This window comes from Nocardia speluncae NBRC 108251, assembly GCF_001613245.1.
Classification (GTDB): Bacteria; Actinomycetota; Actinomycetes; order Mycobacteriales; family Mycobacteriaceae; genus Nocardia; species Nocardia speluncae.
Window position 1 is genome coordinate 1 of sequence record NZ_BDBZ01000001.1, and the last position, 115,343, is coordinate 115,343.

Annotated in this window: 104 protein-coding genes and 2 pseudogenes (1 of these 106 running past the window's edge); 62 read left to right on the forward strand and 44 right to left on the reverse strand. The window is 66.6% G+C overall.

The genetic code is table 11. The annotated features are described in order from the left end of the window. A partial coding sequence (locus NS6_RS00005; RefSeq protein WP_157112553.1) for an AAA family ATPase occupies window positions 1-2,336 on the reverse strand: 2,336 nt, incomplete at its 3' end. A gap of 333 nt (window positions 2,337-2,669) precedes the next feature. On the opposite strand from NS6_RS00005, the gene NS6_RS00010 reads away from it, so the two are divergent. Next, window positions 2,670-3,203 (forward strand): NUDIX domain-containing protein, encoded by a 534-nt coding sequence (locus tag NS6_RS00010; RefSeq protein ID WP_068035008.1) that lies wholly within the window; start codon window positions 2,670-2,672, stop codon window positions 3,201-3,203. Here the strand turns inward: NS6_RS00010 and NS6_RS00015 are convergent. Further along, the gene (locus tag NS6_RS00015) at window positions 3,190-4,545 is read right to left on the reverse strand and encodes an NsdA family TPR-like regulatory protein (protein ID WP_068035009.1); all 1,356 of its coding nucleotides are present in this window, start codon (window positions 4,543-4,545) and stop codon (window positions 3,190-3,192) included. The genes NS6_RS00010 and NS6_RS00015 overlap by 14 nt on opposite strands. A 269-nt stretch (window positions 4,546-4,814) precedes the next feature. Here NS6_RS00015 and NS6_RS00020 point away from each other — a divergent pair, with 269 nt between their 5' ends. The 3 genes from NS6_RS00020 to NS6_RS00030 all read left to right on the forward strand — a co-directional run bounded on the left by NS6_RS00020 (window position 4,815) and on the right by NS6_RS00030 (window position 5,792). Continuing rightward, a complete protein-coding gene (locus tag NS6_RS00020; RefSeq protein WP_068035011.1) occupies window positions 4,815-5,117 on the forward strand; it encodes a hypothetical protein in 303 nt (100 codons plus the stop codon). A 139-nt stretch (window positions 5,118-5,256) separates the two neighbouring features. After that, complete coding sequence (locus NS6_RS00025; protein ID WP_068035015.1) at window positions 5,257-5,520, forward strand: type II toxin-antitoxin system Phd/YefM family antitoxin; 264 nt, start codon at window positions 5,257-5,259, stop codon at window positions 5,518-5,520. Continuing rightward, window positions 5,517-5,792 carry a Txe/YoeB family addiction module toxin gene (locus tag NS6_RS00030; RefSeq protein WP_068035017.1) on the forward strand — a complete coding sequence of 92 codons (276 nt, stop codon included), beginning with the start codon at window positions 5,517-5,519 and terminating at the stop codon, window positions 5,790-5,792. Before NS6_RS00025 ends, NS6_RS00030 begins: the two co-directional genes overlap by 4 nt. A 149-nt stretch (window positions 5,793-5,941) precedes the next feature. Here the strand turns inward: NS6_RS00030 and NS6_RS00035 are convergent, their stop codons facing one another. The 5 genes from NS6_RS00035 to NS6_RS00055 are packed head-to-tail and all read right to left on the reverse strand — an operon-like array spanning window position 5,942 to window position 10,986. Continuing rightward, the gene (locus NS6_RS00035) at window positions 5,942-6,661 is read right to left on the reverse strand and encodes a GntR family transcriptional regulator (protein ID WP_068035019.1); all 720 of its coding nucleotides are present in this window, start codon (window positions 6,659-6,661) and stop codon (window positions 5,942-5,944) included. Next, window positions 6,658-7,932, reverse strand: a complete 1,275-nt coding sequence (locus NS6_RS00040; RefSeq protein WP_068035020.1) for a CaiB/BaiF CoA transferase family protein — start codon at window positions 7,930-7,932, stop codon at window positions 6,658-6,660. The genes NS6_RS00035 and NS6_RS00040 overlap by 4 nt, the downstream gene beginning before the upstream one ends. Beyond that, window positions 7,929-9,035 (reverse strand): acyl-CoA dehydrogenase family protein, encoded by a 1,107-nt coding sequence (locus tag NS6_RS00045; RefSeq protein ID WP_068035023.1) that lies wholly within the window; start codon window positions 9,033-9,035, stop codon window positions 7,929-7,931. The genes NS6_RS00040 and NS6_RS00045 overlap by 4 nt, the downstream gene beginning before the upstream one ends. Continuing rightward, a complete protein-coding gene (locus NS6_RS00050) occupies window positions 9,032-10,189 on the reverse strand; it encodes an acyl-CoA dehydrogenase family protein (RefSeq protein ID WP_068035025.1) in 1,158 nt (385 codons plus the stop codon). The genes NS6_RS00045 and NS6_RS00050 overlap by 4 nt, the downstream gene beginning before the upstream one ends. Next, window positions 10,186-10,986 carry an enoyl-CoA hydratase/isomerase family protein gene (locus tag NS6_RS00055; RefSeq protein WP_068035031.1) on the reverse strand — a complete coding sequence of 267 codons (801 nt, stop codon included), beginning with the start codon at window positions 10,984-10,986 and terminating at the stop codon, window positions 10,186-10,188. Before NS6_RS00055 ends, NS6_RS00050 begins: the two co-directional genes overlap by 4 nt. Window positions 10,987-11,120: 134 nt before the next feature. Between NS6_RS00055 and NS6_RS00060 the strand changes: the two genes are divergently transcribed. Beyond that, window positions 11,121-11,879, forward strand: a complete 759-nt coding sequence (locus NS6_RS00060) for an SDR family NAD(P)-dependent oxidoreductase (RefSeq protein WP_068035033.1) — start codon at window positions 11,121-11,123, stop codon at window positions 11,877-11,879. 97 nt (window positions 11,880-11,976) lie between these two features. On the opposite strand, the gene NS6_RS00065 is transcribed toward NS6_RS00060, so the two are convergent. Further along, window positions 11,977-12,777, reverse strand: coding sequence for an IclR family transcriptional regulator (locus NS6_RS00065; RefSeq protein ID WP_068035035.1), 801 nt, complete (start codon window positions 12,775-12,777; stop codon window positions 11,977-11,979). A gap of 268 nt (window positions 12,778-13,045) precedes the next feature. Between NS6_RS00065 and NS6_RS00070 the strand changes: the two genes are divergently transcribed. From NS6_RS00070 to NS6_RS00120, 11 genes are all read left to right on the forward strand, one after another. After that, window positions 13,046-14,230: a 3-ketosteroid-9-alpha-monooxygenase, oxygenase component gene (locus NS6_RS00070; protein WP_068035037.1), complete on the forward strand. Its 1,185-nt coding sequence runs from the start codon at window positions 13,046-13,048 to the stop codon at window positions 14,228-14,230. A 46-nt stretch (window positions 14,231-14,276) separates the two neighbouring features. Then, entirely contained in the window at window positions 14,277-15,461 is a 1,185-nt protein-coding gene (locus NS6_RS00075; RefSeq protein WP_068035039.1) for an acyl-CoA dehydrogenase family protein, read from the forward strand. A 29-nt stretch (window positions 15,462-15,490) separates the two neighbouring features. After that, the gene (locus NS6_RS00080) at window positions 15,491-16,438 is read left to right on the forward strand and encodes a VOC family protein (protein ID WP_068035041.1); all 948 of its coding nucleotides are present in this window, start codon (window positions 15,491-15,493) and stop codon (window positions 16,436-16,438) included. Window positions 16,439-16,632: 194 nt separating this feature from the next. Continuing rightward, complete coding sequence (locus NS6_RS00085) at window positions 16,633-18,141, forward strand: MFS transporter (RefSeq protein ID WP_068035043.1); 1,509 nt, start codon at window positions 16,633-16,635, stop codon at window positions 18,139-18,141. A gap of 327 nt (window positions 18,142-18,468) precedes the next feature. Then, a complete protein-coding gene (locus NS6_RS00090) occupies window positions 18,469-20,094 on the forward strand; it encodes a flavin-containing monooxygenase (protein ID WP_084470489.1) in 1,626 nt (541 codons plus the stop codon). A 67-nt stretch (window positions 20,095-20,161) separates the two neighbouring features. Further along, the gene (locus NS6_RS00095; protein WP_068035915.1) at window positions 20,162-21,136 is read left to right on the forward strand and encodes an alpha/beta hydrolase; all 975 of its coding nucleotides are present in this window, start codon (window positions 20,162-20,164) and stop codon (window positions 21,134-21,136) included. Window positions 21,137-21,194: 58 nt separating this feature from the next. Beyond that, window positions 21,195-22,085 (forward strand): SDR family NAD(P)-dependent oxidoreductase, encoded by an 891-nt coding sequence (locus NS6_RS00100; RefSeq protein WP_068035917.1) that lies wholly within the window; start codon window positions 21,195-21,197, stop codon window positions 22,083-22,085. Further along, complete coding sequence (locus tag NS6_RS00105; protein WP_068035919.1) at window positions 22,085-22,969, forward strand: SDR family NAD(P)-dependent oxidoreductase; 885 nt, start codon at window positions 22,085-22,087, stop codon at window positions 22,967-22,969. The genes NS6_RS00100 and NS6_RS00105 overlap by 1 nt, the downstream gene beginning before the upstream one ends. Further along, entirely contained in the window at window positions 22,966-24,939 is a 1,974-nt protein-coding gene (locus tag NS6_RS00110) for a flavin-containing monooxygenase (RefSeq protein ID WP_068035050.1), read from the forward strand. Before NS6_RS00105 ends, NS6_RS00110 begins: the two co-directional genes overlap by 4 nt. Next, the gene (locus NS6_RS00115) at window positions 24,936-26,129 is read left to right on the forward strand and encodes an NADH:flavin oxidoreductase (protein WP_068035053.1); all 1,194 of its coding nucleotides are present in this window, start codon (window positions 24,936-24,938) and stop codon (window positions 26,127-26,129) included. The genes NS6_RS00110 and NS6_RS00115 overlap by 4 nt, the downstream gene beginning before the upstream one ends. A gap of 157 nt (window positions 26,130-26,286) precedes the next feature. Then, a complete protein-coding gene (locus NS6_RS00120; RefSeq protein ID WP_068035054.1) occupies window positions 26,287-27,153 on the forward strand; it encodes an alpha/beta fold hydrolase in 867 nt (288 codons plus the stop codon). Here NS6_RS00120 and NS6_RS00125 read toward each other — a convergent pair. Continuing rightward, entirely contained in the window at window positions 27,125-27,853 is a 729-nt protein-coding gene (locus NS6_RS00125) for a Dabb family protein (protein WP_068035921.1), read from the reverse strand. The two genes, NS6_RS00120 and NS6_RS00125, sit on opposite strands and share 29 nt — an antisense overlap. Further along, a complete protein-coding gene (locus NS6_RS00130) occupies window positions 27,846-28,193 on the reverse strand; it encodes a hypothetical protein (RefSeq protein ID WP_068035056.1) in 348 nt (115 codons plus the stop codon). The genes NS6_RS00125 and NS6_RS00130 overlap by 8 nt, the downstream gene beginning before the upstream one ends. Before the next feature lie 93 nt (window positions 28,194-28,286). Between NS6_RS00130 and NS6_RS00135 the strand changes: the two genes are divergently transcribed. Further along, window positions 28,287-28,952, forward strand: coding sequence for a helix-turn-helix transcriptional regulator (locus NS6_RS00135; protein ID WP_068035058.1), 666 nt, complete (start codon window positions 28,287-28,289; stop codon window positions 28,950-28,952). Between the two features lie 18 nt (window positions 28,953-28,970). Here NS6_RS00135 and NS6_RS00140 read toward each other — a convergent pair whose 3' ends face one another. Continuing rightward, complete coding sequence (locus tag NS6_RS00140) at window positions 28,971-29,750, reverse strand: IclR family transcriptional regulator (RefSeq protein WP_068035059.1); 780 nt, start codon at window positions 29,748-29,750, stop codon at window positions 28,971-28,973. A 223-nt stretch (window positions 29,751-29,973) separates the two neighbouring features. On the opposite strand from NS6_RS00140, the gene NS6_RS00145 reads away from it, so the two are divergent. Next, window positions 29,974-31,683: a 3-ketosteroid-delta-1-dehydrogenase gene (locus NS6_RS00145; protein WP_371859287.1), complete on the forward strand. Its 1,710-nt coding sequence runs from the start codon at window positions 29,974-29,976 to the stop codon at window positions 31,681-31,683. Between the two features lie 373 nt (window positions 31,684-32,056). Here the strand turns inward: NS6_RS00145 and NS6_RS00155 are convergent, their stop codons facing one another. The 3 genes from NS6_RS00155 to NS6_RS00165 all read right to left on the reverse strand — a co-directional run bounded on the left by NS6_RS00155 (window position 32,057) and on the right by NS6_RS00165 (window position 34,477). Continuing rightward, entirely contained in the window at window positions 32,057-32,857 is an 801-nt protein-coding gene (locus tag NS6_RS00155; RefSeq protein ID WP_068035071.1) for an SDR family NAD(P)-dependent oxidoreductase, read from the reverse strand. 205 nt (window positions 32,858-33,062) lie between these two features. Further along, complete coding sequence (locus NS6_RS00160; RefSeq protein WP_068035073.1) at window positions 33,063-33,332, reverse strand: ferredoxin; 270 nt, start codon at window positions 33,330-33,332, stop codon at window positions 33,063-33,065. Next, complete coding sequence (locus NS6_RS00165; RefSeq protein WP_068035075.1) at window positions 33,329-34,477, reverse strand: 3-ketosteroid-9-alpha-monooxygenase, oxygenase component; 1,149 nt, start codon at window positions 34,475-34,477, stop codon at window positions 33,329-33,331. The genes NS6_RS00160 and NS6_RS00165 overlap by 4 nt, the downstream gene beginning before the upstream one ends. 296 nt (window positions 34,478-34,773) lie before the next feature. Here NS6_RS00165 and NS6_RS00170 point away from each other — a divergent pair. Beyond that, a pseudogene (locus NS6_RS00170) lies at window positions 34,774-36,321 on the forward strand (FAD-binding protein); the annotation flags it as partial. Window positions 36,322-36,327: 6 nt separating this feature from the next. Next, complete coding sequence (locus NS6_RS35545; protein WP_168443399.1) at window positions 36,328-36,879, forward strand: flavin reductase family protein; 552 nt, start codon at window positions 36,328-36,330, stop codon at window positions 36,877-36,879. Between the two features lie 302 nt (window positions 36,880-37,181). Here NS6_RS35545 and NS6_RS00175 read toward each other — a convergent pair whose 3' ends face one another. The 4 genes from NS6_RS00175 to NS6_RS00190 form a co-directional block, all read right to left on the reverse strand. Continuing rightward, window positions 37,182-38,477, reverse strand: coding sequence for an LLM class flavin-dependent oxidoreductase (locus NS6_RS00175; protein WP_068035079.1), 1,296 nt, complete (start codon window positions 38,475-38,477; stop codon window positions 37,182-37,184). A 91-nt stretch (window positions 38,478-38,568) separates the two neighbouring features. Beyond that, the gene (locus tag NS6_RS00180) at window positions 38,569-39,462 is read right to left on the reverse strand and encodes an aldo/keto reductase (RefSeq protein WP_084470490.1); all 894 of its coding nucleotides are present in this window, start codon (window positions 39,460-39,462) and stop codon (window positions 38,569-38,571) included. Then, window positions 39,459-40,181, reverse strand: coding sequence for an SDR family NAD(P)-dependent oxidoreductase (locus NS6_RS00185; protein ID WP_068035923.1), 723 nt, complete (start codon window positions 40,179-40,181; stop codon window positions 39,459-39,461). The genes NS6_RS00180 and NS6_RS00185 overlap by 4 nt, the downstream gene beginning before the upstream one ends. 333 nt (window positions 40,182-40,514) lie before the next feature. Continuing rightward, window positions 40,515-41,837 (reverse strand): MFS transporter, encoded by a 1,323-nt coding sequence (locus tag NS6_RS00190; protein ID WP_068035081.1) that lies wholly within the window; start codon window positions 41,835-41,837, stop codon window positions 40,515-40,517. A 248-nt stretch (window positions 41,838-42,085) separates the two neighbouring features. On the opposite strand from NS6_RS00190, the gene NS6_RS00195 reads away from it, so the two are divergent. The 5 genes from NS6_RS00195 to NS6_RS00215 all read left to right on the forward strand — a co-directional run bounded on the left by NS6_RS00195 (window position 42,086) and on the right by NS6_RS00215 (window position 47,006). Continuing rightward, window positions 42,086-42,943, forward strand: a complete 858-nt coding sequence (locus NS6_RS00195; protein ID WP_068035083.1) for an IclR family transcriptional regulator — start codon at window positions 42,086-42,088, stop codon at window positions 42,941-42,943. 244 nt (window positions 42,944-43,187) lie between these two features. Further along, a complete protein-coding gene (locus NS6_RS00200) occupies window positions 43,188-43,970 on the forward strand; it encodes a hypothetical protein (protein ID WP_068035085.1) in 783 nt (260 codons plus the stop codon). Between the two features lie 170 nt (window positions 43,971-44,140). Then, a complete protein-coding gene (locus NS6_RS00205) occupies window positions 44,141-44,392 on the forward strand; it encodes a hypothetical protein (RefSeq protein WP_068035087.1) in 252 nt (83 codons plus the stop codon). A gap of 59 nt (window positions 44,393-44,451) precedes the next feature. Further along, window positions 44,452-45,609, forward strand: coding sequence for a terpene synthase family protein (locus NS6_RS00210; protein WP_084470491.1), 1,158 nt, complete (start codon window positions 44,452-44,454; stop codon window positions 45,607-45,609). A gap of 74 nt (window positions 45,610-45,683) precedes the next feature. Further along, a complete protein-coding gene (locus tag NS6_RS00215) occupies window positions 45,684-47,006 on the forward strand; it encodes a diguanylate cyclase domain-containing protein (RefSeq protein WP_068035089.1) in 1,323 nt (440 codons plus the stop codon). 10 nt (window positions 47,007-47,016) lie between these two features. Here the strand turns inward: NS6_RS00215 and NS6_RS00220 are convergent, their stop codons facing one another. The 5 genes from NS6_RS00220 to NS6_RS00240 all read right to left on the reverse strand — a co-directional run bounded on the left by NS6_RS00220 (window position 47,017) and on the right by NS6_RS00240 (window position 51,958). Further along, window positions 47,017-47,769, reverse strand: coding sequence for an SDR family oxidoreductase (locus NS6_RS00220; RefSeq protein WP_068035092.1), 753 nt, complete (start codon window positions 47,767-47,769; stop codon window positions 47,017-47,019). Between the two features lie 89 nt (window positions 47,770-47,858). Then, window positions 47,859-48,692 carry a helix-turn-helix transcriptional regulator gene (locus NS6_RS00225; RefSeq protein WP_068035094.1) on the reverse strand — a complete coding sequence of 278 codons (834 nt, stop codon included), beginning with the start codon at window positions 48,690-48,692 and terminating at the stop codon, window positions 47,859-47,861. Window positions 48,693-48,719: 27 nt separating this feature from the next. Beyond that, window positions 48,720-49,706 (reverse strand): SMP-30/gluconolactonase/LRE family protein, encoded by a 987-nt coding sequence (locus NS6_RS00230; RefSeq protein ID WP_157112555.1) that lies wholly within the window; start codon window positions 49,704-49,706, stop codon window positions 48,720-48,722. Between the two features lie 191 nt (window positions 49,707-49,897). Further along, complete coding sequence (locus NS6_RS00235; RefSeq protein WP_033242606.1) at window positions 49,898-50,101, reverse strand: cold-shock protein; 204 nt, start codon at window positions 50,099-50,101, stop codon at window positions 49,898-49,900. A gap of 216 nt (window positions 50,102-50,317) precedes the next feature. Beyond that, window positions 50,318-51,958 (reverse strand): ABC-F family ATP-binding cassette domain-containing protein, encoded by a 1,641-nt coding sequence (locus tag NS6_RS00240; RefSeq protein WP_068035098.1) that lies wholly within the window; start codon window positions 51,956-51,958, stop codon window positions 50,318-50,320. A gap of 463 nt (window positions 51,959-52,421) precedes the next feature. Between NS6_RS00240 and NS6_RS34470 the strand changes: the two genes are divergently transcribed. Together NS6_RS34470 and NS6_RS00250 are read left to right on the forward strand one after the other, a co-directional pair. Next, window positions 52,422-52,559 carry a hypothetical protein gene (locus tag NS6_RS34470; RefSeq protein WP_157112556.1) on the forward strand — a complete coding sequence of 46 codons (138 nt, stop codon included), beginning with the start codon at window positions 52,422-52,424 and terminating at the stop codon, window positions 52,557-52,559. 39 nt (window positions 52,560-52,598) lie between these two features. Next, window positions 52,599-53,837 carry a cytochrome P450 family protein gene (locus NS6_RS00250; RefSeq protein WP_245669072.1) on the forward strand — a complete coding sequence of 413 codons (1,239 nt, stop codon included), beginning with the start codon at window positions 52,599-52,601 and terminating at the stop codon, window positions 53,835-53,837. A 71-nt stretch (window positions 53,838-53,908) separates the two neighbouring features. Here the strand turns inward: NS6_RS00250 and NS6_RS00255 are convergent, their stop codons facing one another. Next, the gene (locus NS6_RS00255) at window positions 53,909-55,735 is read right to left on the reverse strand and encodes an acyl-CoA dehydrogenase family protein (RefSeq protein ID WP_068035101.1); all 1,827 of its coding nucleotides are present in this window, start codon (window positions 55,733-55,735) and stop codon (window positions 53,909-53,911) included. Window positions 55,736-57,690: 1,955 nt separating this feature from the next. Here NS6_RS00255 and NS6_RS00265 point away from each other — a divergent pair. After that, a complete protein-coding gene (locus NS6_RS00265) occupies window positions 57,691-59,478 on the forward strand; it encodes an acyl-CoA dehydrogenase family protein (RefSeq protein WP_068035106.1) in 1,788 nt (595 codons plus the stop codon). A gap of 342 nt (window positions 59,479-59,820) precedes the next feature. Next, complete coding sequence (locus tag NS6_RS00270; protein WP_068035108.1) at window positions 59,821-60,573, forward strand: isocitrate lyase/PEP mutase family protein; 753 nt, start codon at window positions 59,821-59,823, stop codon at window positions 60,571-60,573. Window positions 60,574-60,589: 16 nt separating this feature from the next. Here NS6_RS00270 and NS6_RS00275 read toward each other — a convergent pair whose 3' ends face one another. Continuing rightward, window positions 60,590-61,168 carry a TetR/AcrR family transcriptional regulator gene (locus NS6_RS00275; RefSeq protein WP_068035109.1) on the reverse strand — a complete coding sequence of 193 codons (579 nt, stop codon included), beginning with the start codon at window positions 61,166-61,168 and terminating at the stop codon, window positions 60,590-60,592. Between the two features lie 101 nt (window positions 61,169-61,269). Here NS6_RS00275 and NS6_RS00280 point away from each other — a divergent pair, with 101 nt between their 5' ends. Beyond that, a complete protein-coding gene (locus tag NS6_RS00280) occupies window positions 61,270-62,409 on the forward strand; it encodes an acyl-CoA dehydrogenase family protein (RefSeq protein ID WP_068035930.1) in 1,140 nt (379 codons plus the stop codon). A gap of 21 nt (window positions 62,410-62,430) precedes the next feature. Here the strand turns inward: NS6_RS00280 and NS6_RS00285 are convergent, their stop codons facing one another. The 3 genes from NS6_RS00285 to NS6_RS00295 are packed head-to-tail and all read right to left on the reverse strand — an operon-like array spanning window position 62,431 to window position 64,919. Continuing rightward, a complete protein-coding gene (locus NS6_RS00285) occupies window positions 62,431-62,763 on the reverse strand; it encodes a glyoxalase superfamily protein (protein ID WP_068035110.1) in 333 nt (110 codons plus the stop codon). A gap of 30 nt (window positions 62,764-62,793) precedes the next feature. Then, entirely contained in the window at window positions 62,794-63,540 is a 747-nt protein-coding gene (locus tag NS6_RS00290) for a 3-hydroxybutyrate dehydrogenase (RefSeq protein WP_068035111.1), read from the reverse strand. Beyond that, window positions 63,537-64,919, reverse strand: a complete 1,383-nt coding sequence (locus NS6_RS00295; protein WP_068035112.1) for an MFS transporter — start codon at window positions 64,917-64,919, stop codon at window positions 63,537-63,539. The genes NS6_RS00290 and NS6_RS00295 overlap by 4 nt, the downstream gene beginning before the upstream one ends. A gap of 139 nt (window positions 64,920-65,058) precedes the next feature. Between NS6_RS00295 and NS6_RS00300 the strand changes: the two genes are divergently transcribed. Beyond that, window positions 65,059-65,973, forward strand: a complete 915-nt coding sequence (locus tag NS6_RS00300; RefSeq protein ID WP_210746630.1) for a LysR family transcriptional regulator — start codon at window positions 65,059-65,061, stop codon at window positions 65,971-65,973. Window positions 65,974-65,987: 14 nt separating this feature from the next. Here the strand turns inward: NS6_RS00300 and NS6_RS00305 are convergent, their stop codons facing one another. Next, window positions 65,988-67,151 carry a PucR family transcriptional regulator gene (locus tag NS6_RS00305; RefSeq protein WP_068035123.1) on the reverse strand — a complete coding sequence of 388 codons (1,164 nt, stop codon included), beginning with the start codon at window positions 67,149-67,151 and terminating at the stop codon, window positions 65,988-65,990. Window positions 67,152-67,301: 150 nt separating this feature from the next. On the opposite strand from NS6_RS00305, the gene NS6_RS00310 reads away from it, so the two are divergent. Next, a complete protein-coding gene (locus NS6_RS00310; RefSeq protein ID WP_068035125.1) occupies window positions 67,302-67,679 on the forward strand; it encodes a nuclear transport factor 2 family protein in 378 nt (125 codons plus the stop codon). 17 nt (window positions 67,680-67,696) lie between these two features. Here the strand turns inward: NS6_RS00310 and NS6_RS00315 are convergent, their stop codons facing one another. Continuing rightward, a complete protein-coding gene (locus tag NS6_RS00315; protein ID WP_068035126.1) occupies window positions 67,697-68,377 on the reverse strand; it encodes an EthD domain-containing protein in 681 nt (226 codons plus the stop codon). Between the two features lie 76 nt (window positions 68,378-68,453). On the opposite strand from NS6_RS00315, the gene NS6_RS00320 reads away from it, so the two are divergent. The 3 genes and pseudogenes from NS6_RS00320 (at window position 68,454) to NS6_RS00330 (ending at window position 71,147) form a co-directional block, all read left to right on the forward strand. Continuing rightward, window positions 68,454-69,326, forward strand: a complete 873-nt coding sequence (locus NS6_RS00320) for a TIGR03619 family F420-dependent LLM class oxidoreductase (RefSeq protein ID WP_068035127.1) — start codon at window positions 68,454-68,456, stop codon at window positions 69,324-69,326. Window positions 69,327-69,355: 29 nt separating this feature from the next. Next, complete coding sequence (locus NS6_RS00325; RefSeq protein WP_068035932.1) at window positions 69,356-70,096, forward strand: SDR family NAD(P)-dependent oxidoreductase; 741 nt, start codon at window positions 69,356-69,358, stop codon at window positions 70,094-70,096. 218 nt (window positions 70,097-70,314) lie between these two features. Further along, window positions 70,315-71,147 (forward strand): annotated as a pseudogene (locus tag NS6_RS00330) (mycofactocin-coupled SDR family oxidoreductase). A 307-nt stretch (window positions 71,148-71,454) separates the two neighbouring features. On the opposite strand, the gene NS6_RS00335 reads toward NS6_RS00330, so the two are convergent. The 3 genes from NS6_RS00335 to NS6_RS00345 all read right to left on the reverse strand — a co-directional run bounded on the left by NS6_RS00335 (window position 71,455) and on the right by NS6_RS00345 (window position 73,731). Then, window positions 71,455-71,712: a hypothetical protein gene (locus NS6_RS00335; RefSeq protein WP_062970388.1), complete on the reverse strand. Its 258-nt coding sequence runs from the start codon at window positions 71,710-71,712 to the stop codon at window positions 71,455-71,457. An 83-nt stretch (window positions 71,713-71,795) separates the two neighbouring features. Further along, complete coding sequence (locus tag NS6_RS00340) at window positions 71,796-72,167, reverse strand: nuclear transport factor 2 family protein (RefSeq protein WP_068035934.1); 372 nt, start codon at window positions 72,165-72,167, stop codon at window positions 71,796-71,798. Window positions 72,168-72,195: 28 nt separating this feature from the next. After that, window positions 72,196-73,731 (reverse strand): FAD-binding protein, encoded by a 1,536-nt coding sequence (locus NS6_RS00345; protein ID WP_068035128.1) that lies wholly within the window; start codon window positions 73,729-73,731, stop codon window positions 72,196-72,198. Between the two features lie 232 nt (window positions 73,732-73,963). Here NS6_RS00345 and NS6_RS00350 point away from each other — a divergent pair, with 232 nt between their 5' ends. After that, window positions 73,964-74,581 (forward strand): PadR family transcriptional regulator, encoded by a 618-nt coding sequence (locus tag NS6_RS00350; RefSeq protein ID WP_084470545.1) that lies wholly within the window; start codon window positions 73,964-73,966, stop codon window positions 74,579-74,581. Between the two features lie 134 nt (window positions 74,582-74,715). Here NS6_RS00350 and NS6_RS00355 read toward each other — a convergent pair whose 3' ends face one another. Next, a complete protein-coding gene (locus tag NS6_RS00355; protein WP_157112557.1) occupies window positions 74,716-75,558 on the reverse strand; it encodes an IclR family transcriptional regulator in 843 nt (280 codons plus the stop codon). Between the two features lie 190 nt (window positions 75,559-75,748). Beyond that, the gene (locus NS6_RS00360; protein ID WP_245669073.1) at window positions 75,749-76,927 is read right to left on the reverse strand and encodes a 3-ketosteroid-9-alpha-monooxygenase, oxygenase component; all 1,179 of its coding nucleotides are present in this window, start codon (window positions 76,925-76,927) and stop codon (window positions 75,749-75,751) included. A 289-nt stretch (window positions 76,928-77,216) separates the two neighbouring features. Here NS6_RS00360 and NS6_RS00365 point away from each other — a divergent pair, with 289 nt between their 5' ends. After that, window positions 77,217-78,137: a universal stress protein gene (locus NS6_RS00365; protein ID WP_068035135.1), complete on the forward strand. Its 921-nt coding sequence runs from the start codon at window positions 77,217-77,219 to the stop codon at window positions 78,135-78,137. Window positions 78,138-78,440: 303 nt separating this feature from the next. Here the strand turns inward: NS6_RS00365 and NS6_RS00370 are convergent, their stop codons facing one another. Then, on the reverse strand, window positions 78,441-79,520 hold the full coding sequence (locus tag NS6_RS00370) for a saccharopine dehydrogenase family protein (protein WP_068035136.1): 1,080 nt from the start codon (window positions 79,518-79,520) through the stop codon (window positions 78,441-78,443). Between the two features lie 492 nt (window positions 79,521-80,012). On the opposite strand from NS6_RS00370, the gene NS6_RS00380 reads away from it, so the two are divergent. Both NS6_RS00380 and NS6_RS00385 read left to right on the forward strand, forming a co-directional pair. Continuing rightward, on the forward strand, window positions 80,013-81,080 hold the full coding sequence (locus NS6_RS00380) for an enoyl-CoA hydratase/isomerase family protein (protein ID WP_245669074.1): 1,068 nt from the start codon (window positions 80,013-80,015) through the stop codon (window positions 81,078-81,080). 220 nt (window positions 81,081-81,300) lie between these two features. Next, window positions 81,301-82,005: a FadR/GntR family transcriptional regulator gene (locus NS6_RS00385; protein WP_084470492.1), complete on the forward strand. Its 705-nt coding sequence runs from the start codon at window positions 81,301-81,303 to the stop codon at window positions 82,003-82,005. A gap of 178 nt (window positions 82,006-82,183) precedes the next feature. On the opposite strand, the gene NS6_RS00390 is transcribed toward NS6_RS00385, so the two are convergent. Both NS6_RS00390 and NS6_RS00395 read right to left on the reverse strand, forming a co-directional pair. Beyond that, complete coding sequence (locus tag NS6_RS00390; RefSeq protein ID WP_068035145.1) at window positions 82,184-83,110, reverse strand: enoyl-CoA hydratase; 927 nt, start codon at window positions 83,108-83,110, stop codon at window positions 82,184-82,186. 17 nt (window positions 83,111-83,127) lie between these two features. Further along, a complete protein-coding gene (locus tag NS6_RS00395; protein WP_068035147.1) occupies window positions 83,128-84,174 on the reverse strand; it encodes a phosphotransferase family protein in 1,047 nt (348 codons plus the stop codon). A gap of 236 nt (window positions 84,175-84,410) precedes the next feature. On the opposite strand from NS6_RS00395, the gene NS6_RS00400 reads away from it, so the two are divergent. The 7 genes from NS6_RS00400 (at window position 84,411) to NS6_RS00430 (ending at window position 92,503) form a co-directional block, all read left to right on the forward strand. Continuing rightward, a complete protein-coding gene (locus NS6_RS00400; protein WP_068035148.1) occupies window positions 84,411-85,895 on the forward strand; it encodes a class I adenylate-forming enzyme family protein in 1,485 nt (494 codons plus the stop codon). A 34-nt stretch (window positions 85,896-85,929) separates the two neighbouring features. Next, window positions 85,930-87,108 carry a thiolase family protein gene (locus NS6_RS00405; protein ID WP_068035149.1) on the forward strand — a complete coding sequence of 393 codons (1,179 nt, stop codon included), beginning with the start codon at window positions 85,930-85,932 and terminating at the stop codon, window positions 87,106-87,108. A gap of 14 nt (window positions 87,109-87,122) precedes the next feature. Next, on the forward strand, window positions 87,123-87,884 hold the full coding sequence (locus NS6_RS00410) for an SDR family NAD(P)-dependent oxidoreductase (RefSeq protein WP_068035150.1): 762 nt from the start codon (window positions 87,123-87,125) through the stop codon (window positions 87,882-87,884). Between the two features lie 34 nt (window positions 87,885-87,918). Continuing rightward, window positions 87,919-88,683, forward strand: a complete 765-nt coding sequence (locus NS6_RS00415; protein WP_068035151.1) for an SDR family NAD(P)-dependent oxidoreductase — start codon at window positions 87,919-87,921, stop codon at window positions 88,681-88,683. Window positions 88,684-88,722: 39 nt separating this feature from the next. Next, complete coding sequence (locus NS6_RS00420; RefSeq protein ID WP_068035153.1) at window positions 88,723-90,015, forward strand: acyl-CoA dehydrogenase family protein; 1,293 nt, start codon at window positions 88,723-88,725, stop codon at window positions 90,013-90,015. Between the two features lie 386 nt (window positions 90,016-90,401). Next, on the forward strand, window positions 90,402-90,995 hold the full coding sequence (locus tag NS6_RS00425) for a TRAP transporter small permease (RefSeq protein WP_084470493.1): 594 nt from the start codon (window positions 90,402-90,404) through the stop codon (window positions 90,993-90,995). Further along, a complete protein-coding gene (locus NS6_RS00430; RefSeq protein ID WP_084470494.1) occupies window positions 90,992-92,503 on the forward strand; it encodes a TRAP transporter large permease in 1,512 nt (503 codons plus the stop codon). The genes NS6_RS00425 and NS6_RS00430 overlap by 4 nt, the downstream gene beginning before the upstream one ends. 65 nt (window positions 92,504-92,568) lie before the next feature. On the opposite strand, the gene NS6_RS00435 is transcribed toward NS6_RS00430, so the two are convergent. Continuing rightward, the gene (locus NS6_RS00435; protein WP_068035155.1) at window positions 92,569-93,804 is read right to left on the reverse strand and encodes a CoA transferase; all 1,236 of its coding nucleotides are present in this window, start codon (window positions 93,802-93,804) and stop codon (window positions 92,569-92,571) included. 111 nt (window positions 93,805-93,915) lie between these two features. Here NS6_RS00435 and NS6_RS00440 point away from each other — a divergent pair, with 111 nt between their 5' ends. The 8 genes from NS6_RS00440 to NS6_RS00465 all read left to right on the forward strand — a co-directional run bounded on the left by NS6_RS00440 (window position 93,916) and on the right by NS6_RS00465 (window position 102,443). Beyond that, a complete protein-coding gene (locus NS6_RS00440; protein ID WP_068035157.1) occupies window positions 93,916-95,103 on the forward strand; it encodes an acyl-CoA dehydrogenase family protein in 1,188 nt (395 codons plus the stop codon). Window position 95,104: 1 nt separating this feature from the next. Next, the gene (locus NS6_RS00445) at window positions 95,105-96,313 is read left to right on the forward strand and encodes a CaiB/BaiF CoA transferase family protein (protein ID WP_068035159.1); all 1,209 of its coding nucleotides are present in this window, start codon (window positions 95,105-95,107) and stop codon (window positions 96,311-96,313) included. A gap of 44 nt (window positions 96,314-96,357) precedes the next feature. Next, complete coding sequence (fabG, locus tag NS6_RS00450; protein ID WP_068035162.1) at window positions 96,358-97,098, forward strand: 3-oxoacyl-ACP reductase FabG; 741 nt, start codon at window positions 96,358-96,360, stop codon at window positions 97,096-97,098. Window positions 97,099-97,253: 155 nt separating this feature from the next. Next, the gene (locus tag NS6_RS34475) at window positions 97,254-97,403 is read left to right on the forward strand and encodes a hypothetical protein (protein ID WP_157112558.1); all 150 of its coding nucleotides are present in this window, start codon (window positions 97,254-97,256) and stop codon (window positions 97,401-97,403) included. Window positions 97,404-97,428: 25 nt separating this feature from the next. Continuing rightward, the gene (locus NS6_RS34480) at window positions 97,429-97,569 is read left to right on the forward strand and encodes a hypothetical protein (RefSeq protein ID WP_157112559.1); all 141 of its coding nucleotides are present in this window, start codon (window positions 97,429-97,431) and stop codon (window positions 97,567-97,569) included. Between the two features lie 90 nt (window positions 97,570-97,659). Continuing rightward, on the forward strand, window positions 97,660-100,023 hold the full coding sequence (locus NS6_RS00455) for a CaiB/BaiF CoA transferase family protein (RefSeq protein ID WP_084470495.1): 2,364 nt from the start codon (window positions 97,660-97,662) through the stop codon (window positions 100,021-100,023). Window positions 100,024-100,026: 3 nt separating this feature from the next. Next, complete coding sequence (locus NS6_RS00460) at window positions 100,027-101,286, forward strand: acyl-CoA dehydrogenase family protein (protein WP_068035165.1); 1,260 nt, start codon at window positions 100,027-100,029, stop codon at window positions 101,284-101,286. A gap of 53 nt (window positions 101,287-101,339) precedes the next feature. Continuing rightward, window positions 101,340-102,443: an acyl-CoA dehydrogenase family protein gene (locus NS6_RS00465; RefSeq protein WP_068035166.1), complete on the forward strand. Its 1,104-nt coding sequence runs from the start codon at window positions 101,340-101,342 to the stop codon at window positions 102,441-102,443. 96 nt (window positions 102,444-102,539) lie between these two features. On the opposite strand, the gene NS6_RS00470 is transcribed toward NS6_RS00465, so the two are convergent. Then, window positions 102,540-103,931 carry an amidohydrolase family protein gene (locus NS6_RS00470; protein WP_068035171.1) on the reverse strand — a complete coding sequence of 464 codons (1,392 nt, stop codon included), beginning with the start codon at window positions 103,929-103,931 and terminating at the stop codon, window positions 102,540-102,542. Further along, on the reverse strand, window positions 103,928-105,121 hold the full coding sequence (locus NS6_RS00475) for a CoA transferase (RefSeq protein WP_245669075.1): 1,194 nt from the start codon (window positions 105,119-105,121) through the stop codon (window positions 103,928-103,930). Before NS6_RS00475 ends, NS6_RS00470 begins: the two co-directional genes overlap by 4 nt. Window positions 105,122-105,314: 193 nt before the next feature. Between NS6_RS00475 and dctP the strand changes: the two genes are divergently transcribed. After that, on the forward strand, window positions 105,315-106,598 hold the full coding sequence (gene dctP, locus NS6_RS00480; RefSeq protein WP_068035172.1) for a TRAP transporter substrate-binding protein DctP: 1,284 nt from the start codon (window positions 105,315-105,317) through the stop codon (window positions 106,596-106,598). 67 nt (window positions 106,599-106,665) lie between these two features. On the opposite strand, the gene NS6_RS00485 is transcribed toward dctP, so the two are convergent. The 3 genes from NS6_RS00485 to NS6_RS00495 are packed head-to-tail and all read right to left on the reverse strand — an operon-like array spanning window position 106,666 to window position 109,332. Beyond that, complete coding sequence (locus NS6_RS00485; RefSeq protein ID WP_068035173.1) at window positions 106,666-107,457, reverse strand: SDR family NAD(P)-dependent oxidoreductase; 792 nt, start codon at window positions 107,455-107,457, stop codon at window positions 106,666-106,668. Between the two features lie 26 nt (window positions 107,458-107,483). Further along, window positions 107,484-108,488, reverse strand: a complete 1,005-nt coding sequence (locus tag NS6_RS00490; protein ID WP_068035174.1) for a MaoC family dehydratase — start codon at window positions 108,486-108,488, stop codon at window positions 107,484-107,486. Next, on the reverse strand, window positions 108,478-109,332 hold the full coding sequence (locus NS6_RS00495) for an HpcH/HpaI aldolase/citrate lyase family protein (protein WP_068035175.1): 855 nt from the start codon (window positions 109,330-109,332) through the stop codon (window positions 108,478-108,480). The genes NS6_RS00490 and NS6_RS00495 overlap by 11 nt, the downstream gene beginning before the upstream one ends. 203 nt (window positions 109,333-109,535) lie before the next feature. Here NS6_RS00495 and NS6_RS00500 point away from each other — a divergent pair, with 203 nt between their 5' ends. The 7 genes from NS6_RS00500 to NS6_RS00530 form a co-directional block, all read left to right on the forward strand. Further along, window positions 109,536-110,690 carry an acyl-CoA dehydrogenase family protein gene (locus NS6_RS00500; protein WP_068035176.1) on the forward strand — a complete coding sequence of 385 codons (1,155 nt, stop codon included), beginning with the start codon at window positions 109,536-109,538 and terminating at the stop codon, window positions 110,688-110,690. 3 nt (window positions 110,691-110,693) lie between these two features. Further along, window positions 110,694-111,146: a MaoC family dehydratase gene (locus NS6_RS00505; RefSeq protein ID WP_068035177.1), complete on the forward strand. Its 453-nt coding sequence runs from the start codon at window positions 110,694-110,696 to the stop codon at window positions 111,144-111,146. A gap of 14 nt (window positions 111,147-111,160) precedes the next feature. Then, window positions 111,161-112,357 carry an acetyl-CoA C-acetyltransferase gene (locus tag NS6_RS00510; RefSeq protein WP_068035178.1) on the forward strand — a complete coding sequence of 399 codons (1,197 nt, stop codon included), beginning with the start codon at window positions 111,161-111,163 and terminating at the stop codon, window positions 112,355-112,357. Between the two features lie 208 nt (window positions 112,358-112,565). Beyond that, a complete protein-coding gene (locus NS6_RS00515; RefSeq protein WP_245669076.1) occupies window positions 112,566-113,270 on the forward strand; it encodes a TenA family protein in 705 nt (234 codons plus the stop codon). Then, window positions 113,267-114,289, forward strand: a complete 1,023-nt coding sequence (locus NS6_RS00520; RefSeq protein ID WP_174552544.1) for an ABC transporter substrate-binding protein — start codon at window positions 113,267-113,269, stop codon at window positions 114,287-114,289. Before NS6_RS00515 ends, NS6_RS00520 begins: the two co-directional genes overlap by 4 nt. After that, a complete protein-coding gene (locus NS6_RS00525; protein ID WP_084470498.1) occupies window positions 114,267-115,118 on the forward strand; it encodes an ABC transporter permease in 852 nt (283 codons plus the stop codon). The genes NS6_RS00520 and NS6_RS00525 overlap by 23 nt, the downstream gene beginning before the upstream one ends. Continuing rightward, window positions 115,111-115,343: the 5' portion of an ABC transporter ATP-binding protein gene (locus tag NS6_RS00530; protein ID WP_068035183.1), read on the forward strand. It continues 586 nt past the right edge of the window; 233 of the gene's 819 nt are visible here — the first part of the coding sequence; its start codon is at window positions 115,111-115,113; its stop codon lies beyond the right edge, outside the window. The genes NS6_RS00525 and NS6_RS00530 overlap by 8 nt, the downstream gene beginning before the upstream one ends.

Sequence of the window (115,343 nt, forward strand, 5' to 3'; positions counted from 1 at the left end):
CGCCCGTCCAGGACCGTGCACGCCACCGCATTCACCGAGCCGGTGTGTCCGGTGAGGGTGTCGCGGCAGGCGGGGGTGATGCCTCCGCCTGTTGCAGCGACGGGCATCCAGGTGGACTCCTCGGATCTTTCCGTGAAGGCCGACGTGAGGGTTTTGGTGCCGTGGCGTGCCGCGTCCAGTGCGAGGATGCGGCGCCGGGTGGCGGGGTCGGTGTCGCGGTGGTAGGCGATGGAGGTGCGGTAGATGGCGCGGGTCAGCAGCGCGTCGTCGGTGTGGGCGCGGGGGAACTCTGTGACGAGTGCGGCCGGGTCGCCATGAACCAGGAACTCGGTGTCGACGAGGAGTTCATCCAGGCGGCCGGCGGCTTCCGCATACGCCGGGGCGTGGCGCAGCAAGTAGGGGGGTGCGGTGTCCCAGCTACGGAGGGGGCCGTCGGTGGTGGTGTGGGTGGCGAGGAGGTGGGCCAGAATGTCGTCTGGTGTGGGCGTGGTGGTGTCGGTCGTGGGTTGGGTGAGGTGATCGACCAGCCCTTGGTGGAACAGGCGGTAGAGCAGGGTGCCGTCCCGGTCGGGGGTGGTACGCAGGTAGAACAGGGCATCGGGCAGGAGGGCACGGGCGTGTGCGGCGTCGAGGTCGGTGAACACCCCCGCGAGCGGCAGGGCGACTTCCAGTGGCATGCCCTCACCCTGAGCGTGGGCGATCGCCGCGAGGACGGCGCGGATGTGGCGGCCCTCGGAGTGGCTGTCCAGTTCCAGGTCGAGCACCCCGGGAAGCGTCGTGGGCGCCGAGTGACCCAGCTCCGTGGCAGCTTCGACACTGTCGGCGGCGGCAACGCGTCTTAGGTAACGGGTGAAGATCCCGGCCACCAGGAACGAGCCCCACTCTGCCCGATGCCCGGGGGACGGGGTGAGACGGTCGGCGACGGCGCGGGCGAGGCGGTCACGGATCGCGCGCATGTGGGGCGATTTATAGGCGGGCATCCTCGCGAGGAAGCCGGTGAGGTGGTCTACCAGGTCGAGGCGGACCTCCTCGGAGTCAGCGTCATCCAAATCGATGAGGCCGTGTGCGGCCCGTGCGGAATCCAGCAGTGCGGAGAACTGCGGCCACGGGCGTGTGCCCACCACCATGCGCACCACCGGCCGGCCATCGCTGCGCACGGCACCCGCCAAACCGACCAGCTCCGCGCAGACCGTAACCGGGTCAACCGTCTCGTCCAGGGCGTCCACGATCACCGCCGGCACCTCACCCATGTCAGCAAGCAGGCCCGCGAGCACGGACGCATCGACGGCGGCTTCCGCCGCGAAGTCGAGATCGAGTTGGCGGGCGATGGAAGCGAGGACCTCGCCCACATCCCGGCCGCGGGCGTGGACCGCAGCCAGCCGTGGGTTGATCGAGGGACACCCCAGCGGATCACGCTCCAACCGTGCGCGAACGTGCGAGGCCGAGCGCATCTCAACCAGTTCTGGATGTGCCGCACACGCCAACGCCCCCAGCAACGCCGACTTGCCCACCCCGGGATTACCCGTAACCACTTGAAGACCACCCGCCTCGACGTCGTCGAGCCACGGCGCGAGCGCCCGCAGCTGCGAACGCCGACCGACGAACTGGGTTCCGGCCTTCTCGGCGAAGTGGGGCGCGTCCCGGTCGAGGAATTCCCGCAGCGCCGGGTCCACATCCGCGACGCTCGCCACAGTCGGGTCGAAGGCGCCGTTCGGGAAGAACGGCAAATCCGGCTCCCCCGCAGCCGGATCCATCAGGGTACTGTGCACGCTCTGCGAAATCCCCGACATTTTTTCGACCCGTAGCTGGATCTGCCGCGCCACCGTCTTGAACGGTACGTGCGACCACGATCGGTCGGTATCCAACCCGGTCTCGGCGACGGCCTTCAACACCTCGGCCAAAGCTATGCTGAACCGCCCGTCGTAGGCGTCCTCGTCCGTTCCGGACGCGGCGATCACCCACGCATTTACCGGCGTGTGGGACCCGTACACCAGATGCGGAAGCCTCGCCGCACGCCCGGACCGGCACAGGTCGAACAGGAACAACGTCGGCACCCCAGACTGCTGTGCGTCGTTTACCCACTGCGCGGCGTCCGTGCCGGGCCCGACCTGGGCATCTGCGGGCACCACATCCACACGATGCGGATTAGGGCTCGGCTGTCCATGGGAAGCCACATAAATGAGCCGCGCGGACCCGCCGGTAGCCTCGGTCACGACCGCCCGCAACGCCTTTGCCCCGATGTCGCGGTGCACATCGGTGACGTACCCCAACCGGCTCAGGGCCTCGGCGACCGGCGGCACGACCTCGTCGATGAACGGCAGGTTCGAAAACTCCACCGTGCCAACCGGAACCTCACCTCCCGACGGATTCGCATCGAACCGCCCGATCCCCACCAGCAACGCACGCCCGCCGTCCACCCACACTCCCGACCTTCGAATCGAGACACCAGCCTGCCACGCATCGACCGCCCACACACACCGAACAAGACCACTCCGCACACCCGCTTCAACGGGTTCAGCCCCACACCATCGGGCTCATGAAACATGCTTTGAAAGACCTTGTAGCCACGCCCGTCAGATCGGCCCCGCTGATACCGCCGTCCACACTGCTCGGGGACGTTCGCGTGACAACGCGGCCGAGTCTCTGCCCTATCTACTACGGTCGAGACTGTGAGCGATACCCAGTGGACGATTCTCGGTGAGCGACTGGTCGACGAGAACCGGCATATCCGTTTGTCGACGGCGGATATTCGACTTCCTGACGGAGTAGAGTTCACCCAGTACGTCGCCCGTATGCCACGATGCGCGATGACCTTGGTGCTCAACGGCGCTCGCGAGGTACTGCTGATGTACCGGCACCGTTGGATCATCGACCGGTGGATATGGGAACTGCCCGGCGGATACGTCGACCACGCCGAAGATGTCGCCGCCGCGGCAGCCCGTGAGGTCGAAGAGGAGACCGGATGGCGGCCGCGCACGATGCAGCATCTCGTGACCTACCAGCCAGCAATCGGCACCCTCGACCATCCCCAGGAAATCTATATTGCCCATGGTGCCGATCTCACCGCTACCCGACCGGATATCAACGAGGCCGAGACGATTCGGTGGGTACCACTCGGCGAGGCAGTGGAAATGATCGACCGCGGCGAGATCGTCGGCGCAGCGACCGTAGTGGGTGTGTACCGGGCGCTCACTCTGATCTAGCGCTCGTCACCTGCCGACGAAACTCCTCTACTGCCGGAATCTCACAGTATGGGGCAAGCCGTGCCCGCACGTCCCGGAGGTAGGCATATGTTCGGCGCGACTCTACAGTGCCGGCCAGTTCGAGCGCGGTGGTGCCGATCCGGACCGCCTCCTGCGGATCGGCAGCAACGAGGCTCGACGCCAGGAGGCACAGATTGAATACCTTGCCTCGTTGATAACCGTCGCTCATATTGAGAGATCGCCGCGCGAGCACTGCGGCACGATCGTTGTCGCCGAGGTCACGGAAGCACTGAGCAGCCTTCGCTGCCATGTACGCGGTGTCGAGATAGGACAGCCATGGAGGACGATTCGAGCCGTCGCGATCGAATGCGCCCTCGGCCGCGTTCAACGAATTCGCGCAGGATCGGGCATCGGATCGGGCCGCGTGCCCGTGGGCTTCTACCATGTAGCACCCGGCTTCCAGCGCGGGCAGTCCAGCCGAACGGGCAGCGATCTGTGCGGCCCGTGCCAGATCTACCGCGTCACCCGGCCGTCCGACATATGTCGCCTGGTGACTCATGGCTGCCAGGATCTCGGCTCCCAGTGCCGTATCCCCGGCGGCGCGAGCCATCCTGAGTGCCTGGATGAGATACCTCTGCGCGAGGCCGTGTTCTTCGAGGTCGTAGGCGGCCCAGCCCGCCAGCTTCGTGAGCTCGGCGGTGACTGCGAAAAGGCGACGGCCGACTTCTTCGGTATAGCTGGCGCGCAGCAGCGGAGCGACCGACGTGTGTAAGTAGTGCACAACCGTGGAGCGGACCTTACCGCCTCCGACTTGATTGTCCAGATCGCGAAACGCGGTGGTCATGGTGCGCAAAGCGTCGATATCGGATACTCCGATACGGCGGAGCCCTGTAGTCGAGGCCGGGTGCTCGCGGCCGGGGAGGGTCAGCCAGCGCATGCTCGCGGCCGGGTAGACCGCGACCGCGTACGCAGTGCCTTCCAGGAACCGGCGACGTTCCACATCACTGCTCCACAACTCGGTGACGGAGGCGGTCGCCCCCGCGAGGGTCAGCGAAAATTCCAGCCCCGACTTCGCCGATCGATCGACCGCCATCCCGCAATCGGACGGTGTGATGCGGCGACCACACAGCTCCGTCAGAACCTCAGCGATCAAGTTCGGCCCGGGTGACGTCGGTTGCTCCCCAGCCAGCCATCGGCCTACAGACGTGTGGTCGTAGCGGAGTTCTATCCCGATACCCCGGCCACGTTCGACTATTCGCCGCGCGAACCCTTTCCGGCTCGCACGAGTTTCGTAGAGCAGCTCGCCCAGTTGATGGTTCGGCTGCTTGGGGCGACGTCCCATTACCGAAGTGTGGCACGAACTTCGCTCCGGTGACGACGACGTGCTCTTCTGCACACCCCCTCTGCGCACACCTGCCGTCTCCGCGCGCCTTGTCTACCGCTGCGCTGAGCGATGAACTGGGCCAACTGATCCGATCGTGACACCAAAGGAACACAAATGCCCGAGCTTGAACACGTCCACCGTGAGGGACTTGTGCCGCTCGCTGATCTCCGGGTCGGGACTCCTCGTAGACGAGCCTTCTTCGGCGTCGCCGGAAACGCGGTAGTGCGATGATCGGCCCGATTGCATTGGGATGGATCGATGATGACGCCAGCAGTGCGCCCTCATGGGACCGGGTGCAGGTGCTTCGCCTCGCGAACCGACTTGGCTACGACCTCGTATGGCCGGATGAACGCTCGGTGCTGTCCGTGGCCGACCAAGTGCGCAATTCCGGGGCAGATGTGGTGATTCTTCCTGCCCCCGATCACCTCGGTCCGCTGGAGTTGAATCGGGTCATGGATGTCGCCGATGTGGAGACTGTCCTGCCGCGCCTCAGTTTCGCACGCTGGGTATATGGAAAGGTGTCGCCGTGAGCGCCCCGGTCGTCGTGGGCTTCGTGATCGCGATCGCTCTACCGCTGCTGGTGATCGTAGCTGCGATCTGGTGGCCGTCGTGAGCGGAGCGGGCTCCCATGTCGTACAATAAGCCGTACAACTTCGACAGGACGGCGCGATGTCCAAAGCCTTACCCATATCGACCGTGCGTCAGAACCTCTTCGGACTGGTGCAGCAGGTCAACGACGACCACGACACTGTCACTGTCGTGTCCAAGAGTGGTGAGAACGCCGTGCTCATGGCGGAAAGCGATTACAACTCGCTGATGGAGACCCTGTACGTGTTACGCACCCACGGTGGTGCCCGGCTGCTGCAATCCGCCGAAGACGCTCGTGCGGGACGCGCCGAAGCGCATGCGCTCATCGATCCGGATGCCGGGTGACCGCCGCCGAGCGGAAGCTCACGTTCACCGCGCAGGGCTGGAAGTCCTACACAAGCTGGCTTGCCACCGACCGATCCGTGCTGAAAGGCGCGAACAAGATGATCGACGCGGTTCTGCGTGATCCGTTCGCGGGTATCGGCAAACCCGAACCGCTGCGTCACCAACTCGCTGGTTGCTGGTCGCGGCGGATCACGCAGGAGCATCGTTTGGTCTACCTCGTGACAGATACCGAAATTGTTGTGGTGCAAGTGGGTTCACACTACGAGGGCTGAACTAACAGTTCGGCGGACCCTGGGGGAGTTCGGTCCGGAAACGGGCGATCCCGGCAGCCGGTCGCGAGCGGTGATCCGCTGACCGTTTACCGGAACCGTGCCGCCGGGGTCGGCTGAGCAGGGGAGTTGTCGGACGGTGCGTGCACTGGTTATTCCTCGTCGTCCGCGGGGTCGGGTGGGCGACGCACCGTGGTGCGGAGCATGACCCCGGTACTGGTTTCGCCGCCTCGGCGGTGCAGGTTCATCAACTCGTCGAGGCGGTCGTTGTCGTGGGCGGCGAGCGCCTCGATCATCTGGTCGTGTTCGGCGATCACCCGGGCGCGGGCGGCGGGGTCGTACAGGTAGGCGGCGTGGTAGGGCATGGCCAGCGTCCACAGCCGGCGTACCTCGGCGACGACCAGGTTCAGCGGGGACTGTTCGAAGATGGCGAAGTGGAAGGCATGGTTGTGCAATCGCATCGCCAGGAGGTCACCGTGTTCGGCGGCGTCGACGACCAGTTCGCCGAGGCGGCGGACCTCGGTGAGCGCCTTATCGGTGAACCGGGGCAGGGTCGCGATGATCTCCCGCTCGAGTGCGGCGCGCATCAGGTAGATCTGGTCGAAATCCGATTGCTGCAGCCGCGCGACCGTATATCCCACGTTGTGTTCGTGGTCGACCAGGCCGGCGGCCGCGAGCTGGCGCAATGCCTCCCGGATGGGGAGCCGGCTGACGCCGAGGCGTTCGGCCATCAGCACCTGGCGGATCGGCTGCCCGGGTAGCAGTTCGCCGGTGACGATGAGTCGTTCGATGTCTTCGACGACCCGTGCCGCCGCCCGTTCGCCGTCGCGCCCGCGGTCTGCGGGCGGGGTTTCTCCGCTGGGTCTGCTCACGGGTTTCCGAAGATACCAGCCGCACGGAGTTCGTCGATACGATCGGTGCCGTATCCCATCGCGGTGAGCACAGCGGTGGTGTCGGCGCCGAGTGGCACGGCGGGACGCGGACGGCGGTGACCGGACCGGCCCAGGGCGATCGGGACACCGATACCGCGGTAGTCGTCGTCATCGATGTACAGGCCGCGATGCCGGGCCTGTTCGGATTGCAGCGCTTCATCGACCGTGTGCACCGGGCTCGCGGGTACGCCGGCCTCTTCGAGTCGCCGGCCAAGATCTTCGCGCGAACACTGCGCGATACGTTCGCCGAGCAGCGCGACGAGTTCATCCCGGTGGGCGTAGCGGTCGCCGTTGGAGGTGAAGCGCGGATCGCCGGCGAGTCCGGGCAGGCCGAGAGTTTCGGTGAGCGCACGGAATTGGCGGTTGTTGGCCGCGCTGACGAAGAAATCACCGTCCGCGGCCCGGAACACCTGATACGGCGCCACTGTGGGATGGAAATCCCCCGTCCGCTGCGGCACCGTGCCGCCTGCCATCCAGTTGGCCGCGTGGGGGTGCAGGAGGGAGAGGACGGAGTCCAGCAGCGTGATATCGACCAGCTGGCCCTGCCCGCTGCGCCCGCGTTCGAGCATCGCCAGCAGGATGCCGCTCACCGCCATATTGGCGGCGACGATATCGACGATCGGAATGCCGACGCGTAGTGGGTTGCCGTCGGGATAGCCGTTGATGCTCATCAGGCCACCGAAGGACTGCAGAACGGCATCGTAGCCGGGCAGCCCGCCCATCGGCCCGTCCACACCGAAACCGGTGATCCGGCAGTAGATCATCTGCGGATGGCGTGCGCTGAGCACGGACTCGTAGTCGAACCCCCAGCGCGCCAAGGTGCCCGCCTTGAAGTTCTCGACCACGATATCGGCGCCCGCGAGCAGATGCCCGAGAATCTCCCGGCCCGCGTCGGTGCGCAGATCGAGGACGACGTTGTCCTTGCTGTGGTTGAGGCTCGCGTAGTAGGCGCTGCTCGCCCCGGATTCCAGAAAGGGGGGTCCCCAGCTGCGGGTCTCGTCGCCGGTGGGCGCTTCTACTTTGATGACTTCGGCGCCGTGGTCGGCCAGGATCTGGGCGGTGTAGGGGCCGGCGAGTACCCGGCTCAGGTCGAGCACCCGCACCCCGGTGAGCACACCGTTACCGGTGGCGGTGTCCGCCGAACGCCATGCGGCACGGCCGTCGATGGCGGGCATGGCGGCAGGGTTCTCGGCGGGTGTGGTGACGGTCATCGATTGTTCCCTTCTGTCGCCGCGCGGGTGCCCACGTCGCCGGATCCGGTGACGAGGTCCCAGACGTCGGCGCCGCCTTCGAGGATCCGGTCGGCGAGGATGCCGGCCCAGTAGCGTTCCGACCCGTACCGTTCTCGCCAGGCCAGCAGGGCCGTGGTGGATCGGCCGAGCGGATATTCGGCGGTGAACCCGATCGCGCCGTGGAGTTGGTGGCCCGCGGCGGCGATTTCCCGGGCCGAGGACGAGGTCACCACTTTCGCGGCGGCGATGGCGGTTCGCGCCCGGTTCGGATCGGAGCCGGCGTCCTCGGCTACGGCCGCTTCGATGGCCGTTTCCATGAGCGTGGTGAGCGCGGCCATACCGGCCAGCCGCTGCTGCACGGCCTGGAATTTGCTCAGCGGGCGGCCGAACTGGGTGCGCTGTCCCGCGTATTCGACGGTCCGGTCGCAGACAGCGCGCGCCGCGGCGGCGAGCGCGACGGCGTAGGCGAGCGCACCACGTTCGGTGAGTTCGGGTTCGCCGACCGGGGATTCGGCATACGATTCGACCGCGACGGCGTCGAAGTCGTAATCGGTGACGGCGGCACCGATGAGATCGGTACCGGGCGTCGCCGTGACGCCGGAGCCGGTGGCGGAAAGGAACGCCACCGCAGGCCCGCGATCCGCGACGACCGGGTCGAGCAGTATCACCAGCCGATCGGCGTCGGCTCCGTGCACCACCGCCCGTACCGAGCCGTCCAGAACCGGTCCGCCGGCACCGGCTTCGCGGACCGCAGTGCCGGGACGCGCGTGGGCAATCGTAGCGGTGTGCGCGCCCAGGGAGATATCACAGCGTGCCGCCAGCCAGCCGGCGAGCACAGTGTGCTCGATGAGCATGGTGAGGGCACCGCCGGTGACCGCGGCCGAGACCACGGTGAGCGCCTCGGCGAGGGTGCCGCCGCTGCCGCCGCGGTCTTCGGGGATACCGATTCCGGTGAATCCGGCGTCGGCGAGTACCGACCAGACGGCGCTGTCCATACCGGCGGCGGGAGTGGTGGTGTCGACACCCGCCCGTTCGATCATCGCGCGGACGGTCGCGAGTAGTTCGGCGTTCGGGCCTGTCATCGCAATCCCATTCCGCGAGCGACGATTCCGCGAAGGATCTCGTTCGTCCCGCCACGTAGTGTGAACGCCGGAATATGCAGCATGCTGTCGGCCAGCATGCGGGCGAACGGATCGTCGCCGGTGCGGCGGGGATCGGTAGCGCATGCGGCCCGCACTGCCTCCACCAGATCGCCTTCGAATGCCGACCCGAGGTCCTTCACCATCGCCGCCCGCACATCGGGCCGGCGCCCTCCGGCCAGTTCGGCGGCTACCGACAACGACATCCGGCGCAGGGCCCAGGCCTGCGCCGTGAGTGTTCCCAGCGTGATGCGTTGTTCCTCCGTGGCGCCGGAGCGGCGCAACTCGGCGGCCCAGGCCCGCAACAGCGGCATCGTGGACAGATAGCGTTCGGGACCGGAGCGTTCGAAGGCGAGCTCGCGCATCACCTGCGTCCAACCTTCACCGCGCCGGCCCAACAGGGCCTCCGGACCGACACGCGCGTCATGGAAGATCACCTCGTTGAAATGGGCCTCGCCGTCGATACTGCGCAGCGGGCGCACCTCGATATCGGGGTGTGACAGGTCTACGAGGAATTGGGATAGTCCGGTCTGTCGATCACCTGCGTCGCCGTCACTGCGGGCGAGCAGCACCATGGCATGCGCCAGATGGGCGCCGGTGGTCCACACCTTCGTCCCATTGAGGGTCCAGGATCCATCGTCGTGGGGGAGGGCACGGGTGCGGACGGCAGCGAGATCGGAGCCTGCCTCTGGTTCGCTCATGCCGATCGCGAAGAACAGTGTTCCGGCGGCGATTCCGGGCAGATAACGCTGTTTCTGTTCTTCGGTGCCGTTGGCGAGGATGCCCGGCGCCATCTGGCGGTCGGCGATCCAGTGCGCGGCGACCGGTGCGCCGTGGGCGAGCAGCTCCTCGGTTACGACGAAACGTTCGACCGGAGACCTGTCGTGGCCGCCGTAGGCAGCCGGCAGGGTCATCCCCAGCCAGCCCTGCTGCCCGAGCCGGGCGCTGAACTCGGGATCGAATCCGCTCATCCAATTGTCCACGGCCGGAACGAATGTGAGCGCCGCGAGTTGCTCGTTCAGGAAGGTGCGTACCTCGGTGCGCAGCGCATGCAGTTCCGGGCTCTCGGCTACCGGCGAACCGGCTCCGGTGGTCATCGCCCCGGCCCTCGCGACGACCAGGATGCCTGCCCCTTACGCGACATCGACCACATCTGCACGCCGCGTTCGATCTCGAGTGCCGATGACCAGCTGACTGCCGGTGGCCCGAGCTCGAGGCGGGCGCTGGTCATGATCCGCCGGCTCAGCTCCGGGTCGGCGGCCGGCGTGGTGGTGAGCTCGGCGATGAGCGGATCGAGATCGGTTTCGGGGACGGCGGCGTAGGCGAGCCCGCAGGCGGCTGCCTCGGTTCCGGTCATCGAGCGTCCGCATGCGGCGAGGGCTACGGTTCGGGACCAGCCGGCCGCGCGACCGAGCAGCGCGAGGTGACCGCCGCCCGGGTGGATGTTGCGGGCCAGGAACCCGCTGTCGAGCACCGAATCCGGCGTCAGCACCATGATGTCGGCGGCCAGGGCCAGGTTGAGTCCGGCGCCCACGGCGCCGCCGACGACTCGGGCGATCGTGGGAACCGGCAGGGAACCGACGCGCACGAAAGCGCTGTAGACCGCTGAAGTGCGGCGCACGGCTTCGGGAGAGGCCGGATCCGCAGAGGAGGCCGCGAGATCGCGGGTGTCCGCACCACTGCAGAAGTATGCGCCGGCGGAGCGTACGACGACCGCGCCGATAGTGGGGTCGTTCTCGACCTGATCGCAGAATTCGCCGATGAGCGCGGCCATTTCGAGGGTGATGGCGTTCTTGCGGCGGGGATTGTCGAGGGTCAACTGCGCGACGCCGCCGGTGAACTCGGTCAGAACCGAGGCTTCTGGCGGTGCGCCGGCCGAATCGTCTGGCGTCATGAACCAGACCGTAGCAGATTGGATCCAAAATAAGATCCATTATTGATTGACAATCTGTGGTGTGCGCCCGGAGAGTGGCAACAGTGAAGAACGCCAACCGGATTCGACCGAGTGGCGGGCAGAGAGGAGTACTCGTGTTCGAGTTGACCGGGCGGATCGCCCTGGTATCCGGAGCAGGTCAGAGCGTGGGCGAAGGCATCGCGACGGTGCTCGCGCGGCAGGGTGCCGCGGTGATCGTCAACGACCTCTTCGGCGAGCGAGCCGAGCGGGTGGCCGCGCAGATCGTCGCCGAGGGCAACACGGCGATCGCGAAGGCGTTCGATGTCACCGATTACGAGGCAACCGTCGCCGCCGTCCGTGCGGCCGAGGCCGAACTGGGCGGGCAAGTGAACATCCTGGTGAACAATGCCGGGGTCGCGCAGACGCGAGTCATCAAGCCGTTCCGCGAGCTCACTCCCGACCAGTGGCCGCCGTCGATCGATCTCAACATCTACGGCGCGATGAACTGCGTCAAAGCCGTGCTGGACGGGATGTGTGACTCCGGTTGGGGCCGGATCGTGCAGATCTCGTCGGGCTCGGCGCGAACGGGGCAGAACATCAACTACTCGATGTATGCCACCGGCAAGAGCGGTATCGAGGGTTTCATCCGGCATCTGGCGGCGGAGACCGGGCAGTATGGCGTTACGGCGAATATTGTCGCACTCGGCCAGCAGGCCAACCTGGCGGAGAAGATGACGCCGGAGATGATCGACAAGATCATTACGACCATCCCGATCGGCCGTCTCGGCGATCCGATCGAGGTCGGGGCTTTCTGCGCGTATCTGGCCTCGAACGAGTCCGGGGGGATGACCGGCCAGACCCTGGACTTCAACGGTGGGTCGCAGACCCGATGAGCGGGATATGGCGACGCCGCCGCAGATGAGATCGACCCGGCGGTGAGCGTGGACTCCACCACTGCGGCCGACCGGACGCGGCGCAGAAAAATCCCGGCTAATGGGACGCGAGATCCGCCGCGACGCACCGATCCCAGATCTCGCGCGCCGCTACCCGCACCGGACCCACCAGCGTGCGGTAGTCGAGCGAGGTGACCGGCGCGCACACCGAGATCCCGGCCAGGTTGCCGTAGATATGGTCGGGCGGCCCGAGTGAGACGCCCACACAGCCGAGGCCGGTGAACGCTTCCCCGCGATCGAACGCCGCGCCACGATCACGGACGGCGGCGAGATCGTCCGCGAGCTGGGCTTCGGTCGTCATACTCTGCGGTGTGCGCCGGACCGGTGCGCCGCCGCCCGAGCGGCGGAGTTCGCCGGAGATCGGCCGGTGGCCGGACTCCCCGGCGAAAGCCAGCTGTGCCTTACCCACCGCTGTGAGGTGGGCGGGTATCCGCTGACCGACGGCCGTGGGCGTGGGGCCGGAGGCGCGGCCGTTGACCTTCGCCAGATAGACGGTGTCGCCGCGGCTGACAACGGCGAGCTGGATGGTGAGTCCGGTGCGGTGCGCGAACGCCTGCATGATCGGCCGGGCGCCGCGCAGCAGGCGGTTCTGATTGAGCGCCGCCTGGCCCATCTCATAGGCCTTGACGCCGAGTTCGTAGGTCTGTTCGGGCGAACGCGCGAGCCAGCCCGTGTTCGTGAGCTGTTCCAGCAGGCGATGGACCGAGGAGCGCGGCAGGCCGGTGCGGGAGGTGACCTGCGCGAGGGTGAAAGGACCGGCCCCGTTGAACGTCTCCAGAACGAGGGATATCCGCTCGACGACCGAGACCGGTACTCCAGCGGGACTTGATGTTCTCATCCGACCTCCAGCACGCATCACAGCTCTGTGACGTGAGTCACGGTACTACTACATGCGGGGCAGCTCAACGCACCGTGACGAGCATCGTCTCCGACGATCGCATCCAGCCACCGCCACGGCCGAGTGGTCCTCCCGGTCAGCGAGACGCCGGCCGGGTCGGAAAAGGCTCCCACTCAGCAGGAGATTCGGGTCACACCGGGGTCGCGGCTGCGAAGGTGGACACATTGCGACGAGTTCCGCGGTCGCAATCATCTGACCAGGAGGTATCGTGAGTCCCACGATCGAGACCGGCAATGAAGTCCGTGTCATCGACACCGGTGCGCCGCCTGCGCGTTATGCGCGGGGCTGGCACTGCCTCGGTCTGCTGCGTGACTTCGCCGACGGCCGCCCGCACCAGATCGCCGCGTTCGGTACCGAGCTCGTCGTCTTCCGCGGCGAGGACGGGAAGGTGAACGTCCTCAACGCGTTCTGCCCGCATATGGGTGGGAATCTGGCCCGAGGCACCGTGAAGGGCAACGATATCGCCTGCCCCTTCCACGACTGGCGGTGGCGTGGGGACGGGAAATGTGCATCCATCCCGTACGCCCGGCGGGTTCCGCCGCTGGCCCGGACCAAAGCGTGGCCGACCAGGGAGATCAGTGGGCAGCTGTTCGTCTGGAACGACCCGCAGGGCAGCAAGCCGCCCGCCGGGCTGGAGATTCCGGCGATCCCGACCTACGGGGATCCGGGGTGGACGGACTGGGTGTGGAATTCGATCGTGGTCGAGGGCTCGCACTGCCGCGAAATCGTCGACAACGTCGTCGATATGGCGCATTTCTTCTACGTCCACTACGCCATGCCGACCTATTTCCGGAATGTCTTCGAGGGCCATACCGCGACCCAGGTCATGCGGTCGCTGCCACGTGCCGATGCGACCGGAGTCAGCACCAGCACGAATTACAACGACGAAGGTCAATCGGACGCCACGTATTACGGTCCTTCGTACATGATCGACAAGCTCTGGAGCGGCGGCCAGGCCGGGGCCGGTGAGCCGCGTATCTACCTGATCAACTGCCATTACCCGATCAGTCCGACCTCGTTCCGGCTGCAGTACGGCGTGATGGTGGAGAAGCCGACCGGCATGGACGATGCCGCGGCCGAGCAGGTCGCTACCGCTGTGGCGCAGGGCGTCGCGATCGGTTTCGAACAGGACGTGGAGATCTGGAAGAACAAATCGCGGATCGACAATCCGCTGCTGTGCGAGGAAGACGGCCCGGTATATCAGCTGCGCCGTTGGTACGAACAGTTCTACGTCGACGTCGAGGACATCGAGCCGGAGATGGTCAACCGGTTCGAATTCGAGATCGATACCGAACGCGCCCTGCAGAATTGGCAGGACGAGGTCGATGCGAATCTGGCCGCCGGTCGTAGCGCCATCCCGGCGCAGCGTCGGGCAGCCTCCGCATCCTCCTGACCACTCTCACCCCGAAACATTCCCGTTTCCCGGACCAGGAGCTCCGATGTCCTACGAAGTACTCGACAAGATCGTCGCCATCGCCGACGAGATCCGCGCCGGCGCCGAGGAGGGGGATTCCCTCGGCCGTCTGCCCGACGATATGGCCAAAGGCCTGAAGGATGCCGGAATCATCCGGCTGCTGCAGCGCAAGAAGTACAACGGCTACGAGGCGCATCCGCGCGAGTTCGCCGAAACCGTGATGAAGACCGCGAGTTTCTACGGTTCCGCCGGTTGGGTCGGCGGCATCGTGGGTGTGCACCCCTGGCAGCTCGCTTTCGCCGATCCCAAGGTGCAGGAGGAAATCCTCGGCGAAGACACCGATACCTGGCAGGCCTCGCCGTACATGCCCGGCGGTGTCGCCGTGCCGACAGGCGATGGTTATGTGATGAACGGCCGCTGGCAATTCTCCTCCGGCACCGATCATTGTGACTGGATTTTCCTCGGCGCCATGGTAGGTGGTGCCGACGGTAAACCGTTGATGCCGCCACAGAGCCTGCACGTGATTCTGCCCCGGTCGGACTATGAGATCGTCGCGGATTCCTGGGATGTGGTCGGACTGCGCGGCACCGGAAGCAAGGACATCATCGTCAAGAATGCCTTCATTCCGAACTACCGGGTGATGGACGGGGGGAAGGTGATCGACGGTACCGCGGCGAAAGAGTACGGCGTCACGGAAACGCTCTACAAGATGCCCTGGTCCACCATGTTCCCGCTGGGCATCACCGCCGCGACCATCGGCATCTGCGAAGGCGTGCTCGCGGCGGGGGTCGACTATCAGCGCAACCGGGTCGGTGCGACAGGCACGCTCGTCAAGGACGATCCCTACGTTCTGCACGCGCTCGGTGAGGCGGCATCGGAGATCGATGCGGCCCGGCAGCAACTGCTGGCCAATGTCGACCGTATCTGGGACAAGGTCGACCGCGGCGAGGAGATCGACTTCGAAGCGCGGGCCGCGGTGCGCCGCGATCAGGCCCGTGCCGCCTGGCGGGCGGTCCGCGCCGCCGACGAGATCTTCGACCGAGCGGGCGGTAACGCGCTGCGGATGGACAATCCGCTCCAGCGATTCTGGCGTGACGCGCATGCCGGTCTGCACCACGCCATCCATGTCACCAGCACCACGTATCACGCGGCCGCCATGTCGTCACTCGGTGTGGAGGTCCCCGAGGGACCGCTGCGCGTGATGATCTGAGAGCCCCGGAAAGGAATTACGGACACACGATGACGGAAATCAGAGCACTCGGCTACGTACGGGTTCAGGCCACCGATATGGAACGCTGGCGTGAGCTCGGGTTCGAGGTACTGGGCTTCGCACCCGGTTTCGGTGACGAAACCGACGCCCTGCACTTCCGGATGGACGAGCGAGCATCACGCATCACCGTCGAGCACGGTGACGTCGACCGGGTGACCGCGGTCGGCTGGGAGGTCCGGGACGCGCCCGCGCTACGCCGGCTGACCGCCACCCTGGACGGGGCCGGTGTCGCGTATACGCCCATGAGCCAGGAGCTGGCCGACAGGCGCAAAGTCGAGGCCGGTATCTGCCTGAAGGATCCCGGCGGCACCCCGCTGGAATTCTTCTACGGACCGGTGCTCGAACACAGCCCGGTGATCACCAAGTTCGGCCAGAAATTCGTCACCGGCGATCAGGGCCTGGGCCATGTGGTGATGCCGACGACCAACTTCGACGAATCGTTCGCCTTCTACACCGAAACCCTGGGGTTTCTGTCCCGGGGCGCTTTCCGGATGCCTGCGCCACCGGAGGCGGGTCCGTTGCGGATCCGGTTCATGGGAGTCAATCAGCGTCACCACAGCCTGGCGATCATGCCCAGCATGGAGGGTCGCGATCCGGGCCTGATCCACGTCATGGTCGAGGTGGACGAACTCGACGCGGTCGGCCGCGCCTACGACCAGGTAGCGGCCCGCGGTTTCCCGGTGTCCTCGACCCTGGGCCGGCACACCAACGACAAGATGATCTCGTTCTACGTGCGGGTACCCGGTGGCTGGGATATCGAATACGGCACCGGCGCCAAGCTCGTCGACGAAACCTATTACACGGCCGAAGAGATCACCGCCGACAGCTACTGGGGCCACGAATGGATGTGGGCCCGAGAGATGAAGGAAGCGCAGCGGGCTGCGGAAGCCGGCGAAGCAGAACCGGCGCGAGCCTGAGCTCCCGCCGATTCCGGTGCAGGGACCGCTGAGCCGGAGGGTGAGCCCGCCCGTCCGGTTGTGCCTGCCGAAGGTGGCGGGCCGGCACTCCACGGTGTCGGCCCGCCAACCGGAGGCGGCCGGTTCTGGAAGCGGCAGTGGTGGTGTGCGGCAATAGTTCGGCAGGGCGTTGCAGGTCTGACGAGGGACGTGATGTGACGGAAATCAGTACCGCCGAGCATGCCGGGTATCGGGAATGGTGGGCGCTCGCCGTGCTCGTGTTGGTCGCGGTGCTGATATCGATAGACGGCACAGTTCTGTACATGGCGGTGCCCGCGCTGTCCGCCGATATCGATCCGAGTGCAACGCAGTTGTTGTGGATCGGTGATATCTACGCTTTCGTGCTGGCGGGTCTGCTGATCACCATGGGAAACCTTTCGGATCGTATCGGCCGAAAACGTTTGCTGCTTATCGGTGCCGCCGCCTTCTGCCTGGCGTCGGTGCTGGCGGCGTTCGCTCCGAACGCCGAGATGCTCATTATCGGGCGCACGTTGTTGGGTGCTGCCGGTGCGACTTTGCTGCCGTCGACATTGTCGATCATTAGAGCGATGTTCTCGGACGCGAAGCAGCGCAGGAAGGCGGTAGCGCTCTGGGCCGCCGGTGCAGCCGTCGGTGCCGCGCTCGGACCGCTTGTGGGCGGTGTGTTGTTGACGAATTTCTGGTGGGGTTCGGTCTTCTTGATCAATGTGCCGATCATGGTGTCGGTGCTGGTTGCCGGCCTATTTCTGATTCCCGAGTCCTACGGCGATAAGACGCATGCAATCGACCTTGTCTCGGCGGCGCTGTCCATCCTGTCGATTATCGCCATCGCCTACGCGGTAAAGCATCTCGTCGGAAATGGTTTGGAATGGAGTGTTCTGGCCGCAGGCATCTTCGGCCTGCTCGCCGGCTGGATATTCCTGCGCCGACAGCTACTGCATCCCAGTCCTCTCTTGGATCTATCACTGTTTCGGATGCCTTCATTCGCCGGCGCGGTGGCTACCAAGGCGCTGTCGATATTCGCGGTCCTCGGAATGTTGTTCTTCTTCTCCCAATACCTCCAACTCGTCCGTGGGTACGGACCGCTACTCGCCGGCATTGCCGAACTGCCGTCATCCGTCGGTTCGGCTGTCGCAATCGCGTGTATCGGAATCCTGGCGGCACGGCTCGGCGCGGGCCGTTCGATCAGTGCGGGCCTGGCCACCGCTGCGGTCGGCCTCGCCGGTCTCGGGGTCACCGCCACCCAACAGCATTTTCTGGGAATCGGCATCTTCTTGGCCGTTTTCGGTCTGGGTGTCGGAATATCGATGCCGCTGTCGACCGATGCCGTGGTCTCGTCGGTTCCTACGGAACGTGCAGGTGCCGCTTCCGCTATCGCCCAGACAGCCTATGAACTGGGTGGCGCACTCGGTATCGCAATTCTCGGCTCACTCAATCTGGCGGTATACCGGACAAGTCTCGATCTACCCGATGGCACCGGCCTCCGCGACGCCGCGGCCGCAAACGACTCCCTCGCTGTCATATTGGCAGGTACCGAAGACACTGCAGTGGCAGAACAGGCCAAGGCCGCATTCACCACGGCAGTGCAGACGACCTCGCTCGTCGCCGCATTGATCCTTGCGATCGCTGCCGCGATCGCTTGGCGGGTGATCCCCTCGCCGAGCCTTGCCCGAAAGAGCGCATAACGTCCCCGCTGCCGCGCCGGATTCGCCCGCACGCCGTATCCGGCTGGCAGGGGTGATCGGCGCGACCGGTTTCGGCCGGAGACGAGCTCGAGGTGCTGCCGCCCGAGGGGCAGGTGAACCTCGGGCCGGCGAGATCCGCACCGACGAGGACCTGGTCGAGGGCTACCGCCCGGCCTCCCGAGCCGAGCCGCGCGAGTGGTCCACCGCTCACGTCGGTGGTGGGACTCGAATTGGAGGTCCGCTGGGTGGGAACACACGGTCGACCCGGGCTGCGGGGCCCTTAATTTGACTTCGAAGACAGATACCTCTGCGAGGGAAGTGAATGTTGTGACAAGCCAGGACAGCGATTTCGATGCCGTCGTCGTCGGTGCCGGGATCTCCGGCCTGTACGCGGTGTACAAGTTTCGTCGGCGCGGTATGCGCGTGCACGGCTTCGAATCCGCCGAGGGCGTCGGTGGCACCTGGTATCACAATCGGTACCCGGGGGCGCGGTGCGATGTCGAGAGTATCGACTACTCGTACTCGTTCGACGAGGAGTTACAGCAGGAATGGACCTGGACCGAACGGTTCGCCACCCAAGCGGAGATCCTGCGCTATCTCGACCACGTGGCCGATCGCCATGAACTACGGTCGGCCTACGATTTCCTGACCCGCGTGACCTCGGCCGTCTACGACGAAGCGACGGGACGGTGGACGATCACCACTGATACGGGGAAAACCGTTACCGCCCGTTTCTGCATTCTGGCGACCGGCGTGCTGTCGGCCACCAACAAACCGGATATCCCCGGCCGCGACACCTTTGCGGGCGAGACCTATCACACCGGTGAATGGCCACACGAGCCCGTCGATTTCACCGGCAAACGGGTGGGCGTCATCGGCACGGGATCGTCCGGTATCCAGGCCATTCCGATTATCGCCGAAGAAGCCGACCGGGTCGTCGTCTTCCAGCGCAGTCCCAATTATTCGATCCCCGCGGGCAATCGGCGGTTGACCGACGATGTCCTTGCCCAGGTGAAGGCCGATTACGCCGAGCGGCGCCGGCTGTCCCGGATCAGCGGTGGCGGCACACCGAACAGCCCGCACCCCAAGGGGGCGATGGAGGTCGACGAGGCCGAGCGGACCCGGATCTACGACGAATGGTGGCAGCGCGGCGGATATCTGTTCACCAAAGCGTTCCCGGATCAAATGGTGAGCAAGGCAGCCAACGACACCGCGCGCGAATACGTCGAGGCGAAGATCCGGGAAATGGTGGAGGATCCGGCGATCGCCGATCAGCTGATCCCCACCGATCACCCGATCGGGACCAAACGGATCGTCACCGATACGGGATATTTCCAGACATACAATCGCGATAACGTCACGCTGGTCAACTTGCGGCGCTCGCCGATCACCGAGATCACCGGGTCCGGTGTGCGGACCGGCGAAGCCGCCTACGACCTGGATATTCTCATATTCGCGACCGGTTTCGACGCGATGACCGGGTCGTTGTCGCGGATCGATATCCGCGGCCGGGCCGGGCGGGAACTGAGCGCCGAATGGTCGGCCGGACCACGGACCTATCTCGGGCTGGCCGTCGACGGTTTCCCGAATATGTTCGTCATCTCCGGTCCCGGCAGCCCGAGCGTGCTCGCGAATATGGTGCTGATGGCCGAGCAGCATGTCGACTGGATCGCGAACTGCCTGGATCACCTGGATGCGCACGATATCGCCACGATCGAGGCGAATCGGGAAGCGGCCGACGAGTGGGTGGCCGAATGCAATGCGAAAGCCGCGGGAACGCTGTTTCCGACCGCGAATTCCTGGTACCTGGGCGCGAACATCCCCGGTAAACCGCGCGTATTCATGCCCTATATCGGTGGTTTCGGCAATTACAACACCATCTGCGCCGAGGTGGCGGCGGCCGGATACAAGGGTTTCGCGCTCGACGGCAGGGCCGCAACGGCCGGCAGCTGAACGACGGTACGAACGCCCCGGCGCGGGCGCCTTATTCCCTACGACGAAATGTGAGGACGTGGTCGAGATGGGTGGACAACGAAGGTCGGACCTGCATCCGGATGTCGAGGCGATGCTGACGGCGCTGGAAGCGTTCCCGGATGTCACCCAGCACACGGCGGCGGAGTTGCGCGAGATCATTGCGTCGCGCCGCGCACCGTTGGCACGGGAGCCGCAGATGCGGATCGCGCAGGACCGCACAATCGATGGTCCGGGCGGCGAACTGGCCGTTCGTCTCTTTGTACCGCACGGCACCACCGGTGCCCGGCCGGTGGTGGTGTTCGCTCACGGCGGTGGTTTCGTCTTCTGCGATCTGGACAGTCACGACGAATTCTGCCGGTCGATGGCCGCGGCGGTGGATGTCGTGGTCGTCTCGGTCGACTACCGGCGGGCCCCGGAACATCCGGGGCCGGCGGCGCTGGAGGATATGTATGCCGCTGTGCGGTGGACCGCCGAACACGCCGTCGAGTTCGGCGGCGACCCGGAACGTTTGGTGGTGGCCGGTGACAGCGCCGGTGGCAATCTGGCGGCGACGGTGAGCCTGGCCGCCCGCGACCGCGGTGGCCCGGCGATCGCGGCGCAGGTCCTGCTCTACCCGGTGATCGACGACGATTTCACCACCGAGTCCTATCGGCTCTACGGCGAGAACTACTACAACACCACCAAGGCGATGCGCTGGTATTGGCAGCAGTACGCTCCGCACGGCACCGACAGTCCGTATCTGGTCCCGACCCGGGCCGAATCATTGGCCGGACTGCCCCGCGCGATCGTCGTGACCGCCGAACTCGACCCGCCGTGCTCGTCCGGAGACGACTACGCCCGGCAGCTCGCGGCTGCCGGAGTCCCGGTTACCGCGCACCGATTCGACGGGCTCTTCCACGGTTTCCTGACCTTCCCGGCGCTGTCGCTCACCGGGCAAGCCCGCGAAAAGCTGTGGCAGATGATGCGGGATGCGCTCGCGGCGTCCGAGAACTCGCCGTCCGCCGAGGTGGGCGGCGCATGAGGGCCGCGCGGCGAGAGGAATCGGATCGGACGCGAAACCAGTGAGCACGGAGAAGAATATGACGCAGCGACTGGCAGGCCGGACCGCTCTGGTAACCGGCAGCAGCCGTGGAATAGGCCGCGCCATCGCGCAGCGGCTGGCCGCCGAGGGGGCGACCGTCGTGGTGACGGCCCGGTCGGCGTCGGGACCGACACCGTCGATGCGCGACGGTGAGACCCATCTGCTGTCCGGTTCGCTGGGCGAGACGGTGCAAGCGATCGAGAGCGCCGGTGGTAAAGCGATCGCGATCCCGGCCGATCTCGAAGACGCCGAACAGCGTGCCGGACTGATCGAGCAGGTCGCCGAGGCAGCAGGTGGCATCGATATTCTGGTGAACAACGCGGGGTTCGCCGATTACAGCTCGATCGCCGAGATGAGCGATGCCACCTTCGACCGTACGATCGAGCATTATCTGAAGGTCCCGTTCATACTGAGTCGCGCGGCGATCCCGTATATGCGTGAGCGTGGGGCCGGCTGGATCGTGAATATCGGGTCCTCGACCGGACTGGATCCCATCCGGCCGTTCCGTGCGTACAACAAGACCTCCGGTGATGTCCTTTACGGCTCGGCGAAGGCCGGCCTGCACCGGTTCACCCAAGGTCTGGCGGCCGAAGTGCTCGACGACGGCATCGCGGTCAACGTGGTGGGGCCGTCGACGGCCATCATGACGCCCGGCGCGGCGGCGCTGCTGCCGGACGGATACGAGACCGAGCCGGTCGAGTACCTGGCGCAGACGGTGCTGGAGATGTCGACGGTGCCGGCCGCCGAGCGCACCGGTCTGGTGTCCTTCAGCCTGCACTACCCGTACGCGACGAACACACCCGTCATGTCACTGGATGGACGCACCGAACTGCCACGGCGTGAGCCGCCGGCGTGGGCGAACCCGAACATCCGGCCGGAAGGGATCTGATGGCCACCCTCGCGAAGGAACGGTTCGCGCGGGGGACCGCCGTGGTCACCGGAGCCGCGGCGGGGATCGGTAAGGGGCTGGCGCAGCGGCTCGGCGAGTACGGGATGTTCGTTGTGGTCGCGGATATCGATACCGGGCGTGCCACCGAGACCGCGGCGGGAATCGTCGAACGCGGCGGCCGCGCCGAAGGGGTCGGCGTCGATGTGGCCGACGCAGCGCAGGTCGAAGCGCTGGCGGAGACTGTTTTCGAACGCTACGACAGCGTGGAACTACTGATCAACAATGCCGGTGTCGAATCGTCGGGGCTGCTGTGGGAGATCGACCCGCGGCGGTGGCAGCGGGTGATGCAGATCAACGTGGACGGCGTCTTCTACTGCCTGAAATCGTTTGTGCCGCGCATGATCGACGCCGGTGCACCTGCCTGCATTGCCAACCTCTCCTCGGTCGGCGGACTCAACACCGTCGCGGTGCAATCGCCGTATATCGTCAGCAAGTTCGCGGTGCAGGCGATGACCGAATGCCTGCATCAGGACCTGTCCATCGTGGGCGCGCCGATCCAGGTGAGCGCTGTCGTGCCGAATTCCATTCGCAGCGAGATCTTTCTCGCGGCCCAGCGCGACGCGCCCAGCACGAACCCCACCGCCAATGCCGTTTTCGCGGCCATGCAGCGGGACAACGTCGACAAAGGGCTCGATCCGTTGGACGCGGCCGCCCATATGCTCGAACAGATCGCCCGAGGCGATTTCTGGGTCTTCTCCGACGACGAGCTGTGCACCGCCGCGGCGACGCGGCGCGGCCGCCAACTTCTCGACCGGGACCCGCCCTCCAACCCACGCGATATGCTCGCCCGGATGGGCGTGCCGCTTCCGGAAGGCAGCTCATGACAGACATCATCGACACCGGGATCGTCACCACGGCCGATCCGGAGACCTTGCTGCACACCGCGATTGCGGAAGCCGACCCGGCACCGCTGCTGATGGCGATGGTGCACGCGACCGGTGACACCGGTCTGCTGGAGGAATTCGGCGCGCGGCTCACGATCACCGAGCCCGGTAACCACTACCGCACCGGCACCCGCCCGGCCGCTCCGCCCGGCACCTACCCCGACGATGTCGTCGCCGATATCCGTGCCCGTGCCCGCGCGCTCCTGACTCCCGGACTCGAACCGAAGGTGGGCGTACCCGATGACGAACTGTTCGCCCGGATGGCCTCCGTGTGCACCTCGGAACGAGTGGCCGACGAGTTCCTTCCGCTGCTGCTGGAACAGGCGGGTTTCACCGAGGACCGGCGCCATGTGCCGGTGACCACCGCCCCGCCTGCCGATTTCGCGGTCATCGTGATCGGCGCCGGGATGGTCGGCATCAATGCCGGAATCAAACTCGGTAAGGCCGGTTTCCCGTTCACGATCTTCGAGGAACGCGACGATATCGGCGGCACCTGGCATCGCAACACCTATCCCGGTGCGGCCGTCGACACGCCCAGCCACTACTACTCCTACTCGTTCGAACTGAATCCGAACTGGTCGAAGTACTACCCGACCGGTGTCGAGTACCAGAACTACCTGCTCGATGTGGTCGAGAAGTACCGGTTGCGCGAGCACATCCAGTTCGGCACGCGCGTGCAGTCGGCGACCTGGCTCACCGAGGAGAACCGGTGGGACGTGGTGACCGAAGACCGTGCTGGCACCGTGCGCCGGCACCGGGCGCGTGCGGTCGTCACCGCTCTGGGCATGCTCAACGCCCCGAATATCCCCGATGTGCCGGGTATGGATACGTTCGCCGGCACGATCACCCACACTGCCGAATGGGATACTGATCTCGACCTGCGGGGTAAGCGGGTCGTGGTGCTCGGGACCGGCTGCACCTCGGTGCAGGTGGTGGCGAATATCGTCGACGAGGTCGATTCCCTGGACGTCGTCGTCCGCAGCCCGCACTGGCTGGTTCCGGAGAAGTCCGTGGGCGGTGAAGTGCCCGAGGGCGAGAAATGGGCGATGGCCAACCTGCCCTTCTACGACCGGTGGTTCCGGCTCCGCACATACTGGTTCGCCTCGGACAACCTCTATGTGCTGCCCCGGATCGACAAGGAGTGGGCGGCTACCCACCTGTCGGCGTCACCCGCCAACGATATGGTGCTGAATACGGCGCTGGAGTACCTGCAGAAGAGTTTTCCGGACCGCCCGGACATGATCGAGAAACTCACCCCGGATTTCCGGCCGTACTCGAAACGAATCGTGAAGGATCCCGGATTCTTCGCGGCACTGAACCGGGAGCATGTGAACCTGCACCGGGCGTCCTTCCGCGAGATCACCCCGGACGGTGTGGTGACGACGGACGGGACATTCATCCCGGCCGACGTGATCGTGCTCGCCACCGGATTCCGGCTCCAGTTCACCACCGCCATCGATATCACCGGCCGGGACGGCCGCAGTCTGGCCGATACCTGGAAGGGCGGCGAAGACCCCCGGGCGTATCGGGGCGTACAGGTGTCGGGATTCCCGAACCTGTTCATCACCGCGGGACCGAACTCGGCCCCCAACCACGGCGCCGGCCACAACATCACCGGCGAGGAGCAGGTCCACTACCTCATCGAATGCCTGCAATACCTGCTCGAGAACGAGCACGCCGCCATGGATGTCGCGCAATCGGCGCAGGATGAATACAACCGCCGGGTCGACGAGGCACTCGACGACACAGTGTGGGTGCATCCCGGCGCGGAGACCAACGGGTACTACCGCAACAATTCGGGCCGGGCCGTCGTGCCCTGCCCGTGGCGGCTGGTCGACTACTGGACCCTGATGCGTGAACCCCGGCCCGAGGATTTCACGTTCCTCTCGAACGGAAAGGCCGGAAAATGACCGACCGGCAGATACCCGACGTCCTCGCCCCCGCCCGCCTCGGCCCGGTGACCCTCCGGAACCGGGTCATCAAATCCGCGACCTTCGAACACATGGCCCCGGGTGCGCTCGTCAGCGAGGACCTCATCGATTTCCATCGCAGCCTGGCTGTCGGCGGAGTCGGGCTGACGACCGTCGCCTACTGCGCGGTCGCTCCGGAGGGCCGGACAGAAGCCGACCAGCTCTGGATGCGGGACGAGGCCGTCCCCGGGCTGCGGCGGCTCACCGATGCCGTCCACGAGCACGGTGGTGCCGTCTCCGCGCAGATCGGGCATGCCGGGCCGGTCGCGAACGGGAAATCGAACGGGTTGCCCGCGCTGAGCGCCTCCCGGCGGGTCACCCCGATGGGCCCGCGCATCACCCATGCCGCCACCCTGGCCGATATCGCCAGAATCCGGGAAGCGCACGGTAATGCCACCCGTCACGCCATCGAATCGGGTTTCGATGCGGTCGAAATCCATTTCGGCCACAACTATTTCGCGAGCTCCTTCCTGAGCCCGCTGCTCAACAAGCGCACCGATTCCCACGGTGGTTCGCTGCGCAACCGGGCGCGTGTGGTACGCGAAACCGCCGCCGAGGTCCGCGCCGCGGCGGGTGACCGGATCGCGGTGCTCGCGAAACTCAATATGGACGACGGAGTGCCCGGCGGATTCTGGCTCGACGAGGCGATCCAGGTTGCGCAGTGGCTCGAAGAAGACGGCAACCTCGACGCCATCGAACTGACCATCGGCAGTTCGCTGCTCAATCCGATGTACCTGTTCAAGGGGGATGCGCCGCTGGCCGAGTTCGGCGCGGTGATGCCGCCGCTGATGCGGTTCGGGGTGAAGCTGGCCGGGAAGTACTTCCTGCACAGCTACCCGTACGAGGACCTGTTCATGCTCGAGGCGGCCCGCCAGATCCGGGCGAGTGTGAATATGCCGCTGGTCCTGCTCGGCGGAATAACCGGCAAGGCCGCCATGGACACCGCGATGGCCGAGGGGTTCGAGTTCGTGGCCATGGCTCGGGCATTGCTGCGCGAACCGGACCTGATCAACCGGATCACGGCAGACCACGCGGCGAAATCGCTGTGTATCCACTGCAACAAATGCATGCCGACGATCTTTTACGGCACGCATTGCCCACTGGCCACACCCAAGGTGGCGGCGAACTAACCGGGTGGGTGCCGGCGTGGGACCGACCGGCGTCCCGGTCATCGGGATGCGTCGGCCCCGCCGGTGGGGGAGCCGGTACGGGCCGTCCGGGACACGCTGTGCCGCTCACCGGGAGTATGCGCCGACAGGCCCCCGCGCCGATGGCAGGCTCGGTGCCATGAGTACCCCAGCCGATACCCGAACCGTTCCCGAATTGCGTGAACTGCCGACCGAGCACGGTGTGCTGCGCTACCGCGAGGCCGGCGACGGCCCGCCCCTGCTCCTGCTGCACGGATCCGGGCCCGGTGTCACCGGGTGGCGCAACTTCGGCGGTAACTTCGCCACCTTCGCCGAGCACTATCGGACACTGGTCCTGGAACTGCCCGGCTTCGGCGTCAGTGACGATTTCGGTGCTGTGCACCCCATGATGTCCGCCCAGCAGGCGGTCACCGCCTTCCTCGACGGGCTCGGACTCGACCGGGTCCGGATCATCGGTAACTCGATGGGTGGCTTCGTGGCCACCGATTTCGCGCTCGCATCGCCCGACCGGGTCGAGCGGCTGGTGACCATCGGCGGTATCGGTACGCCGGTGCTCACCCCGCAGCCGGGGGAGGGAATCATCCGGCTCAGCGAGTTCGTCGACAACCCCACCCGTGAAGCGCTCGTGGCGTGGTTGCGTTCGATGGTGTTCGACCAGTCGCTGGTGACCGAGGAGCTGATCGAACAGCGGTGGGAGCAGGCGACCGATCCGGCGACGCTGGAGAACTCGCGCCGCATGTACAGCAGTGCGGCGCTGGCGCGGATGGCGGCCGCCGCGCGCAGTGTGGATACCACACCTAACTGGGCGAAACTGGGCGGGCTCGCGGTGCCGACTCTCGTCACCTGGGGTCGTGACGACCGGGTCAGTCCTGTCGATATGGCGCTGCTCCCGATGCGCACTCTGCGTAACGGAGAGGTGCACATCTTCCCCAACTGCGGACACTGGGTGATGATCGAGCAGAAGCAAGCCTGGGAGGCTACGGTCCTGGCCTTCCTGCGCCGCTGACCCGGGGAGCTTCTTCCGTTGTCGAGGTGAGTTCCGGCGCCGGGTGGATCACCGGCGCCGGAATCGCGCAGAAGCTGTGGCAGATACGGTCTTTGACGATCTGGTTCGGGCTCTCCGGATCGAACCACTGGTCCACCAGGGCCCAGTGCACCGGATGGTTCATATACGGGCCGAGCAACCCGTCGATATCGGCGTATTCCTGTTCCCAGACATGAGTCCATGGCGAGGTGCCCGCGGCGCGGTCGACGCGGCTGAACTGCCAGGCCCGGATTGCCGGGATCAGCCGGGGCATCTGCAGGGTTGCGTGTTCGAACCGGGCAATTTCGGCCGGTGCGGCCGCATCGTCGACGCGCAAGAACAAGGTGCGGTAGACCGTCGACGGGCCCGCGTCGCCGCGGCGGCCGGATCGGCCGTCGCCGGCGTAACCGCCGGGATACTCGGCGGAGTCGATATGTTCGATCGCCGGGCCGCCCATGGCCTCGTCGACGGTTTCGCGGTGGGACAGCCATTCGGATTTCGACGCGAACCGGAAATGGGCGAGTAGGTCGCCGCCGTTGCGCACTTCCGGCAGAGTCGGGGCCACCAGCGGCGCTCGTACGCCCACTGCTTCCGCGGCCGCGGTGATGCGTTTGACGGTCATCGCCGTGGTCATGGCGTCGGCGGGATCGGCTAGGTGTAGCAGACGCGTCACCTTATACATCGCACAGTCCTTCCACATCCTCGGCGCAGCTCGCCATGGAACGGGTTCGTTCGACGATCATCGGCGCCATCGATTCCCACCACCGGGCCGGTTCGGGGTCGTGCCGGGCACCGATCGCCGCCGCCCACCAGGTTCTCGGGCCGGGCACTGTCCAGGTGGCGGTGACGGTGTTCGTCTCACCGTCGATCCAGGCCGGCGGGCTCACCAGAATCCGATCGAGCGTCAGCCCCCGTTCGCGCGCCTGCGGCGCGTAGCCGCTGAGATACGCGTCGATGAAGGCGCGTGCGCTACCGGGCGTGAGCACGATCCGATCGATGATGTAGATGGTGCGGTCGTCCATGTTCTGAACGTAAGCGCTACCGTCTGGGCCGGTGCCCGTACCTCCCGGTGGCCGGGAGCCCGGACGGTCGAATGCCTTGTAGGCTGCACGATCATGGCCGCCCCCGATTCCTACCCCAACCTGCCCGCGACCAGCTGGGCCGTTCTGGGCATGTTGTCCTTCGGTGAGGAGCTGACCGGCAACGACCTGAAGAAATGGGCGGACTGGAGCATCGGCTTCTTCTATTGGAGCCCGTCGGTGAGCCAGGTCTACGGTGCTTTGGAGAAGCTGGAGGACCTGGCGCTGGTACGTTCCCGGGTGGTCACCGACGAGGGGGTGCGCGGCCGTCGGCTCTACGGCATCACCGAGACCGGCCTGCGCGCGCTGAGGAATTGGTCGCGCGATTCCGAGGTCGATATGCCGATGCTCAAACACGGTGTGATGCTTCGTCTCTACATGGGGCATCTGCACGATCCCGATCATCTGAAAGAGCTTGTCCGCAGGCATATCGAGAATCTGCGTGAACGGGCCCAGCAGGCGCAGCTACACGCCGACCACTCCGAGCCGGAACCGGGCTGGGCGTTCACGCAGATGAGTCTGCGCTGGTCGCAACGGTATTTCGCGGCGGAGATAGCACTGGCCGAGGAGTTGCTCGCCGAGATCGACGAGGCAGCCACCCGATATCGCGAATCGGCGGTGCGCGACGAGAACGATATGCCGATCCCGCGCCAGCCCGGTAGGTGGCGCACGGTCGGCGAGGATCCCACCGACGGCTCGTGACGACCGCGCGCCGGCCGGTCAGCCCTCGGCGAGGACGCTCGGGGCGGTGGGCAGGGCACGCAATATGTTGCGGCGCTGCAGCGTCGGCATGACTCGCACACCCACGGAGACGCTGCGCCAGATGGCGTGAGCGGTCAGCTGGACGGGGCTGATCATCCGGCTGTCGAAGACCATTTTGGTCAACGGGCCGCAGATGGATACCGCGGTGGTCGCCTCGCCGATCGGCCCGATCGGTGCGGCGATACATCCGAAGCCGTGCACCGAGGCGTTGCGCTCGACGGCGTAGCCGAGATCACGGATGCGGGTGTCCTCGGGCCCGGTGCCGCCGCTGAAGGCGAGCAGTGCCTTACCGAGCGCCGTCTGCGACGCCCGCAGCCGCCCGCCCACCCGGGTCGGCACATGCGCGACGAGCCGGCCACCGATCTTGTCGAGATAGACGACATCGTTGCCGTCGAGAACAGCGAGGTGCACGACCATGCCGGTGGTTCGGTACAGATGGTGCAGGTGTTCGCCGGAGGCAGCATGTATCCGATCCTGGTGCACCGCAAGCGATCCCAGTTCGACCAATCTGATTCCCAGACTGTAACTGCGGCCTTCGCGTCGTAGCCAGCGCAACTGGACGAGCCGGTCCAGCATTCGGTGGGCGGAGGAGCGGGGCAGGCCGGTGCGGAGGACGACCTCCGCCAATCCGAGGCTCTCGCGCCCGTCGAAGGCGTCCAGTACGAGCGAGATGCGGTCGAGGATGGCGCTGGGGGTCGCGGCCGTACCGGTGTGCATCTCCTGGGTGGTGATCGTCATGCTTGGCTCCCTTGCCTACCTGCGCCATCGCTCTGACATGGCTATTTCTAATAGAAATAGTGCCATAGACCCGGCGGTATGTGAAGCAGATCACCAAGAGGGGAGGTCAGGGCGGGTTCCCGCTCAATGGAAACGTGGGCCGGGGCACCGGCTCGGGCGGCCTACGTTTACCTCCACTTGTCGTCCCGATCGGAATGTGGAGCCCGGCCAGATGGTGAAGAAGATGCCCCCGCTCGTACCTGCCCACGACACGATCGTCGATCTGCTCGTGATCGGTTCCGGTACAGGAATGTCGGCCGCGCTCGCCGCGCACGAACTAGGACTGTCGGTGCTGATCGCCGAGAAGACGGCCTATGTCGGCGGTTCGACCGCACGTTCGGGTGGCGCCTTCTGGATCCCGGGAAGTTCGATCCTGCCGGAGCCGCACGAGAAGGGGGTTACCGAAGCCGCAACCTACCTGCGTGCCGTGGTCGGTGATTCGGCCCCGTCCGAACGCGGTGCCGCCTTCCTGGACCACGGCGCAGAAACCGTCGAGATGCTGGAACGGACGACACCGATGCGGTTCTTCTGGGCCGAAGGCTATTCCGATTACCACCCCGAGAAACCCGGCGGCCGGGCCGTTGGCCGCACCTGTGAATGCCGTCCGTTCAACGCCTCGGTCCTGGGCGAACAGCGGCCCAGACTGCGGTCGGGCGTGATGGAATCCCCGATGCCCATGCCCGTCACGGGCGCGGACTACAAGTGGATGAACCTGGTCGCACGCAAACCGCTGAAGGCCCTGCCACGCATCATGCGGCGGGCGGCGCTCGGTATCGGCGGCATGCTCATCGGACGGGAATACCTGGCCGGCGGGCAAGCGCTCGCGGCGGGCCTGTTCGCGGGTGTGCTGCGGGCGGGAGTCCCGGTGTGGACGGAGACGAGCCTGGTGCGGCTCGTGCACGACGCGGGCCGGGTCTCCGGCGCCGTGCTGCGACAGGGGGAACGCGAGGTCACCGTGCGGGCCCGCCGCGGTGTCGTGCTGGCGGCCGGCGGTTTCGACCACGATATCGCCGCCCGGCACAAGTACCAGTCCCCGGCGCTGATCCCGCACGCCAGCCTCGGCTCCGAAGGAAACACCGGGGACGCCATCGAAGCGGCGCAGGAACTCGGCGCCGGTACGGTCTCGATGGACCAGGCCTGGTGGTTCCCCGCCTTCGCGCCCCTGCCCGGCGGTGCACCCGCCGTGATGCTGGCCGAACGTTCGCTGCCGGGTTCGTTCGTGGTCGACCAGACCGGCCGGCGATTCATCAACGAATCCACCGACTACATGACCTACGGCCAGCAGGTGCTCGCCCGCGAACGGGCCGGAGACCCGATCACCGAGATGTGGCTGGTCTTCGACCAGCGCTACCGCAACAGCTACATCATGGCGGGCGGTATCTTCCCCCGGCAGCCGATCCCGAAGTCCTGGTACGAGGCAGGCATCGCGCACCGCGCCGACGACCCGGCCGCGCTGGCCCAGGCCATGGGCCTGCCGGTGGACACGTTCGCCGCCACCTTCGCCCAGTTCAACGACTACGCCCAGGCGGGTGCGGACCCGGATTTCCAGCGCGGCGAAAGTGCATACGACCGCTACTACGGTGATCCCACGGTGAATCCGAACCCGAACCTGTCCACACTGGGCACAGCACCCTACTACGCGGTGAAGATGGTCCTCAGCGACCTCGGCACCTGCGGCGGCGTCGTCGCCGACGAGCACGCCCGGGTCCGCCGGGAGGACGGAAGCCTCATCGAGGGTCTGTACGCCATCGGCAATACCGCCGGCAACGCCTTCGGCGCGTCCTACCCCGGCGCCGGCGCCACGATCGGCCAGGGACTCGTCTACGGCTACATTGCCGCCCGGCACGCCGCAAGTGGCGCAACCGAATCCGGGGTGCCCGCATCCGGCGAATAGGCGCCGGTCGTCGCGTCGACCGGTGGTACACCGACCGTTCGAACCGCCCGCGTGGGTCGGGGCGCGCGGCGTACATGCCACATCGGATTCGGTGCGGTGCGATATGCCAATCGGCTTCCGCCGCAGATTGCGTGCACTCGTGCCTCGCTCGGCCGACTGCCGGGTCGGGATGCGAGGCGACCTCCGCAGGGCCGGTCTCGGGTTGCCCACCGGCCGGTCTGCCGATGCGGCGGTGCGCGGCCGGCTCGACATGGGTCGCGCACCGAGCGCGCCCGGACGGTAGCCCGCCGGTTCGGCTGCCGGGGGACTCTCAGCGGAGTGGCCCGGATGCGTGTGCATCCGGGCCACTCGTAAGCAGTGCTGGTCCCGCGCGTCACATATGCGAGCCGCCGTCGACCCGGACCTCGGTACCGGTGACGAAATAGGCGTCCGGCGAACCCAGCATGGCCACCACCGCCGCCACCGCGTCCGGACCGGCGAAGATCGCGCCGCCGTCGAGCGGTAGCGCGGGCGCGGCCTTGGCGAACATTGCGAGGTCCACGTCCGCGGGAAGTCCGGGACCCGCGCTCTGTTTGGCCTCGCCGGTGCCGTCGGTCATCCCGGAGGAGATCGAGCCGGGCTGAACGGCATTGAACCGGATGCCCTGTTTACTGAATTCCATGGCCAGCGCATGGGTCATCGCCTGGATACCACCCTTGGAGGCGGCATAGGCCGACATATAGGGATGGGCGAAAGCCGCCGATGTCGAGCTGAAGTTGACCACGGCCGGTCCCACGCCGTCTCGTAACGCGGCGATGGATTCCCGGGTCACCAGGAAGGTGCCGATGAGGTTGATACGGACCACTTGTTCGAACTCGGCGAGGGTGGTCTGCTCGAAATGAGCCGATCGGAGAACGCCGGCCGCGTTGACGAGGGTGTCCAGGCCGCCGAGCCGCCGCACCGTCTCGGCGATTCCGGAGCGCACCGAGTCTTCGTCGGAGATATCCATCGTCAGGGTGCTCAGTGCGGCGGAGTTGGCCTTTTCGGCGGTATCCCGCAGGCCGGCGTCGCTGATATCCGCCGCGACCACCTGGCCGCCTTCCTCCAGGATGCGTAGCACGCAGGCCTGGCCGATGCCCGACCCGCCACCGGTGATCAAGACCCGCCGGCCGGTGTACCGCTGGAGAACGCCCATATCGGTTTGCTCCTGTACTCGGGGGCGGAACTCACTGGCGGCGCCGCCCGGACTGCCGAGATTGGCACAGGCAGCTTCGCGTTCGACAAGGTGGTTCCGCTCAGCGGGCAGGGAATTCGTCGGCCCGGTGGCGCGGCCGGGGTGCGCGCCGCGCGAGCCTGCTCCCGGGCGACCTCTCGCCGCGAGTTCGGCGGCGCCCCTCGCATCAGGCGGTCGGGTGCTCCACCACCGGCAGATCGCCCGCGGTCGCGGCGTCCCGGATGGTTTCCCGCAGCTGCGAGCAACCCGCGAGGGACGGCCCCGGCAGCGGCGCTGCTCCGAGTTCCCGGCACGTCGCCGACGCCTCGGCGTTCCACTGCACGCTGGTCTGCTGCCAGCTGCTCTTACGCACCAGCAGCTCGGCAGCGCACGCCCGGCAGCGCAGCGGCTGCATGGGCGTATCGAGCAGGCGGTTGTCGGTGCGGGTGGCCGTCATGTCGCCGAACCTGCCGCATCGGCCTGCCGTGCCAGATTCTCCTGGATCTCACGATTCCAGGCTTCCAGCGGGCGGGTGGTGTCGAGTTCGAATTCGAACCGGTCCACCATTGCGGGTTCGATAGCGGCGGTATCGACGTAGAACTGCTCGTACCAGCGCCGCAGCTGGTAGACGGGCCCGTCTTCTTCGCACAGCAGCGGATTGTCGATCCGCGCCTTGTTCTTCCAGATCTCCACATCCTGTTCGAAGCCGAGTTTCACCCAGTCACCGAGTGCGACGGCGGTGCGCATCGCCTCGTCCTCGGGCAGCCCCGCGGATTTCTCGACGATGATGCCGTACTGCAGCACGAACGATTCGGAGTCGATCGGGTAATGGCAGTTGAGCAGTACGGTCCGCTGGTCGCCCTGCTCGTAGTGGTAGGTGAGATCGTCGATCATGAACGAGGGGCCGTAGTACGACGCCACCGACGAGGTGCCGAGCATCTTCGGCTGTCCCTCGGGCGCCGGGAAATCCGCCCGCGCACCGCTCTTGAAGTACTGGGTGGCGATCGGGCCTTCGAAAACGTTCTTGAAATATGTCGGCAGCGACCCGTGGATATAGAAGAAATGGGCCATATCGACCACGTTGTCGATGATTTCGCGGCAATTCGTATTCACCACGGTGGTGTACCAATGCCAGTCGGTCCAGCCCTCGCTGCCCGCGCCTTCGATACGCGGAATCGTGACGTCCTCGGTCGGCGGCTTGCCCTCCGGATCGTTCCAGACGAACAGCATGCCGTCCTGTTCGAGCGTGGTCCATGCCCGGGTGCGCGCCAGCGGGGGCACCCGGCGGGCGTAGGGGATCTGCTTACAGCGGCCGTCGCCGCCCCAGCGCCAATCGTGGAACGGGCACGCGACCTCCTCGCCCTTGACCTCGCCCTGGCTGAGATCGCCGCCCATATGCCGGCAGTACGCGTCCAGCACGTTGAGCGCACCGTCCGCACCGCGGAATATCACGAGTTTGGTCCCGAATGCCTGTATCGCGTGCGGTTTCCCGGCGGGGAAATTGCGGAGCAGGCCCAGGCAGTGCCAGCCGCGAGCGAACCGCGTGGGCGCGGCCCCGGCTTCTATCCGGCGAACATCCTGATCCGGTTGCGTCGTTGTCATATCGACTCTCCTCGAGCAATGGTGCGGAAGCGGGCTGGGGCACCGGCGAAACGGTGGCTTCCGCGACACCTCGGTTGTAGCAACCCCGGGAACGGTGAACGGGGTCACATTTCACTGACTGGACGGTTGGTTCGGCGGGTTATCTCGGTGAACGGAACATGGGCTCGCCGCGCCCTGTGGCCCTGCGACCATTCGTTCGGTCCGGAAACGAGCAATCACGGATTCACCGCCGCGCGGCATGGGCGGCCACCCGGCGGTGACGGGCTCGTCGATTGCGGTGAGAAAGGGTTATCCCCATGAACTGGGTGGATTCGGCCGTCGAATGGGACGAACGATGCGAGGTGCTGGTCCTGGGGTCCGGTGGTGGCGGGCTGACCGGGGCCTACACCGCCGGGCGCGAAGGACTACACGTGATCGTCGCCGAGGCCACGGACAGATTCGGTGGCACCACAGCGTATTCCGGTGGCGGAATGTGGTTGCCGAACAACCCGGTGCTGCGGCGAGCGGGCGACGACGATACGCCGGAGAATGCGCTGGAGTATTTCGAGGCTGTAGTCGGTGATCGAACTCCCGCGGAGCTCCAGCGGGCTTTCGTGACCGGTGGCGCGCCTCTCGTGGAGTACCTCGAACAGGATCCGGCGCTGCGGTTCCAGGTGCTGCCCTGGCCCGACTACTTCGGCAAAGTCCGGCACGCGAGGCCCTCGGGCCGCCATATCATCCCGGTTCCGCTGCACGGTGACGCGCTGGGGGAATTGGCGGCGGAGGTGCGGGCGCCGCTGGCCACCGATCGCCGCTCGGCTCCGCTCCCCGAACAACTGGAAGGTGGCCGCGCCCTGATCGGCCGCCTGCTGCTGGCTTTGCGGGCGCTGCCGACCGTCGAGTTGAGACGGCGCGCGGCGTGCCGGGAACTGATCCGGCTGGACGGCCGGGTGGTAGGCGCGTCGGTATCCACACCTCAGGGGTTGCGGCGGATCCGGGCCACGCACGGTGTGCTCATCGCGGCGGGCGGGTTCGAGCGCAACAGCCGGATGCGTGCCACCTTCGGGGTTCCCAATTTCGCCCGTGATTCGATGGCCCCGTCCGGTAATACGGGTGCGGCAATGGAAGCCGCGATGAGCGTCGGGGCCGACGTGGATCTGATGAACGAGGCATGGTGGGCACCGGGCCTGACCCATCCCGACGGCAGCTCGACCTTCTCGATGTGGTTCACCGGTGGCATTCTGGTCGACAACGAGGGCCGCCGGTTCACCAACGAATACGCGCCCTACGATCGGGTCGCCCGGGATGTTCTCGCGGCCATGGATTCGGGCCGCATCGAACTTCCCTACTGGATGATCTACAGCGGCACACCGGATCTCGCGCCGCCGGTACTGTTCGCCGGTATACCGCTGGACGATCACGAGGCATATCGCGCCGCCGGATTGTGGCATCGCGCCGACACCCTCGCCGAGCTGGCCGGACTCATCGGAGTCCCGGCGCAGGCGCTGACCGCAACGGTGCAGCGTTTCAACTCCGCGGTGGACTCGGGCTCGGACCCGGACTTCGACCGGGGCGGCGAACCCTACGACCGGTCGGTACCGGGCACCCCGAACCCCTTGGTGCGGATCGAGGGTGGTCCCTATTGTGCCGCGGCATTCGGGCTGTCGGACCTCGGTACAAAGGGCGGCCTGCGCACCGATACCGCCGCCCGAGTTCTGGACTCGGTGGGCGCAGTCATCCCCGGCCTGTACGCGGCGGGTAACTCGATGGCGGCGGTGAGCGGCACCAGCTATCCGGGCGGCGGAAACCCGATCGGCGCATCGATGGTCTTCGCGCACCTGGCCGCGCTCGATATGGCAGCCACGACCGGAATGCCGGGAGCGCCCGCGGTGCCACGGTCCGAACCCACGCCCGGCGAGTTCACATCAGCGCTGAGCCGGTTCTGTTCGGGGGTCACCATTGTGACGGCGACAGGTGACGACGGTCCGGTCGGGTTCAGCTGCCAGTCGTTCACCTCGCTGTCGCTGGAACCGCCGTACGTCAGTTTCTGCCCGGCGGTGACCTCGACCTCCTGGCCCCGGATCCGGGCGGCCGGCCGGTTGTGCGTGAACGTGCTCGCCGCCGATCAGGACGAGGTCTGCCGTGCCTTCGCCCGCAGCGGCACCGACAAGTTCGCCGGCGTCGAATGGGCGCCGGGTGGTAACGGAGCGCCATCCTTGGCCGGTTCGCTGGTATCACTGGAGTGCACGCTCGTGGAGGAGCTGTCCGGTGGCGATCACACCATCGTGATCGCGCGGGTCACCGCGGTCGGACCGATCCGGGAAACCGCCCCGCTGCTGTTCTACCGGTCGTCGTTCCGTGAACTGGCATCGGAACCGGTGGCTGCCGGGGCGTCCGGCGCGGATACTTCGCGCGGGGGCTGACCCGGTCTCTGCTCGCCGGGTCCTCCTCACCAGGCCGCCCGGCGACCACACAACATACGGAAGGGCTTGCCACGGCCGGTGCCGGCGGTGGCAAGCCCGTCACTTGTGACCAAGCCCGTCATTCGTGAGCCGCGGTTACTGGCGGTGCTACTCACCCGACCCGATGCAGTCGGGCGAGCAGCGCCACGGGACCGGCCCCGGGCGCCACCCGGATCGGTCGGCGGACGTCGCCTGGCGGCGGGCGAACTCGTGGACGGCGATGACGAGATCGAGTTATTCGGCGGTCATCCCGTGGCTCGTGCTCATCCGTCCGCGAGATGATCACGCAGGGTGTTGCCGCGGTACTTCTTGCGCAGCAGCCCGCGGTCCTGCAGCCGGGGCACCACCTCGTCCACGAACTCGTCGAGCCCGAGGGGCAGGTCGGCGGGTAGCACGATGAATCCGTCTGCGGCCCCGGCCTCGAACCACCGCTGGAGGTCGTCGGCGACGGTGTCGGGGGAACCGACGAGCGTGCGGTGGCCGATACCGAGCCCCACTCGCTGTGCGAGCTGCCGAACGGTCAGTTTCTCTTGCAGCGCGACCTCGGTCAGCAGGGTAGGCCTGCCCACACTGGCATTGCTGGGCAACGAATCCCGTAGATCCGGAAAGGGTTCGTCGAGGTCGAACCGGGACAGATCGATACCGCCGAAGGTCTGGTTCAGGAACTTCAGGGTGGTCTGTTCGCTGATCAGCGACCCCAGTTCGATCGCCAGATCGCGGGCTTGGGCGTCGGTCCGGCCGATGATCGGGGTGACGCCGGGCAGCACCTTGACCGCCGAGCGGTCCCGGCCCGCGGCTTCGGTGAGCGCGCGCATGCCCTCGGCGAACTCGCGCGCGGACTCGATCGAATGCTGGGTCGCGAACACCAGATCCGCCACCCGGGCGCCGAGCGCCATTCCGGTCGGCGAGGAGCCGGCCTGCGCGAGCGGGATCCGGCCCTGCGGGGAACGCGGGATCGTCAGTGGCCCTGCGACGTCGAAGTACCGGCCGTGATGGTCGATGCGGTGAAGTTTCGCCCGGTCGGCCCAGATCCCGGCTTCCCGGTCGGCGACGATCGCGTCCAGGTCCCAGCCCTCCCAGAGTGCCCGGACGACGTCGACGAATTCCTCGCCGCGCACATAGCGGTCCGTGTGTTCGGGCAGCCCGGCCGAACCGTAGTTTTCGGCGGCGGCCGGAATCGCGGTGGTCACCACATTCCAGCCGGCGCGGCCGTCGCTGAGATGATCCAGTGTCGCGAACTGCCGCGCGACCGTGAAGGGATCGTTGTAGGTGGTCGAACTGGTGCCGATCAACCCGATGCGGTCGGTGACCACCGACAGCGCGGAGAGGATCGGCAGCGGATCGGGACGATCGGTGGCGTCGGTTTCGATCGCGGTCGACAGATTCAGTGCGTCCGCGATGAAGAAGGCGTCGAAGCAGCCGCGTTCGGCGGCCCGGGCGAGATGGGCCCAGTGGTCGAAGCTGTGCATCCGTTCCGGGACGGTGCGTGGTGACCGCCAGACCGACTGCCCGACCCCCACCCCTTGTGCGAATACAGCCAAGTGCATGAGTCTGCTCATGGGATCGGTGACCTTCCTGCGATTGCGGTCCGCCGGCGAGAATGCGGCGCTCGCATGTTCTGGGGAATGAATTCGGCGGCCCGTCTCCTGGTCAGGAGCCGGACTCCGCTGGAGTGTCGAGCAGGGTGAGTTCTTCGGCCGTGAGTGTCAGGGCAGCGGCGGCAACGGAATCCAGGACCGATTCGGGCCGTGACGCTCCGGGAATCGGAATGACGACGGGGGATCGGTGCAGCTGCCAGGCGAGCGCGATCTGATGGATGCTCACCCCGTGGGCGTGAGCGACCTCGGCAAAGGGCGATCCGCCGGCACCGAGACTCTTGGCCTCCCGCATCCCGCCGAACGGCCCCCACGACAGGAACGCGATACCGCGTTCCTCGCATGCACGGATCTCCTTCTCCGCCGTCCGCACGCCGGGTGAGTATTCGTTCTGCACCGACACCAGTGCGTCGCCGAGGATGGACTGCGCGATACCGATCCGATCGGCATCGACATTGGAGATCCCGACCCGCGCGATGAGACCTTCGTCGTGCAGTGCCCGCAGGGCGGATACGGACTCCTCGTAGGGCAGTTGCGGATCGGGCCGATGGTGGTGGTACAGCGGGATGGGATCGAGCCCGAGTCGCCGGATGGATGCCGTGCAGGCGCGGCGGAGGTGTGCGTAACTGCCGTTCGTCCACCAGGTATCGGTCTCGGGATAGCGGAGGTGGCCACCTTTCGTGGCCACGACGATATCGTCGGCGGGGCCGGACCAGGTGCGGAGCGCGTCCATGAGCGCCAGTTCGTTGACGCCGTCCCCGGCCCCCGCGGGGCCGTAGACATCCGCGGTATCGAACAGTCGTACACCGGCATCGAGGGCCGCGTGGACAGTCCGTCGCCCGCGGTCGACGTCGTAGCCTGCCAGCTGGGTGATGGTCATCGCACCGAAGCCGATCGCCGCAACCGTGAGATCACCCAGTTTCCGGGTCGGCACCGAGGCCCCGCTCATTTGCCGACCGTCGTCCAGCCACCGTCGACCGGGAGGCAGACACCGGTCACGAAGGTCGCATCGAGCGCGAGATGTTCGATCGATCGGGCCATTTCGTCCGGAGTGCACAGGCGACCGAGCGGTGTCCGTGCTTCCGTGGCCGAGATGTCGTAGCCGTTGTCGATCATGTCCTGGACCATCGGGGTCCGGGTATGGCCGGGCGCGACGCTGGTGACGCGGATCAGTGGCGCCCACTCGACGGCGAGGTTGGCGGTGAGCTGGCGCACCGCGGCTTTGGCGGTGCCGTAGTCGGCCTGCCGATGCCAGCCGCCGTACGCGGTGGTCGACGAGATCGTCACGATCGATCCGGAGTCGCCCGCCGCGAGCAGTGGCCGCGCGAACGCGGAAGCCACCAGAAACGTCCCGAGGACATGGACATCGAAGAGGCGCCGGAGCTGTTCGGGGTCGAGTTCCAGTGCCGGAACGAAAGATCCACGGATTCCGTGGCTGGTCACCAGCACATCGGGGGCAGACGAGGGGACGGATGCCTGTGCGAGCGCCGACTCGACCGCCTGGCGATCGGTCACGTCCACTCGGTAGTAGTCCACGCCCTCGCGGGCAGCTCGGGGCTCGCCGAGATCGAAGACGCTCACCTTCAGACCTCGCGCGAGCAATCGTTCGACGACTGCGGCGCCGATACCGCTGGCTCCGCCGGTGACGACGGCATGGTGTGCGACCACGATCACTACTCCTAGCGTGAAAAATAGTCCGGCCCACAACTTGCGGGAAGATCGTCGAGGGTTTCGCCTCGCCGCAATGCCGGTGCAGGGCTCGAACTCGTATGCGGCAATAGTTGGGTTCTGCGCCGGCGGGCCGACTCTTGCGGACCCCGTCCGGAAACCGGTACCGGGGCGATCCGTCGGTGACCGCCTGACGGGTTGAACGTATTGCCGGGTATGACGGGCGGCAACCAAGATGTCCACGAGGCGGAACACCGAAATCGGTGATACCGGGAACTCGAACCTCCGTGGGAGGGGAGAAACCGCGAACCGGGAGGCGTCTTCTCGAACTGCTCAGCGTGCGGGTACGGCAGCGGCCGCGTCGCGCAGATCCTGGCCGCTGGTCTCCTTGATGCGGTAGATGGCAACGATCGTGACAAGTCCGCAGCTCATCGCGAGGATGATCAGCGGGACGCTGGTCGGCCCGCCGGCCAGTAGCGTGCTCGCGATGAGCGGCGTGAAACCGCCGCCGATCAGTGCTGCCAGCTGGTATCCCATGGATGCGCCGGTGTAACGCACCGCGGTACCGAACATCTCCGACAGCAGCGCGCCCAGCGGAGCGAACATCGCCGCCTGGATCAATTGGCCCAGCATCATGGCCAGGATCAGCAGCGGCACCGAACCGGTGTCGACCATTGCATACATCGGCCAGGCCAGTACCACGATGGCGACCGCACCGGTCAGCACGACGGGCCGGCGACCGACACGATCGGACAGCGCGGAGAACAGCGGAATGGCGATGAGCGCGGTGCTCGACACGAACAGCAGGCCGGTGACGGCGCTGGACCGGTCGTAGCCGATCGAGGTGGCGTAGCTGATCATGTACGTACTGATCAATGCGGTGAGTGCGAACGGGCCGATACCGACCCCGCAGGCCAGCAGCAGGTTCCCCGGCCGGCGCAGGACCGACAGCAACGGGATCTGCGCTTTCTCGACGGTGTCCTCGGCCTCGCGGAACACCGGGCTCTCGGTGACACCGATCCGGATGTACAGGCCTGCCGCCAGCAGGACGATGCTGGCCAGGAACGGAATTCGCCAGCCCCACGACAGGAGGTCTTCCTCGGGAAGCATGGCCACCACGGCCACGACCGCGGTGGAAAGCAACGAGCCGATGGGGGAGCCCATCTGCATGACGCCGTTCCAGAAACCACGTCTGCCGGGTTCGGCGTGCTCGGTCACCATGAGGGTGGCCCCGCCCCATTCGCCGCCGATCGCGATGCCCTGGACGACGCGCAGCAGTACCAGCAGCAAGGGCGCGATCACACCGACGGCTTGGTAGGTGGGCAGGACACCGATAAGGAAGCTTGCCAAGCCCATCATCGCCATGGTCAGCACGAGCATCTTCTTACGACCGATTCGGTCGCCGAAATGCCCGAACACGATGCCACCGATCGGCCGGGCGACATAGCCGGCGGCCAATGTGCCGAAGGCGGCGATTGTGCCCAGGGCCGGGTCGGAGTCCGGGAAGAACACCTTGTTGAACACCAGTGCGGTCATGGTGCTGTAGAGCAGAAAGTCGTAGTACTCGATGGCGGTACCGAGCAGGCTGGATGCCGCGACCCTGCGCAGCTGTGCGGGATCTGCGGAAACGGATTCCGGACCGGGTGCCGAACTCATGAAAGGTCCTTCCTCGGAAGTGATCAGGGCCTCATCCTGAACGGCGAATTCCGGGGCGTCCGTGTTCTTTCCTGGTCAGTGGAATACGAGATCGGCCGGGACTTCGTCATCGACGGCGGGTGAACGGCGCAGGCCCGCGAGCATCCGCGCGGTGAGCTGCTTTACATCCCCGTTGCGCTGTGGTTACACTCACACCTGTCATAATCTGACAGGTAGACAGAAGCTGACCTCGTCAGCTGGAGGTGTGCATGGCAACGGCGCGGATCGGCGAAACCCCCACGACGATGATCGACCGGGTGGCGTCGATACTCGAATCCTTCGTCGGGAAGCGGCCCCTGACGCTGGCGGAGGTGGCGCGCTGCTCGGGTCTGCCGCGATCGTCGGCGCATCGCATCCTGCAACGTCTGGTCGAGCTCGGATGGGTGGAGCGCAACGAGTTCAAATACGCGCTGGGGCACCGCATGTTCGAACTGGGCACGCAGTTCACCCGGCAGCGCAGCGTTCACCGGGCAGCGTTGCCGGTGATGACCGAACTGCATCGCAGAACCGGCCTCACCGCCCATCTGAGCATGCTGACCGGCACGGAAATCCTGCATCTCGAACGCGTCGGCGTCTGGCCGGGAGACGCCGGCGAATGGGGTGTGGGCGCGCGGCAACCGGTCGTCCGCACCGCTCCGGGCCGGGCACTGTTGGCGGCCGTCCCTGCCGAAGAATGGCCCGAGATCGTTTTCGGCGCCGTTCCTACCTGCTATTCCGTGCGTTCGGCCGTCCAACTCGACCGCGATCTGGCCAGAATTCGGGATCGCGGCGGGGTGGCGGTCGACGCGCAAGGGTGCGCGCTCGGGGTGACCGTTGTGGCGGCGCCGATCGCCACCGGCGAGGGGGGACACTTCGCTCTGTCGCTGTGTGGTCCGACCAAATCCGTCCGGACCGAGGTGGTGGTCTCGGATGTCCGGCGCGCGGCCGTGGCCGTGTGGCGCCAGGCGTCCGGAATGCCCCCGCTGCGTATCCGGGCTACCGAGGCCCGGCCGGCCGCACCGTTCACACGGGCGTCACGGCCCGTCGGCGCGGCATGGTCGCCGGATACCGCGCCGCTCGTCGGGTGACCTGAGGACCTCGGGGATGCGGCGCGCCCGAGCCCTGCGCGGGGACGTACCGAAGTCATCCGGTGCCCATCCAGTGGAAAGTGCATCGGCCGCACGGCTGTGCCCGCGTCATGATCGACGACGGTGAGGTATCGCCCAGTGCGCCGCCGAAGTACCGGCGACCCACAAGCGCTGCCTCCGGCGCCGGCCGGGCCGACGCCGGAAACCGTCTGGAATTGTTCATCGAATCGGATCGGCAGGCTAAATGTTCTCGGAACACGCGTTCTTCTCCTTCATCGACCTCACCGATCCCAGCGTGCATCGCGAATACAACGAATGGCATCAGCTGGACCACCGGCCGGAGAACCTGCTGCTGCCGGGTGTCGCCTGGGGGGATCGATGGGCCAGGCCGGCCGAGTATTCCGCACTGGACCGGTCCTCGGCACAGGAACTCACCGATGTCGACTATGTGGCGATGTACTGGTTCCGCCCGCCCTATGAGCAGAGCGTCGCGGAGTGGTCGAAACTGGGCGAGGATTCTTTCCAATGGGGCAGGGGCCCGCAACTGCCCGGAGTGAAACGACCGCTGCTCGGGTTCTTCACACCGGTCAAGGGCTACGCGGCACCGCGTATCGGGGTATCGGCCGAGGCGCTGCCCTTCCGGCCCAACCGCGGGCTACATCTCACCGTCACGCATTTCGCGGATCCGCACGGCGCCGACGTTCACGAACAGTTCCGCTGGGACGACCGCATCGGCATTCCCGCGCTACTCGAATGCCCGGGAGTGGCGGGGGCGTGGACCTTCTCGTTGCATTCGATGCAGAAACATCCCAGCCTGCCTCTCGGCGCCGGTAATCGGGAATTCGCGCCGGGGGCGGTCCGGATCCGGATGTTGTATCTCGATGCCGACCCCGCCGAAGTAACCCGCGCGGTGGTGGAGCTGGAACAGGATCTGAACTCCAGGGGTGCCGGCGGACCGCGTCCGGTTGTCGGGGAAACGCTGTTCGACGGCCCACTGCGGACCATCATTCCCTGGCAGGACTGGTAACCGGCCGGCGAGTGCCGCCGCGGCTCCTGCCGTGCCGGACGCGATCCAGAACATTGTTGTGAAGGCCGTCGCTGCGGGGTAATGGCCGGCGCCGATCGTCATGGTCCAGCTGCTGCCCGCCGCTGCCATGGTGGCGCTGGCCGTGGAGGTGCCCACCGAGTAGCGCGCTGATGCTGGTGGCCGAAGCCGATTGTGTGATCGGCACCGAGGTCATGATCAGGTTCGCGACGGCGGCGATGGTGAGGGACAGGCCGATTCCGGCAACGACGGTTCCCACCGGCATCTGTCACGGCTCCCGGATGAACGGCACGCGGCGCGCGAACGTCAGCGACAGCTCGATCGCCGCCACCAGCAGAACCGGTTGCGGGCCGAACCGGGTGATGGCGCGAGGACGCTACCTGGGATGCGCCCGAACAGGGTGACAGTGACTCGCCGGTGCACCACACTGAGAGGGTTTGGAATACGCGGGAGGAGAGTCGCTATGGCTTCTCGGTACACAGCGGCGGTCGAGCGTGAGATCGTCGGTATGCGAACACAATACGAGGACTGGGTGAACACCGGCGAGCTGTGGTCGTTGCGGGAACTGTTCAGTACACCGGACTGCGATATCGCAGAGTACTGCACAGAGTTCCGCCCCAGCGAATTCGGCCCGCAGGCATGTGACGATGTGGAGCGCTACTGCCGGGCGCAGGGTATCTGGCTGGAACCCGGTGGCGCGCATTACAACAGCATGACACCGTATCTGCACCCGGGTCCTGTCAGTGCACGGCGACTGACCGTGATCGGATTGTTCAACGCAATCCTGTTCTGGCTCAACGATACTGTGGGCCGGGAAAAGTACGGTCACCTATCGGAATCCGAACAGCGCAAGGCACATGGCGAACTGGAGCGCCTCTGTCACCTGCTGGAAACTCGGAAACCTCCCGCTGACCCGTCTCCGGTCGAGGAGGCGACGGTCGTTTTCCTGTCGCAGGTCGACGAACTGTCGGACGCTCGGTGGCGCGACGAATTCCTCGCTTCGACGGTGGAACATCTGCGCACCGCGATCCGGGACCAGAACGCTCGGGCACGTGGTGATCTGCTGTCGGTCGCGGAGTACATCGATCTGCGCGCGCAGGTATCGGGTATGTACCCGGCCATCGCCCTGTGCGAGTTCGGCCGCGACAGTTACCTGGCCGGTGATCAGCTGGCGCGGATGGGCCTGGCCACAGACCTACGCCGATTACGCGTGCTCACGGCGGAAATCGGTGCGTTGATGAACGATATGTTCTCCTTCGAGAAGGAATGCATTGCGGACCGGTCGGATTTCAACCTGGTCCCGGTCTGCCTGCTGAACACGCCCGATTCGAACCTCGCGGACGCGGTACGCGATGCCGGCACCTTGGTGCGCGACCGTGTCACCGAGTTCCGCCGACGTCACGATGCGCTTGCGGACCGCTGCCGCGAACCAGGTCTTGCCGATACCGAACTCGCCGCGCAACTGCGTGTACATCTCGCCGACCTTGCGGGTTGTGTCCAGGCGAGCTGGGTCTGGCAACTGATCACGACCCGGTACAAAGGGATGAGTATCTTCTCGGAGAACCACCCCCATCCGGCCGGAGCGCGGTCGATGAGCAATGATGGTGATCATCAAGGGTAGCCACCCCACCTGTCGGTAGGCGATGTTCCATGGCTGCAAGCGGGCGGTGGCGGGCACAGCGGCGAAGGGGAGCGATGGAGTCGGAGCACAGCGAACTGGTTCGAACCTGGTCTGCGGCCCTCCAGGCGACCAGTGGCTCTGCACCCTCCGATCCGATTAACGAGCATCTGCTGAGCTGGCTGGTGCACGACCTCGCGCATGCGCTCACCACCACGCCGTTCGATGTCGATGCGGGCGCCAGGGCGGGCGCCGCCCTGGCGGCCACGGATCTGCCGGTAACCGACGTGGTGGCCACGTCGGTTCCGGTGCTGTGGGCGCTCACGGGGCCGGGCGACGATCCCGAAACGGTCCGGAGAATGTCGTTACTGCTGGCAAAACTCGGCGAAGGTTTCGGTATCCGGCGGCAGATGATGTTCGCCCCGCCCGACTCTCCGGGCGCGGCAGCGCAACGGATGGACGAACGCTTCCGGGTGGTTTTCGACAATGCGGCGGTGGCCATCGCCATCGGTGATACCAACGGCGTTCTGCTCAACGCCAACCAGGCCCTCGCGGATATGATCGGGGTCCCTGCCGACGACCTACTCGGTATCTCGGTCTACGAATTCGCCCACCCCGAGGACCGGGACCGCATCCGCAGGCTTGTCTACGAGCGTTTGGTGCCGCATAAACAGGGCACGGTGAAACTGGAACAGCAGATCGGACGGGCCGACGGCAGCTACGGGTGGGCGGCGTTCTCGATCACCTTCGTGCAGGGCCAGGTGGGCCATCCCGACTATCTGCTGGCAGTGGGCGAGGATGTCACCGAACAGCACCGGATGCGCGAGGAACTGCACCGGCAGGCGCGCCACGACCTGCTGACCGGGCTGCCGAACCGGCGGCAGCTACTCGAATGGCTGGATGCGGCGATCCGCGACGCCGGCCCGCGGGACCGGATCGGGTTGTGCTTCGTGGACCTGGACCGGTTCAAGTACATCAACGATCGTTACGGTCACGGCACGGGCGACAAGGTCCTCACCGCTGTCGCGAGCCGGTTGAACAACAGTGTGGCGGGGTTGGATTGCCTGGTTGCGCGGATCGGCGGCGACGAATTCGTGACACTCGTCCCGCCGCCCGTCGACAATGAGCGGATGGCCGAGGTGGCCGAACGGTTGCTCGGCGCATTATCGGAGCCGATTCTGACCGGTGGGAACCAGCTCGACGTCTCGGCCAGTATCGGCGCGGTGGTGACAACGGTCGAGGGCGGCCAGGCGGAGGCTCTGCTGGACGCCGCCGATACCGGACTGTACCGCGCCAAGAACCGTGGAAAAGCGCAGTGGGTTCTGCATACGATGCCGGTGGACGACGGTTCCGAACCGGACCCTGTGGACGGTGGCGGCCCGACCGGCGGCGCCCGTTGATCCAGGGCGGTCAGGCGGTCGGGGACATGGTGCCGACGAGCCCTCCATCGACGATCAGGTCCTGGCTGTTGATGTAGGAGGCATCGGGCGAGCCCAGAAAAGCCACTGCGTCGGCGACCTCGCCGGGGTGGCCGAACCGGCCGGCCGGGACTCGGCTCCGGCTGGCGGCGGCAACCCGCGCCGGGAGATCGGCCTCGGGGTACATGGGGGTATCGATATAGCCGGGGCTGACGGAGTTGACGCGGATACCGCGCGGAGCGAGATCCGCGGCGAGAGTCCGGGCCAGATTGTGTACGGCGGCCTTGGTGGCGGAATAGAGCCCCAGCACATCGACACCCCGATGCAGGGTCCACGAGGCGTTGACGACGACCGCCCCGCCGTCGGGGATGAGCGGCAGTGCCTTCTGGACGGTGAAGAAAACCCCTTTGAAGTTGACCGCCACGGAGCGGTCGAAATCATCCTCGGTGATCTCCCGGATGGGCGCGAAGATTCCGACCCCGGCATTTGCGAAGACCATATCGAGCCGGTGATACCGGTCCCGGATGTCCTGCATCAGCGCATCGAGGGCGGTGAGGTCGGCGACGTCCGCGAGGAAACCGTGTGCCCGGCCGCCGAGGTCCGTCACGGCCGCATCCAGCCGGGCGGCGTCGCGTCCGGTGACGACCACCGTCGCGCCCTCGCCGATGAGACGTCTCGCCGTGGCGAACCCTATTCCGCTGGTACCGCCGGTGACCAGTACGGTCTTGTCGAAGTAACGAGTCATAGGGAAAGACTGGGTGTTCGAACGGCAGGTGAACAGACCGAGCTGATGCTGGGTGTGGTACCACCAGGCATTGCGTCCGTGTCACGGGCTCAGCTGATCAGGCGGGACTCCTCGGCGAGGGATTCCAGCCATTCCAGCGTGCCGGTGCCGGGTGTCGGATTGTGCAGAACCAGGTGGTGACCGGGATGGTCCGGCAGCGGAAGCCGGGTGTACTCGAAATGTAGGTCACCGCCGTACGGATGGGTGATGGCCTTGGTGCCGTTCGCTGATTCGGTGACATCGTGCCTGGCCCACAGCCGAGCGAATTCTGGACTGGCCGTACCGAGTTCGGCCGCAATCCGGTGAAAGCCCCGGTCCTGCGGATGCCGCGCCGCGTCGGCACGGAACCGCGCGACGATATCGGGCGCCGCCTCCACCCAGTGGGTGAAGGCGGCGCGGTAGCGGCTGCTGGTGAAAAACGCCACCAGGCAGTTGTCGTCGTCATCGGTGAGACCGAATACTTCGCACGCCGTACTGTTCACCGCCGCGAACCCCCAGTGCCGGTCGATGATGTAGGCCGGGCGGGGCAGCCAGGCGTCCAGAATGCGGTGCCACTCCGGCGTGACCGGTTGTGCCGGATCGGCCGCGCCGGTGCCGGCGCGGGGCGGCTCGAGACCCGCCAGCCGGTACAGATAGGCCTGTTCGTGGGTGTTCAGGCGCAGTGCGCCGGCAACAGCGTCCAGCACTTGTGCCGACACCCGGATATCGCGTCCCTGTTCGAGCCACGTGTACCAGGACACCCCGACCCCGGCGAGCACCGCGACCTCTTCCCTGCGCAGCCCCGGGGTACGGCGCAGCCCGGCCGGTGGCAGGCCGACATCGGCGGGTGACAACCGGGCTCGCCTGGAGGTGAGGAATTCGCGGAGTTCGTCTCTTCGGTCCACCTCCTCAGATTAGGCGGGGTTTCCCGGCTATGCGGCGGGTCCGGTGCCGGCGGGCACGGGCATGCTGGAGACCGTGAACGGCAGCGAGTCCGGGTCCGACCCTGCCACCAGCCGGTTGTACTGACTGTTGACGACCAGCAGGCGCCCGTTCTCGGTCAGTGCCGCCTGGCTGGGATGCAGAAATCCGCCCGGCGGGACGAGACTGTCGACGATCCGGGCGCTGGTGAGGTCCTCGCTCAGTTCCAGCACGGCCACCCGGGGCTCCTGGTCGGTGTCGGCGTAGAGATTCCCCTGTGTCACATAGACCCGTCGTCCGTCTTCGGAGATCAAGGCGTCGCCACTGGGCAGCAAATCTGCGCCGAGGTCCACCTCCCGGACGTCGCCGGTGAACCGGTCGATCCGCCAGAGCCGGCCGGTGTTGCTCTGCACCGACAGCAGATACCGGCCGACTGCGAGGATGCCGTTGAGATTGTGTTCCCCGTGTACCCAATCGATGGCCGTATTTTCGATATCGAGCCACGGTTGCATCTGCCAGCGGCCGTCGCGTTCGGTGATCCGGTAGATCGCCGGCAGGAAGGAATCGGTGACGTATGCCGTGCCGTCGTCCGCGACGGACACTTCGTTCACGAAACCGCCGGGCAGCCCGCGAAGCTCGGTGAGCAGTTCACCGCTGCCGGGATCGTAGACCCGGGTGACGTTGCTGTCGGCACCGTTGACGAACAACCGCCCCGCGGCGTCGATGGTCATTCCGGAGGTGAGTGTTCGTCCGTCGGTCCCGTGCGGTGACCACAGCTCCGCTTCGGGCCGGTCGAGGTGTCCGCGATACAGCGCGCCGTCCGCGGCGCTGCCGACGAAATAATGCCCGGTCCCGGGGTCGTAGGCGAGACCGGTGGGGAAGGCCCGGTCGCCGGGGATTACATAATGCTCGGGCGGCTCGGCCGGGGCGGGCGCCGTGCAGGCGAGAGCGACCGATGCGGTCAGCCCGAGGATGAGATGGCGTATACGAACGCGCATGGCGGTCGTCCTTTCTTGGATGCGATCTTCCGCATCCTCTGCCATCTGCGGCGTTTCTCCCGATACTTGCCGATACGGGTGTTCATGTTCCTGGGTGTGCGAAACATAGGAACAACGACTGCCGGTCTACCGGGTGAACCGACGAGAAAGGCCCCGCACCCGTAGGTGCGGAGCCTTCAAGTCACACGAAATCAGATCGCGCGGACGTCCTGAGCCTGCGGACCCTTCTGGCCCTGGCCGATCTCGAACTCAACCCGCTGACCCTCTTCGAGGGTTTTGAAACCCGAGCCCCCGATGGCCGAGTAATGCACGAAGACGTCAGGGCCGCCTCCGTCTTGGGCGATGAAGCCGAAGCCCTTTTCGCCGTTGAACCATTTCACACTGCCTTGCGCCATGCTTTAATACTTCATTCCTGTAGATGAGCCGCGCAGATCACTTTGATTAGCACAGTCTCGGTGGACAAGTGTGCCATACGTGCTGCCGGTTTGTCGAGGGGGGTGTACCTCCGGTGCGGACCCGGCTTCCGATCCGGCCGTTTTCCCACGCCGCACGCGATGCGGGGTAGGCCCGGTGCGGAGGTAGCCGGTAGTCGCACGCCTCCAGGACCGGCCCTATTCCTCCGTGAGCCGGCCCGCCGCCAAATGCCAGCGGCGAGTCGCGTGCACGGAATTCAGCATCCGGCGGTCGTGCGTCACCAGCACGAGGGTGCCGGTGAAGGAGTCGACGGCCTGCTCGAGCTGTTCGATAGCCGGCAGGTCGAGGTGGTTGGTCGGCTCGTCGAGAACGAGCAGGTTCACGCCGCGGGCCTGCAACAGGGCCAGCGCAGCGCGGGTGCGTTCGCCTGGCGAAAGTGTGTCGCAGGGGCGGATGACGTGCGGTCCGCGTAGCCCGAACTTGGCCAGCAAGGTCCGCACGTCGGCATCCGGCCAGTCGGGGACGGCCGCCCCGAAGGTCGTGGCCAGGGGCCCGGCACCACGGAACAGGCCGCGGGCCTGGTCGACCTCCCCGATCTGCACCCCGGAGCCGAGCGTCACGGTGCCGGAACCGGGCGCCAGCTTGCCGAGTAGCAGCGCGAGCAGGGTCGATTTACCGGAACCGTTTGCCCCGGTCAGGACGATCCGGTCAGCCCAGTCGATCTGCGTGCTGATCGGTCCGAGGACGAAATCACCCCGAGTGACGGTGGCATTGCCGGCCGTCGCCACGACGGAACCGCTGCGTGGCGCCACCGCGATCTCCATCCGCAGATCCCACTCCTTACGCGGTTCCACCACCTCATCGAGCCGTTCGATGCGGCGCTGCGTCTGCCGGGCCTTGGCGGCCTGCTTCTCGGTGGATTCGGCACGGGTCTTCCGGGTGATCTTGTCGGAATCGCTCTTCCCCTTGCGGCGCGCATTGCGCACACCGTGCTCCAGCCAGTTGCGCTGCATCCGCGCCCGCGCCTCCAGGGCGGATTTGGTATCGGCGAATTCGTCGTACGCTTCGCGCGCGTGCCGGCGCGCGATCTCGCGTTCGGCCAGATAGGAGTCGTAGCCGCCGTCGTAGAAGTTGACCTGCTGCTGGGCGAGGTCCAGTTCGAGAACGGCGGTCACCGTTCGGGTCAGGAATTCGCGATCGTGGCTGATGATCATCAGCGGCACCCGGACACCGGTGACGAAACGTTCGAGGCGGTCGAGCCCGTCGAGGTCGAGGTCATTGGTGGGCTCGTCGAGCAGCAGGATATCGAAGCGTGACAACAGAACCGCCGCAAGACCGGCGCGGGCGGCCTGCCCACCGGACAGCCCCGTCATCGGGGTGTCCAATCCGCCCGCGAGGCCGGCGGTGAGCCCGAGATCGGCAGCGACCTCCGCGGCGCGCTGTTCGAAATCGGCGCCGCCGAGGGCGAGCCAATGCTCGAGGGCAGGGGAGTAGTCGTCGTCGCCACCGTCGGCGAGTCGCTCGGCGGCCGCATCCATGACCCGCTGGGCCCAGGCGACGGCGGTCCGGCGGGCCAGGAATTCGAGCACGGTCTCGCCGGCCGTGCGCTCGGGTTCCTGGGCCAGATAGCCGACGGTGGCATCGGGCGGGCTGAGGGTGATCCTGCCTTCGCCCGGGTCGCCGCCGGCGAGCATGCGCAGCAGTGTCGATTTACCCGCGCCGTTGACGCCGACCAGCCCGACCACATCGCCGGGAGCGAGAGTCAGATCGAGGTCGGCGAACAAGGTGCGTTCGGCGTGCCCGGCCGAAAGGCCGCTGGCCTGCAATGTTGCGCTCACCAGGCATATTCTGCCCGGGCCTGCGGCAATGCCTGGAACCGGCCGTCAGGAAGTGGATGTCCCGCTCGGTGAGCGGGACGATGGTCAAGTGAGGTCGCGGCGGCAAGGCGCATCTACCACAGTCGAGGGCATTGTGGCCGGCAACCACTCCGGTCACAATGGAGCGTAGGAGCAACGAACCACATACCTGCAAGGCATGTTCTCCGTTCTCTGTATCGGAGTCATGTTGTTGTGCAAGGAGTTTCCCCACCGGCCTGCGGCCTGGAACTTCGCCGGCCGCTCGGGATCGGTTGCCCCCCATGGTTCCCGGCGGTGCCGTATCGGATGCTGGACAGCCCGGCAGGTGAGTATGATCTGGCGGCGTGGAGCTTGTCTTGTATCAGTCGCTGTGGTCCGGCGTGACCACCCGGCGGTACGCGAACGCACCCGTGCAGCACCCGTCACGGTCTGTGCGGAGCATCGGATGATCGAACAGCCCCTCGTCTGGGTCGCGGCATCCGGCAGATTGTCGAGCATCGCAACGGATTCCACCCACAAGCCTCGCCGGTGCCAGCTACGGCAAGGATTCGAACCGGACTGGATGCTCGCCCAGCGCTCCTGAAGGTAGCCGTGTTCCCATTCCATACCTGGAGTTAACTCTTTGACGACACAGCACGAACCCCAACCACAACGGTCCGCTTGGCGCGGATTCGGCGAGCCACCGCCTCTGACCGGTCCGCAACGGTTTCCGACGTATACCGAGGAATTCGCGGCCGCCCCGCACGAGGTCTATGATCAGATGCGCTGCCAGCACAAGACCTTGGCGTCGGTAGAGCTGGCGCCAGGCGTCCCGGCCACCTTGGTGATCGGGTACTTCACTGCCATCCGGATCAACAACGATGACGCCCATTTTCCCGCGGACCCGCGCACCTGGCAGGAGAGGGTGCCCGACGACTGCCCGGTGAAACCCATGATGGCGCATCGCCCCAATGCGCTACGCAGTGCCGGTGATGAGCACCGGCGTTTCCGGAAAGCAAGCGTAGACGGCATCGACGAGATCAACCTGTTCAATCTTAACTCGGAGATCGAAAGCATCGCGATACCGCAGATCAACGAATTCTGCAGGCTCGGGCAAGCCGATCTGTTAGGTCAGTATGCCTTTCCGTTGACCTTCGCGTACCTGAACCAGATGGTTGGATGCCCCCCTCAGATCGGCCAGGATGTCGCACAAGGCATGGCGCAGATGTTCGAAGGCGCCAACGCCGCTGAGGGGAACGCGCTGTTCGAGGGTGCGCTGGCTCGGCTGGTTTCACTCAAGCGAACCGTGCCCGGTGAGGACCTGACGTCTCGACTGATTGCCCACCCGGCCGGCCTCACCGATAGCGAACTCGTCCAGCAACTCGTGACCATCTACGGCGCGGGTATCGAGCCGTTGACCAACCTGATCGCCAACACTCTCCTGCTGATGCTCAGCGACAGCCGGTTTCAGGGCGAGGCCGCTTTGACGACCCAGGATGCGTTGAACGAGCTGTTGTTCAAGGACCCGCCGCTGGCAAACTTCCTCATCACGTACCCGCGGCAGCCGATCTTGGTGGACGAGGTCTGGTTACCTGCCGACCAGCCGGTTGTCACAAGTATGGGAGCCTGCAACAACGACCCGGCCATCGTCGGCGCCTATACCGACAACCGATCTCATCTTGCGTGGGGCACCGGTCCGCACACGTGCCCGGCGAAGTCCGTCGCGTACTCCGTCGCGCAGAATGCCATCGATCAGCTTTTCGATGCGCTGCCCGAGATGATGCTGTCCTGCCGGCCGGATGAATTGGTGTGGCGCCCGGGCGGGTTCCATCGGTCATTGGCGGCGCTGCCGGTGGAGTTTCCGCAGTCCGGCCCCTTCTGATCTCCGAGTGGCCGGCCTCGGGGTGGTCTCCATCCCCGAGGCCGTGCCCTACTCGCGATCAGGCTGTTCGGTCAGTCCGTACTAGCGGCCGAGATGGCGCTCGCATACTCTTCGACATATGTTCCGGGCGTGAACGCTGTGCGCAGGAGCCCGCTCGGAAGTTCGAACGCGTCGACTAGATCGCGTAGATGCGGGGCGAGAAATTCGTGCAGCTGACGACGCATTTCCATGAGCGGCTGCGCTGTCTTCGGTAGTGGCCCGTCCGGCAGCATCTCCGTTCCGTGCCTCAGGCATTGGCCGACGGCATAGAGCACGATGAGCCTTTCCAACACCTCCCGCAGCTCGGTCGGAATCCCGCCTATCCGGTCTGCCAACGCCTGGGCGGATTGGTGGGCGGTATGGGCTTCGGCGGCTGCCATCGAAAGATGGTAAATCGCATCCCACCGTTCTTGACGGCTTCCGCTTGTGTTCGCATACGCCTCGAGCGTCCGGTGATGCAGGAAACGGGCCCGGTCGTCGAGCCAGCTCAACCACTGGCCGTGGGTGTCGATATCGAAGAGCTGGTCATTCCAACCGGATTGCTTCCACTCCCCTGGAAGGGCGATCCGGCGGTACGCTGCCTGCAAGCCGATAACGTAGCTGTCGCCCTCCGCAGTGGCCGCAGCGTCACGCAGTGCTCGATACACCATGATCTGGTTGTGCGCGAAAACCCCCTGGGCCCCGAGCCGGTCACGGACCTCGGCGGTGACTCGCAGTGCCACCGAGGTGGTGAAATTCTTTGTCAGCGATACCAGATCGGTCAATTCCGGAGCTTGCTCGTCGGCGCCCTTCTCGATCGCTGCCGAGAATGCCTCGATCGCCACCTCCACGGACATACCGGCCATGTAGGTCTCGGCGATGGCATCGATCAGCCGGTCGCGATGAGCAGGCACATCCAACAGCGCAATGCGGTCGGCGCCGCGGTCCATGCTTGCGATATCGCGCTGTTCAGCGTGTTTTAGGGCGATGGCCAGGGACGCTCGACACACTGCGGCGGACATCGCCGAAATCGCCAGCCGGCCGGCCCGCACTCGACTGATCGCACGCCAGACCTGATTGTCTGCCGGGATGGGCGAGATGAGTTGGCCGTTGTCGTCGATGAAGGTGCCGGTATGGGACAGCAGGCATTCGCGAGGCAGCCGGACGTGGTCGAAGCGAGTGATGGAGTTGTCCATTCCCAGGCCGGGCTTCTCGGGAAGCGCGCGAATGGTGATCCCCGGCCGGACCGTCCCGTCGGTGTCTACCAGTCGCACCAGGAACGGGTAGTTTCCGCAGTTCGCCCCATCGATCAGCAACCGCGCGAATACGATGCCGAACCGCGATACGCCATTCACTGGCGGCGGGGCAGTCGTCGGCATGAATTTGACAGCTGCGTCCGTGGGTGTATCGAGTACGAAACTGCCGCCATCTGCCGGGTCGTATGTCGCTGTGGTTTCGAGATTCGGCAGGTCGCTACCGTGGCCTACCTCGGTCAATACGTACGCGCCTACCGCACGTCCCTCGAGAAGCTCGGTCAGAACCGCCTCGACCTCACCGGTTCGGGAATGCTGCTCCAGTAGTGTGCCCAGAACGAGATTCACCTGCACCGTGAGCAGGGCACCGAGGTGTGGATCGACCACGGTAGCTTGTTCGTGCAGTGCCACGAGGGCGCGCAGATCAGAAATCGTATCGACGGCATCCAGACGCGGAAGCAGTTGCAGGTACCGCTCGTAGGCTCGTTTTCCGGGGTCTTTCGTAGCGGCCCACCAATCCTGATCGAATGCCGACTCGCTGAACACATCTGTGTACCGTTGAGCCGCTTCCCGCCGACCGGCGAACAAGACGTTCGACAGGTCGTCTGAATACCCCTGGGAAACCATTACTGCCTCCTACTCAAATTCGAACCCTGCAGTGGCAGATGTTCCGCTGCAGGCATTACGCGGTAATCGTCTCCCGGTATCCGGGCGCTCGGTCGGCTCATCCGCGAGCGCTGCCTCGTGGATGAGCATCTCCGCATACGCGAATACCGAACGATCACCGATCAGGGTTCAAAGCGCCGCGTACCACACCCCTCCAGGGGCAGTATCAGCAGGCGTGTCCGGGCTCCCTGCGGCCGAGGGGGCGGGATCTGGGCGGCCTTCCGGCAGCCGCGTGCGGGAGAAGAGGGACCGGCCGTTGGATAGACGAGGTTCCTGAGCGTGCTGGCCATCTGTGGCACGTTGCGTGTCCGTCACCTGCCCGGAACTTGCTGACCATGATGTTCCCGCGATCGGGGCACCGAAGATGGCTGTTAGGGGACCATCGACCATGTCCTGCAACTCTCCAACTCCAACCGCCAGATCTGTTCGGTCATCCCGCGGACAGCTTCGACGGGTGACGTCACCGTTGCCGCCGAGTTGCCGTGACTTGACCGAAACACGAAAAATATTGTGCCACAACTATCGTTCGTGTTGTCCGCTTAGGAGAATTCACAACTGATCCAGGTCGGTTACCAGGTGCTTTGGTGATGCCAGCCTCGCGGGCGGCGGTCGGGACGAAGTCGGTCGAACGTGTGGTCCACAGGTTCGCTGGCTCACTGGCGTCCCCGGTGCTCTGAAGGCTTGCAGCCTTTCGCGGCGCCAGGTGCGCGCTCCAAGCCTGTTCGGGAAGTCGATCACGGATTTGGGCTTCACCCTGTCTGGGCCCATGGGCAGCGCCCGAATCGGCAATCAATCGGGGGGTCCACAACCGATCCGTAATGCGCCGAACGTTCAGTGGTGCGCCGGCGATATGCGCTGAGCGTTGAAGCTGCTCCGGTGCGCCGAGTGAACTCGGCCTCGAACCTCCGAGATTCGTCACCAGCAGCGCGTGCTCTCGACGAGCGGTTGTACGACCGGCCCACCACCTTCAGTTCGGTCGTGGCAGCAGAGTGTCCTGAAGCCTGGGGGCGAGTTTCGATCTCACGCCCAACGCGCATGGTTCGAACCAGGGGCAACGTATTCGGGCCCGGGCGCAGCAAACCGGTTCTGGCGATGTTCGTGCAACGAGCGAGGATGATCGCCGAAGCGATCGGCTGGCTCGATCGTGCGGTCTCGCTGGATTCCTCGCTCATCTGCGGTGATCAGCGCGTGACCCGCGGCATGAGCGGCCGGGCGGGAGTCGAGTAGATCGCCCAAATCGTCTACGCACGGATCGACCACTGAAATCCATGAACAATACCGACCGTTACGTCGACTAATATTTCTGGCAAATATACAGACAGGCGAACCGCTTGCGGCATCCGAGTACCGCCTGGTCAGCCGACTATCCATGAAACCCCAGATCATCGGCCTAGACCAAACGCTGTGAGTGATACCAGTGAGCTCGAAGAACGATTGTGAGACAATATGTTTCGTGCCTCGGTCGATCAATAGCAACTATGCGGCAACGATAATGTTGCAGTTCGAAGCGACCGCAGGATCGGCTCGGCGGCACGGCCACGCTACCGCTCGGCCGATTCGGACCGATTGCCCATCGCACCAACCACCCGGATGGAGTACCCGCGGCGGCCGTCCGGGCTTTCCGTTGTCTTACCGTGCCATCGCGGTCGGCCGGATTTCGCACGCGCCAATATCGGGTCGCGATGCTCAACTCCTTTCGGCTGGCTCGCAGCACGAGTACCCACAGCAAGGGTGCGTGGTGAATTGATCTTTTGACAGGTGATCCGTCCGGCTCTCGTGCGCTCCGGTCCCGGCGGCGTCCGCGTGACAGCGCGGTTCCCGCTTGGTTCCTTTGCGTCGAGGTTCGGAGGTGCTGGCCCTGCACCCCAACGGTGAACGAGTTACCGCTGGGGACCGGAAAACAATAGGAGGCGGTTATGGCTACCGACGCGTACATGGAACAGACTTCGCTGGCCGAGATCATTCGGCACGGCAGTCCGGAGTTCCATCAGCAGCTGCAGAAGATCCTGAGTAACCCGGACTATGCTGTCACGGAGCAGCAGAACCAGGAGCAGCGGCGCCTGAACGCCTACGACCAGCTGGCCGACCTGGTGCAGGAGATCGGCACCCGCGCTGTCGCGACCGACCTACCGAAACTTTTCGCGGTGTTCGATCAATGCGCCGTGCTGGCGACCGATCTGATTCCCTTGATATCCGGCCACTACAACCTGGCAACGGGCAGCTTGGCCACGCTCACCGATTCCGACTCGGCCGCGCCATACCTGATGGATCTGGATGACGCCAGCGCCGTCGGTGTGATCCTGCTGACCGAGTACGAGTGCGGCTCGAATATCCAGTTCATGCGGACCACTGCGACATGGGACGGTGACGGGTTCGTGCTCAACACCCCGGACCCGAAAGCACGAAAATTTATGCCCAGTGTTGGGATTCCGGTTTCCCGGGTATGTATCGTAGGCGCCCGGCTCGTCGACTCGGCGGGTGTCGACCAAGGGGTCCACTTGTTCACCGCGCGCCTGCGCGACGCAGACGGCGCCTCCGCTCCCGGAGTGACGATCACCCAACTCGGCCATCAGCCTTTGGTGATCATGGACAACTCGGTCATCAGCTTCGACAACCTGCGGGTCGAACGCGACGCCTGGCTGAGTAACGACCTCGCCACCATCGACGACGACGGTGTACTCACCTGGCGTGACGAGGCGAGCCGCAAACGCGCCTTCGCTTCGGCGAGTAGCCAGCTCACTGTCGGGCGCCTGGCGCTTTCCTCCTGTCTGAACGCCGAAGCCCGCGCATCGCTCTACATCGCCCTGAACTACGCGAGCAAGCGGGTGGTGCCGATGACTCCGGTCGACCGGCCGCTCATGCTGGACATTCCCCATGTGCGTGACACGCTGCTCACCGACCTGGCCGGTACCGTCGCCCGCACCCTCTATGGCAACGCGGTGAAAACCTCGCTTGTGGGCGCGGATCTGACCGCTCGCGAGCCCGTGGTGGCGGTGATGCTCGCCAAGGACTTCATTCAGCGGCACGCTTTGGAGACGGTGACCGACTGCCGCGTGAAAATGGCCGCCCAGGGCATGTTCAGTGCCAACCGGGTCGCCGGCTACCTCGGAGTCTGTCACGCCGCGATGACAGGTGAGGGCGACGTCGCCGTCATGGGCTCGGTCGCCGGTCGAGTACTGGCCAAACAGCTGGCGGGCACACCGCCGCCTGCACCTGTCCTCCACGACCCCGCCGACCCCGCCGCCCGCGCCCGCCTGCTCAGCGCCCGGACACTGACGATTGCACAGGAAGTGCAGCCGCACCTGGGTAACCACGCACTGGAAGCGCGACTCGAGGTCATTCCGGACGCCCTGGCGCTCGCCGAGGCATACTCCGCCGAACAAGCCCTGCAGGCACTTGAAGAGCACGCCGGCGAACATGCCGAGATCGCCGCGGTACGTGACCTTTTCGCCCTGGACCAGATTCACCAGCACTCTGCCTGGTACCTCACCCACGGGCTACTCGACCTGGATGCGGTGAAGGCGGTCAAACAGCAGCTACGCAACGGACTGCTCTACGAGGCCATCGACGAACTCGCCGGCCATCTGCCTGCACTGCTGGCCGCTTTCGAATTCGACGATGACGTTCTCGGCGCGCCGGTGCTCGCCGATGACCTGGCCGCCGCGTGGGATACCCGCTGCCGCGACGACCGGCCAGGTCGCTAACTTGGAACCAGCGAGAGTTCTGGCGAGCGAGATCAAGCGATCGTGCCCATGAGGTGCGGCCGGCGCTAATTCAATTGACGCACCAGGGGCCTCGGCGCGTGGATACTCGCTGAGGAAGGCTTGGACTTCGGGCTGTGCGGCTCCTGCCGGCCCCCTGCGTGGGGTCGGCCGGAGTTGGCCGTGGAGTAAGAACATTATCGGTCGACCGGTCCCGTCGCGTTTTCGTCGTCGCTGCGCAGCCGTGGTCGCAACACCGGCGACGACGGGGCGTGCCGCGCGGCGGCACCGAGCAGTAGTCTGGCCGGGCCGGATCTTCGCCTCCCGAGAAATGGGCCCACTGTCATGACGTCACTGTCCGAAAAGGCCGCCGCATTCCGCACACTCCACCGGCCCGGTGATCCCGTGATCTTGCCGACGGTCTGGGACGCCTGGTCGGCGCAGTTGGTTCAGCAGGCCGGCTTCCAGGGGCTGACGGTGGGCAGTCATCCGCTGGCCGATTCGCTGGGCCGGGCCGACGGTGAGGGCATGTCGTTCGGCGAAGTGCTGGGTCGCGTACGGGAAATCACTGCGTCGGTGGATATTCCGGTGTCGCTGGATATCGAGTCCGGCTACGGCCTGGAACCGGCGCAACTGATCGATGGACTGATCGAGGCGGGAGTGGTCGGCCTCAATATCGAGGACACCGTGCACAGTGAAGGCGGCCGTCTGCGCGAAGCCCGGGAGCATGCCGATGTCGTCGCCGCACTGCGGCAGGCCGCGGACGGCGCCGGGGTGCCGGTGGTGGTGAACGCGCGCACCGATCTGTTCCTGCGCAGTATCGGCGACGAGGCCGATCGCTTCGATCGTGCCGTAGACCGATTGCGGATGGCTGCCGAAGCCGGTGCCGATGTGCTGTACCCGGTCGGATTCCACGACCCCGCAACGTTGCGCCGTCTCTGTGCCGAATTGCCGCTTCCGGTCAACGCCGTGGCACTCCCCGGCGACGGCGGCCCCAGCGTGTTCGCCGAAGCGGGGGTCGCGCGGGTCAGCTTCGGCCCGTTTCTGCAGCGGGCACTCACCGACACCGCCAACCAGCTGCTGGAGCGCTGGAACTGACCTGGGCGCCAGCGGATTACACGCTGATGCCGTGGGTGAGGACCGCCGCGAGTTCGCGGTAGGCGGCGCCGTCGTCCAACCCGGTGCGGGCGCGGACGCCGCCCTGCTGGATGCGGACCATCATGGTTGCGGCGAGATCTGCGGCGAAGGCTGCGTGGACGCCGCGGAACTCGCCGGCGGCGACGCCCTCGTCGATGAGTTCCTGGACTCGGCGTGCGGCAATACGGGTGTTTCGTTCGTAGACCTCGCGCGCCGGAGTGAAATGGTCGAGGTCGGTCATGAACCGGTCCGAGGCCACAGCCAGCGCTTTCCCGACTGCGGTGAGGTAGGTGGTGATGCGCTCGCGCGCCCCGCCCGCCGCGGCGACCTGAGCCTCTACGGTAGCGGTGGCGCGTTTGAAGAAATGCACGGTCGCGGCCGTGACCAGTTGCTCTTTACTGCCGGCGAGGGTGTAGAGGGTGGATTTGGAGCATCTGAGCCTGGCGGCGATGGTGTCGAGGGTCAGGTGTGCGAAGCCGTCGGCGAGAAACAGTGCGACAAGTGCGTCGAACAGTTCGGTACGGCGGGTGGTCGCGAAGGTTGCAGGCTGCTCCATACCGGGAATAGTACTGGGGAACGTCTTGCAGTACTGGTCGGTGGACAGTACTGTGGCCGATGTCCGAGTACTGTCCTGTGTATCGCCGCGAGGAGATTTCTGTGGCTGTCGATCGACTCCTGCCCACCGACGAGGCTCGGGATCTCATCGCGCTGACCCGCGACGTGGCCGACAAGGTACTGGCGCCGATCGTCGACGAGCACGAAAAGGCGGAGACCTATCCCGAGGGTGTATTCGCCACGCTCGGCGAAGCAGGTCTGCTGAGCCTGCCCTACCCGGAGGAATGGGGTGGCGGCGGACAACCCTACGAGGTGTACCTGCAAGTGCTCGAGGAGATCGCCGCGCGCTGGGCCGCGGTCGCGGTGGCGGTGAGTGTGCACAGCCTGTCCTGCCACCCACTGATGGCGTTCGGCACCGAGGAGCAGAAGCGGCGCTGGTTGCCGGAGATGCTCGGCGGCGCCACTGTCGGTGCCTACAGTCTGTCCGAACCGCAGGCCGGATCGGATGCCGCGGCGCTCGCCTGCAAGGCGGCCGCAATCGGCGGCGGATACCGGGTCAACGGTTCGAAGGCATGGATCACCCACGGCGGTATCGCCGATTTCTACAATCTGTTCGCGCGCACGGGGGAGGGATCCAAGGGAATCTCGTGTTTCCTGGTGCCGAAGAACACTGCGGGGTTGAGCTTCGGTAAGCCCGAGGAGAAGATGGGCCTGCACGCCGTGCCCACCACCTCCGCCCACTACGACGATGCCTTCGTCCCGGACGAACGCCGTATCGGCACCGAAGGCCAGGGGTTGCAGATCGCGTTCAGCGCCTTGGATTCCGGCCGCCTCGGAATCGCCGCGGTCGCGGTCGGGCTGGCGCAATCGGCGCTCGACGAGGCCGTGGCGTACGCGCAGGAACGGACGGCATTCGGTCGCAAGATCATCGACCATCAAGGGCTGGGTTTCCTGCTGGCCGATATGGCCGCCGCGGTGGATTCGGCCCGCGCCACCTATATCGACGCCGCGCGGCGACGGGACGCGGGATTGCCGTACTCCCGCAACGCGTCGGTGGCCAAACTGGTCGCCACCGACGCCGCGATGAAGGTCACCACCGACGCCGTGCAGGTACTCGGCGGCTACGGCTACACCCGCGATTTCCGGGTCGAGCGCTATATGAGGGAAGCCAAGATTACCCAGATCTTCGAGGGCACCAACCAGATCCAGCGCCTGGTCATCAGCCGCCACCTCGCCGGCTGACCGGACCGCCGCTGCCCGGATTCACACCGTGGGTGTGCCGACGCGGATCCGGTTTCCATCGGGGTCGCACAGCTCGATTTCCCGTGCCCACGGCGCCTCTTCGGCTCGGATGCCGAACTCCGTCGCGATGGTATCGATATCGCGAACCCGGAGGTAGACCAGTGTATCGGGGCGGGCGTCACCCGTGTGCTCCGAGAGGAACAACCGCACGCTGCCCCGTGCGATCTCGACGAACGCCGGAAGCTCCGGTGCGAAGCGGTGCTCCCACACCGCGGCGAAACCGAGTCGCTCGTACCACTCGACTGCCGCGGCAGCATCATCGACGTGGAGAATCGGAATGACTTCTTCGTCCATGCGGCCATGGTCGCAGACCGGAGCGCGCCCTCATCGCGCGCTCCACCCGCCGTCCATCGTGTAGGCGGCGCCGGTGACCATGCCTGCCTCCGGCGATGCCAGCCAGCACACCAGTGCGGCGACCTCGTCAGGTTCCACAAGGCGTTTCACAGCGCTTTCGGTGAGTAGAATCTTGTCCAGCACCTCCTGTTCGGGCACACCATGCGCCGCTGCCTGGTCCGTGATCTGCTTGTCCACCAAAGGGGTTCGTACGTAACCCGGGTTCACGCAGTTGCTCGTCACGCCGTGCGGGCCGCTCTCGAGAGCGGTGACCTTCGACAACCCCTCCAGCCCGTGTTTGGCCGTTACGTACGCGGCCTTGTACGGCGAGGCGCGCAGACCGTGGACCGAGGAGATGTTGACGATTCGGCCCCAGCCCTGCTCGTACATATGCGGTAGTGCCGCACGCACGAGCAGGAACGGCGCCTCGACCATCAGTGTGAGCAGATCCCGGAAGCGCTGTGGTGCGAAGTCCTGGATCGGGCTGATGTGCTGCACCCCGGCATTGTTCACCAGGATGTCGGTATCGAGGGTGAGGTCTTCCAAGGCTGTGACGTCGAGCAGGTTCACTGCCCACGCCGTGCCGCGGAGTTCCGTGGCGACGGCGGCCGCCCCGGCGGTATCGATATCGGCCACGGTGACTGTGGCGCCGCGCGCCGCGAGCGCCCGGGCGCAGGCCGCACCGATTCCGCTCGCGGCGCCGGTGACCAGGGCATTCCGTCCTGTGAGATCACTCATCGCGCAGGAATTTCGGCCGGGGCCAGGCTTTCGGCATCGGCGCGATCGAGGCTCTCCAGGGCCAGCCCCTTCGTTTCCCGCGCGGCCAGGGCCGCGATCGCGCTGACCGCAGCCGCACCCGCCAGATACCAGGCGATCGGCACCGCGGATCCGTAGACGTCCAGCAGCCGGACGGCGATGATCGGCGCCAGCGACCCGGCCACGATCGACGTGACCTGATACCCCAGGGACACACCGGAATAGCGCATGCGGGTCGGGAACATCTCGGCCATGAGCGCGGGCTGCCCGGCATACATGAGGGCATGGAAGACCAGGCCGATGATGATGGCGGAGAGGATGATCAGGTTGTTTCCACTGTCCATCATCGGGAAGGCGAAGAACCCCCAGGTGCCCGCCGTCACCGCGCCGACCAGATAGACCGGTCGCCGGCCGTAGCGGTCGGACAGATTGCCCACCAGCGGAATCACCACGAAATGCACCGCGTGCGCGGCGAGTAGCCACCACAGGATCACCGACGTATCGGCTCCCACTTCCACCTTCAAATAGGTGATGGTGAACGTGACCACCAGGTAGTACATGATGTTCTCGCCGAACCGCAGGCCCATGGCGGTGAACACGCCGCGCGGGTATCGGCGCAGCACCTCGACGACGCTGAGCGATCCGGCCGCGATTTCCTCGGCCTCCTGCTGTGCCGCGAGGAAGATCGGCGCGTCGGTGATCTTGGTGCGGATGTAGTAGCCGATCAGTACGACCACCGCCGACAACCAGAACGCGACCCGCCAGCCCCAGCCGAGGAACGCCTCGTCGGACAGTGTTGTCGTCAGCACCAGCAGCACCACCGTGGCCAGCAGATTGCCCGCGGGCACGCCCGCCTGCGGCCAGCTCGCCCAGAATCCGCGGCTGCGGCTGGGGCTGTGCTCGGCGACCAGCAGTACCGCACCGCCCCATTCGCCGCCCACCGCGAAACCTTGGATGAATCGCAGGGTCACCAGCAGGGCCGGTGCCCAGTAACCGATCTGCCCGAAGGTCGGCAGGCAGCCCATCAGGAAGGTCGCGGCGCCGACGAGGACGAGGCTGAACTGGAGTAGCTTTTTGCGACCGTACTTGTCGCCGTAGTGCCCGAAGACCACACCGCCGAGCGGGCGCGCCACGAACCCGACGGCGTAGGTGACGAACGCGGCGAGGATCGCGTCCAGATCGCTGGTGCTCTCGGCGAAGAACACCTTGCTGAACACCAGCGTGGCGGCAGTGCCGTAGAGGAAGAACTCGTACCACTCCACGACCGTGCCCGCCATCGACGCGGCAACCACGCGCCGCAGGCCGCCGGGATCGGTGTTCTTCGCGTCGACCGCGTCGGGTCCGGGGCTGTGCTCCCGCATGGCAGTGCTCCTTCGCGCCGGAGGCCGCACCCTCACTCGATGTGACGGCCCCCACAGTATTCGGCTGCACTGAGTATTGGTGCAGACGATTTGTCTCGCAATGACCATTTATGCAGCACCGTTGTGCAAGAGTGCAGATATGGGCATGTCCGTCTCCGGCCGCCCCAGCGCCGACGACCTTCTCGTATTGCTCGCGGTCGGCCGTACCGGTCGATTCGTGACCGCGGCGGACGAACTGGGCATCAACCACACCACCATCTCCCGGCGTATCGCAGCGCTGGAGCAGACGCTGGGCGGCCGGGTACTCACTCGCGTTACCGGCGGCTGGGAACTGACCGAACTCGGTCGCGAGGCGCTGGCCGCGGCCGAGGCGGTGGAATCTGCGGTGAAATCACTGGCCGCTGGTGCGGACGGGAACCGGGTGCTCGAAGGGGTGGTCCGGATGTCGGCGACCGACGGTTTCAGCGCCTATATCGCCGCGCCCGCCGCTGCCCGGGTGCGGCGCCATCATCCGGATATCGCGGTCGAGATCGTCGCGACCACCCGGCGGGCGTCGCGCCGGCGTTCCGGGGTGGACCTCGAAATCGTCGTGGGGGAACCGCAGGTGCGCCGCGCCACCGCTACCCACCTTGCCGACTACCGGCTGGGCCTCTACGGCTCCCGCGAATACCTTCGCGACAACCCGGCTCCCGCGACGATCGACGATCTGGCCCTGCACCCGCTGGTGTACTTCATAGATTCCATGCTCCAGGTCGACGACCTGGACCTGGCCTCCGGTGTCGTTCCCGCCATGCGCGAATCCGTCACCTCCACCAACGTTTTCGTGCACGTCGAAGCGACCCGCGCCGCGGCCGGCCTGGGCCTGCTGCCCTGTTTCATGGCCGACCGCCACCCGGACCTGGTGCGCGTCCTACCGGATTCGGTGGCGGTAACCCTCGGCTACTGGCTGGTCGCCCGAGCCGAGACCCTGCGCCGCCCGGAAGTCGCCGCGGTAGTGGCCGCGATCCGGTCGATGATCGACGACCACCGTGACATCCTCGCGGGCCGGGGATGAGCGCGCGGCCGGAATCAGTCCACACGACTTCCGCCTCGTGGTGGTGCCGAGACCGGATCCGATCGGCTGCACGGTGCCCGGAGTAACCGAGTGTGCAGCGCCAGATACAGCAGCGCCGCGTCCGCGGGCGAGGCGAATGTTTTTCCGGTGAGTCGTTCTATTCGCTCGAGACGGTGCCGGACTGTATTGCGGTGCAGATGCAGACGCTTTCCCACCGCGGTGCTGGAGCCGCCGAGGTCGTACCAGGCCAGGGCGGTGTCGATGAGCAGCCGGGAGTCCTCGCGATCGAGTCGATCGAAGGCGGCGAGCAACTCAGCGAATACATCCGCCGCCAGCTCCGGGTTCGCGGCGATCAGGGCGCGTTCCGGCGCGGAGGCGTAGGTGTGGACTCCGGTCTCGGCCGGACCTGCGCATCGGAGTGCGAAACGGGCCTCGTCGAGTGCGGTGGGCGCGTCGGCGAGGTCGGTGAAGGGCCGGCTGGCCCCGGCTCGCGCCCGCACTGTCCGGAGCGCTCGCTCGAGTGTGGCCGGTGAGCCGGCGGCGACCAGAGTGACCAGTTCATCGCCGAATACGGTCGACGCGGTGACGACTCCGGTCGCGTCGAGGTGAACATCGCCGACCAGGACCACCGAAACGGCTCGGGTGGACAGACCCATCCGGCGGCCGAGTTCGGCGCGCTGTCCCGGTGGTAGACCGGGGTCGAGCAGCGCCCGCAGCATGCCCTGGCCCGGTTGTGCGGTCCCGGCCGCGACCACGCGCCGGTAGGCGTCGGCGGCCGCCACCGAATAGTTGTCGACGGTGGCCCATACCAGGGTGGACAGCCGGGGGAGTGTCGCACGATCGCCGTCCCCGGCGGATTCGACGATGATCTCCCAGAACACCAACCCGGCGACACGGAAAGCGTGCAGCAGGCTTTCCAGCGGAATACCGCGCTCGGCCTTGAGCCGCCCGGCTCGCCGAGCGGGCTCGCGGGAATACGGGACCTCCGCAAGCGCGTCCAGCCATGCCGCGCAACAGTCGGCGACCAACGCGACCAGCTCGTCGTGGCCGAGTACGGGGGTGCCGTAGTCGATATCGTCGTGCTCGATCCGGGCGGTCACCCGCTGGGTGATCGCCGTCGAATCGGCGTGGAGATCACGCAGGAGGCGCGACTTCTCGAACTGTGTGTCCTGGCTCACTACTTCTCAAGGTAGTGCCGGCAGTGCGTGTGCACAACGGAGCCGGTCGAAGTGGGGGCTGGCGCCCCTCGCCGCACCGACCGGTATCCCCCGATACTGGGCATCCAGTGCCGCTGCCACCGCGGCCACCGACCGATCGGAGTTACCGCCGTGACCACAGCAACCCGCGAACTGTTCGAGCGTTACCACGCCTGCTGGGCCGACCGCGATCCCGATCGGATCGTCGCACTCCACACCGCCGATTCCGTGTTCCACCTGCATTCGGGCCAGGAACCCGCCCGGGGCCGGGCCGCCATCCGCGGGGCGGCGGCGGGGACCTTCGCCCTGGTCCCGGACCTGACCTTCCGTGAGCTCTCACTCCGCGTCGGCGAGGATTTCTGGGTGGTGCGGTGGCAGTTGACCGGTACCTCCGCCACCGGCCGCGACGTATGCGTCGACCTCGCGGATTTCGTGCTGGTCGAGGACGGCGCGGTCAAGGAGAAGCATTCCTACGTCGACGGTGTCGCCATGCAGGCAGCTCTGGGGTGACGTAGCCGGCGCCCGGGTCAGCTCCGGAGAGACCACTGGTATCGGCTGGTGGGTACCAGGTCCAAATCTTTATCGGCGCCGAATCGTGCCACGCTGTCCATGAGTTCGGTGATCCGGCGCCGGAGTTCGGCTTTGTCACCGCGGCTGCCGTAGAACGTGTGCGGGTCGGTCATCGCGCCCATGGGGAAATGTTCCTCGGCGATGGCCGCGATATCCGGTGCCGCGGGGGTGAGTCTTTCCTCGACGGTGTTCTGGATGTAGGCGACGGTGTTCTGGGTGCGGATGGCGATCGGGGTGTGCTGCACCTGCCAGTACTGCAGGTATTCCGCTCGGGGCATAGACGTGGGTCTGCGCAGTAAGGCGATATTCGCCAGGGCGTCGCAGCGGGTACCGTCCGGAACAGGCGTCGGATCGAGGCGGATGTTCTCGTGCACGCGATAGGCGTGGAGTGCCTGTTCTCCGGTGGTATCGGCCACCGCGGCGACGATCGTGGCGGGGTCGCCGCCGGTCCATACCGAGACGAGCGCGGTGATCGGTTCACCGGGGCCGAATCGCATCGATGTGGGCGCGACGTCGGCATCGTCGAGGTTCACCTGCACCGCGTTCGCGCCGGTGGTGGCCAGCGCTTCCCGGAATTCCGGTGCGCGGAGCCGGTCGCCGACACCTGCGCCGTGCAGGGCGAGGATCAGTTTCGCCATGGCGAAAAAGTAGCACGTGTTCTAATTTTGCCGAGACGAAACGGCCACCCGAAGCCGAATGCAGAAAGGCCGACCTATGAGGTTCACCTACGCCGAGACCATGACCGACCCCACCTACTACGTGCCGCTGGCACAGGCGGCCGAGGCCGCCGGGTACACCTCGATGGTCCTCGCCGACAGCATCGCCTACCCCCGCGACTCCGATTCCACCTATCCCTACACCCCGGACGGCAGCCGGGAGTTCCTGGAGGACAAACCGTTCGTCGAAACCTTCGTCCTCGCCGCCGCGCTGGCTGCGGCGACCACCACCCTGCGGTTCACCCCCTTTGTGCTGAAGCTGCCGATCCGGCCGCCGGTGCTGGTCGCCAAACAAGCGGCATCGGTGGCTGCGCTCAGTGGTAACCGCCTCGGCCTGGGCGTCGGAATCAGTCCGTGGCCCGACGATTTCGAGATCTTCGATGTGCCGTTCGAGAAGCGTGGTAAGCGGATGGACGAATGCCTCGATATCGTCCGCGGCCTCACCATAGGCGGCTACTTCGAATTCCACGGCGAGTTCTACGATCTGCCACCGATCAAGATCTCACCCGTGCCCACCGAACCGATCCCGCTGCTCATCGGCGGACACAGCCGTCCGGCGCTGCGCCGCGCCGCCCAGCGCGGTGACGGCTGGATGCACGCCGGCGGCGATCCGGCCGATCTCGACCGCCTGCTCGCCGAACTCACCACCCTGCGCGCCGAATACGGTACCCGCGAGGATTTCGAAATCCATGTCATCTCGCTGGACGGCTTCACTGTCGACGGTGTGAAACGCCTCGAGGACAAGGGCGTCACCGATGTGATCGTCGGCTTCCGCGACCCCTACGGTCGCGAGCAGGACACCGAGAGCCTGGACACCAAGATCGCGAACCTGTCCCGTTTCGCCGAACATGTCATCGCCCGCACCCAGTGAGCGCCGAAAATCGAGCCGAGGAAGTCGAAATGAGTAGTTTGGCGGGGAAAGTGGCGCTGGTGACCGGCGCCTCGTCCGGGCTCGGGGCGGCGGTCGCGCGACTGTTCGCCGGTCGCGGGGCGCAGGTATTCGGCGTGGCGCGGGACGAAACCCGGTTGGCCGAGGTGTTCGCGGAGGTGCCCGGTGGCCGATTCACCATTGGTGATATCGCCACCGCGCAGACGTGCCGGTCGGTGGTCGAGGACTGTGTCGGCGCGTTCGGGCGCCTGGACATCCTGGTCAATGTCGCGGGCACGCACCGGATGCGCCACACCGGGGAAGTCACCGACGACGACTGGGAGCACGACCTCGCGGTGAACCTCAACGGCCCGTTCTACCTCTGCCGTGCCGCGCTCGGGCACCTGTTGGAGACCGGCGGCAATATCGTGAACGTCGCCTCCATCGCCGGAGTCGAAGGCCAGGCGTATTCGGCAGGTTACTGCGCCGCCAAACACGGTCTGGTCGGCCTGACCCGCGCCCTCGCGGTCGAGTTCACCGCAGACCGCCTCCGCGTGAACGCGGTCTGCCCCGGCGGCATGCTGACCCCGCAGGTCACCGGATTCACCCTGCCCGACGGTGCCGACCCGAACCTGGTGATGCGGGTCGCGTCCCCGCGGGGTATGAACCAGCCGGAGGAGGTCGCCTCGGTGATCGCGTTCCTGGCCAGTGACGACGCCTCCGCGGTCCACGGTGCCGTCTACCTCGCGGACAACGGCAAAACCGCAGGATAGCCCGAGTTAGCACATCGGATGGTCCAGGTCGCTGCGGTGGCTCGCGCCGGTATGCGGTGCCATCGGGATCCGGCGATGAACGATCACACCGGCCCCGTGGTTTCCGCTCACCGGGAACCGGGCGCCTGATCACCCGGTCAATGGGAAGACCGAGCTCGCCGGGAATCCGGTGGACCTAGCGTCGCCCGGATGAGTGCAGAATTCACCGGAGGTGCCCGATGACGCGCCTACCGGAACGAGTGGCGGTGGTGACGGGCGCGGCCGGCGGGGTGGGTCGCGCCCACTGCCGCCGGCTGTCCGAAGAGGGTGCCGATATCATTGCCATCGATCTCGCCGAGAACGCGGACGGTCTGGCCGCCACGGCCGCGGAGGTCGAGCGCACCGGCCGCCGGTGTATCACCGGATTCGCCGATGTATGCGACCTACCGGCCGTCGAGGAAGCAGTGCACACGGGCGTGGCCCAGCTCGGCCGCCTCGACGTGGTCGTCGCCAATGCCGGTGTCTACGCGGATAATGCGCCGGCCTGGGAGCTGACCGACGAATCGTGGCAGCGGGCGCTCGATGTCAACCTGACGGGTGGCAGACCATGGTGGACGTCAATCTGACCGGTGTATGGCAGACCTGCTGGGCAGCCGCCCCGCATCTCATCGCCCGCGGCAGCGGATCGATGATCCTGACCAGCTCGATCGCGGGCCTGCGCGGGTTGGTGGGCGTGGCCCATTACACGGCCGCCAAACACGGAGTAGTCGGGTTGATGCGTTCGCTGGCACAGGAACTCGCGCCGCACGGGATCAGGGTGAACACGGTGCATCCCACCAATGTGGATACACCGATGATCCAGAACGATATGGTCCGCGGATCCTTCCGGCCGGACCGCGAGCATCCCACCCGCGAAGAGTTCGCCGAGGCCGCGAGAACCATGAACATGCTGGCGATTCCGTGGGTCGAACCGATCGATATTGCCAATGCGGCACTGTTTCTGGCCTCCGAGGAGGCCCGCTACATCACCGCGGTGACGCTGCCGGTGGACGCCGGCAGCACCCAGCGCTAGGAGACGATGCGGGGAAGCTGCCGTGCTTCCCCGCACGGTCCGATCGGTCCGGGGCTACACGCGCTGCGCGAGTTCGGCGGTGGACACCGCGGGGGTAGAACCGCTCTCCGAACCTTCGCGATCGCCTCGGCCGGTATCGGGCCCGGCGTTCGCCCGGAGGCGAGGCGACGGCCGCCCACCCGCCGGTGAGCAGTTGTGCTGCAACCGGGCCCGGCGGCGGCCGGACTGCTCAGCTGTCAGGGAAAGCCGAATGCGTCGCAGGTCCGGTTACTTCCTCCTGCCGGGTCCCGGGGCACGGTCGGACTGATCAGCCGAGCCGCCCCGGGACGGGTTCGGTGCGGTATTCGTCGGTGCGTAGCTCACCCTCGGCGACGGCCCGTTCGATCGAATCGCGCAGTGCCGGACAGGTCGGGATCCAGTTGCTGGGCTCGCCCAGGGCCGCCCGGCGGGCGAACTCGGGGCAGGCGGATTCGGCATCGTCGAGCCATTGCACGCTCGTGTGGCTGGGGCTGTACTTCTCCACCAGAACGCGGTTTCCGCAGTTGGCGCACTGAATATTTCGCACGGTCACTCCTTTGTCCGCCGGGCGCGCGCCGCGCGCCGATACAGCCGTCCACCCTGGCACGGCCGAGGTGTCCGATCCAGGGATCAGCCGAAATCGACGTCTTCGGCCGACCAGAAGGCGCGCATACCGGTGATCCGCGCGTCCTCGTCGAAGGTCATGACATCGATAGGCTCGACCGTGATCGTTTTTCCTCCGGTTTCGGTGACAACCCGGAAGGAAAACGCGGCGTTGTCGCCGCTCACGCGCAGGCTCAGCAGTTCGGTGCGCCGGCGCGCCGATTCGAGGGGGCTGTAGAACTTCTCGATGGCCGCGCGGCCCGTGTGCGCCGGCGAGCCGACAGGGTCCTCCAGTGTGGCGTCCGGGTGGTAGAGCGCGGCTATCTCGGCCGCGGTCCCGGTGGCGACGGTGTCGAGGTAGCGGCGCACGGCCGCACGGATCCGGTCCGGTTCCGGCATGATGTACATCCTGTTCTGGTCGGGTAGGTCAGCGGCCGAGCATGTCGCGGACGGCGAGGTGGCTGAACAGCATCGAGGCGCCGATCGGATTACCGCCGCCGGGATAGACGGTGCCGCTGACGGCGGCCATGGTGTTGCCCGCGGCGTAGAGCCCCGGAATCGCGGTGCCGTCACCATCGAGGACCCGGGCGCCGGTATCGGTGCGCAGACCGCCCTTGGTGCCCAGATCGGACAGTCCGAACGCCGCCGCGTGGAAGGGCGGCCGATCGATCGGCACCAGGGGCGATTCGCCCTGGGAGAACGCGCGATCATAGGCCTCGTCGCCGCGGCCGAAATCGGTATCGGCGCCGGCCGCGGCCATCGCATTGAAGCGTTCGACGGTCGCCACCAGGCCGGCGGCGGGCACACCGATCACCTCGGCCAGCTCCTCGAGGGTGTCGGCGGTCCGCCACAGTCCGGCTGCCACGTATTTCTCGGTCGCGTCGAACGACACATTGGGGGCCTGCACCGGAGGAGTGACACCGTCGCGGTCGTCGTAGATCATCCAGTAGGGGAGGGTGAGCTCGCCTGCGCGCATACGGTCGATGGCGGCGCGCCCGAGCCGGTCGTACGGTGCGGACTCGTTCACGAATCGCCGCCCGTCCTGGTCGACGAAGATACCGCCGGTGAACCACAGCGCGAAGGCCGATCGGCCGTCCGGGTGGGTGAGCCCCGGCGACCACCAGGCCTGATCCATGAGATCGGTATCGGCGCCGGCCGCGATCCCGGCCTCGTGCGCCCGGCCCTGGTTTCCGGGTGGACCCATCGTGTCCCGTGCGCTGCCGGGCACACCGTAGCGCCGGCGCAGCTCGTCGTTGCCCTCGAAGCCGCCGGCGGCCAGGATCACGCCGTGCCTGGCCCGGATCGCCATGGTTCCGCTGGGCCGTTCGATCAGCGCGCCGACGACCGCACCGTCCTCGACGACGAGTTCGGTCAGAGCGGCGTTGCGGTGTAGGCGGACCGCTGGGTAGGTGGCCAGCGCCCGCAGGAAACGCCCGATCAGGGCCTGTCCGCCGATCAGCACATCCGGCAGCGGCGCGCCCAGCCGGTCGGTGTCCAGCGGCCCGCGTAGATGCGCACGCAGTTCCCCGAGTTCGGCGGCCGGCAGCGGGACCGGCATGATGTGGCGCTGCCCGTCCAGACGGGCCTTCGGCGCCGCACCGAAGTAGTCGGGCCATGGCAGCATCTGGAACGCGAAACGGTCGTCGGCTTCCAGGTACTCGATGAGATCGCGGCCGCGGCGTACATAGGTTTCCTGTAGTTCGCGCGGGGTCCGGTCACCGACGACAGCCCGATAATAAGTAAGCGCGTCGTCGAGGGTGTCGTCGGTACCGGCCCGCTCCAGCACCGGATTGCACGGGAACCAGACGCCGCCGCCACCGGAATACGCGGTGGTGCCACCGAACTTGTCGGTCGCCTCCACCACCGCGACCGACAACCCCTCCCGGGCCGCGGTATAGGCACCGGCGAGGCCTCCGCCGGAACCTGCCACCAGCACATCGACTTCGTCGTCGAAGTTCACCACTGCTCTACCGCCTTTTCGCGCTCCCGGATTGTGCCGAGGCCGACGCTAGATCGGCCGCCGGGCGGCGCGGGGCCGCCTTCCCGGTGACCGGGACACCGGGTTCGGCATCCGCCTCGTCGTGTAGTGGTGTACCGGACCGGTATATCGGCGTTGATAGCATTCGGCGGTGACGACGAGCGAACCCGATCCGGCGCAGGTGAACCTGCCGCCGACCAGCTGGGCGGTGCTCGCCATGCTCTCCTACGAGGAGGAGATCTCCGGTTACGATCTGAAGAAATGGGCTGACTGGAGTATCCGGTACTTCTACTGGAGCCCGTCCTACAGTCAGATCTACTCGGAGCTGAAGAAGCTCGAACGGCACGGATTCGCACGGTCCCGGGTGGACAGCGACAATGCTATGCGCGGTCGCCGGCTCTACCGCATCACGCCGGCCGGCCGGACCGCTGTCACCGCGTGGAGCAACAACGCACCCGTCGACCCGCCGATGCTGAAGCATCATGTGATGTTGCGGGTCATGTTCGGGCACCTCAGTTCCCCGGACCGGCTCAAGGAAATCCTGCGCGACCATATCGCCGATGTCGAGCATCTGGAACACAGCGCCGCCGTCGATTCCGCAGCTGCGAAATCGGAACCCGGATGGGCGTACTCGCAGATCGTGCTGCAATGGGCGCAGCGCTACTACGCCAGCGAACGCGATCTCGCCCGGCAGCTGATCGACGATATCGATGCGGCCGAATCCGCGCTGGTGACAGCCGAACACGATGAAACGTCCGACTATCCGCATCCCCTCCCGGGGCGTTGGCGTGAGGTCGAGCAGCGGGTCCGGCGGGAGGATCCCGAACGGCGCTGACGGCATGCCGGTAGCGATATCGCGCCGGTCGACGTGGCGAGCGCGGGCTATGACGGTCCGCACCGGCCGGGGCGGGGCGGCTCCGGCCGGACAGGTTCGGTCGGGTAGCGGACCGCCAGGGGGCGGTGGCCCGGTCAGGTGAGTGCCGGCTCGGCGTGGACCCCCGGCCGGAGTTTCGGCGCCGGCCTCGAGGGGCGGGGCTGTTGCAATGTGGGATGCACCCGTACCTCGCCGTCCTCGACATTGCGCCATATCCCGAGGGCGGTCATCCGTAGCGGTGCCGCCAGCCGGTGGTCGAGGGATATCCGCCGGATCGGCCCGCAGATCGATACTGCCGCGACCGCCCGGCCGATCTCGCCGATCGGCGCCGCCACACAGCCGAACCCCGGCACCGACTCTTCCCGTTCGAAGGCGGCGCCGTACGCCCGGACCTTGGCCAGCTCGGCCCGCAACTGTGCCGCAGTGGTGATGGAGTAGCGCGTTTTCGTCCGAACGGCGCCGCCGCCGAAGAAATCGGCGGCTTCGGTATCGGCCAGGATCGCCTTGCCTACGGCCGTGCAGTGGGCGGGCTGGCGGCCCCCGACACGGGTGGGGACCGCGTTACCGAGCCGGCCACCGACCTTGTCCAGGTAGACCACGTCCGTCCCGTCGAGTACGGCCAGGTGTACGACGTACCCGGTACTGCGGTGCAGTTCGTGCAGGAAAGGTACGGCGGCGCGGTGCAACCGGTCCTGATGTACCGCGAGGGAGCCGAGTTCCATCAGTCGAAGTCCGAGTTCGTAGTCGCGCCCGTTGCGGCGTAGCCAGCGCAGGCGCACCAGTTGTTCGAGGATGCGGTGTACCGAGGACCGGGGCAGTCCGGTGCGCCGGACGACCTGCGCATGCGTCAGGCGGCCGTGCCCTTCGAACGCGTCGAGGACCAGAGAAATCCGGTCGATCACGGCGCTCGGGGTCGCGGTGTCGGCGGGAATGGTCATGGAGCCCTCCATCGGGGTCTGCGAGCTGATGCCCAACGGAATATGCCGAATAGGAATATACCTATATGTAACATCCTGCTGTGCTCGCTGTCACACAAATCCCGGAAGATGGCCGAAAATGACGAACGGCCCTCCGGGTCGAGCGAAATGCTCGACCCGGAGGGCCGCATACGGTGCCCAGCGGTATCGGTTACCGGGTGGTGGTATCGACGACGGCGCCGCGGGCGATATTGTCCGCGACCTCGGCTTCCCAGCTGGTGACCGCGCGTTCGGTATCGATCTCGAACTCGAACCGTTTGGTCATATCCTCGGTGATGTCCTCGACATCGACGTAGAACTGCTGGTACCAGCGGCGCAGCTGGTAGACGGGACCGTCCTCCTCCGACAACAGCGGGTTGTCGATAGGTGCCTTGTTCTTCCAGATCTCGACGTCCTGTTCGAAACCCACCTCGACACCGCGGGCGAACTTCCCCGCCATTGCATCGGCATCGGCGTCCGACATTCCCTCGGGCTTCTTCACCATGGCGCCGTACTGCAGGACGAAGGAGTTCGAGCTGACCGGATAGTGGCAGTTGATCAGCACTGTTTCGATCGTCCTGCCGCCGGCATTGTTCCACAGCCAGTCGATCATGTAAGAGGGGCCGAAATAGGAAGCGTCCGAACGCAGGGAGGAGTTCGGATCGTCGTAGTTGGTGCCGACATTGATGTCGCCGCGCGGTGTGGACCGCATGTACTGCGTAGCCACATGACCCTCGAAAACGTTCTTGAAGTAGCGAGGGAACGAATAGTGGACGTAGAAGAAGTGGGCCATATCCACTACGTTGTCCACGATCTCGCGGCAGTGGGACCCCTCCACCAGCAGGGTGTTCCAGGTCCAATCGGTCCACTCGGCTGTGCCGTAACCGTCGATCTGCGGAATCGTCACGTCATCGGTGGGCTTGCTGCCCTGTGGATCGTTCCAGACGAAGAGCTGGCCATTACGTTCCAGCGTCGGCCAGGCCCGGGTCTTCGCCAGCGGCGGAACCCGGCGCGCATACGGGATCCCGGTGCATTTGCCGTTGCCGCCCCAGCGCCAGTCGTGGAAAGGGCAGGCGATGGAGTCGCCTTTGACCGTGCCTTGCGCGAGATTTCCGCCCATATGGCGGCAGTACGCGTCGATCACATGCAATGTGTCATCGGATTCGGACCGGAACACCACCAGTGTGGTGCCGAAGGCCTTGACCTCATGCGGTCGGCCGTCCCGGAACGATTTCGCCAGGCCGAGGCAGTGCCAGCCGCGGGCGAACCGGGTCGGAGCCGCGGCCGCTTCGATCTGCCGGAATTCCTCGTCGTCGTGCTGGGTTTGCCCGTTCGGTACGTGAGCCCGCATCGGAACCTCCATGTTCCCACCAGAGTTGTGTGTCTCAGCCCGATGGTGACGCCGGTCGGCGTGCGGCGTGGGGTGAGGTCCCAGTCAGTGGGCTGATTTCGCCGAGCGTGCCCGCAACCCGTTGCCTCGCCGGGCACCGGGAGTAGGGCGGCCTGGATCGAGCCGGTGAGTTCGGGTGATCCGCGCGCCGCGTGTCGGCCGGCCGGCGGGGACCCGGTGGCTCCTATCCTGGGACCGGGAATCGCCCATCGGGGAGTGCTCGCGCCACGCTGAACGGAAGGTAGGACGGATGCAGCCAATCCCCGCCGGTAACCACATCGTGGTCGGCGTCGACGGATCCGAGACCTCCCTGGCCGCGGCCGAATGGGCGGCCGCGTTCGCGAGCAAGCTCGCCCTGCCGCTGCACCTGGTGCATTCCTCCCCGGCTCCCGGTCCGATGCCCGAGATCGCGATGACCCCGGACGAACTGGCCGAGCGGTTTCGTGCGTATCGCTCGGAATTGCTGACCGCCACCGAAAACGCCGTGCGCCGGTGGGCACCCGGTATCGAGACGGCCTCGATCGCGGACAGCGAGCCACCTGCCGTGGGGCTGCTGAAAGCGGCCCGGGGCGCCGCGATGATCGTTATCGGGGCGACCGGCGCCGGGGCGGTCGAACGGTGGATTCTCGGATCGACCGCACTGCGTGTGGTCGATCGGGCGCAGTGCCCGGTGGCGGTGTGGCGCGGCGACCCTGCGCAGCCGTCCCCGGGCGATCGGCCCATCGTGGTGGGGTGCGACGGCAGTCCGCTGTCGGCCGGGGCGACCGAACTCGCCTTCGCCTGGGCGCAGCTGTTCTCCGTCCCCGTCGTACCCGTGCGAACGTGGACCGACAGCGCGGCCGTCGGGGATTCCGTACCCACGGCGATTCAGGTGTTCGGGCCCACGGCGATGACCGTCGATTGGGAGACCATCGCTCGCGCGGAGGCCGGGGTACTGTCGACGATCGTCGCGCCGTACCGGGACAAGTTCCCCGGCGTCACCGTGGAGGAGCGGTCTCGGCGTGGTTCGGCTGTCCGTGAATTGCTGCGGGCGCTCGACGAGGGGCAGATGCTGATCGTCGGCCGCAAAGGCGGCGGGCGTCTGCGCGGTGCGCTGCTCGGCTCCACGACGCAGAACCTGCTGCACCGGGCTCGGGGGCCGCTCGTTGTTTACCGCGGGCCGGACAACTAATGGTTGCCGATCTACCACTGTCCACCACGCGGCCGGGTGTGGACACGGCCCGTTCTGGGCCCGCCGGCCTCCCATGTCACGCGAGAACGGCGGGACGGCTCGGCAGCGGTGTTCCGAATATTTCGGCCCGAAGTGCCGGCGGCCCTCGTTGTTTCGATCGTTTTCTCGGCCGGAGAACAATTCGAGTGTTTCGTCGCGGCAGAGAGGCTCGGCGGTCGGCGGAGCGGCCCTGAGCTTGGCATGGGGTCTGCTGGGCATCATCATCCGAGCGGCCACGGCCGGTGTGGCGGGGTTGATACCTGGTCAGCGGGCGAGGCCGCACTCCGCGGCGCCGGCGGTGAGTTCGTCCAGGCCGAATGCCTCGACGGGGCCGAGAGCGCCGGTCCCGAGCAGGCCGCCGTCGAGAGCCGTCCGGGCGCCCCAGGCGAGGATTGCCGCAGTGAAGTCGTAGGGGTCTACGCCGGCGAGCGTTACGGAGGCCCGGTTGCGTCCGGCGGCATCGGATACGTCCGCGACCGCCCAGGTGCGGGTGCGCGCCCGGGCAGCGGAGGACGGACCGCCGTTCGAACCTTTGACGACGCGGGTCAGCGCTGATTCCGCCAGCCGCTTCACCGGCGCCACACCCGCGATCGTGGCGGTGATCAGCGAGGTCGCCCGCAGACCTTGGGCGGCGGGCCCGGGCAGGCCGAGGTAGACATCGGCTTCGCGGAGCTGCGGATACGAGCGGGTCAGGGCGAAATGCTCCGAACCCGGCACCGACGCCCCGGCCCGGGTGCGGTCCGCGACCTCGAAATCGCGGACCCGCGCGGCGGTTCGCTGCGATACGATCCGGCCGCCACGCAAAGCGAAGCCGTCCTCGAACAGCATGCCCGCCATGGACGCGCGGGTGCCGCCGCTGGTACCGGGATCGGCGATGAAATAGCCGATATCGGCGCGGACGGCGTCCGGTGCCTCGCCCAGTGCGAGCGCGGCGGCAAGATTGCCTGGCACATAATCGAATCCGAACGCGGTGAGCAATGCGACGCCGGCGCGGCGGGCCTCGTCGTGGTGGTCGAATACCGTGCGGATGAACGGGCCTTCTCCGGTGGAGTCGAAATAGTGCGCGCCCGCCGAGAGCGCGGCTGCCAGCGCGGGCTTTCCATAGCGCAGGAAGGGCCCCACCGTTGTGATCAGCACGTCGCCTCGGCCCAGTAATGTACGGACCGAGCCGGGGTCGGTCACATCGGCTACCGCAGTCTCCGCGCCGCCGACCTCGGTGGCCAGTTTCGCGAGGGAATCGGCGTTGCGGCCGGCGAGCACGGGTGCGGCGCCGCGGGCGGTCAGCGCCTGCGCGATCAGACGGCCGGTATAGCCGGTGGCTCCGAACAGCACGATCTTCGGCATTGCTGGTACGTCCGTTCTGTCCTCGGTCGGGTGACGTCACATCAATCTGGCATGCACGACACTACGTCGGCACGGGCTGCCCGCAGCGGCCCCGTCCGGAAGCGTTATCGGTGACGTCATCGGCCCGGCTTCGATGCCGCGGCGACCGGTCGGTTCGCCCGACCGGTTCTCGGCTTCGAAGCCGTACTCGAGCAGCAGGTTCGCGGCCCGATAGGACCGTAGGCCGCCGGTGCAGAAGGTGATCGACAGCCGATCGTCGGGAGCGCGGGTATTTCTCACCAGGTGCGCCGGGGGCAGGTGGATCGCGGAATCGTCGTCGGCCGGACACTGCGGGATCGGGATCGCTCGTTCGCCCGCGCGACGGCTACGCCAGGGGGCCGCCAATGGCAGGAAACGGGACCGTGATCCCCGCAGGCGGTGGGTGGCCGGAGCGCATCCGATAAGTTCACACAGGGGAATATCGGCGCGGAATACGCAATCAGGAGGATGGGCTTGGGGATCGAGGTGCGCACCCTCGGCGCGGCCGAGTTGGCGGACGGTGCCGACGCATTCGGCCTGGACGCGACCACTTTGCTCGAACCGTTGCTGCTGGTCGATCTCGGCGGCATCGATGCGGCGACCGCAGCGGCCGCCGCGGCGCGGATACCCGCGCTGGGTGGACCGGTGGTGGGATTCTGTTCCGGCGGTATCGCTGCCGAACTCGCGCCGTTGACCGCTGCCCTGGACCTGACCTACGCGGAGGCGGCGGATCCGGCGGACCGGGCGGTTGTCGTCACCGGTGATCCCGAACGCGCCGTTGCCGAGTTCGCCGACTGTGTGCGGCGGTATCCGCAGGCGTCGAGTTTCGCGGCGCAGGTGGTGCGCGCGTCGGAGGGGCTTCCGGTGCCCGCGGCCATCGACGTCGAGTCCTTCGCTTACTCCACACTCCAGGGCGGCCCGGAATTCGGCCGCTGGCTCGCGGAGCGCCGCGCGCTGGGCCGTCCGCTACCGCCTCCCCCCGGAGCCGACCCGGTGCTGCTCGCCACCGCCGGCGATACCCTCCGCATCACGTTGAACCGCCCGGAGCGGCGTAACGCTTACGGCACCGCTCTGCGTGACGCCCTGGTCGACGCTTTGCGCACGGCGCTGCTCGCCGGCGCGTTCGGAAGTATCGTGCTCGACGGTGCCGGTGCGGCATTCTGCTCCGGCGGGGATCTCGACGAATTCGGCCACACCCCCGATACCGCAACCGCTCATCAGATCCGGACCCGAGGCGGAGCGGCGCGGTTGATGGCCCGGCTGGGGGAGCGCACCGAGGTCCGATTGCACGGTCATTGTGTGGGCGCCGGGATCGAGATCTCCGCGTTCGCCGGACATGTCGCCGCCGCCCCGGATACCGTCATCCGATTGCCCGAGGTGGCGATGGGGTTGATTCCGGGTGCGGGCGGCACGGTGAGCGTGCCCCGGCGGATCGGTCGATGGCGGTCGCTGCACTTGTTCGTCACCGGTGTCGCGCTGGGTCCGCAGCGGGCACTCGAGTGGGGGCTCGTCGACGAGATCGTAGGTGCGCACCCGAACTAGCCGGGACCGCGTCGTCACAGTCACCGGACCCGGGTGCTGCCGACGGGACTCGGGGAGCCTAGTGGACACGAGGCGATTCGGGATGGTATTCGGCACCAAAATAAGGTAAACATAATCATAGATTGTCGGGGCTTGAACTCCAGTGGGTGCGGGGGAGCGGCCTGAACGTATGGAGGTATGTGTAGTGGGACAGCCAGGGCTTCGTCCGCAGAAGACCGCGATGTTGGTCGCACAGCGCATTGTCGAGGGAATCAACAAACGCGGCAACAAGGTCGGTGACAAACTGCCACCGGAACGGCTGATGCTCGAGGAGTACGAGATCGGCCGGGGAACGCTGCGGGAATCGCTGCGGTTCCTCGAACTCCAGGGCGTTATCGCCCTCAAACCGGGCCCCGGTGGCGGCCCGATCGTGCAGCAACCCGACGGTATGGGTCTGCAGACCGCGATCACGCTGCTGCTGCAGTTCGAGAACGCGCCTTTCCGGACCATCGTGGAGGCCCGCACAGCGCTCGAGCCGATGATGGCCCGGCTCGCCGCCGACCGGATCAGCGACGAGCAACTCGCCACCCTGAAACATTCGGTGGACCATATGCGCGAGCACATCGACGACGAGGAGATCTTCGTCGAGATGAGCCGGGTCTTCCACGACACCATCGCGCAGGGGTCCGGGAATGCACTGTTCGGCTATCTGATCCACGCGCTGCTGGATATGCTCGACGGCTCCGCGGTGGGGATGGAGTACCCGGAACGCCACCGCGTCGCAACCTGCGATATCCACGAGAAGATCTACGACGCGGTAGCCGCTGGGGATGCCGGTGCGGCGCTGGCCGCGATGGAGGAGCATATCGACGCGATCTGGCGGTACGAGGAGAAGAATTACCCCGAGGTCCTCGATACTCCGATCGCGTGGGGGTCACGCGGCTGATCCACCGGCGAGGCCGGTGGCCCGGCCCCGCGCAGGCGAAGGAGCCGATCGGCTTGTCTTCACCTTGTGGCGTGCCTATCGGATTGCGGTACAACGGAACCGGTGCTCCGTAGCGCCGACCCGGACGGTTCTCCTGCGCCTACCGGTAGTTGCCGGTAGGCGCAGGAACCCGATCCGGTCAGGGTCGGTAGGGGTCGGCCCGCTCCACCGGCGGCGCCGTCTTCCAATCGGGCAGGCCGTATTCCGGGGTGCCGACCGGGGATTTACCGCCCGACAGATGCGTCCACTGCGCGTGGTTGAGCTGGTGGATGGAGAAGCAGGCATCGAGTGCAGTGGTGAAGCCCATCGCGTCCTGACTCTGATTCACCGAATCCTTCACCAGCAGGGCCGCCATACTGGGCACCCGCGCGATCCGGCGGGCGAACTCCAGGGTGTTCTCGCCGAGCTCGCCGGCCGGGAAGATCTTGTTCACCATGCCCAGTGCGAGGGCGTCCTCGGCATCGAGGCTGTCACCGGTGAGTAGTAGCTCCTTGGCCTTGCGGGGGCCGAATTCCCAAGGGTGGCCGAAATATTCGACACCGCACACGCCCAGCCGGGTGGCGACGACATCGGCGAACCGAGTGTCGCGCGCCGCGACGATGAGATCGCAGGCCCAGGCCAGCATGAGGGCGGCGGAGAAGACGTTTCCGTGCACCTGTGCGATGGTGATCTTGCGGAGCTTGCGCCACCGCCGGGTGTTCTCGTAGAAGTAGTGCCACTCCTGGTGGAAGCGGGATTCGACGGCATCGTGGGTGGCTCCGGTGCAGGTGAACGACCAGTGCTGATCGGGTCCGGGCTCGCGTTCGGCCCGGTAGTCGGAGCTGCCCAGGTCGTGGCCCGAGGAGAATACGGGTCCGTCGCCCGCGAGAATCACCACGCGCACCGTATCGTCGGCCTCGGCCCGCAGGAAGGCGTGGGTGAGCTCCACGAGCAGGCCGCGGTTCTGGGCGTTGCGATATTTCGGGCGGTTCAACACGATTCGCACGATCGTGCCGTCGTCGTGCGTTTCGTAACGCAGGTAGCGGTAGTCCACGGGGGTGGCAGGATCGAGCAATGCGTCGGTCATGGTGAATCCTTTTCTGGTCAGGCGGATCCGGACGGCATCCGGATCAGCCCGCGGGCTTGATCGAGAAGTGCCTGCGCGACACCGTGGAAGCGGTGGCCGAGCGCGATATCGGCCTTTCCGGCGCGGGCGCGCGCATGGGTGCCTTCGAGGATGATGGCGAGCCGGTAGCAGGCCAGGACCTGATACCAGTCGAAATCGGACATATCCCGGCCGCTGACGGCGGCGTAGCGGGCGATGAGCTCGTCGCGCCCGGGGAGTCCGTCCAGCTGCCGGGCCAGCCCCACGGTGCGGGTTTCGGTGGGGTCGGGCCAGGTCGCGAGGAGGTGGCCGAGGTCGAGTAGGGGATCGCCGACGGTGCCCAGTTCCCAGTCGACAACGGCGGCCACGGCCGGCCGGTCGCGCCGGAACATGACATTGCCGAAGTGATAGTCGCCGTGAATGATCCCCTTGCGCCAGGCCGCGGGCCGGTGCGCGTCGAGCCAGCGGCCGATCTCGTCGACCCCGTCGAGTTCGGGACCGGACCGGCCGTCGAGCTCGTGATAGGAGTCGAGCTGGCGCCGCCAGCGGCCGACCTGCCGGTCGAGCCAGCCGTTGGCCCGGGTGAGTTGGGCTGCACCGAGGACGGATGGATCGACGGACCCGAGCGCGGCCACACTGTCGACCATGGACAGGCCCATCGCATGCTGCCTCTCGGCGGATGAGGCATACGGTTCGGGGACCTCGGTCGTGGCGGTGAATCCTTCGACCGCCGCCATGACGAAGAAAACGCACCCCATGACGTCGAGGTCGTCGCAGGCGGCGACGAGGCGGGGGTGGGGTACCTCGCTACCTGCGAGTGCAGCGAGGAGGCGGGCCTCCCGGCGCATCGTTTCGTCGCTGTTGCCGCGCTTGTGCAGGGGTGGGCGGCGGAACACGTAGTCGGTGCCGTCCCGAGTGAATTTCACCAGGATGTTCTGGGTGCCTCCGGTCAACGGGACGATATCGGTGACGGGCCCGGTGCCCACCTCGTTGCGGTCGAGCCATGACGTCAGTGCGGTGACGTCCACCGGGTCCTGATCCCTCATCGATCCACCTCATGCCTTCCCTGTGTGACGTGTGACTGGTGGTGCCGTCGCACGCAGCGATCGGAGGCACCCACTTACCGGAGCCTACACATTCCTACGAACCATTGTCATGATTTCTTTCATATTCCGGCGCATAGTTGTTATCGTTAGCCGCGACGGGCCCGAATGTCTCCTGCCGCGTGGCTCGGCACCTCGGGTGCACATCAACAATCCAAGCGTTCTCACCAGGTGGTGCAATGGGTATCGAAATGGTTCTGGACATGGCCGCATCGGTCCATCCCGATCGGCTCGCTCTCGGGCGGCGCGATGCGGGTATGACCTATCAGGAGCTGAGCGACGTGTCCTCGGGCGGCGCCGCGGTCCTGGCCCGGCACGATGCCGCGCATCTCGTATTCGTGGGCGTGAACGGCCCGGTGCTACCGGTGCTGACCTTCGCCGCGGCCCGCTCCGGGATTCCGCTGGCGCCGATGAACTACCGGCTGGCCACAGACCAGCTGCGCGACCTGGTCGGGCAGCTCGAACGACCGCTGATCGTCGCCGACCCCGCATACCGTGACCAACTGGACGGCGCCGCCGAGACCGTGCTGACCAGTGCGGAGTTTCTCGAACGGGCCCGGACGGCCGAACCCCGTACCACCGACCCCGCCCCCGACGACGCCACCGCCATCGTGTTGTTCACCAGCGGTACCACCTCCGCGCCCAAAGGCGTGCTGCTACGCCACCAGCATCTGCTGTCGTATCTGCTCAATACCGTGGAATTCGGGTCCGCCGCCGAGGACGACGCGACCCTGGTCAGCACGCCGCCCTACCACATCGCCGGTATGGGCGCCGTGCTCAGCAATATCTACGCGGGCCGCCGCATGGTGCATCTGCCCGACTTCACTCCGCAGAGCTGGCTCGATATCGTCCGCGGCGAGCGGATCACCAGTGCCATGGTGGTGCCGACCATGCTCGCCCGCGTCGTCGAGCACCTGAACGGTGCACCGGGCAACGCATCGGACCTGACGTCACTGGCCTACGGCGGTGCCCGGATGCCGCAACCCGTTCTCGAGCGCGCGCTCCGTGCCTTCCCCGAGACCGGATTCGTCAATGCGTACGGGCTGACCGAAACCAGTTCGACCATCGCGGTGCTGGGCCCTGACGATCACCGTGCGGCGATGGCGGATCCCTTGCTGCGCGGGCGGCTGTCGTCGGTGGGCCGGGTGGTTCCGGGGATGGAGGCCGAGATCCGGGACGAGGACGGCACCGTGCTGGCCGCGGGCGGAACAGGCCTGCTGTGGGTGCGGGGTGCGCAGGTCAGCGGCGAATACATGGGCAAAGGGTCGGCGCTGGACGCCGACGGCTGGTTCCCGACCCGCGACCGTGCCCGGATCGAGGACGGTTACCTCTATATCGGTGGCCGCGCCGACGACACCATCATCCGCGGCGGCGAGAACATCGCCCCGGCCGAAATCGAGGATGTGCTGGTCCATCACGACGATGTGCGCGAGGTCGCCGTGATCGGCGTACCGGACGACGAATGGGGCGAACGGATCTGTGCGGTGGTCGTGCCGGCCGGGCCCGAACACGCCGATACGGCGGCCATCCGGACCTGGTGCCGCGAACGCCTGCGGGGCTCGCGAACGCCCGACGAGGTCGTCTTCGTGGACGAACTGCCCAAGACACCCACCGGGAAACTGGTGCGCCGCGATCTCGTCGCCCAGGTCACCGCTGCGAACTGACTGTTTCTCACCACCTGTTCCACCTGGAGGATTCATGCGTAGTGCTGTGCTCGTCGACGTCGTCCGTTCGGCGTCGGGCAAGGGCAAGGCCGGTGGCGCCCTGTCCGAAATCCACCCGATCGATCTGCTGGCCGAGGTGCTGCGGTCCCTGGTGGCGCGTAACGATATAGATCCCGTGCTCGTCGACGATGTCATCGGCGGCTGTGTCGGCCAGGCCGCGGAACAGGCCGGCAATATCACCCGCTCCGCCGCCCTGGCGGCGGGACTACCCGAATCCACCCCGGCCACCACGGTGACCCGCGCCTGCGGTTCGAGCCAGCAGGCGGTGCACTTCGCGGCCCAGGGAGTGCTGGCGGGCTCCTACGATGTGGCGATCGCCTGCGGTGTGGAATCGATGAGCCGCGTCCCGATGGGCACCGCACCGATGGGCCGGGACCTGGTCGGCGCCGGGCTCGCCCAGCGGTACCCCGAGGGCTGGATCAGCCAAGGGGTTGCCGCCGAACTCGTGGCAAAGAAGTACGGGCTGAATCGCGACGATGTCGACCGGTACGCGCAGGAATCGCACCGGCGGGCCGCGGCCGCAGCCGCAGCCGGGCATTACGACCGTGAGATCGTGCCGGTGCCGGTGCCGGGCGGTGCGCATGGAACCGATGAAACGATCCGTGCGGCGACCACGCGCGAAAGCCTGGCCAAGCTGCGGGCATCGTTCCACTCCGAGGAATCGGATCGGCGTTTCCCCGGTTTGGGCTGGGTGATCACACCGGGTAACTCCTCACCGCTCACCGATGCGGCGGCCGCGACCCTGATCATGTCGGAGGAGAAAGCGGCGCAACTCGGGCTCACTCCGCGCGCCCGCTTCGTCGACTTCACCGTCGCCGGTGACGACCCGTTGTACATGCTGACCGCACCGATCCCCGCGACCCGCACCCTGCTCGACCGCACCGGCCGCACACTCGACCAGATCGATATCTACGAGGTCAATGAGGCCTTCGCGTCCGTACCACTGGCGTGGGCGCGGGAATTCGATGCCGACCCCGCCCGGCTCAACCCCGCCGGCGGCGCCATCTCACTCGGCCACGCGATCGGCGCCTCGGGTGTCCGCCTGCTGGCCACCATGGTGGGCGAACTGGAACGTACCGGCGGCCGCTACGGCCTGCAGACCATGTGCGAACACGGCGGTATGGCCAACGCCCTGCTCATCGAACGTCTCTGACCGAAAGGCATTACGTGGACATCAACGGCAAGGTCACCCTCGTCACCGGGGGCGCGTCCGGGCTCGGCCTGGCGACCGCCCGGCAGGTGCTTGCTCAGGGCGCCAAAGTCGTCCTGCTCGATCTGCCGACCTCGAACGGGGTGGAAGTCGCTGCGGAACTCGGGCCGGATGCCCTTTTCACGCCCGCCGATATCACCGACGAATCCGCGGTGGTGGCCGCACTCGACGCGGCCGAGGAGTTCGGCGAACTGCGGGCGGTCGTCAGCTGCGCCGGAACCGGCCGGTCCCTGCGCGTCGTCGGCAGGCAGGGGGTTTTCCCGCTCGACGTGTTCACCCGTGTCGTCACGATCAACCTGATCGGTACGTTCAACGTGGTACGCCTGGCCGCCGAACGGATGTCGCGGCTGGGCCTCGAGGGTGAGGAACGCGGTGTCATCGTGACGACAGCCTCGGTCGCCGCATTCGAGGGCCAGATCGGCCAAGCCGCGTACGCTGCGTCCAAGGCCGGTGTCGCCGGGATGACGCTGCCGCTGGCCCGGGATCTGGCCTCGCTGGCAATCCGGGTCGTCTCCATCGCGCCCGGACTGTTCGACACCCCGCTGCTTGCGGGCCTGAACGACGAGGCGAAGGCCTCGCTGGGTGCCCAGACCCCACATCCGGGCCGCCTGGGCGATCCGCGGGAATTCGCCTCCTTGGCCGCGCATATCCTGTCCAACCCCATGCTCAACGGTGAGGTCGTCCGGTTGGACGGTGCCATCCGGATGGCACCGCGCTGATGGCTACGCCCGCGCCCCACAAGGAGGAACAACCATGACGGCTCCGGTACTTCCGCTGGAAGGCAAGGTCGCGCTGGTCACCGGCGGCAGTCGCGGGCTCGGCCGCGAAATGGTGCTCGCATTCGCGCACGCCGGCGCCGATACGGTCATCGTCAGCCGCAAGATCGACAGTTGCGAGAAACTGGCCGCGGAAGTCACGGCGGTCACCGGCCGCCGGGCGTTGCCCGTCGCCTGCCACGTCGGCGACTGGGATGCGCAGGACCAGCTGGTCAGCCGCGTCTACGAAGAGTTCGGCAAGGTCGATGTTCTGGTCAACAATGCCGGGATGTCGCCGTTGTACTCGAGTCTCGAGGAGATCTCGGAGGCGCTGTTCGACAAGGTCTTCGACGTCAACCTCAAAGGTGCGTTCCGCCTGACAACCCTGATCGCGCCGCGGATGGCAGCCGCCGGGGGCGGCTCGATCATCAATATCAGTTCCATCGCCTCGGAGCGCCCCACCCCCGACGACCTGCCGTACGCGGCCGCCAAGGCCGGGCTGAACATCCTGACCAAGGGGTTCGCGCAGGCCTACGGGCCGGCGGTGCGGGTCAACGCGATCATGGCCGGCCCGTTCCTCACCGATATCAGCAAGGCCTGGGATATGGACGCGGTCACCGAGAAACTGAAGGCGCTACCGCTGGGCCGCGCGGGTGAACCCGGCGAAATCGTGGGCGCCGCGCTCTACCTTGCGGGGCCCGCCTCCACCTACACCTCCGGTGCGATCATCCCGGTCGACGGCGGCCGCACCGCGATGCGCTGACAGCGCCCGCAGACCTCTTTTTCAGAAAGGAACCAGGATATGAGCTGGGGATTCGAGACCGACCCCGAGTACCAAAAGGTGCTCGACTGGGCCGACGAATTCGTCACCCGGGAGGTCGAGCCGATCGACCAGGTCATCACCCATGCATGGGATCTGCAGGATCCGTTGCGCCGGAAGCTGATCCCGCCGCTGCAGGACGAGGTCCGCGAGAAGGGGCTGTGGGCGACTCATCTCGGGCCCGAACTGGGCGGACAGGGTTACGGCCAGCTGAAACTGGCCTTGCTCAACGAGATCGTCGGACGCACCCATTCCGGGCCGATCGTCTTCGGCTGCCAAGCCCCCGATTCCGGCAATACCGAGATCCTCGCGCACTACGGCACTCCCGAGCTCAAGGAGCGGTATCTCGCGCCGCTCATCGAGAACAAGATCGTTTCCTGTTATGCCATGACCGAACCGCAGGGCGGCTCCAATCCGGTCGAATTCGAGACCACCGCCGTTCTCGACGGTGGCGAATGGGTGATCAGCGGCGAGAAATGGTTCGGTTCGAACGCGCGGTTCGCCTCGTTCTTCATCGTCATGGCCGTCACCGATCCCGAGGCCGAACCGCATCGGCGGCTGTCGCAGTTCATCGTCCCCGCCGAGACCCCGGGGCTCGAGATCGTCCGCAATACCGGCGTGTGGGGTCACGATTACGAGGTCGGCACCCACGCCTACACCCGGTGGAGCGATGTGCGGATTCCCAAGGACCACATCCTCGGTGGAGTGGGGCAGGGGTTCGAGGTGGCGCAGACCCGGCTGGGCGGTGGCCGGATCCACCACGCGATGCGTACGGTCGGTCTGGTGCGGCGTTCGCTGGACATGATGCTGGAACGGGCCGTCTCGAGGACTACGCGCGGTAGCCGGCTCGGCGATAAACAGCTGGTTCAGGAGATGATCGCCGATTCGTGGCTGCAGCTCGAACAGTTCCGGCTGCTGGTGTTGCGCACCGCGTGGCGGATCGACGAGGAGAACGACTACCGCAAGGTCATCAAGGACATCGCGGCGGTCAAGGCCGCGATGCCCAAGGTACTGCTGGATGTGACCTCCCGGGCCGTCCAGTTGCACGGTTCGCTGGGTGTTTCCAAGGAGCTTCCGCTGGGGAAATGGCTGTTCGAGGCGTATCACATGGGTCTCGCGGACGGCGCCACCGAAATCCACAAGATCGGGCTCGCCCGTCAGCTGCTGCGCGATGCCACACCGTACGACGGCCTGTTCCCCAGCTATCACGTGCCGGCGCTCCAGGTGCAGGCCCGGGAGAAGTTCGCGGCGGAACTCAGCGGCCTGGAGGAATAGGTCTTCTTGCGTTTACCACGGCCGAGTACCCCTGCCTCGGCACCACCCAGTTACCGATGACCGTACTGCGGCCGGTGCTGTCGTCGGTAGTAGCAAGGGGGCTGTCGACGAGCCTCGGGTGCCGGGGTACTCGGTCGACGACCGCTACGTGAGCCCCGGTCACTGCGTCGCTCGGCACGATCGCGGGCCGGTGGGTAACGGGGCGGCGGAGCGGTCCCGATCTAGTTGAGGCAAATGATTCGCATGAAAGCTTGACTTCACGCTAATTCAGGCGAATGATATTCACATCTTCGGTGACGTGGATCACGACCGAAGTACCTGCGGTCGCGCCGTGTGGTTACTCCCACTCGCCACCGCGTTCCATCCCTCAATCCTGCGGAGTTCACATGAGCGCATCAGCGCGCGCTTCGGGCGTGCGGCCCAACCGGCTGCGGCTCCTGATCGAGGTCCCGGCAGTCATCGTGCTCTTCGTCATGATGCTCCATGTGACCGCCAACGCCCTGCTTCGGGCGTTCGCCTCGAGCCCCATCCAGAACACCCTCGAGATCACGCAGTACATCTACCTGCCGATCATCGCCCTGCTCGGGTTCATCGCGGCCCAGGCGCGTGGCGAGCACATCGTCGCGGACCTGGTCACGCACCACTTCCCGCGTCCGGCCCGCCGGGGAGTTCTGTTCACCGGGTACACCGCGGCCCTGATCGTGACCGCCGGTTTCGCCTGGTTCGGTCTGGAAGAAGCCCTGCACGCCCGGGATATCGGCCAGACGGCGGGGGTATCGACCGTGGTGTCGTGGCCGGTGCTGTTCCTCGTTCCGATTGTCTTCGGCGTACTCACTGTCCAGTTCGGCATCGCCGCCGTGCGAGCGTTGCGCGGCGCCGAGGATGTGGACGAGAACGAGGACGCCACCGTGACCGGCGAACTCGACGGCGACAGCAGTACGGCCCCGGCCGGCACGACATCGGATTCGGAGAAGAAATGACCACCGCCGCTGCGCCCGCGGAGAATGCGGGCACCCGACCACTCACCCCGCCGCCGGTCGGGCCGAGCCGTACTCACCAGCTCCGTTCGTGGACCGTCTTCGGTGTCCTCGTCGCAGTGCTCCTGGGCACGGTTGCGGCGATGTTCATGCCGTTGAAGCCACAGGCGATCGGCTGTGCGGCCCTGGTGATGATGGTGACCTTGCTGCTGCTGCGGCTACCGGTCGCCCTGACGATGATCATTCCGTCGTTCGCGGGTCTCTACGCACTTCGTGGCGAGAAAACCGTGGCCAGTGCGTTGTCGTCGCTGCCCTACCATCAGGTGGCCAACTGGACCCTCAGCGTGGTCCCCATGTTCGTCCTGATGGGTTTGCTGATGTGGCGGTCCGGTCTGACCGCCAACCTCTACACGGTGGCGCGGCACTGGCTCGGATGGCTACCCGGCGGTCTGGCGGTGGGCACGAATGTGGCCGGTGCGGGCCTGGCGACCGTCAGTGGTTCCACCACCGGGACGGCGTATGCGCTCGGCCGGATCGGTATCCCGGAAATGCTCAAGGCCGGTTACGATCGCCGGCTCGCAGTCGGCGCGGTGATGGTGGCGGGCCTGCCCGGTCAGCTGATTCCGCCCAGTATCCTGCTCGTGCTGTACGCGGGGATCGCCGAGGTCCCGGTGGGTAAGCAGCTGCTCGCGGGGATCGGTCCGGGCATCCTGGTAGCGATCCTGTTCACCGTTGCGATCGTTTTGTACGCGGTCTTCGGCAAGGATCTGGCGGGGCCGGACCGGGGCCGCAGCACCGAAAAGGTGCCCTGGAAAGAGAAGGTCACCGGACTGGGGCAGGTGTGGCCCATTCCTGTGCTGATTCTCGTGATCGTGGGCGGGATGCTCTCGGGCATCTTCACCGCGACGGAGGCGGGTGCCGCAGCAGCGCTGTGCTCCGTGGGCGTGCTGTTGCTGTGGAAGCGTAAGACCGGCGGTGCGCTGCGGGCGCTCGCCGACGGCGCCGTCGCCACGGTGTCGACCGTGGGCGCGGTGTTCCTGCTACTGCTCGGCGTCGAGGCGCTGTCGCGGATGATGACCCTGAGCGGTATCAGCAACGGCTTCGCGGATCTGATCGCGGGATGGGAACTCGGCCGCATCGAGTTCCTGCTGCTGATGGTCGTGGTCTATCTGGTGCTCGGCGCGTTCATGGACCCGCTGCCGATGATGGTGCTGACCGTCCCGATTCTGATCCCGACTCTGGAGAACCTGGATATCTCGCTGCTGTGGTTCGGCGCGTTCACGGTGTTCATGGGTGAACTGGCGATTCTTTCGCCACCTGTCGGTGTGCTGTCGATGGTCATCCACTCGATCGCCAAGGATCCGGAGGTGAACCTCGGCCGCAACATCCCGCTGAAGGACGTTTTCGTCGCCGCACTGTGGTTCCTGCCCATGGCGATCGCGGTGGTGTTGCTGCTGATCTTCTTCCCGGAGATCTCGACATTCCTGCCGGACAGCTCGAGCGCGGGCTGATACCGGTCTTCCCGGGCAGTATCGCGCAGTTCGGCCGGAGCGGGTCCGCTCCGGCCGAACTGCTGTCAGGACCGGGGTGGTTCGGCAAGAACACCGGTATCGGTGAGCGCGGCGATCTCGGCGTCGTCCAGCGCGAGAACCTCCCGCAGGACTTCGCGGCCGTCGGAACCCAGATCGGCGGCCGGACCGGTCCGTAGATGGACACCGTCGAAGGACGCCGGCATAGCGGCGGCCAGGTACTCGCCGATCCGCGGCTGGGACAGTGTGGCGAACAGCGGATTGCGCTCGAGGTCGCCGGACCGGACGACCTGTTCGAAGGTGCGGTACCGCTCGTGCAGCACCGAGGAACCGGCGAGCGCCCGGCCGGCTTCGTCGGCGTCATGTGACCGGAACCAGCGCGCGAACAGGGCGGTGAGCAGGTCCCGATGTTCGAAGCGGTCGCTCTCGCGCCCGAAATCGGCGCCTAGGGCGGTTTCCAGTGCGGCGACGGTCTCCTGGGTTCCGGTGAGGGCGGTGAGATCGCGGAAATGCCGGGAAGTCAGCGCAACCACCATGAATCGGACGCCGTCGGCGGTGACGAAGTCGGTGCCGTAGGTGCCGTAGACATCGTTACCGGTGGCCGGTCGGCCGGTGCCGTTGACCTGTACCTCGGTGAGGTAGCCGAGCGTTCCGGCGGTCGCGAGGGCGACGTCTTCGAGGGGGAGCACGATGTGCGACCCGGCCCCGGTGGTGGCGCGGCGGTGGACTGCCGCCGTGATCGCGAGGGCGGCGTGCAGTCCGGCGGCGATATCCCATGCGGGCAGTACATGGTTCACCACACCGTCATGGTCGCTGGGGCCGGTGATCTGTGGGAAGCCGAGTGCGGCGTTGACGGTGTAGTCCACGGCGGGCCGGCCGTCGCGGCGGCCGAGGAGTTCCAATGTGATGACGTCCGAGCGCAATGCGCAGAGCGTGTCGTGGCTCATCCAGGCCCGGCCGCCCGTGTTGGTCACCAGGATTCCGTTGCCCGGCCCGGGTGCGGTGACCAGGCGCCGGACGATGTCCTGGCCGGATTCGCTGCGCAGATCGAGGCCGATCGACCGCTTACCCCGGTTGAGGCCGGTCCAGTAGATCGATGCTCCGGTGCCGGTGAGCGGCCAGCGGCCGGTATCGGCGGCTCCGCCGAGCGGGTCGATCCGGATGACCTCGGCGCCGAGCTGGCACAGCGTGAGCCCGCACAGGGGGGAGGCGACGAAACTCGAGATCTCGACGATCCGGAGTCCGGCGAGTGGGCGGTCGGAACTGTGTTCGGGTGCTGTCATGCCGGTAGTCCTTCGTTTGTGAGTGCCGCTGAGCTGGGCGGATCATAATTAATGATAATAAATCACACCATAGTATTGACACGCATCTTTACCGGCAGCGATACTGCCTGCATGGCCACCATTTCGGCAGTCGGTCCGGAAGATTTCGCTGACATCCTGGCGCAGACCCGTGCGTTCATTCGCAAGGAAGTGCTGCCGCGTGAGCAGGAGATCGCGGATACCGACCGCATTCCCGACGATATCCGCACGAACGCCGCGGCAATGGGCCTTTTCGGCTACGCGATCCCCCAGGAGTGGGGCGGTCTGGGGCTGGACCTGACCCAAGATGTCGAACTGGCAATGGAATTCGGCTACACGTCATTATCGCTGCGGTCGATGTTCGGCACCAACAACGGCATCGCCGGCCAGGTGCTGGTGGGTTTCGGTACCGAGGAGCAGAAATCGCGCTGGCTCGCCGATATCGCGTCCGGAGAGGTCGTCGCCTCCTTCGCCCTCACCGAACCCGGCGCGGGATCGAACCCGGCCGGACTGCGCACCAAGGCAGTCCGGGAGGCCGACGACTGGGTGATCAACGGCGAGAAGCGTTTCATCACCAACGCCCCACTGGCCGATCTGTTCATCGTCTTCGCGCGCACCAGGCCTGCCGACGAGAACGGCACCGGGATCGCGGTGTTCCTCGTCCCCGCGACGACGCCGGGTGTGGAGGTCGCGCCGAAGGACCGCAAAATGGGTCAGGAGGGAGCCTGGACGGCCGATGTCCATTTCACCGATGTCCGGGTACCGCACGCGGCGCTGGTCGGTGGCAGCGAGGATGTCGGATACCGGGCCGCGATGACCTCCCTGGCTCGGGGACGCGTGCATATCGCCGCCTTGGCTGTCGGCGCGGCCCAGCGCGCGCTCGACGAATCCGTCGCCTACGCCGCGACGGCCACCCAAGGTGGGACGCCGATCGGTGATTTCCAGCTGGTGCAGGCAATGATCGCCGATATCGCCACCGGAGTCCTGGCGGGCCGCGCAATGGTGCGGGAAGTCGCCGCCCGCTACGTCTCCGGTGCGGACCGGCGGACCGGCCCGTCGGCCGCGAAACTCTTCTGCACCGAAATGGTCGGTAAGGCAGCCGATCTCGCGGTCCAGATCCACGGCGGGTCCGGTTACCTGCGGGAAGTCGCTGTCGAACGGATCTACCGCGATGTGCGGTTGCTGCGGTTGTACGAGGGGACCAGTGAGATCCAGCGTCTCATCATCGGTGGCGGTCTGGTGAACGCCGCCAAGAAGTCGGCCACGGCCGGAGGGCGCTGATATGCCGTCCGACGCAGTAACCGCCGATGCCGGCCTGCCGCTCGCCGGGTTCACCGTTGTCAGTCTCGAACAGGCCGTCGCGGCCCCGATCGCGACTCGGCACCTCGCCGATCTGGGCGCGCGGGTGATCAAGGTCGAACGGATCGGTGAAGGCGATTTCGCCCGCAACTACGACGCCGCCGTGCACGGGCTCGCCTCGCATTTCGTGTGGTTGAACCGGGGTAAGGAATCGCTGTGCGTCGACCTCAAGGCCGACGCGGGACTTGCCGCGGTACGTGCGCTGATCGCCGGGGCGGATGTATTCGTGCAGAACTCCGCGCCCGGGGCGGCCGAGCGGCTGGGGCTGGGCGCGGACGAACTGCGCGCTGATCACCCCGAACTGATCGCGGTCAATATGTCCGGGTACGGAACCTCGGGCCCCTTCGTGGATCGCAAGGCCTACGACATGCTCGTCCAGGCCGAGACCGGGCTCGTATCGATCACCGGAACCCCCGAGACGGCCACCAAGACGGGTATCCCGACCTCCGATATCGCGGCCGGGATGTACGCACTGTCGGCGATCCAGGCGGCGCTGCTCCGCCGGGAACGGACCGGGACAGGCGCCACCATCGATATCGCGATGTTCGACGCGACCGTCGAATGGCTCGGGCATTCCATGTACATGCAGATGTACCAGGACATCCAGATCAAACGGATGGGACTGTCACACGCCTCGATCGCTCCCTACGATGCCTACCCGACCAGGGACGGGCAGATACTCGTCGGCGTACAGAACGACCGCGGCTGGCGCACGCTGGTCACCGAGGTGTTCGAGCGCCCGGATCTCGCCGGTGATCCGCGGTTCGCGACCAATATCGAACGGGTGCGGCACCGGTCGGAGGTCGATGCGGTGGTCGGCGAGCTCACCGCGGGATTCGATACCGCCGACCTCGACGACCGCCTCGCTAAAGCGGGTATCCCGGCCGCGCAGCTGGGCGATATGAAAGATCTGATCGCCCATCCCCAGTTGTCGGCGCGGGACCGGTGGCGTGAGGTGCAGACCGAGGCGGGCCCGATCCGTGCCGTCCTGCCGCCCATGACCTTCCGCGATATCGAGCTGCGGATGGGCGCGGTGCCGGCCCTGGGGGAGCAGACCGATGCGGTGCTGGCCGAAATCGGTGTGGACGCAACGAGGATCGCGGAACTGCGTTCGGCCGGAATCGTGCAGTAGCGCGCTCGCGCCTCGTATTCACAGATCAACGGATTGGAGCGGCAATGGGACTGCTGGCAGGAAAGGTCGCCGTCGTCACGGGGGCCGCGCAGGGGATCGGCCTGGAGATCGCGCACACCTTCGTTCGTGCGGGTGCCGAGGTCGTGGTGGCCGATATCGACGACGAGGCCGGCGCGCGGGCGGTGGCCGAGCTGGGTGGGGCGGACAACGCCGCGTACGTGCATTGCGATGTGCGCGACGGCGCCGCGGTGTCGGACTTGGTGAATACCGCTGAGGACACGTTCGGTCCGCTCGGCGTGTTCGTGAACAACGCGGGGATGACCCGGGACGCGACCATGCGCCGGATGCGCGAAGAGGATTTCGACGATGTGGTCGCGGTCCACTTGAAGGGCGCCTGGAACGGTACTCGCGCGGCCGCGAACCGGATGCGTGAGCACGGGGCGGGCGCGATCGTGAACATCTCGTCGCTGTCCGGCAAGGTGGGTCTGGTCGGGCAGACCAACTACTCGGCCGCCAAGGCCGGGATCGTGGGTCTCACCAAGGCTGCGGCCAAGGAGGTCGCGTTCAAGAATGTGCGGGTCAATGCCGTGCAACCCGGGCTGATCCAGACCGCCATGACCGAGGCCATGCCCGAGCGGATCTGGGAGCAGAAGATGGCGGAGATCCCGCTGGGGCGTGCCGGCCGGCCGAGTGAAGTCGCCTCGGTGGTGTTGTTCCTGGCCAGCGATCTGTCGAGCTATATGACGGGCACGGTGCTCGAGGTGACCGGTGGCCGGCTGATGTGACCGGTGCCGGGGTCGCTGTGCGACCGGCGAGTCAGGGGTTGAAACCTTGCCATAATTCATGACTATGATTATGGTGAACTGGCGAATAATTCGCATCCCGGTAGGCGTGGGAACAGCCCCGTACCACCGGTGCAATCCACAGCGAAGGAGTGAAGATGTCCGACAACACCGCAGGCACCGAGGCCGGCAACGGCAGCCGGTTGCGCTGCAACGAATGCGGCTCGGAAGCAATCGTCACAACCGCCGGCGGTTCCGCGCTGACCTGCTGCGGCGTCGCACTCGAGATCACTTTCGCCGGTCGCTGACCGCATCAGACCGAGGAGAAGCCCGATGAACGAAACCGGTAAGCGCTACACCTGCGCCACATGTTCGACCCAGGTCATCTGCGTCAAGAAGGGTGAAGGCAGCTTCACCTGCCACGGTGCGCCGATGGAACTGCTCACCGCCAAACCGCTGCCCTCGTCCGACTGAGGACCGCGGCACCACTCGGAAGTCAGGTGCCGCGTTATCGCGCGCCACGGGCGGGCGGTGCGGCAAATTGTGCAACAGAAGGAGTCTCTGATGGCTGGTCCACTCGACGGACTCGTCGTGATCGACGCGAGCTGGGGAATGCCCGCGGCCATCTCGACGATGCTGCTCGCCGACTACGGCGCCCGGGTCGTCAAACTCGAACGTCCCGGCGGACCGGCCGATGCGGACTCCGTCCTACGTAAATCGACCGATCGCGGGAAGTGGAGCGTCGAGGCCGACCTCAGCACTCCCGAAGGCCGCGCGATCGCCGAGCGGCTCGTGGCCGGCGCGGACGTTTTCGTCGAATCCTTCGGCGCGGGCCGGGCCGATGCGCTCGGCATCGGCTACGACGCGTGGCACGAGAAATTCCCGGAACTGGTGTATTGCTCGGTCACCGGATACGGCACCGACGGGCCACTCGCCGACCGTCCCGGTTACGAGGCGCTGCTCAACGCGCGCCTCGGCCAGATGGCCGAACAGCAGGGGCATCGCGACGGACCGGTCTTCATGGGGCATCCGACGGTGTCCTACGGGACAGCATTCATCACCACGATCGGCATCCTCGCGGCGCTGCGGGCCCGCAAGATCAACGGCGCCGGGCAGAAGGTCGATACCTCGCTGCTCGACGGCATGTTGGCGATCTCGTCGATGAACTGGTGGTGGAACGAGCAGGACATCTCCTATCTCGCCCGCAGCGGAAACCAGAAGGGTTTCGGCAGTAAACGACTCATCACCGACCCGTTCCAGTGCGCGGACGGCAAATGGCTGATTCCGCACACCGGCGGTCCGGGTTCCTACAAGCGAATGATGGATCTACTGGGATTCGGTGAGCAGACCCAGACCATCGCCGGACCGGAGATGGCGGTACCGCTCGATGAGGTGGAACTCGATATCGCCCGGAACAAGGTGCCGGAGGCGTTCCGGTCCCGGCCGCGCGACGAATGGCTCGAACTGTTCCACGCCGCCGATATCGCGGCGCTGCCGGTACTGCATCCCGAGGAGACCTTCGCCGACGATCAGGTGCGGTTCGCCGAGATCGCGGTCGATATCCCGGACCCCGACCACGGCACACTCCGCCAGATCGGCCCAGTGATCCGATTCGAGAAATCCGCGCCGGGCACGCCGGATCCCGCGCCGCGGCCCGGCGCGCACAACGACCGGACCGACGAGATCACCCGCTCGCCGCAGTGGGCACCCTCGCCGGCCGGCGACCCGGTGGCCGCACCGCTTCAGGGTGTGCGCATTCTGGACTTCAGTTCCTATTTCGCCACCGGCTTCGGGGCGCGGCTGCTGTCGGACCTCGGCGCCGAGGTGATCAAGATCGAACCGCTGATCGGCGACCAGATGCGCCCCCTCGGCGACCTGTTCGAAGGCGCCAACCGCGGTAAGCGCACCATCGCGCTCGACCTGCGCTCCGCCGAAGGACAGGAGATCGCGCACCGCCTCGTCGCCGACGCCGACGTGGTGATGCAGAACTACCGTCCCGGAAAGGCCGAGAAGATCGGCCTCGGTTACGCGCAGCTGAAGGCGATCAATCCCGACCTGATCTATGCCTACCTGCCCGGATTCGGTTCTGCGGGACCGAAATCCACGCTGAAATCGTTTGCGCCGCTCGTCTCCGGCCTGGTCGGGCTGAACTTCGAGGGCGCCGGTGCGGGTAATCCGCCGATCCGCCGGGTGATCGGCAACGAGGACCTCTACAACGGATTCCTCGGTGCCGTCACCGTGCTGCTGGCCCTGCACCACCGGGCCAATACCGGTGCGGGACAGTACGTCGAGAGCCCGCAGTTGCATTCCAGCCTGTTCGTGATCAGCGAACACTGCGCGACCGTGGACGGCGCCGCCGTACCCGCTCACCAGCTCGACGCCGAGCAGATGGGTCTGTCGCCGCTCTACCGGCTGTATCGCACGGCCGACGGCTGGATCGCGATCGCGGTCTTCGGTGACGCGGCCTTCGGCCGGCTCACCAGTGCCCTGAACCTGGGCGAGCCGGCCGCCGACCCGCGCTTCACGACCACCGCCGACCGGGCTGCGCACGCGAACGCGCTGGCACAGCGGCTCACGGACCGGTTCGCGGAACTCACGAGCGCCGAGGCGTTCGCGGTGCTGGACGGCAACAAAGTGGCCGCCGAGATCCCCCTCGACTATCCGATCATGCCCGAACTGCTGTGGGAGGAATGGGCACTCGAATCGCAGCGCGTTGTCGAATACCACCACCCGGAATACGGCTGGTCGCGCGAGGTCGGCATGGTGATCCACCTGTCCGATACGCCCGGCCGGTTCAAGGGCGGCAGCCCCCGGCTGGGCGAGCATTCGGCCGAGATCCTGGGCGAAATCGGCTACTCCGCCGACGAGATCACCGCACTGATGGCGACCGTGTGCAAGCCGCCCACGGCCGCGGCAAAGGAATCCTGAACCATGGATATCACCTATCCCGCCGAAGCAGAGGCGTACCGCGGAAGAATCCGTGCGCTGCTCGAATCGAAACTGCCGCAGGAGTGGCGCGGTATCGGCGCGCTGTCGGAATCCGAGCAGCAAGATTTCCTCGACAGCTGGCGCAAAGTTCTCTCGGACAATGATCTGCTCGCCGTTTCCTGGCCGGAAGAGTACGGCGGTGCCGGCCTGTCGAGTATCGAACAGGTGGTGCTGAACGAGGAGCTCATGCGGCTCGGCGTACCGGACGGCACCGAGAACGACACCCTGGGTATCAAACTGCTCGGCAACACGATGACCGTACTCGGCACCGAGGAACAGAAACAGTACTTCCTGCCCCGGATGCTGTCCGGTGAACATGTGTGGTGCCAGGGCTATTCGGAGCCCGAAGCCGGCTCGGACCTGGCCGGAATGCGCACCCGCGCGGTCCTCGAGGGTGACGAATGGGTGATCAACGGCCAGAAGACCTGGACTTCCCAGGGACACAAGGCCAATTGGATCTTCGTGATCGCCCGGACCGATCAGACGGTGGCCAAACACAAAGGCTTGTCGTTCCTGCTGGTGCCGATGGACCAGCCGGGTGTCGAGGTGCGGCCGATCGTCAACGCGGCCGGTTATGTCGCGTTCAGTGAGGTGTTCTTCACCGACGCGCGGACACCCGCTTCCTATGTCCTCGGCGGTGAGAACGGCGGGTGGAACACGGCCAACACGTTGCTCGGCTTCGAGCGCGGGGTGCGGGCCACCACCGATGCCGTTCGCTTCGGCCGCGAGGTCGAACGACTCATCGAACTGGCCCGCGAGCGCGGTCTCACCGCCGATCCCCGGATCCGCGCCGAACTGGCCTGGTGCTGGTCGCGGGTGCAGACCATGCGTTTCCGCGGCTACCGCGCGCTCACCAAACTGCTCAACGGCGGTTCCTACGGTGTGGACGGTTCGTTCTCCAAGGTGATCTGGAGCGAATTCTTCCAGCGGCTCACCGAGGTCGGGATGCAGATCCTCGGCCTCGAAGTACTCACCCCGACCGGCGGCGGCAACGACGGCATGCTGGTGACCCCCAATCCGGGCGCCGACAATTCGTCGCGCTGCTGGACCGATATCGCGCTCTACGCCCGCGCCGCCACCATCTACGGCGGCAGTTCGCAAATCCAGCGCAACATCATCGGCGAACAACTGCTCGGGTTGCCGAAGGAGCCCCGTCTCGACGGCGGGCCCTTCCAGGACATCGGACGCCGTCAGAGCGCCTGATTCGCTGCTTTCCGCCATCACCGTGGCGGAACGGAAGAACGGAAAGTTACACCGTGTACTTCGCTTTCGACTCCGACCAGGAGGAGTTCCGGAGCTCGCTGCGCCGTCTCCTGTCCGAACGTGCCCCGATGACCCGCGTGCGCGAGCTCGCCGAACACGGCACCTACGACGCCGAGACCTGGCAGCTGCTGACCTCGAACATGGGGATTCCGGGCCTGCATATCGCCGAGGAGTTCGGCGGCGGCGGATTCAGTGTCCTCGAAACCGCGATCGTCGCCCAGGAGCTGGGCCGTGCGCTCACCCCGGTGCCGATGCTCACCACCACCGGCGCCATCGAAGCCGTCCTACGGCTCGGCAGTGCCGAACAGTGTCGGGCTCTGTTGCCGAAACTCGTCGACGGCAGCGCGATCGGCGCTCTCGCTCTCAGCGGAGCGCAGGACACCACACCCGGTGCCGCGCAGGTCCGTGCCACCGGTGAGGCTTCCGCCCCGCTGCTCACCGGCCGGCTCGACTACGTCGCTTTCGGGCATGTGGCCGACCTGCTGGTGGTGCCCGCGCTGATGCCTGCCGGGGATAAGGTGGCTCTGTATGTCGTCGAAACGGGGGCAGCCGGTGTGTGTGTTACGGCGCAACCTTCACTGGACTCGACCCGCCCCGTGGCGACCGTCGAGTTGACCGATACCCGTGCCGCCCTGCTGGGGTCGGATCCGGAATCGATCGGCCGTGTCGTCGATCTGGTGCGCACACTGCTCGCGAACGAGGCACTCGGCGCGGCCGAGGCCGTGCTGGAGATGGCGGTGGCGTACGCCAAACAACGCGTCCAGTTCAACCGCCCGATCGGCTCGTTCCAGGCGATCAAGCACAAATGCGCCGATATGGCCATCGCGATCGACGCGGCGCAGGCGACGGTGATGTACGCGTCGATGTGTGCCGAAGAAGACAACGAGGAATTCCCCCGTGTCGCGGTCATGGCGAAATCTCAGGCGGCGGAATGCTTGTCCCTGTGCGCGTCGCAGAACATCCAGATCCACGGCGGCATCGGGTTCACCTGGGAGGCCGATCCGCATCTGTACTTCCGGCGGGCCAAGGCCACCGAACCTCTGTTCGGCGACCACGCCCACCACACCGACCTGCTCGCCGACCTCGTCGGTATCTGATCCGGAGCCCTGCCAACGCCCGCAATCTCCGGCATCGGCAGATCCGGCGCAGTCCCGCACCGCACGATCCGGAGTGCAACGCGGGCCGCCGGACAGCTATCGCGCAAAAACCGGCTCGCCCTGGACGAAGGTAGCGCGGACCGCGTCGGCGGTAGGGTCCAGAAGAATGCGCTCGATCGGTCGGTCCAGCAGCACGAGGTCGGCCGGTGAATCCGCCGCCACGGTGCGAGCCGGACCACCGGGGTCGTGCAGCGGCGCGAGATACCGCCCGAGAGCCGTGGCCGCCGCGAGTGTTTCGGCCGCACCCACCACGGCGCCGTCGGGCGCGCGGCGCGCTACGGCGGCGGCGACAACCTGCCACGGGTCGAGCGGTCCGTACGGGGCGTCACTGGAAAGCGCCAGCCCTACACCACTTTCTGTCAGGCTGCGGCAGCGATAGAGGTCGGGGAGATCATCGGGCTCGAGTCGGTGCCGGTAGTCGTCGCCCCGATCGGCGAGGAAGCCCGGCTGGGTCACCACGGTGACCCCGAGGCGGTGGAGGGTGCGAATGGATTCCGCCGGGATCAACGCCCCGTGTTCGATCCGGTCGCCCGGAAATGCACCGGCTTCGTCGAATGCGGCGAGCAGGATGAGCAGCGCCTCGCGGCTCACACAGTGCACGGCGACGGGGCGGCCGAGTGCGTGTGCGCGTGCGATGGTGTCCACGAGGGTGTCGATAGCGGGTAACCCGGAATCCGCCAGCACGATCTTGTACGCGCCGGTGGTGACTTCGGGCCCGCCGGTGCGACCCAGTGGAACCCCGAGGATATTCAGCCGTTGGGGGAGCGCGCCGGTTCGCCTCGCGGCTATCAGGCCGGCCAGGGAGTCCTGCGGGAGATCAGGTGTCGCATCGGTGATTCCGGTGATTCCGTAACGGGCGAGCCGGGCGCCGACATCCGTGAGATCGGGCGGGCCGGTATCGGGCAGCCGCGACCGCAGCCAGGTATCCGCGCGCCAGACCCGCCCCGTGGCACGTCCGGACTCATCGCGTTCCACTCCGGGATCGGTCGCCGTATCGAGCGCCACGAGGCGGGCGGCGGTGGAATTGAGCGTCCACATCGCGCCGCTGCGATGCTGCATGCGGACCGGGCGGTCACGGCACAAGGCGTCGAGTCCGGCCGAATCGAGTAGACCGGCAACCGTTTCGACATAGCCGACTCCGCGGATCCATCCGTCGCCCGGTGCGGTGGCGAGCGCACGGGTGAGGTCGCCGGTGTTGTACACCTGCGGGGGCCCGCAGCGCACCGAGTTCGTATCCGCTGCCAGGGCGTGGAGATGCAGGTGGTGGTCGTGCAGTCCCGGTAGCAGTGCCCCGCCGCCGGCCTCGATGGTCGCGAGGCCGGTTGCCGGTAGACCGGGTCCGACCGCGGCGACGGTGCCGTCGCGGATCAGGACGTCGGCACGGTTGCCTGCGGATATCTCGGCGCCCCGGATCAATAGATCCGTCATCCGGGCCGTACTCCGAGCTCCGCGAGAACGGCGGCGGTGTCCCGGCCACTCTCGGCTGCTAACCCCATCGGTTCGCGCCGGCGCGGCGCGAGAACCGCCGATTCGTCGGCCGGCACGGTGGCCGAGCCGGTATCGAGGGTCGCGGCGACCACCGCCGACATGGCGATATCCCACAGATGGCCGGAACCGTCGGCGGGCGCCGACATTGCGAGGGTCGCCGCTGCCAGCCCTGTCAGCGGATCGGCGATCGCATCGCCCACGAACAGCGGTGTGTTTCCACCGGCGTGCGCCACCAGGCCCGCGGTCGCGGCGATATCGTCACCGAACCCGATCCCGTTCGATGCCCTTCCGTGCGCGGTGATCGAAACCCACGTGCCCCCGGAATCGACGAATTCCTGCGCGTTCAGGCCGAAGCCGGCGAGCGCGCGCGGCCGCGAGGCCTCGATCACGATATCGGCGGATTCGACGAGGTCGCAGAGGGCGCGACGCTGGTTGTCGTCACCGGGGTCCAGGACCACGGATTCGTGGCCGCCGTGCAGCAACCTGTAGAACTCGGGATCGCCACGGCGGGCGCCGTCGGGCCGTACCGGAGTCTCGACCTTCATGATGCGGGCACCGGCCAGCCCGAGTAGATGGGCGCACAGCGGGCCCGCCCACAGTGCGCTGAAGTCGACGACGCGCAGTCCGGCGACCGGGCGCGCGGCGAGCGGCTCCGGGACCGTGGCGGCGGCGGTGCCGACCGGACCGGCCGCAATCCCCAGTAACTCGGCGCGTTCGGCGAGTTCGGCGCCGGTATGCGTCCGTAACCAGTCCGTCACCGCGGGCCACGGATCGTCGCCGATATCGGCGCATACGAGGGCACCGAGCAGGACGGGGTCGTCCGGACGGGCACAGCTGACAGCGGCCCAGCCGTCGGCGGTGGGGAGCAGCCGGCAGTGCCGGCCGGCCGATATCGGGCCGCCGCGGCGGGAGCCGGTGAAGGCGGCGCGTTCGGACAGCAATCGCGCACCGTCCAGGCGGACCCGGCCTTCGGTGATCGCGGCGATACCGTCGGTATGTCGCCGGGCAATCGACGCCGCCGATCCCGGGGGAATGAGTGGCGGGCCGTCGGGGTGTCCGGTGAGTGCCGGTATACCGCTGTCCAGCCAGTCGCGCACTCGGTGTGAGTTTTCTACCGCCGCCTCGGACACCGTCCGATGCTACATCATACTAATAATCATGCGCAGGAATAATTGAGGCGCATAGATATTGACACGGCCGAAATTCAGACGCATGATTAGCATCATCACAGTGAGGCGGCTCACTCCCATTGCGAGGGTTGTGTGCACGAACCAACCCGCACACATCGTGTTCCAGCCGTCAGTTCCATTCGAGGGAGACTCAGTGTCGAAGTTCTTCACCCGCGCGGGCACCGCCGGTCGTGTCGGTGCTCTCGCCGCCGCCGGTGCGCTCGTGCTCGCCGGATGCGCCGAATCGAGCCTCGGCGGTGCACACGGCGGCGGTACGAGCGTCGCCTACGGCGCCACCAAGGCCGAGTACCAGGCGGCCTTCGCGGATATGGATACGATCCTGCTGCATACGCAGTCCCCGGGCGCCAAGGGGTCGGTTGCCGGGTCGTTCGTGGAGAAGTACGTCGCCGCCGTGGAGGAATGGTCCGGCGGCAAGATCGACTTCGAGGTTGCGTACTCGGATGCCATCGCCAAATCCACCGAGATCGACAACGCGATCGGCGACGGCCGTCTCGATATGGGACAGGTCCTCACGGTGTACGAACCCAAGGAGTTCCCCGCGTCGGCCGCCCTGCTCGACGCCGGGGTGCTGTCGGATCAGGGGGTGGTCACCGGCACCATGCAATCCAACGCGTGGCCGGCCGAAGTGGCCTACTCGACGCCCGAGATCATCGCCGAGTTCGAGGACAAGGGCCTCCACTTGATGATGCCGGCATACAACGCCGGCGTGAACGCGCTCTTCTGCGCGCAGCCCACCACCACCTTGTCCGATTTCGCGGGCAAGAGTATCTCGGTGGGCAGTACGGTCGCCGGCGAACAGGTGGAGGCCCTCGGCGGTACCTCCACGTCGGTCGCCTACACCGAGGCCTACGAGGCGCTGCAGCGTGGAGTCATCGACTGCGCGATGGTCAGCCCGTCGGCCGCGCAGATCGGCGGACTGATCGAGGTCGCACCCCATACCGTCATCGATCCCGCGGCCGGTCTGGCCGTCCCCACGGGCAATATGGTGTTCAACGCCGACCTCTGGGCCAACCTGCCCCTCGCTGCCCGACAGCTGCTGTGGGACCGGCTCGACGTCTTCCTCTCCGCATCCATCGAGGACAAGATCTGGCCGGTGACGGCGAACGTCGTCCAGGAGATCGAACAGTACGGTGGAGCGGTGGTCCCGTTCGCCGGCGACGCCCGTGCGCGCCTGACCGAGGCCAACGACAAGATTGTCGACGGTATCGCCGAGAACTCGGCTCTGGACGGCGCGGCATTCGCGCCCGCGGTCCGGGAGAAAACCCGGAAATGGAGCGATATCATCGCCGATCTCGGCTACGAGAACGACACCGACTACAACGGTTTCGGCGAATGGTTCGCCCCCGGGAAGGTCGATATCGACCCCTACGTTCAGCGGGTCTTCGAGGAAGTCCTTCTCGACCGGCGGCCTGCCTGAGAGCAGCGGCTCCGACGAGGAAGCCCGGGAGGACGGAATTCCGGCCTCCCGGGCCTTCGGTGTTCGATCAGAAAGCGCTGCGGCCACCGTCGACGGTGTAGATCCCGCCGGTGATCCAATTGGCCTCGTCGCCGGCGAGGAACAGCGCTGTCGCGGCCAGATCATCCGGGGTGCCGAGCCGGCGTAGCGGGAAGCGCGCGGCGGCGTCGGCATCGAGCGCGGCCTGGTCGGCGTCCGGCGCGGCCGCGCCCCGGTCCACCCGCGACCGATAGACCAGCGGAGTCGGGATGGTGCCGGGGCAGATCGCGTTGACCCGCACGTTGTCGGGTCCGTAGGTGACCGCCATCTGCTTGGTCATGGCGATGACTCCGCCTTTGGCGGCGGTATACGGAAAGATTCCGGGCAGGCCGATGAGACCGCCCATGCTGGCCTGATTGATGATCGATCCGGTCCGGCGTTCGATCATGTGGGGGAGCGCGTACTTCGAGGTGAGCCAGACACCCTTGAGGTTGATCGCGATGACCCGATCCCACTCGTCCTCGGTCGTATCGGCGGCGTTACCCGCGCCGTTGATACCGGCATTGGCGAATACGATATCCAGCCTGTCGAACTCGGCGAGTGTTTCGGCGATCATGCGGCGGGAATCGGCGTCGGAGGTGACGTTCGCGCTCACCGGCAGCGCGTGCCCGCCCGTTGTGCTGATCTCCGTGGCGACGGATTCGGCGGCCGCGGGATCGAGGTCGACAACGGCGACCGCCGCGCCTTCGGTGGCGAAGCGTAGCGCCGAGGCGCGGCCGAGACCCGAACCCGCGCCGGTGACGAGGGCGATCTTGCCGGCCAGACGTCCGGTCGTACTCATGGTGAAACCTCTCGTGAGTAGGGGGATCAGGCGAACAGGGCGGTGAAGCGCCAGTCCAGCACCGGTGCGGGGGCGGCGTCGCCGCGATGGGCGGATACGCACGACCGGAGGTCGAGTGTGCCACCGCCGCCGGGTAGCGCTTCGGCGGCCTCGACGAGCAGTGAACTGGTGAGGGTGTCACCTTCGTGAACGGGGCCGGTGTGGTCGCAGGATTGCCAGCCCAGGACGGTGACCATATCGGGTAGTGCACGACAGGCCTGGGCAAGCGCGAGACCGATCGTATGACCGCCGTAGACGAGGCGTCCGGCGGTGCCGGCCCGCTCGTCGTGATGGGTGGCGGCGATATTGAGCGTGAGGCGGGCAAGCTCGGGTGCGCCGGTGACGACGTCACCGCTGGAGGTGAAGGTCGTGCCGACCAGGGTCGGATCGAAATGGACGCCGGGCACGCGCGCGCGATAGACCGCCAGATCCAGCTCGGCCGGGGCGCTGCGCAGTGGTGCCGGGTCCGGTCCGAGAGCGGAGAGGTCGTCGGAGTGCAGCGGTGTGCCCGGGGCAGGGTCCTCGCGCAGTGGCAGCATGGCACAGCGGTGGAAGTCGAGCACGGTCGCGCCGTACTGATCGGTCGTGGTGATGCGTAGCGCGGCCAGACCGGTCGGCCGACGCCCCGGCTTTGCCGAATTATGCTTCAGTCCGGCCACTTCCGTGGTGGTATGCAAGGTGTCGCCGATTCGCGGCAGCCGGTGGAACCGCAGTCCCCGGTAGAACAGATTGGCCTTGACGTGGTGGGTGACCAGCGTGGACTGTCCGATCGACAGATCGGCCACGAGGCCGGGATGTGCCACAGGGGCGCCGGCGACGGCGGTGGTGAGATGCCCGTCCAAGGGAAGGCGCAGCCGATCGCCGAGGATGCTCTGGTGAACGGCGGCGAGCCCGTCGGTGAGTGTGACCGCGGGGGCGGTATCGAAGATCTGGCCGACCACCAGTTCGTCGAAGTACGGGCCGCCTACAGCGCGCACGGTATTACTGCTCATCGCCGGCTCCGGCCATCGAGAGGGTGCGGCGAGCGGCCACCGCGACGGCCTCGTCCAGCATCTGGCCGTCGAGCTGGGCGGCTCCCGCACCGCGGGCCGCTGCCTGCGCGAGTGTGGACAGCACACGCCGCGCCTGATCGGCCTGTTCGGTGGTCGGGGTGAACGTATCGCGCACCGTTGCGGTCTGGGCGGGGTGGATAACCCACTTTCCATCGAATCCGAGGTCGGCGATCCAGCGCGTTGCCTCCCGGAAGGGTTCGTCGTCGGCGACACCGAGGAACGGCCCATCGATGGCCTGGATACCGGCCGCCCGGGCGGCGTGCAGTACCCGGTCCTGCACGAACAGCCACTGCTGTGGGCTCACCGTGCGAGCCCGGCCGAGGGCGGCCCCGAGGTCGGCGTACCCGATCACGACCGCCGTCAGGCGTGGTCCGGTCGCGATATCGTCGACGGCGCCGATTCCGGCGGGTGTTTCGATCAGCGCCTGTACCGGCACACCGGTCCCGGCGCCCAGCAGGGAATCGGCGGCGGACAGGTCCGCACGACTCTCCACCTTCGGGATCACGATCGAGGTGAGGGAGTCACCGAGCGCGGCGCAGGCCGCGAGATCCTCGGCGAACCAGCTGGTCGCCCGGCCGTTCACGCGGATCGAGACCGGCCGGGTCCGTCCGTGCTCCCGGACCAGTTCCGAGACGAGGGACCGGGCGTCGGCCTTCGAGGCGGGGGTGACGGCGTCCTCGAGATCGAGGATTACTTCGTCCGCGCTGCCGGTCAGCGCTTTCCGTGCTTTCTTCTCGTCGGAGCCTGGGGCGACGAGGGCTGCTCGTCGGCGGATGATTCTCACGGGCGGTTCCTTCTCGATCGTGCGCTGCCTGCATGGAGATTCGCGAGGGCGGGTTGCGCCGGCCCGAGCGAACGGTAGGGCGGCCCGCAAACGAAGACCATGCATATGCTTATCATGATTGACAGTTTCTTTCAGCAGGTCGACTATGGCCGTACAGATATCCGCGGGCTCGCCGGGCCCGCCACACGGTGAGGACATCGCGCGTGAGCTACTACCTGAACGACGAAGAAGCGCTACTGGTACGGACGGTGCGCGAGTTCATCGATCGTGAGGTGAAACCGTCGGTGCAGGAGGTCGAGCACGCCAACCAGTACCCGGAGGCGTGGATCGACCAGATGAAGCAGATCGGTATCTACGGGCTGGCCGTACCGGAAGAATTCGGCGGTACGCCGGTTTCGATGCCGTGCTATGTACAGATCACCGAGGAACTGGCCCGCGGCTGGATGTCGCTGTCCGGCGCGATGGGCGGTCATACGGTCGTCGCGAAACTGATCGGCCTGTTCGGCACCGAGGAACAGAAAAAGCAGTACCTGCCGCGGCTGGCCACGGGCGAGATCCGGGCGACCATGGCGCTGACCGAGCCCGGCGGCGGCTCGGACCTGCAGGCCATGACCACCCGCGCCGAACGCGACGGCGACGATCTGGTGATCAACGGGGCCAAGACCTGGATCACCAACGCCCGGCGGGCGGGGGTTATCGCCCTGCTCTGTAAGACCGACCCGGCGGCGACACCGCGGCACCGGGGTATGTCGATCGTGCTCGTCGAACACGGCCCCGGGCTCACGGTCTCCCGGGACCTGCCCAAACTCGGCTACAAAGGCGTCGAGAGCTGTGAACTGTCGTTCGACGGCTACCGCATCACCGCGAACGCGATCCTCGGCGGTGTGCCCGGAAAAGGCTTCGGGCAGATGATGAAGGGGCTCGAAACCGGCCGGATCCAGGTGGCGTCCCGGGCGCTGGGTGTCGCCGTCGCCGCCCTCGAGGATTCGCTGGCATACGCGCAACAGCGAGAGAGCTTCGGCGAGCCGATCTGGAAACATCAGTCGGTCGGTAACTATCTGGCCGATATGGCCACCAAACTCACCGCTGCCCGCCAGCTCACCCGGCACGCGGCCGAAATGTACGACCGCGGGGAACGCTGCGATATGGAGGCCGGGATGGCCAAGCTGTATGCCTCCGAGGTCGCGATGGAAATCGCCCTCAACGCGGTCCGCATCCACGGCGGGTACGGCTACTCCACCGAGTACGACGTCGAACGTTACTTCCGGGACGCCCCGCTGATGATCGTGGGCGAGGGCACCAACGAGATCCAGCGCAATGTGATCGCGGCCCAGCTCGTCGCCCGCGGAGGTCTGTGAACCGTGCGGGTTTTCCAGGGAATCGATGAGGTGGCGGCCGCGGTCGGCACGCACCTCGGCTACAGCGACTGGGTCGAGGTGACCCAGGCCCGGATCGACGCCTTCGCCGGCGCGACCGGCGACCACCAGTGGATCCACGTGGACCCGGAACGGGCGGCCGCGGGCCCCTACGGCAGCACGATCGCGCACGGGTATCTGACGCTGTCACTGCTGCCCGCACTGGGCGCCACGATCTTCGATATCGACGGGGTCCGGATGAAGATCAATTACGGCATGAACAAGGTCCGCTTCCCCGCGCCCGTGCCGGTCGGATCGAAGATCCGCTGCGGGGCCCGGCTGGAATCGCTCGAACGAACGTCCAAGGGCGCGAACCTGATCACCACTTACACCATCGAGATCGACGGCGCGCAGCGTCCGGCGCTGGTCGCCGAGACCATCCGCGTCCTGGTCGGCTGAGGAGCGAATTCCCCATGACACGCGCAGCATTGGTGGCGCCCGTCCGTACTCCCGTGGGCCGCTTCGGCGGAGCGCTGAAAGATGTGCCGGCCGTGACCTTGGCGACCACCGTCATCAAAGAAACGGTCGCGCGATCCGGAATCGATCCCGAACGTATCGACGATGTCGCCCTGGGGCAGTCGTACGCGAACTCGGAAGCCCCGTGTATCGGCCGCTGGGCCGCCCTCGACGCCGGACTGCCGATCTCGGTCGCCGGATTACAGACCGACCGGCGCTGCGGCACCGGCCTCCAGGCATTGGTGACCGCCGCCATGATGGTGCAGACCGGCGCCGCGGAGGTCGTACTGGCCGGGGGCGTCGAATCGATGAGCACGATCGAGCACTACACGACCGGCGCGCGCTGGGGCGCCAAGTCCGGTGGGCTGCACCTGTTCGACCGGCTCGACCGCGGTCGTGAACGCTCGCAGCCGGAATGGCGATTCGGCCGGATCAGCGGAATGATCGAAACCGCCGAGAACGTCGCGGCGAAATACGGGATCACCCGCGCGCAATCCGATCGGCTCGCCGCGGAGAGCCACCATCGCGCCCACGCGGCCTGGGAAGCCGGGCGCTTCGACACCGAGGTGGCGCCGGTCGAGGTCACCGATCGCAAGGGCGCCGTGACGGTGTTCGCCCGGGACGAGGGTATCCGGCCCGAGACCAGCGCCGATTCACTCGGGGGACTACGGTCGATCCAGCCCGGCGGCGTGGTGACCGCGGGTAACGCGAGCCAGCAGAACGACGCCGCCGCGGCGGTACTCGTCGTCGCCGAAGACCGTCTCGACGAACTCGGTCTCGAGCCGATCGGATTCCTCGAAGGCTGGACTGCGGCCGGCTGCGATCCCGCCCTGATGGGTCTCGGCCCCGTCGCCGCCGTGGACAAACTGTTTGCCCGCACGGGGCGCGGCTTTGCCGACTACGACCTGATCGAACTCAACGAAGCCTTCGCCTGCCAGGTTCTGGGCGTGCTCCGCGGGTGGGGCTGGGACGACCGGGACAGGTTGAATGTCAACGGTTCCGGGATTTCGCTCGGTCACCCCATCGGCGCCACCGGTGTGCGCATGCTGACCACGGCGCTGCACGAACTCGACCGGCGCGGCGGCGGTCGCGCGCTGCTCACGATGTGTATCGGCGGAGGTCAGGGGATGGCGGCGTCGGTCGTTTCGGCCTGAATCCGCCACGGCCCGGCGGGTGCCGCAAGCGCCGCTCGCCACGGGCGACGATCGGCAGGGCGCATTATCCGGGGCCCCGGGCCTCTTGTCATGCGACGCGCCACTGGTATGGTCGGATTCGTTCTGACACGGGGTGCTCCGCAGATGCGGGGCTGAGATCACACCCGGGAACCTGTCCAGGTAATGCTGACGAAGGGATGTCTTGGCGTTGTCCGCGCACACCACGGAAACCGGCCGTTTCACCGATCACCTCTGGGACCGCACGAAGGCACTGCGCGGCGCCATCGACGATCTCGAATTCCTCGGGTTGCTCGGTGCCGGCACCTTGGCGCCCGAGGTCTTCCGCACCTATATCGAGCAGGATTCGCTGTACCTGACCGGATATTCGAAGGTGCTGGCCCTCCTCTCGGCCAAGGCGCCCGATGCCGAGGCCGCACGGTTCTGGGCGAATTCGGCCGCCTCGGCGGTATCTGTCGAATCCGCCTTGCACGATGAACTGCTCGGCGGCGGAAAACTGCCCGCACGCGAGGGGGAGCCGGAGCATTCGGCCGCCTGCCTGGGCTACGTCTCCTATCTGATCGCGACCGCCGCCACCGAGTCCTACGCCGTGGGCGCGGCGGCGGCACTACCGTGTTTCTGGATATACGCCGAGGTCGGGCGGGATCTGGCCGACCGTGCGGCCGCGGTTCTCGCCGCCGACCCCGATCACCCCTATGCGCGGTGGGTGGCCACCTACGGCGACGCGGAATTCCAGGAATCGGCGGCCGCAGCCCGGACAATGGTCGACGCCGCGGCGGAGGTCGCGAGTGAGCGGGAGCGCGCGGCCATGCTGACGTCGTTCACCATCGCCACTCGGTACGAGCTGATGTTCTGGGATACCGCCCTGCATCCGCAGCCGTGGCCCGCCCCGTGAGCGGCCGCCTACGCCGGGTCCTGGCGACGGCCGCCGCCACGGTGGTGGCACTGTCCGCGCTCAGCGCCTGCTCCGCGGGAACCGGCGACGACGAAACCATCCGCTTCGCGCTGGACTGGACGCCGAACACCAACCACACCGGGCTGTTCGTGGCACAGCAGCGCGGCTGGTTCGCCGAGGCCGGCCTCGAGGTGGAGATCCTGCCGTACAACAACACCGCCGTCGATACGGTCATCGACGCCGGCAATGCCGAATTCGGTATCAGTACCCATAATTCGTCGACCTTCTCCCGCGCGTCCGGCGGGCATACGATCTCGGTGCTCGCGCCACTGCAACGCTGGGCGACCGGGATCGGGGTCAAGGCGGACCGCGCCGATATCAGATCCCCTGAGGATTTGGACGGCAAGACCTACGCCGGCTTCGGTGACCCCGGCGAAGTGGAAGCGCTGCAACAGGTGATTCGCAACGACGGCGGTACCGGCGAATTCGAATCGGTCACCCTGGGGACCTCGGCGTACGAGGCGGTCTACTCCGGGCAGGCGGATTTCACCGTCTCCTACCTCGCCTGGGAGGGAATCGAAGCCGAACATCACGGCACACCCATGAAGTATTTCCGCTACACCGATTTCGGTTTCCCCGATGCCTACGCCATCGTGATCGACGCCAACCAGGACTGGTTGACAGCGAACCCGGATCGCGCAGCGAAATTCATCCAGGTACTGCAGCGTGGGTACCAGTTCGCCGCCGACGAACCGGCGGCCGCCGCCCAGGATCTGCTCGACGCGAATCCCGGCGCGTTCCCCGATGAATCGCTGGTGTTCGAGAGCCAGCGCATGCTGGCCGAGCAGTTCATGAAAGACGCTGAGGGCCGGGTGGGCACCCAGACCCGGGAGCAGTGGGCGGCGAATTCCGGTTTCCTGTTCGACAAGGGCCTGCTCACCGGTCCGGACGGTGCGCCCTTGGCCGAGGAACCCGACTGGTCGGCGTATTTCACCGATGAATATCTCGCTTCCCCGTAGCACCGCGGCGCGCGGCAATCCGCCGCCCACCGACCCACCCCCGGCGGGCGGCAGCGGGTTGTCGACGATCGGCCGCCTGATGCCGGCACTCGTCACCCTGGGGGTTCTGGTCGTCTGCTGGCAGGTCTACGTGCAGATCAGCGGAATCCGTCCGCAAATCCTTCCGTCACCGATGCGTGTACTGGAACAGGGGTGGGCGCACCGCGACGAGATCGCCGTCCACGCCGCCGCCACCCTGCAAGTGACAGCAACCGGTTTCGCGCTGTCGCTGAGCCTGGCCTGGCTACTGGCCGTCGTGGTCGACTTCTCGCCCTGGCTGCGCCGCGCGTTCGTCCCACTGTTCGTGGCCTCCCAGACTGTGCCGATCATCGCGATCGCGCCACTGATGGTGATCTGGTTCGGTTTCGGCCTGCTACCGAAGGTCCTCGTCGTCGCACTGGTCACTTTCTTCCCCATGGCCATCGGCCTGATCGAGGGCTTCGCCGCGGCCGACCGGGAAGCGGGCGCCCTGTTGCGCAGTATGGGTGCAACACGCGTTCAGGTTTTCCGCTATGTACGCCTGCCGTCGGCGATACCCCGGTTCTTCACGGCGCTGCGCATCGGGATCACCTACGCCGTAGTCGGCGCCGTATTCGCCGAATACGTAGGCGCCCGCGAGGGGCTCGGCATCTACATGAGTCTGCAGAAGAACTCGTTCCGCACCGACTTGGTGCTGGCGGCCGTGTTCGTGACAGCGCTCATCAGCATCGCGCTGTACCTACTGACCTTCGTGGTCGAGCGGATCGTCGCCCCCTGGTCGCGCGCGGAGAACCGGAGTGGCCGTGACTGATCCGAACGGCAACCGCCTCGTTGTCGACGCCCTCAGCAAATCTTTTCCGCGACCCGGCCGGGGACGGCCGAGCCGGGAAGTACTGGGCGGCCTGTCGTTCACTGCGCAGCCCGGTGAGTTCGTGTCCGTCATCGGCCCCAGCGGATGCGGTAAGAGCACCCTGTTCAATATGCTGGCCGGTCTGGAAACTCCCGACGCGGGCAGCGTCCGCTTCGGCGGCGACAC

Coding starts and splice junctions, on each gene's coding strand:
- NS6_RS00470 (WP_068035171.1), bottom strand. CDS start 103,931: ATGACGGATCTATTGATCCGGGGCGCCGAGATATCCGCAGGCAACCGT.
- NS6_RS00365 (WP_068035135.1), top strand. CDS start 77,217: ATGCAGCCAATCCCCGCCGGTAACCACATCGTGGTCGGCGTCGACGGA.
- NS6_RS00165 (WP_068035075.1), bottom strand. CDS start 34,477: ATGACAACGACGCAACCGGATCAGGATGTTCGCCGGATAGAAGCCGGG.
- NS6_RS00210 (WP_084470491.1), top strand. CDS start 44,452: ATGGCTTCTCGGTACACAGCGGCGGTCGAGCGTGAGATCGTCGGTATG.
- NS6_RS00205 (WP_068035087.1), top strand. CDS start 44,141: ATGCTGGTGGCCGAAGCCGATTGTGTGATCGGCACCGAGGTCATGATC.
- NS6_RS00100 (WP_068035917.1), top strand. CDS start 21,195: ATGACGCAGCGACTGGCAGGCCGGACCGCTCTGGTAACCGGCAGCAGC.
- NS6_RS00440 (WP_068035157.1), top strand. CDS start 93,916: ATGGCCACCATTTCGGCAGTCGGTCCGGAAGATTTCGCTGACATCCTG.
- NS6_RS00190 (WP_068035081.1), bottom strand. CDS start 41,837: ATGAGTTCGGCACCCGGTCCGGAATCCGTTTCCGCAGATCCCGCACAG.
- NS6_RS00315 (WP_068035126.1), bottom strand. CDS start 68,377: ATGGCGAAACTGATCCTCGCCCTGCACGGCGCAGGTGTCGGCGACCGG.
- NS6_RS00390 (WP_068035145.1), bottom strand. CDS start 83,110: ATGACCGACGCATTGCTCGATCCTGCCACCCCCGTGGACTACCGCTAC.
- NS6_RS00360 (WP_245669073.1), bottom strand. CDS start 76,927: ATGCGGGCTCACGTACCGAACGGGCAAACCCAGCACGACGACGAGGAA.
- NS6_RS00525 (WP_084470498.1), top strand. CDS start 114,267: ATGAATATCTCGCTTCCCCGTAGCACCGCGGCGCGCGGCAATCCGCCG.
- NS6_RS00350 (WP_084470545.1), top strand. CDS start 73,964: ATGCTCTCCTACGAGGAGGAGATCTCCGGTTACGATCTGAAGAAATGG.
- NS6_RS00160 (WP_068035073.1), bottom strand. CDS start 33,332: ATGACGGCCACCCGCACCGACAACCGCCTGCTCGATACGCCCATGCAG.
- NS6_RS00105 (WP_068035919.1), top strand. CDS start 22,085: ATGGCCACCCTCGCGAAGGAACGGTTCGCGCGGGGGACCGCCGTGGTC.
- NS6_RS00370 (WP_068035136.1), bottom strand. CDS start 79,520: ATGCCGAAGATCGTGCTGTTCGGAGCCACCGGCTATACCGGCCGTCTG.
- NS6_RS00445 (WP_068035159.1), top strand. CDS start 95,105: ATGCCGTCCGACGCAGTAACCGCCGATGCCGGCCTGCCGCTCGCCGGG.
- NS6_RS00020 (WP_068035011.1), top strand. CDS start 4,815: ATGATCGGCCCGATTGCATTGGGATGGATCGATGATGACGCCAGCAGT.
- NS6_RS00040 (WP_068035020.1), bottom strand. CDS start 7,932: ATGACCGTCACCACACCCGCCGAGAACCCTGCCGCCATGCCCGCCATC.
- NS6_RS00220 (WP_068035092.1), bottom strand. CDS start 47,769: ATGACTCGTTACTTCGACAAGACCGTACTGGTCACCGGCGGTACCAGC.
- NS6_RS00025 (WP_068035015.1), top strand. CDS start 5,257: ATGTCCAAAGCCTTACCCATATCGACCGTGCGTCAGAACCTCTTCGGA.
- NS6_RS00430 (WP_084470494.1), top strand. CDS start 90,992: ATGACCACCGCCGCTGCGCCCGCGGAGAATGCGGGCACCCGACCACTC.
- NS6_RS00435 (WP_068035155.1), bottom strand. CDS start 93,804: ATGACAGCACCCGAACACAGTTCCGACCGCCCACTCGCCGGACTCCGG.
- NS6_RS00400 (WP_068035148.1), top strand. CDS start 84,411: ATGGGTATCGAAATGGTTCTGGACATGGCCGCATCGGTCCATCCCGAT.
- NS6_RS00235 (WP_033242606.1), bottom strand. CDS start 50,101: ATGGCGCAAGGCAGTGTGAAATGGTTCAACGGCGAAAAGGGCTTCGGC.
- NS6_RS00115 (WP_068035053.1), top strand. CDS start 24,936: ATGACCGACCGGCAGATACCCGACGTCCTCGCCCCCGCCCGCCTCGGC.
- NS6_RS00420 (WP_068035153.1), top strand. CDS start 88,723: ATGAGCTGGGGATTCGAGACCGACCCCGAGTACCAAAAGGTGCTCGAC.
- NS6_RS00405 (WP_068035149.1), top strand. CDS start 85,930: ATGCGTAGTGCTGTGCTCGTCGACGTCGTCCGTTCGGCGTCGGGCAAG.
- NS6_RS00155 (WP_068035071.1), bottom strand. CDS start 32,857: ATGGGCGTTCTCCAGCGGTACACCGGCCGGCGGGTCTTGATCACCGGT.
- NS6_RS00415 (WP_068035151.1), top strand. CDS start 87,919: ATGACGGCTCCGGTACTTCCGCTGGAAGGCAAGGTCGCGCTGGTCACC.
- NS6_RS00460 (WP_068035165.1), top strand. CDS start 100,027: ATGGATATCACCTATCCCGCCGAAGCAGAGGCGTACCGCGGAAGAATC.
- NS6_RS34480 (WP_157112559.1), top strand. CDS start 97,429: ATGAACGAAACCGGTAAGCGCTACACCTGCGCCACATGTTCGACCCAG.
- NS6_RS00140 (WP_068035059.1), bottom strand. CDS start 29,750: ATGACGATCACCACCCAGGAGATGCACACCGGTACGGCCGCGACCCCC.
- fabG (WP_068035162.1), top strand. CDS start 96,358: ATGGGACTGCTGGCAGGAAAGGTCGCCGTCGTCACGGGGGCCGCGCAG.
- NS6_RS00180 (WP_084470490.1), bottom strand. CDS start 39,462: ATGAGCGGGGCCTCGGTGCCGACCCGGAAACTGGGTGATCTCACGGTT.
- NS6_RS00080 (WP_068035041.1), top strand. CDS start 15,491: ATGACGGAAATCAGAGCACTCGGCTACGTACGGGTTCAGGCCACCGAT.
- NS6_RS00195 (WP_068035083.1), top strand. CDS start 42,086: ATGGCAACGGCGCGGATCGGCGAAACCCCCACGACGATGATCGACCGG.
- NS6_RS00295 (WP_068035112.1), bottom strand. CDS start 64,919: ATGCGGGAGCACAGCCCCGGACCCGACGCGGTCGACGCGAAGAACACC.
- NS6_RS00285 (WP_068035110.1), bottom strand. CDS start 62,763: ATGGACGAAGAAGTCATTCCGATTCTCCACGTCGATGATGCTGCCGCG.
- NS6_RS00490 (WP_068035174.1), bottom strand. CDS start 108,488: ATGAGCAGTAATACCGTGCGCGCTGTAGGCGGCCCGTACTTCGACGAA.
- NS6_RS00045 (WP_068035023.1), bottom strand. CDS start 9,035: ATGACAGGCCCGAACGCCGAACTACTCGCGACCGTCCGCGCGATGATC.
- NS6_RS00425 (WP_084470493.1), top strand. CDS start 90,402: ATGAGCGCATCAGCGCGCGCTTCGGGCGTGCGGCCCAACCGGCTGCGG.
- NS6_RS00065 (WP_068035035.1), bottom strand. CDS start 12,777: ATGAGAACATCAAGTCCCGCTGGAGTACCGGTCTCGGTCGTCGAGCGG.
- NS6_RS00055 (WP_068035031.1), bottom strand. CDS start 10,986: ATGACGCCAGACGATTCGGCCGGCGCACCGCCAGAAGCCTCGGTTCTG.
- NS6_RS00320 (WP_068035127.1), top strand. CDS start 68,454: ATGAGGTTCACCTACGCCGAGACCATGACCGACCCCACCTACTACGTG.
- NS6_RS00255 (WP_068035101.1), bottom strand. CDS start 55,735: ATGGTTTCCCAGGGGTATTCAGACGACCTGTCGAACGTCTTGTTCGCC.
- NS6_RS00135 (WP_068035058.1), top strand. CDS start 28,287: ATGGCCGCCCCCGATTCCTACCCCAACCTGCCCGCGACCAGCTGGGCC.
- NS6_RS00230 (WP_157112555.1), bottom strand. CDS start 49,706: ATGCGCGTTCGTATACGCCATCTCATCCTCGGGCTGACCGCATCGGTC.
- NS6_RS00075 (WP_068035039.1), top strand. CDS start 14,277: ATGTCCTACGAAGTACTCGACAAGATCGTCGCCATCGCCGACGAGATC.
- NS6_RS34470 (WP_157112556.1), top strand. CDS start 52,422: ATGATCGAACAGCCCCTCGTCTGGGTCGCGGCATCCGGCAGATTGTCG.
- NS6_RS00050 (WP_068035025.1), bottom strand. CDS start 10,189: ATGACCACCGGAGCCGGTTCGCCGGTAGCCGAGAGCCCGGAACTGCAT.
- NS6_RS00265 (WP_068035106.1), top strand. CDS start 57,691: ATGGCTACCGACGCGTACATGGAACAGACTTCGCTGGCCGAGATCATT.
- NS6_RS34475 (WP_157112558.1), top strand. CDS start 97,254: ATGTCCGACAACACCGCAGGCACCGAGGCCGGCAACGGCAGCCGGTTG.
- NS6_RS00120 (WP_068035054.1), top strand. CDS start 26,287: ATGAGTACCCCAGCCGATACCCGAACCGTTCCCGAATTGCGTGAACTG.
- NS6_RS00270 (WP_068035108.1), top strand. CDS start 59,821: ATGACGTCACTGTCCGAAAAGGCCGCCGCATTCCGCACACTCCACCGG.
- NS6_RS00130 (WP_068035056.1), bottom strand. CDS start 28,193: ATGGACGACCGCACCATCTACATCATCGATCGGATCGTGCTCACGCCC.
- NS6_RS00215 (WP_068035089.1), top strand. CDS start 45,684: ATGGAGTCGGAGCACAGCGAACTGGTTCGAACCTGGTCTGCGGCCCTC.
- NS6_RS00325 (WP_068035932.1), top strand. CDS start 69,356: ATGAGTAGTTTGGCGGGGAAAGTGGCGCTGGTGACCGGCGCCTCGTCC.
- NS6_RS00290 (WP_068035111.1), bottom strand. CDS start 63,540: ATGAGTGATCTCACAGGACGGAATGCCCTGGTCACCGGCGCCGCGAGC.
- NS6_RS35545 (WP_168443399.1), top strand. CDS start 36,328: ATGCCGGGAGCGCCCGCGGTGCCACGGTCCGAACCCACGCCCGGCGAG.
- NS6_RS00300 (WP_210746630.1), top strand. CDS start 65,059: ATGGGCATGTCCGTCTCCGGCCGCCCCAGCGCCGACGACCTTCTCGTA.
- NS6_RS00385 (WP_084470492.1), top strand. CDS start 81,301: ATGTTGGTCGCACAGCGCATTGTCGAGGGAATCAACAAACGCGGCAAC.
- NS6_RS00395 (WP_068035147.1), bottom strand. CDS start 84,174: ATGAGGGATCAGGACCCGGTGGACGTCACCGCACTGACGTCATGGCTC.
- NS6_RS00125 (WP_068035921.1), bottom strand. CDS start 27,853: ATGTATAAGGTGACGCGTCTGCTACACCTAGCCGATCCCGCCGACGCC.
- NS6_RS00355 (WP_157112557.1), bottom strand. CDS start 75,558: ATGACCATTCCCGCCGACACCGCGACCCCGAGCGCCGTGATCGACCGG.
- NS6_RS00175 (WP_068035079.1), bottom strand. CDS start 38,477: ATGAGCAGACTCATGCACTTGGCTGTATTCGCACAAGGGGTGGGGGTC.
- NS6_RS00200 (WP_068035085.1), top strand. CDS start 43,188: ATGTTCTCGGAACACGCGTTCTTCTCCTTCATCGACCTCACCGATCCC.
- NS6_RS00015 (WP_068035009.1), bottom strand. CDS start 4,545: ATGGGACGTCGCCCCAAGCAGCCGAACCATCAACTGGGCGAGCTGCTC.
- NS6_RS00455 (WP_084470495.1), top strand. CDS start 97,660: ATGGCTGGTCCACTCGACGGACTCGTCGTGATCGACGCGAGCTGGGGA.
- NS6_RS00110 (WP_068035050.1), top strand. CDS start 22,966: ATGACAGACATCATCGACACCGGGATCGTCACCACGGCCGATCCGGAG.
- NS6_RS00275 (WP_068035109.1), bottom strand. CDS start 61,168: ATGGAGCAGCCTGCAACCTTCGCGACCACCCGCCGTACCGAACTGTTC.
- NS6_RS00145 (WP_371859287.1), top strand. CDS start 29,974: ATGCCCCCGCTCGTACCTGCCCACGACACGATCGTCGATCTGCTCGTG.
- NS6_RS00095 (WP_068035915.1), top strand. CDS start 20,162: ATGGGTGGACAACGAAGGTCGGACCTGCATCCGGATGTCGAGGCGATG.
- NS6_RS00510 (WP_068035178.1), top strand. CDS start 111,161: ATGACACGCGCAGCATTGGTGGCGCCCGTCCGTACTCCCGTGGGCCGC.
- NS6_RS00340 (WP_068035934.1), bottom strand. CDS start 72,167: ATGCCGGAACCGGACCGGATCCGTGCGGCCGTGCGCCGCTACCTCGAC.
- NS6_RS00485 (WP_068035173.1), bottom strand. CDS start 107,457: ATGAGTACGACCGGACGTCTGGCCGGCAAGATCGCCCTCGTCACCGGC.